The organism is Aurantibacter sp., assembly GCF_039941195.1.
Classification (GTDB): domain Bacteria; phylum Bacteroidota; class Bacteroidia; order Flavobacteriales; family Flavobacteriaceae; genus Aurantibacter_A.
Genome location: NZ_JBDVFA010000106.1, coordinates 1 through 96,847, shown reverse-complemented (window position 1 = coordinate 96,847; position 96,847 = coordinate 1). Strand labels below are relative to the sequence as shown.

Genomic DNA, 96,847 nt, shown 5'->3' with positions numbered 1-96,847 from the left:
AGACGAGACATTTAGTCTAGCCAAATTAGGAGGCCTTGTTGAAAAATCAATACAACAGTTAAAAGATGAAAAAAATATTGAAAATCCAATCTTAAGTATTGCCAGTATAAACTTTCCGGACAACGGAGATATATCCAAAGCAAAATATTGGATTAAGCTTGAGCCTGAAAATGGCGGAACCTCTTTTAGTTTTTACTATAAACTAGATGGAGCGTTTATCAAAATGGATTACTAGTATAATTAATAAACCAAACAATTTTAAAACCCAAAATCATGAACAAATTATTTAAAACGACCAATTTATTGGTATTAGCTTTATTATTTACTGCTTTTAGCTGCAGCAATGATGACTCAGGAGCAGCGGCGAATACCCAGATAAACGTAGAAAATTTAACCGCAACCATTGACGAAAATCCGACTTACGGACAAGTTGTTGGCACCGTAACAACTGACGGAAGTGGAACGCTTAGTTTTAGCATCACATCGCAAACGCCGACAGGAGCATTAAGTGTAAATTCAAGTTCAGGAGAACTAACTGTGGCAAATGCTGCTGCGTTTGATTTTGAAACGAACCCAATTATTACTGCTACTGTTACCGTTGTTGGTGCTTTAAGTCCTGCAACAGTAACCATTAACTTGAATAACCTTAATGAGGCCAGTATTCAAGATTTAACCGTGGATATCGATGAAAACCCGACCGACGGGCAAGTTGTTAGCACTGTACCATCTGGCGGAAGCGGAGCCTCAAATTTTAATATAACCGCACAGACACCAGCAGGAGCTTTGAGTATAGATGCCAGCACAGGAGAGTTAACAGTTGCTGATGCTACTTTGTTCGATTATGAAACAAATCCTATAATTACAGCAACTATTGCTGTGGATGATGCTATGAACGCGGCAACGGCAACAATTAATCTTACTAATATATATGAATTAAGTGCTCAAGATTTAACAATGGATCTAGATGAAAACCCTACAGACGGGCAAGTTGTAGGAGCAATACAAGCAACTGGTGTTGGAACATTAAGTTTCAGTATAACATCTCAAACACCAGCTGGTGCTTTAAATATAGATGCCACTACAGGTGAATTAACAGTTGTAGATCCCAACTTATTTGATTTTGAAACAAATCCGGTTATTACGGCAACGATAGCTGTAGATGATGCCGAAAATCCAGCAACAGTTACAATTAATCTTAATGATATAGATGAAATAAATGTTCAAGATTTTACCTCAGCTATAGATGAAAACCCTATAAATGGGCAAGTAATTGGAACTATTCAGGCTACTAGTGCAGGAAGTCTAAGTTATGAGATAACTTATCAATCAACCTCTGGGGCTTTAAGTATTGACCAAAGTACAGGAGAATTGTCGGTTGCGGATTATACATTATTTGATTTTGAAACAACTCCTACCATGTTCGCAACTATTTCAGTTGACAATGGTGTTTATTCGGTATCAGCAACTGCTAATATTAATCTTGAAAATATAGATGAGATTGGAGATTTTAACTATGGCGGTGTGATATTTTATCTCGATGGCAATGGAGGCGGATTAGTATGTGATGTTGTCGATTTAGTTAATCCAGCATCAAATTCAATACAATGGAGTATTGGCACAAACGCCATTACAGGTGCTACCGGAATGAATATTGGGACGGGGCAAGCGAATACTACAGCAATCATAAATAGTCATGGAGCGGGTGTATATGCTGCAACGTTATGTGATAATTTAAGTACAGGTGGTTTTTCAGATTGGTATTTGCCTTCATTGTTTGAACTGCTTGAGATTTTTATGAATAGAGAAGTCGTAAGTATTTCATCAGAAGCTAATGGTGGTGATGCTATCGTTAATTTTTATTTCTGGAGTTCTACCGAGGTAAATGTTGATCAAGCCAGGTTTATGGATAATATTGGATCGAGTGGTGCAGCAAGTAAAAATAATTATGGAGCATATGTTCGCGCCGTAAGAACATTTACAAATTAATATAATACAATCTAGAGAGCCACTTACAACTTTAAACTGTAGGTGGTTCTTTGTTTATAAAAGGCCTATCAATCATACCGTATTTTTTTGTTTACAGAAAAGCTGTTACGCGAGATTTTTTCATCGCGAATCAATTTGTGTCTAATAAATGATGCTAGGTACGTTTCCTGCTATGCTCATAAAAAGAGTGTGCGTATAATAAAACGAAGGTCATAGCGGCATACGAACGGAAGCAAAAATGTATGAGATACCATAGGTATTAGTTTATTTATCTAATACTTTCTTGCGTTAATTTTAGGAAAAAAGCACTTTTAACTCCAATTTTAATAGGTAAGGCTTTAAAATTAAATGGACAGTTTAAAATAAGTTCATGATATACTGGTTCTATAATTACCTAAATCATTACGTATCATATTACGGCTTTAATAAAGCATAAATGAAAATCTTAAAACAGATACTAGTATATCTAATATGGATAGTTGTAGCCATCCTATTGGGTATTTGCCACATGTATTTTGTTTTAGGACCAAAAGAAACCGGCAACGGTTTTTTACAAGTAATAGGCACTATAATATACAATTATGCCTTGGTACATGTCGGCCTTTATATTGGCGCTATCATAGCCTTGGTATTTATTCTTTTGGATGTTTTCTATTTGAAAAAGAAATTAAGCCAACATAAAATAGCAACGATTACACGTTTTGCTATTCTAGTGTTGATTGCTGTAGTAATCGGGGTAACACATTATGTTTTAGAAAAAGTAATCGATGTTATATAAAAAAATAAAAATAGTACACTTATTACTGCTGTGCACAATGTACACTTATGCTCAAGTACACGAGGCGGCGACTGCACAAGAAGCTACAGGTATATCTTTAAATGGTAAAGAGGCGGTCGGTTTTAAGCAAGAGGTTGAAGCTACTAGAACCAGAACACTCCCTTTCATTGATGATAGAAATTTTGATAGTTTTATTGAACCCGAAGACTACAATAATGTCGATGTAAGGGCATTGAAATTAGAAAAAATATACCCTGATTTTTACAAAGAAGGCTATAACTATTTAGCAATTGCTTCCTATAAAATTCCATTATCTGAGAATTTCTATTCCATAGTCGTAACCATTAAAAAAGGAGATCACGAAATGGAATCCATCTTGATTAACTATAGCTTAAAAGGCGATATTATCGACAGTCAAGTCATAGCATACGATGAAATAGCCGAGGGAATGTCGAGAATAAAGTCTCGAATTAGCGACCATAATATTATTGTTAACCGAATTTTTTGGTCGGAAAAAAAGGAAATTGAGCAAGATGAATATAACATCCATCTAGATGGAACAATAGTAGCGCTAGACACTAAAAACTTGAGCGAAACGGTTGAAAATTTTGCATTGATTGCTATGGTCATAGACCAACTCGGCCTAAAGCTTCTAAAAATAAAAACTGATTTAATTACATCCAAAGAATTACCACATCGCCCAAACGAAATCGTTGTTGTGATTCCTGAGATTGTTAATAGCGCTGAAAATTATTTTGAACTTGATAGTCACGTTACACTAGTACATAGTATTACAGGAAAAGTAACCCATAAATTCTTTGAAAGCTCTATGACCAATGAGTGGGTGTCAGATGCCATACGCCTCACCGAAATAACTATAGATACCGCACCTTATATGCTAGTGAAGGACAAAAGGGCTTTTGGTATTCGTGTGAGTTATTTAGGGTCATCTCGACCAAATCCATACCTCAAGAAAACCATTTCGCTATTTGTAAAATCTGGGGACGCTTTAAAAAAAGTACTCCATAATTATAATGTAATGGATTACGGCGGCGAATGGGATACCAACTGTGCAGGAGAATTTACAGAAGAAAAAAAGATTCTTATTATCTCTGAAAAATTAACCAATGGTTTTTTCGATATCATCGCGAAGAGTACAATAACGCATAGTATAGATTATATACCAGAAGATGGCGAATGCGAATCTGAAAAAGATGTTACACGTAAGAAAATATGGTTAAAATTTGATGGTGAAACTTATAAATGAAATAAAAACGGAGCTATTAATAATCTGTGAGTATACGGCTGAGAGCAGAACAAAGAGGATTGTCGGGTGGCTGTAGCATTAGATAAAAAAAGCATTGGACTGTTGTGTTAGTGAACCTAGACATCGCAAAGTATATCGGTATGGAAAATAGTAGACGTACAATGCAAAATGGTGTGCTTATAGGTTTAAAGATAATTAATAAAAGCAATGATTTACACGAATACTTCTTTCACCAAAGCACTATATAATAAAGCCTAGTCTATGAGAAAATCTAAAAAAGTAAATATTCTAATGCTTTTGGTAGCGCTTTTAATAATCTCCTGTGCGTTTGCTCAAACTAAAAGTGTTAATCCTACTACTGCTTTAAAAGAGCAGATAAGCTTATTACAATTGCCACATGATTTTGAATATAAAAAAGACACTACTGGCTTTACGAAATTTAAGAATTCGAAATTTTATTCAAAAAATGGAGAGGCTGATGTATTTTCAATAATTGCCAAAAATGTTCATTTGGTAGATTTTAATAATGATGGCCTTAAAGATATTATTTATCAAGAGCAACAACTCCATAAGGCAATTGTTCTTTTTGCAAATAACGGTAAGGACTTTATTGAAATATGGGATGGCCCAGGAGAAGTCGTTTTCATAAAGCAAGCAGAAAAGACAACTATTTCTGTATACACTCCATATGTGGGCTGTATTGAAATAAATTTGCTTTTTGAGGTAACAATTGGTGCTAATAATGAAATAGTGGAAGACCTATTAAGCTACCACCATAATACCCAGATTACTAATCTCAATCCTGAATTTAAACAAAAAGAAGTTACAGGAATGTTAAGAACAACTCCAGTAGTTGATGATTCGGAAACAAAAGACCCGTGCACAGGTGAACCAAGACCCGGAAATCAAATAAGAGCTATAGAAAATCAGAGGGTAACTGTGATTAAGGATCAGGGCGACTGGTCTTTGGTGGTATACAAAAGCTATAACAACAGTATTATTGCCTGGATAAAAAGTAATTAAATTAAAACTATGAATATTGTCTTCAGCGGCATCGGCATTATTATTGCGCCCATTTAAACGTTATAAAAATCCGACTTTATCTGAACCAAATACACCTTAGTGAAAAGTGAGCAGCAAGGTAAATTATTATAAATGGAGCTCCCACGTGAAAATAGTAAGTAGCTAGGCCTGCAGATTTTTTGTTTTTCTTCAATCCTAGAAAACTGATGTTTTCTGTCTTTTTATAACTCTATTTTGAACACCTACACGAAAGTCAGGTCGAGTGATTTTTGGAAAAAATTGGTTTGAGAATAAAAGCAGGGGTGACTGCGTCTTCCCTGACAAAGCTCCGCTTTGAAAATAAAACAAATCCACTTACTTTCTTAAGCAAGCTTGATTTTCGTGTTATTGTTTTATTCATTCGTGACCTCGTCAGGAGTGACTACGTCTTTCCTGACAAAGCTCCGCTTTGAAAATAAAACAAATCCTCTTGCAATCTCAAGCGAGCTCGATTGCCGTGCCATTATTTTATTTATTCGTGACCTCGGCAGGTGTGACTTCGTCTTTCCTTAGAACTCCCATGTGAAAATAGAAAGTCTATGGCTATGCCATTCTCTTTTTTGTTTTTCTCCAATTCCAGAAAATTGGTATTTTCTGTCTTTCTGAAAAACAAAAAAGTCCATTCCGTAATTAGAATGGACTTTCTGCTGCTAATTTTTTTTATAGCCACAGGATTAAATATCCTATTGAGCTCTCGATTGAAAATAGAAAGTCCATGGCTGCGCCATTCTCTTTTTTGTTTTTCTCCAATTCCAGAAAATTGGTATTTTCTGTCTTTCTGAAAAACAAAAAAGTCCATTCCGTAATTAGAATGGACTTTCTGCTTTAAGTGACCTCGACAGGATTCAAACCTGTAACCTCTTGAGCCGTAATCAAGTGCGCTATTCAGTTGCGCCACGAGGCCGATAATTCCCGTTTTAAAGGGGTGCAAATATATTTCTTTTTACATTTACTGCAAAATTAGCAGCACATAATAATGAATCTAAAAGACTACATTCGAGATATTCAAGATTTTCCTTCCGAAGGCATCGTGTTTAAAGACCTTACGCCGCTCTTAAAGAATCCCGATGCGATTAAATATGCCTTAACAGCACTGCAGAATTTTTTAGGTGACCAGAAAATTGACAAAGTAGTGGGCATGGAAAGTCGTGGTTTCTTTTTCGCCCCCATGCTTGCAGTGCAACTTAATGCTGGTTTTGTTCCCATACGAAAAGCTGGTAAACTACCTAGTGCATCTATTAGTGAAACGTATGGCTTAGAATATGGGAAAGATACCTTAGAAATACATACCGATGCTATTCAAAAAGGAGATAAAGTTCTCGTGCATGATGATGTGTTGGCTACTGGTGGAACCGCAGAAGCGACTTGTAAATTAGTAGAACGATTAGGTGGAACAGTAGTACAATGTAATTTCTTAATCGAACTGGATTTTCTTAAAGGTAGAACAAAGCTAAATGCCTTTGATGTGCAATCGATAATGCATTACTAACCCAGTGCATTGGTGGTAACATAATAACGCCACCCAATAATAGCCAGTTGAATCTTTGAAGCTTTCGCAAGATCAACTCTTTTTTTAGTAAAAGAGGGGAGGAGTAGCTTATTCAACTTTGCCAAAAATTGAAATAAAGACTTTTTCATAACAATTGATTTGTACAAATATAAGTAGAAAGAGCTGCCAATTGGCAGCTCAATTAATATAGGCCTATAAGGATTCACTTCAGACAAATATCATGATCAGTGATATGAGTAGATAAAAAAGAAATTTAGCTAGTACGAACATATATGATGGTTTTAAGGTTGAACCCTTTAAAGGGTTTGAGTAAATAGTACTCGGTGAACCGTTTCATCTTATTGGCCAACAAAAAAAGGAAAACTGTTCGGTGTTTGTTTCAGAATTCGTATTGATTTTTTGTTTGGAACCGAGAATGAAGGCTTTTGTAATCTTATGAAGTTATTTTTCAGGAAGCATAGCCATAGCTACGGTAACTAAAAATGTCAAAATAAGGTTGCAAAATGCAAAATTCATAGGTAAATGAAAAAGTCAATACGAGTTCTTAATAAGATACTTCGGTAGCAATATATTTTGCAAGAAAAATCTGTTAAAGTTGTGTGTATGAATACAATTATGAAAGCAAAAAGATGATAATAGTTTTAATTTAATACATTCATATTTCAATAAAATTATAATTTGTAATTTATTATGTACTTATGATTATAAATTATAATAATTGTAGGGCTATTTTTAAAGTTTTTTTGGTGAGCAAGGCGTTTTTCGTTCTAAAAATGGGCATTTTTGATGTTTTCATCTTTTTATTGCATCTGGAAATTTCAAGAAGTATATAAATTGCATTGGCTATAAAAATCAATTGACACGAGACAGCATTTCAATGTTCTCCTTTATCTTTACAAAAAAAATAGTAATGCAGAATCTTCTTTTTATAGTTCTTGGACTTGCACTTTTAATTGCAGGTGGAAATTGGCTTTTGAAATCTGCAGTTGCTTTATCACTCCGATTAAACATTCCTAAAATTGTAATTGGTATGACAGTGGTGTCTTTTGCGACATCGGCTCCAGAACTTATAGTAAGTATAAAAGCTGCATTGGATGGTTTTCCAGATTTGGCACTCGGAAATGTAGTAGGTTCTAATATTGCAAACCTAGGTTTGGTTTTAGCAGTTACTGTGCTGTTAGGAAGTATTGATGTTCGTAAAACTTTTTATACCACTGACTGGCCAGTGATGATGGCCGCTTCTTTATTATTCTTTGGTTTTATTTTTTTCGATGGCGAATTGCAACAATATGAAGGTATAATTATGGTTACTGTCTTGTTTTTATTTTTGGTGTATTTATTACGTTTTCAAAAACAGGCTGTGGAAGATGAGGCACCTGAAGATGATAAGCCTTTGCCTTTATATAAGTTAGTCTTGTTTTTAGGACTTGGTGGTACGGCACTTTGGGGAGGATCAGAATTATTGATTAGTGGTGCGGTTGGTTTGGCTACTTTATATGGAGTAAGCGAACGCGTAATTGCGGTAACTGTAGTTTCTATCGGCACTAGTATTCCAGAATTAGCAGCTTCAATAATTGCGGTTATAAAAAAGGAAAAAGCAATTTCTTTAGGAAATTTAATTGGTTCGAACATTTTTAACCTCCTGGCTGTTTTGGGAATCACTTCGATAATAACACCTATTCGTGTGGTGGATGATACTTTGTTGAGTAACGATATTTTTTGGATGTTAGGAATTTCTTTTTTAATTCTACCACTTGTTTTTATTCCAAAGGGATTACGCCTTGGTTGGCGCGATGGCATTATTTTGCTTGGAGTTTATCTTGCTTTTGTATACTTGACAATTTCATAAAGGTTTACAATAAAATAAGTCTATAAATGCAAAAAACGCTTTAGGCGAGCCCAAAGCGTTTTTATATAATCAACAATTAATTTTATTCTAAACGTCAGCCGTTTTAACTGTCTTAATAATTCTTGCTGCAATCTTGTATGGATCACCATTAGAAGCCGGTCTACGATCTTCTAACCAACCTTTCCATCCTTTTTCAACTGCAATAATTGGAATACGAATTGATGCACCTCTATCAGAAACTCCCCAAGAGAAATCTGTAATAGCAGCCGTTTCATGTAAACCAGTTAAACGCTGATCGTTAAATTCACCGTATACAGCAATGTGTTCTTTTACCACTGGGCGGAATGCTTCACAAATTTTTGCATAAACATCTTTATCACCACATGTTCTTAAAATCTCATTAGAGAAGTTTGCGTGCATACCAGAACCATTCCAGTCCATATCCTTACCTAATGGTTTTGGATGGTAATCAATATAGTAACCATACTTTTCAGTTAAACGGTCTAATAAATATCTAGCAATCCAGATTTCATCACCTGCTTTTTTAGCACCTTTCGCGAACAATTGAAATTCCCATTGTCCAGAAGCAACTTCTTGGTTAATACCTTCAAAGTTTAAGCCAGCATCGATACATAAATCAGCATGCTCTTCAACTAAACCTCTACCGTGTGTATTTTTACCACCTACAGAACAGTAGTACATTCCTTGTGGAGCAGGATAACCACCAACTGGGAAACCTAAAGGTAGTTGTGTTTTGGTATCCATTATAAAGTATTCTTGCTCAAATCCAAACCAAAAATCATTATCATCATCATCAATAGTAGCTCTACCGTTAGAAACGTGTGGCGTACCATCAGCATTCATTACTTCAGTCATTACTAAGTAACCGTTTATACGATCTGGGTCTGGGTAAATTGCAACAGGTACAAGCAAGCAATCAGAAGATCCACCTTCGGCTTGTCTTGTTGATGATCCATCAAAAGACCAATTGCCCAATTCTTCCAATGTTCCTTTGAAGTTTTCATGTTCTTCAACTTTCGTTTTACTTCTCAAATTCTGAGTTGGGAAGTAACCATCAAGCCAAATGTATTCTAGTTTAATCTTGCTCATAATTATTGATAGTTTGATTTAAATAAATAAATTTTTTAAGACAAACAAAAATATGATTTTTTGTGAATGAGCCTAGAAGTAAGGGGGTAAAATTTAAAAAAATTGATATTTTATTAATAACCCCCTATTTTTTTATGGGTATAATAATTAGTTTATCTTTTTTTTATAAAATGCATAATAGGTACTTTTGTCCGCTCAAATTATTGTGATATGTCGAAATTACGATTTCAGGCCGTTTTAGAAAGTAGAAATAGAAAGCCGGTTACGATTGAAGAAACTGGCAGACGTTCAGAACTTTATGCGCAAAATGTTTTTAATGAAGAACGCATGTTGCAACACCTTACTAAGGAAGCGTTCGAAAGCGTAAAAGGTGCAATTTTTTCAGGATCTAAAATTGATCGCAAAATTGCAGATCAAGTCGCGGAAGCAATGAAAGGTTGGGCAATTGGAAAAGGAGCTACACATTATACACATTGGTTTCAACCTTTAACAGGAACTACAGCAGAAAAGCACGATGCTTTTTTCGATTTATTAGATGACGGAAGAGCCCTAGAGAAATTTGGAGGTGGACAATTGGTGCAACAAGAACCAGATGCATCCAGCTTTCCCAACGGAGGCATTCGAAATACTTTTGAAGCTAGAGGTTATACAGCATGGGATCCTACTTCACCAGCTTTTATTTATGGAACTACGCTATGCATACCTACAATTTTTGTGGCGTATACTGGGGAGGCATTAGATAATAAAGCACCATTATTACGAGCACTAAATGCCGTAGATGATGCTGCTACGGCTGTGGCGAAATATTTTGATAAAACTGTTGCAAAGGTAAATGCAACTTTAGGTTGGGAACAAGAGTTCTTTTTAATTGATAAAGCCCTAGCGAACTCGAGACCAGATGTAATGTTAACCGGGAGAACGCTAGTTGGAAATTTAGCTGCCAAAGGACAACAGTTAGATGACCACTACTTTGGAGTAATTCCATCGAGAGCATTAAACTTTATAATGGATTTGGAAATTGAATGTACCAAATTAGGAATTCCTGTAAAGACAAGACATAATGAAGTTGCCCCCAATCAATTTGAATTGGCACCTGTTTTTGAGGAAGCGAATTTGGCAGTTGATCACAATTTGCTTTTGATGGATGTGATGGATAAGATTGCAGATCGCCATAATTTTAAAGTGCTCTTTCATGAGAAACCATTTGCAGGTGTAAATGGATCTGGTAAACATAACAATTGGTCATTAGCAACAGATACAGGGGTGAATTTATTACGTCCGGGTTCTACGCCAATGAAGAATTTACAGTTTCTCACCTTTTTTGTTAATACGATTAAAGCTGTAGATACTTACGAAGAATTATTGCGTTCGTCTATTGCTTCAGCAAGTAACGACCATCGATTAGGTGGTGGTGAGGCGCCCCCGACAATTATTTCAATTTTTATTGGGAAGCAATTGAGCAATGTATTGGATGAATTAGAAGGGGTATCCAAAGGAAAATTATCACCGGAAGAAAAAACGGAATTAAAATTAAACGTTGTAGGGAAAATTCCTGAAATATTATTGGACAATACCGACCGCAACAGAACCTCGGCATTTGCTTTTACTGGAAATAAATTTGAAATGCGTGGCGTAGGGTCAACCACCAATTGTGCAAAACCGATGACCGTTTTAAATACCATAGTCGCCAAGCAACTTAGAGAATTTAAAAAGGAAGTTGATCTTCTGGTCGATGGTAAGAATCTTAAAAAGGATGAAGCAGTTTTTAATGTATTACGTGAATATATTAAAACCTCGAAAAGAATTCGTTTTGATGGGGATGGCTATAGTATTGATTGGGAAAAGGAAGCGAAAAAACGAAAGCTAAGCAATAATAAAAATACACCAGAAGCATTAGCAGTAATGACTGCTAAAGAGAGTATTGAACTTTTTGACAGTATGAAGGTGCTGAGTGAAGTTGAGCTAAGAGCGCGGCAAGAAGTTGATTTAGAGGCTTATATTTTAAACAATCAAATTGAGGGTAGAGTACTTAATGAGTTGGTAAATAATCATGTTTTACCATCATGCTTGGAATATCAAACTAAGGTTGTGGCAAATATTTCAGGATTAAAAAATATCTATGGCGCGGATTATAAAAAAATGACGGAGACACAGCACATTATTTTAGAAGACCTTATAGCTCATATTTCGGAATTAAAGAAAGAATGTGATGCCATGACTAAAGCTAGAAAAGATGCCAATACCATAACCGATTCTAATAAAAAGGCGATAGCTTATTGCGAAACGGTAAAACCATATTTTGAAAAAATTCGGTATCATTCAGATCGCTTGGAACGAATATTAGATGACCGTTTGTGGCCCTTAGCAAAGTATCAAGAATTGTTATTTACCAATTAAAGCACCTATACGTTTATCGAATATTGGTGGTTTTCTTCGAAATTGCTGTAAGTTTTAAGTTATTTATAACACTAAGCAATTCATAAATATTGATTGTATGAAAAAGTTCACCGTATTATTTGCATTGCTTTTTAGTGTCGCTTTGTTTTCTCAAGGGGCATGGACGAAATCTAAAAACGAAGTGTATACGCAGTTATCCTATTATAGTATTAGCGGGTATTCCGGCATTTATGGTGATCCCGGGTATCAGTCGGAAAGAAAGTTAACCGATAATACAATTCAAATATACTCGGAGTATGGGCTAAGCGATAAAACCACTGTGGTGCTAAGTCTGCCCATTCGCATGATAAAAGCTGAAGGATTGGTGGATGCAAATGCTACTCCGATTACAATAGAAGGTTCCGAAACCGCATTGGGTAATATTACCATTGGTGTAAAACAACAATTACACAAAGGCACCTGGGCTGTAGCAGCTCAATTGAATCTTGGACTAAATTCGGGCAAGTTTTTTGAATATTCAGGATTGCGAAGTGGTTATGATACTTATACGGTTTCACCGAAAATTAATGTTGGAAGAAGTTTTGGTCCTTTTTATGCACAAGGGTCTACAGGAGTTGACATTCGTTTTAACGATTACAGTTCTAGTTTTGTTTTTGATGCCGAGTTGGGAGCCCAACCTCTAAAGCGCTTATGGACGATTGGATTTTTAAATTCCTCAACTTCCTTTAACAACGGAGACGTTGTTTTACCAGCCTCTAATTTGGTGACTGGGTTTTATGTAAATGACCAAGAGTATGTCGCATATGGATTTAAGCTGATTTTTGAAGCAACAGATAATTTTGGAGTTCTTGCGAATTACACCGGTGCCATTTCCGGTAATAATGTACCACGGCGAGCAGTTTTAGGTGCCGGAATTTATGGTAAGTTTTAAATTTGTCAACACTTCCCTTATTTTTCTAGTAATTTATTTATTGTTTACATAGTATAGAACCGCTGTATATAATCTTCTGCTAAGTATTTTGGAAGCCATTAGTTTGTGTGAAATAGTACTAACATGGATGATGCCCTTACTTTGTCTTTTTGGTTAAATTATTGATAACCAATATGTTATTATAATTCTGACTTTTTTTGTAAGATTACAACTGACGATATGATAAAATTTGCATACTAAAAATAACGATTTAACATTTTTTAGCAGACATTTTTACCGTTTGACGAAAACAATGTGCATTTCAACGATAAATTAAATTTGAAATGTTAAAATAGCTCTAGTTTAGTGACTCATAATATTGCATTAATAATTTCCTCGTAATGCAATTTTTTTGAAATGATTTATCGTTTCATTCCCCCGACATTTTAGTAGTAAACAATTTTTTTCGATACCCCACATATCTTAAGAATGACGCTTTCGTATGCCTTGGTTTAAACAACATTTAGCTATTTGTTAAGTGCTGAATTTCAATTAATTAGAATAGTAACACAATTAATTTATAACCTTTAAACCATTAGTATTATGAACAAAAAAATGATTTTAGGCGCAATCGCGCTATCAATGGGTGTCTATGTAAGTGCTCAAAGTACAAGTAGCGTTAGCCAAAATGGCAGTGGAAATACCGGTAATGTTACGCAAACAGCTGATGATCACAGATCGGTTGTTAGAGTTTATGGAAACAACAATAAAACAAATGTTACTCAAGAAGATAGTGATCAGAATTCTGTAATTCAGATTGCTGGTAATGGAGGTTCAGATGGTAATAAAGTTACGGTTAATCAATTAGCATCAGGTGAGAATAATAATGCTGTTATTTATGTAGCTGGGGACAGAAACAAGGTTAAAATGGATCAAAAAGGTTCAAATAATAACAATTTGCATCCAGGAGCTGAGTTTTCTGCTGCTCCACGAGGGGTTGATATTTACGGAAATGGAAATACAACATGGACTGAGCAGGTAGGTGATAATAATGAAGCTTATATAAAGATTGGTGACGAAGGAGGAACGGGTAATGCGAATGGTAATTATGCTGAAATCCGTCAACACTTTACTGCAGAGGAAAATATGGCAACTATAGATGTTACCGGTAATAACAACTTTGCAAAAATTGATCAAGATGGTTCTTTTGATCTTACTACAATCAATCAATCGGGTGATGGGAATAGGGCGATTACTGAGCAATGGAACGCTAATAATACTGGAGAGATATTTATTGATCAAAGTGGGAATAATAACGTAGCCAATAGTTTCCAAGATGGTAATAGCTCTTTGAGTGATATTAATCAATCTGGTAATGGCAATACTGCTAGAGTTGCGCAAGAAGGAAGGAACGCAGATAGTGATATTGATCAAACGGGCGATAGTAATACGGCTAGAGTAGATCAGGCAGGGAGAAATTCAGATAGTGACATTTTGCAAGAGGGTACGAATAGTACAGCTGTAGTTAGTCAAGCAAATCGTAATAACTATAGTATGATAGAACAGGAATTAGGAGGTAATGGTAATACAGCACGTGTTACTCAAACAGCTGGAGTCTGGGATGAAAGCTACATAAACCAATCAGGTAGTAATAATAATGCTAATGTAACTCAAGATGGTGCAAATTTACTTTTTGTTGCTGGTAACATTAGTGATATTGATCAATCTGGAAATGGCAATAAAGCTAAAGTAGATCAAACAGATCTTAACTTTAGTACAATTAATCAAGAAGGAAATAATAATACGGCCAGAGTAACACAAACGAATGGTAATATTAGTAATATTGATCAAATTCTTAATAACAATACCGCTGTAGTTGAGCAAACAGGAACAAACGTTAGCAATATAATGCAAGGCGGTAGCGGTAATACAGCTAGAGCAACTCAGTCTGGTGGAGGTATTTTGACTTTAAATGTTAGTGGTATCAACCAATCAGGTAATAATAACACAGCTGTTTTAAATCAAACAGGTGAATTAAACGTTAGTGATATTGTACAAGATGGTAACCATGGCGTAGCACGGGTTACACAAGATGGCTTTGGTCACTTAAGTTTAGTTAACCAATCTGGTGGTAATAATAATAGAGCTTTTGTAAATCAATCTGGTTCATTTCAAGATAGTGATGTAATGCAAGTTGGTTCTAATAATACGGCCAATGTAATTCAAAACTAATTCCCTTTTAAATTTTGAAGTATTAATGGGATGGCGATAATATCGTCATCCCATTTATTAGATTATCACTTTAATACAGCTGTTAAAGTGTTGACAAATAGCAAGTAAGCGATTAACTGGCACGTTGAACCATTATTTTTTAAAAAGGTCAGATTGTTTACGAAATTTAATCACATCAAACGAACCAAAACTATGCGTGTTCATCAAATCAAATTAAAATATGTGCTTATGGCCTTACTGTTTGTAGGCTTTAAAGTAGTATATGCTCAAATAGAAGTTGCTGAAGATGTTGGCACTTCATTAGTTGGTGATGTAGGACTTGAAAACTTACAATCGGTTACACAAGTTCAATCAAATGTACCACAAGCAGCTTCCAATTCGGTGTACATTCAACAAATAGGATCAAATAATAGTTCATTAGTCCAATCCAAATCGGATTATAGTACCATTAGTTTGGTGCAAAATGGAAATGCGAACAATGCGGATATTGACGTAGCCGCAAAAACATTCAGCACAAACGTACTGCAAAACGGGAACAATAATTTTTTATTGGAATACGGAAATTCCCCAAGTTTAAATCTGGAGCGAAATATTATACAAAATGGAAATGAACAAAATGTAGTGATATTCGGTAGTAATTCATTAACAGATAAAATACAATTGAACCTTCAGGGAAACGCGAAATCGATAACCATTCGCAATTTCAATTGATTAAAAAAAGATAAAAATGAAATATTCATTTATAGTTATTATTTGCTTGTTATGCCATCCAATGGTGTCATATTCGCAAATATATAATAAGGATGTTTCAGCAGCTGTTGATCTAGAAATTCAAGATAATAGCATTATAAATATTACGGGTTCGGCCCATAATAAAACGCAAATAAACAAAAGTTTACGCTATGTATTATCAGTAATTAAATCGGGTAACAATAGCAATACCAATAAACAGGAAGGACGCTTTGTTTTGGCACCTGGTGCTAAAAAGAACCTATCAAATACAAGTATTAACGTAAATGATGACGACCGAACTATAATTCTATTATTAGTGTATGAAAATGATAAAGTAGTAGGCAAAGATCGTAAAGTACTTAACGGAATTGAAGGTGAAGAGGATGAGGTGAAAAATTTTGCAAAACCTGAAATAAATAAGGATGTAAAAGAATCTAAAGAAGATGGTTTTGTCTTAAAAGGGGTAGTAATTGAAGATACCAAAACTAAGGCCGGAAATGATTTTTACGATATGTTTTATTCGTTGTATTTGAGTAATAATATTAATGCTGATAAGATTGTAAAAATAGAAGAACGCTTAGCAATAGGAAGTAACACTCAAATAAACATTCTCGTTGAAGATGAAGTAGTGGTCCAGTTTTTTGTTAACCCGAGAACCCAGTATTTAAAGTCGATGGCAGATAACTCAATTTACCGCGTGAATACTTATTTACAGCGATTAAAAGCAAATAAAGAACAGATTACACGATATTAATTATGAACCTATGAAACGATTTTTCTTTGTGGTGGCATTCCTAGTTACCAGTTACAATTTTGGACAACAAATGGTTTATACCCCAGTGAATCCTGCATTTGGTGGTAATACTTTTAATTATCAATGGTTGTTGAGCTCTGCAGAGTCGCAGAATTCTTTCACGGATCCTGCTATTGCTAATGAAGAACAAACAGAATTAGAACGTTTTCAAGAAAATTTAAATAGTCAGTTATTAAGTAGTCTATCGCGAAACGTATTTAGCTCTCAACTTGGAGAAGAGCTTGAAGAAGGTTCTTTTAATGTAGGTGATTTAGCCTTAGAAATTTTTGAATCTGGTGAAGGTCTCGTCATAAATATACTGGATACTATCACCGGAGAACAGACTCAAATTATCGTCCCAAACTAATATAAATGCGCCCCATGTTTCAAAGAATATTAAGTATTTTAATACCTTTTCTTGCGCTGTTTTTAACAGGGTGTGGAGCTTATTTTAATCAGCCCTACACGCCACAAGACGCTAGAATAGGGGAGTTGACCTCAAAAACGCAGGTCTTAAGAGATTTGCCAGAACCATATCAAGAGCTTGTTGTAGGTGTTTATAATTTTAAAGATCAAACGGGTCAATATAAAGCGCAAGAAGGAGGAAGTACATTTAGTACAGCGGTTTCGCAAGGTGCTACAACAATGTTGATTCAAGCCTTAGAAGATTCTAAATGGTTTACACCCATAGAAAGAGAAAATCTAGGTAATTTATTAAACGAACGTAACATTATTCGCTCTACAAGAGAAGAGTTCGGCCGCAGTACCAATTCGCCTCAACCTAATTTACCACCGTTACTATATGCCGGTATCCTTTTAGAAGGAGGTATCGTTTCGTACGATACCAATATAATTACAGGTGGAGCAGGAGCTCGTTATTTTGGAGCAGGGGCATCTACAAAATATCGCCAAGATAGAATTTCAATTTACTTAAGAGCAGTATCAACCAGTAATGGTAAGATATTGAAAACAGTTTATGTGTCGAAAACCATTTTATCGCAATCGGTTGATGCGAGTTTGTTTCGGTATGTAAGTTTTCAAAGGCTGTTAGAAGCGGAAACAGGGTTTACTAAAAATGAACCAGTACAATTGGCTATGAAAGATGCGATTGAAAAAGCATTGGAAGCTTTAATAATTGAAGGGATAGAAGCTGGACTTTGGACCTCAAAAGATGGCGGTTTAACTAATAAGAGGTTGATGGATGCTTATAAAGCTCAAAAAGAATTTGAAGAATCTCAATTACTGTATGATAGAGTACAAGATACTGAAGAATCGAAAAATGCGATTACTGTAAACGGTACTGCATCTGTATTAAATGGAGATTTAGGAAATAAAACATTTGCGGCAGGCTATAATTTTGGATATCTGAGAACACTAAGTCCGAAATTTAGTCTCGCCCTAAATGTCGATTATTTAAATTTTAAGGGTGGTAGTTCTTTTGAAAGAGAGCATATGGCTGCTCAATTAAATCTTGAATTGAATTTATTGCCTTATGATAATTTTTCGCCTTATATATATGGTGGCGGAGGCGTAATTTTCGATATCAGACATGTTGATGAAACTAAACCAACACAAATTACGGCACCTAAAGTTCAAGCTGGGGCAGGATTAAATTATAAGGCATCGAAACGAATTGACGTTCGTCTTTTTGCAGAAAGCAATTTTACTTTTTCTGATGAATTGGATGGAGTTGTCAATGGAAAAAGGGATGACTACTATTACAATTTTGGTCTAGGTCTCAAATATAAGTTCGGTGGTAGAAATAAATTGAAAAAAGCGGAACCGCAAGCGATTGAAACTATAGATCAACGCGCACCTTCAGAATTTATGATACCTAATAAACGTTAATTCATCGCTAAAAAATTAAAAATGAAAAATTATATTCTAAACTATTTTTTGGCTGTATGCATGGTGTTCCTAATAACATCTTGTTCAGAAGAGCCTATTGATGAAAATGTATTTGGTACCTTAACCGGAAAAGTAGTTACCAATGGTGAAAATATGCCTTTAACTAACGTGAAAATTTCCTCATCACCGGTGTCAACTACCGTATTTACAGATGATCAGGGTAATTTTACAATTGAAAATATTCAGATAGGGGAATACTCTTTTCAGGCGGAGTTAACAGAATATCAAACTGGATTTGAAGCTGTTAATATAATAGAAGGCAAGACAACAAATGTTGTTTTTGAACTAAATACCGATGATGCTAATAATATAGCACCCTTAGCTTCTACGTTAAAATTTCCAGAAGATGGAGCGGAAGATATTAGTACTCAAGTGCAATTTACATGGTCCTCATCTCAAAACGATGACGACGAAATTAATTATTCGCTAGAATTGAGAAATGGCTCTACGAGTGAGGTAACCACTTATACCGAAATTAAAGACACTACATTTCTCGTTGAGAATTTGGCTGTAGGTAATAATTACATATGGCAAATCTCTGCAGATGATGGTGTAAATGATATTGTAAAAAGTGATTTGGGAGGGTTTGTCACCTCGGCTATTGATGCAAATCGGTTTTTATATGTACGAGATATAGATGGAAATAATGTTATTTTTTCTGGATCGAATCCTATTGGGGAAACGGATGCCGAACTAGATCAAAATGAAGTGCAATTAACAAGTGTTAGTTTAAATAGTTATAGACCTATAAAAAACACAACAGTAAACAAGATTGCTTTTTTAAGAACTGTTGGCGCTGAAACGCACATATTTACCATGAATATTAACGGTACCGATTTAAAGCAAATTACCAGCGCCATACCTGTTGCTGGCTTTAGACAAGATGAAATAGAATTTACTTGGTATAATAATGGGGCTAAATTATATTATTCAAACTTCAATAAATTATATTCAATTAATATAGATGGTTCTGGTATCGAAGAAGTATATCATGCAGGAAGTGTTTTTATTTCTGAGGTTGCAGTAAATCCAACGAATAATTTAGTAGTAATTAAAACCAATAACATCGATGGTTATAACGCTAAAATAGCGGTTGTAAATGTAGCAACAGACACTGAGGTTGAGGTTGTTATTTCTGGAGAATCTGGTGCTTTGGGAGGATTGGATTTCTCTGCAGACGGATCTAAAGTGTTGTACACGAGAGATATGTCGGAAGCTGAAAATACTGCATATAGACAATTAGATTCTAGAATATTTGAATATGATTTATCGTCAAATACCACAACAGAAATTGAAACAGATAAAGCTTCTGGAACCAATGATTTAGATGCAAAATATTCACCAGATGACGGTTCAATTATTTTTGTGAATACCTCTAACGATGGTGTTTCTGAAAGAAGAATTTATAAAACTGAGGAAAATGATGGTGTCGATAAAAAGAAACCATTATTTACAAATGCCTTTATGCCTAACTGGGAATAATATTATCAACCAACCTTGAAGAGGAGTCACCAATTTCTAGTGAAAGTAGGTGGCTTTCTTTTTTATAGCTGTTATAATACCCTAATAACTTTTTAAATTATTCGCTTTTCAACGAATCCATTATTTATAGGTTTCCACTATTTTTGCCACAAATACGAATACATGAGTTCTTCAACTAGCGAAAGGTATAATCAACGAGGAGTTTCAGCCTCAAAAGAAGATGTGCATAATGCCATTAAAAATATAGATAAAGGTTTGTTCCCTAAAGCCTTCTGTAAAATTGTACCTGACTATTTAACGAACGATGAGGATTATTGTTTGGTAATGCATGCTGATGGTGCGGGTACAAAATCTTCACTTGCATATATGTATTGGAAAGAAACCGGTGATGTTTCTGTGTGGAAGGGTATCGCGCAAGATGCTTTAATCATGAATATTGATGATCTAATTTGTGTGGGTGCAGTGGATAATATTATGTTGTCATCTACTATAGGCAGAAATAAAAATAAAATACCAGGTGAGGTGCTTTCGGTTATAATTAATGGCACTGAAGAATTGATTGCTGATCTTGCTGAGCATGGAATGACTATACATTCTACAGGCGGCGAAACTGCTGATGTAGGAGATTTGGTACGAACAATAATTGTGGATTCTACGGTTACTGCTCGTTTAAAACGAGCGGATGTAATAGATAATGCGAATATCATAGCTGGTGATGTAATTGTTGGCTTAGCATCTTTTGGACAAGCCAAGTATGAAAAGGAATATAATGGTGGAATGGGGAGTAATGGCCTAACATCTGCACGACATGATGTTTTTTCGAAGTATTTAGCAGAAAAATACCCAGAAAGTTTTGATGCATCAGTACCTGAAGATTTAGTGTATTCAGGAGGAGTGAAATTAACAGATGCTGTAGAAAATTCGCCAATAGATGCTGGTAAATTGGTGCTTTCACCCACTAGAACTTATGCGCCAATTATTAAAAACATTTTAGCGAAGTATTCATCGAAGGATATTCATGGAATGGTACACTGTAGTGGAGGTGCCCAAACTAAGATTTTACATTTTGTAGACAATCTTCACATTGTTAAGGATAATTTATTTCCTGTGCCTCCTTTATTTAAACTGATTCAAGAGCAATCGAATACCGATTGGAAAGAGATGTATCAGGTATTTAATTGTGGACATCGCATGGAATTATATGTTAGTCCGCAAGTAGCTGAAGATTTAATTCAAATTTCGAATAGTTTTGGCGTAGATGCTCAAATTATTGGTAGGGTTGAAGAATCTTCGACTAAAAAACTTACAATCACCAGCGAACACGGCGCCTTTACGTATTAAAGCATACGAATACAGTGATTCGAACGTTTTCTTAGTATATACCCCATAAAGCTATGAAAAGAAAAGAATTTTTAAGAAGTATTGGCGCTGGTGCGGCCTTCGCATTAACTTTTCCTTGTGTTCAAGGATGTTCTAGTAATGATGATGGTGATTCTACTGTAGAGGGCGAAGTAAAAGAGGTGCCAGATAATGTTGATTTCACGGTAGATTTAAGTTCAAACGAAGCAGCAAGTTTGTCGAGCAATGGCGGATTTATTCTAAAAAATGACGTGGTAATAGCTAAAAACTTGGAAGGGGAGTATATAGCGGCGAGTCAAATTTGTAGTCACCAAGGGTATGATCAAGTACGTTTTCAAAATGTAGATGGAGGAATTTTTTATTGTGATGTTCATGGTTCTCGGTTCGAGCAAGATGGTACACCATTAAATTCTGTAGATGCTACGCCAGCAAAAGCATTAAAAGTATATATGGTTGTAGAATCGGATGGAATACTTCGAATTTTCGAGTAAGTTCATAGTAGTTAACGAGAAGAACACTTTATGAAATTTAATTTTTTTACTTTTTTTATTCTATTCCTTTATTCTTTAAATGGGTTTAGTCAAGAATGGAAAGACACTTACACTTCAGCGCTTTCCAGTGCGAAAGTTGAAAATAAGCCAATAGTATTGGTTTTTTCTGGATCAGATTGGTGTGCTCCATGTATAAAGTTAGATAAGGACATATGGCAGTCGGATATTTTTGACAACTATGCCCAAGAAAATTACATTCTTTATCGTGCAGATTTTCCGAGGAAAAAAAGTAACAAACTGGCAAAAGATTTAGAAAAGCAGAATAAGAAGCTAGCAGATTTGTACAATCCCAATGGGCACTTTCCGCTAGTAGTTGTGCTCAATAAAGATGAAAAAATACTCGGCAAAACGGGGTATAAAAAGCTGGCGCCAAATGAATATGTCTCACACTTAAATTCCTTCATAAAGTGAGATATATAACAACATTTTTATTGTGCTTTTTTTGTTTATCGGCTTATAGTCAACAAAAATATGTTTCTTCACATAAGACGCTAAAACTGATGGGTAGTAGGTTTGAGATTACCGTAGTTTCTACCAATGAAGAATTAGGATACATAAACATTGAAGAAGCAATTGCGGAAATAACACGTATCGAAAATTTAATTTCGGCTTGGAATCCTGATTCAGAAACATCACTTATAAATAAAAATGCTGGGATAAAACCGGTAAAAGTAAGTTCTGAGCTCATCAATTTAATCGAAAGAGCAAAGCAGGTGTCTAATATTACCGATGGAGCTTTTGATATTTCTTATTCTTCTTTAGACAAAGTTTGGAAGTTTGATGGCAGCATGGAAGATTTACCAACTCCAGAAGAAATTAAGAAGTCTATATCAAAAATTGGATATGAGAAAATTATATTAGATAAAGATGCTAAGACCGTATTTCTAGAGCAAAAAGGAATGAAAATTTCGTTCGGAGCCATGGGTAAAGGTTATGCTGCAGATAAAGCCAAAAGTTTATTAATGTCTAAACAAGTAATTGCCGGTTTAATAAATGCTGGTGGCGATTTAACTACTTGGGGTACCAAAGCTAGTGGTGAAAAATGGTTGATTGGTATTGCAAATCCATTAAATAAAGATCGAATTTTTTCTTGGTTGCCCATTGTGGAATCTTCAGTTGCTACATCAGGAAATTATGAGAAATATGTAACCTTCAATGGAAAACGATATTCGCATATCATAGATCCTAGAACGGGTTATCCATCAAGTGGTATTAATAGTGTTTCCATTTTTGCAAAAGATGCTGAATTATGTGATGCACTTGCAACAGCGGTATATATAATGGGTGTAGATACTGGGCTTTCATTAATTAATCAACTTGCAGAAACCGAAGTTATCATTGTTGATGATAAGAATAAGATGTTTAAGAGTGATGGTGTTATGTTTGAAAGCACGGGTAATTAAATCTTTGAAAAATAAATTAGATGAAAAATTTTATTCTTTTAGTTGTTTTAGCGATTTCATTTACATCATGTGCTGTGGTAAAGGAATATGAAAAGGTGTATGTAAATGATGAGGAGATGCAATTATCTGCAAAAAACACTGAGCGCTTTGAAACTAATTTTCAGATATACAGGGAAGGTGCTTCAGGAGCGAATGGAGGACGGTCTGGTGGCGGATGTGGATGTAATTAAATAACTTTTTTGATTCGATTCGCCGTTTTGAATATAAAACGAACAAATTAACAAATAACCATTTCAACGAATATACGTATTACTAAAATTGAATGCTTGAATAAATATCTAATTATCAGTTTACTTTTTTCTTTTGTTGGATTTTCCCAGCAAGATTCTACTGGTTATAAAAAACGGGTGTTAGATGCTGCGGAGGTTGATTTGCTTTTTAGTTATTATAATCAAGATGGAAAAAACGCTGCAGTAACGGGTGGTGAGGGAACAGAAGAATTATCAGATGCTACATCAAGTATTGTGGTGCAATTACCATTAAATGAAGATGATGTGCTCACTATCGATGCTGGTATATCGGCTTATACCTCCGCATCTTCCAGTAATATAAATCCATTTGATGGAGATATAAATAGAACAGCAAGTCCGTTTAGTGCTTCTTCTGGTGCATCTAGGCAAGATGTTTTAGCACATTTTAATCCTACCTACCAGCACAGCTCAGATGATAGAAAATCTACCTACAATGTTAATGCCTATATCGCGAATGAGTACGATTATTTTTCATTGGGTTTAGGTGCGGGTTATTCACGTTTTTTTAATGAAAAGAATACCGAATTTTCTATTAGCGGAAAGGTGTATTTAGATACGTGGAATCCGCAATATCCTACAGAATTAAGAGATGGTTTTTTTGATAGTAGGATAACAGGGAACGGTAATTATACCAATCAATTTAGTGCATTTGAAAAAGAAAATAGGAACTCCTATTCCTTATCCTTAGGTCTTATGCAGATTTTAAGTGAGAAAGTGCAAGGGTCTATCTTTATGGATGTTGTGCTACAAAATGGCCTGCTAAGTACTCCGTTTCAGCGTGTATATTTTGGTGATACTTCCGATTTTTATATCCAAGAATTTCAATTAGCAGATGATGTTGAACGCTTGCCAGATTCTAGATTGAAAATTCCAATAGGAGCACGGTTGAATTACTTTATGAATGACCTTGTAGTATTACGAACGTATTACAGATTTTATTCTGATGATTGGGGGTTAAGTTCACATACCGCTAGTCTAGAAATTCCAATAAAAATTTCAGATTCGTTTACGTTGTATCCAAACTATAGATTTTACAATCAAACAGCTGCAGATTATTTTTACGAAAAGGAAGGAGCGCTCTCTAGTTATGAATTTTATACTTCAGATTTTGATCTTTCAAAATATAAGTCGCACCAATACGGGCTAGGTTTTAGGTATCGCGATATTTTTACGCGAACCAAATTATTACGTTTTGGATTGAAGACAGTGGATTTGCGGTTCGCTAATTATAATAGAAGTACAGGGCTTAATGCATTTATTGTTAGTTTAGGTGCAACATTTGTTGTAGATTAAATAATCTGAAATACGTGTATTAGAAATACTTCTAAAAATTGTAAATTCGCATTCCAACATTTCTCCCTAGATGATAGATAAATTAAATGTAGTTAAACAACGTTTTGATGAGGTTTCAGACCTTATCATTCAACCTGATGTAATATCAGATCAAAAACGTTATGTACAATTAACAAAAGAATACAAGGATCTTAAGGATCTGATGGATAAGCGTGAAATTTATATTGAGCTTACAAATAATATAGAAGAAGCTGAGGAAATTATATCAGATGGTAGTGATCCAGAAATGGTAGAAATGGCCAAGATGCAACTGGAGGAGGCAAAAGAAAGTATTCCGAACCTTGAGGATGAAATAAAGTTGATGTTGATTCCAAAGGACCCTGAAGATGCTAAAGATGTGGTTGTGGAAATTCGTGCAGGTACAGGTGGAGATGAGGCTAGTATTTTTGCTGGGGATTTATTTCGGATGTATACTAAGTACTGTGAATCAAAAGGTTGGAAAACCAATGTTATTGATTTAAGTGAGGGTACAAGTGGTGGATTTAAGGAAATTCAGTTTGAAGTGTCTGGAACAGATGTTTATGGAACTTTAAAGTTTGAGGCCGGTGTACACCGTGTTCAACGTGTGCCGCAAACGGAAACACAAGGTAGGGTACATACAAGTGCAGCTACAGTTATGGTGTTGCCAGAGGCTGAAGATTTTGATGTGCAGATTGATCCTAAAGACGTTCGAATAGATTTTTTCTGTTCATCGGGTCCAGGTGGACAATCGGTGAACACTACATATTCCGCTGTACGTTTAACGCACATACCTACAGGATTGGTAGCGCAGTGTCAAGATCAAAAATCGCAGCATAAAAATAAAGACAAAGCATTTCGTGTATTGCGTTCTAGATTATACGATTTGGAATTAGCAAAAAAACAAGAAGAAGATGCTGCCAAAAGAAATTCGCAAGTAAGTAGTGGTGATCGTTCTGCTAAAATTAGAACATACAATTATCCACAAGGTAGAGTTACGGATCACCGTATTGGGCTAACACTATACGATTTACAGAATATTATAGATGGTGATGTTCAAAAAATTATTGATGAATTAAGTCTTGTTGAAAATACAGAGAAGCTAAAAGAAGCCTCTGAAATTTTCTAATAGTTAGCAATTTTTTTAGTCTGTTCGAGTGCAGTCGAGAAAGAGGATAAATTTATTGCAAACAATCTTGTTACTGCACACAAGAAGACCAAAGCCAAATGACAACCAAGCAATTAGTACAGCAAATTCATAAAAAAGAATCATTTCTATGTATCGGCTTAGATACCGATTTGGAGAAGATTCCAGAACATTTGCTTCAAAAAGAGGATCCAATTTTCTCGTTTAATAAGGCTATAATTGATGCGACTCATCACCTATGTGTAGCGTATAAACCTAATATCGCTTTTTATGAAGCATATGGTATTAAAGGTTGGGTGGCATTGCAAAAAACGATTACATATTTAAATGAAAATCATCCTGAAATATTTACAATTGCAGATGCAAAAAGGGGGGATATCGGAAATACTTCCACTAGGTATGCCAAAGCCTTTTTTGATGAATTAGGATTTGATTCGATAACAATAGCACCTTATATGGGTAGGGATTCTGTAGAACCTTTTCTAGCCTTTAAAGATAAGCACACCATCTTGCTAGCGCTTACATCCAATGATGGGGCGTTTGATTTTCAGACCAAAATTGTGAATGGTACGGAGTTATACAAAAATGTATTAGAGGTTTCTAAAACATATCAAAATAGTGAAAACCTAATGTATGTAGTGGGTGCAACTAAGGCCAGCTATCTTGCTGATATTCGAAAAATTATTCCCGATAGCTTTTTGTTAGTTCCGGGCATAGGAGCACAGGGTGGAAATCTCTTCGAAGTCTGTCGTTACGGAATGAATAAAGACGTAGGATTATTAGTGAATTCTTCTCGTGGAATTATTTACGCATCTAATAGTTTAGATTTCGCTGAAGCTGCTGCCAAGAATGCCGAAAAATTACAGCAAGAAATGGCTACTGAGTTAAAGAATCTTAATAACTAAATTAAACTAACTTTTCTAATACCTTTTGAATCTTCACTGCCTTTTGCTCAAAATACTCGCTAAGGTTTGTGTTAGATGAAGCTCTTTCCTTAAAAGATTGATATTGATACTCTAATAATGCGATGGCTTGTTCTCCGGTCGTCATTGGGGTGATTGCACCTACTTTGCAATATTGCTTTTCCATAGTCTTAAATATTATACTTTGTAAATATACGGGCGTAACAAGATTTTAGATGTATTTAATCGATATATAGATTGGAAAATTAGCTCATTTGACATTTTTTTAACCTTTACATAATGGTATGTGCAATAAGTGAATGTTTTGTTGATTAAAAATTATGCATTTCGTCGATGATGTTAAAAGTTTTAATACATTGCACAGCTATCATTTTTACTCATAGACTAGAACACTATGCTTAATTATACTATATATCGCCATAATACTGCGGATACTTGGGTCACTTTTGTACATGGGGCTGGAGGCAGTTCTTCGGTTTGGTTTAAGCAACTACGTGCTTTTAAACAACATTTTAATGTGCTTTTATTAGATTTACGTGGACATGGAGAATCAAAGCCCGATTTTGATGATACTATAATCGATGCTTATACTTTTGATTCGCTAACCAATGATATTATTGAGGTTATCGATTTTGAAAAAATCGAAAAGTCACATTTCGTAGGTATCTCCTTAGGAACTATTTTGATTCGTAATATAGCAGAGAAATTTCCAGATCGTGTGCAGAGTATGGTATTGGGTGGTGCGGTAATGAATCTTAATTTTAGGTGGAAAATATTGATGGGTGTTGGTAAAACTTTTAAATCTGTTGTACCTCATTTATGGTTGTATAGAATGTTCTTTTTTGCCATTATGCCTTATAGTAACCACAAAGAATCTCGATCTATATTAATTAAAGAAGCTCAAAAATTATATCAAAACGAATTTTTAAGGTGGTTTAAGTTGTCGTCTGAGGTAAATCCTTTGCTATCTTTTTTTAGGAATAAGGAAGTAAAAATTCCAACTTTATATGTTATGGGTGGGGAGGATTACCTTTTTTTACCAGCAGTCAAAAAACTAGTGCAAAAATCTGCTTCGGCTAGCTTGCTACTTATAGAGCATTGCGGTCATGTAGTTAATGTGGAAGAATCTCAAATTTTTAATAATATGGTAATTGGATACGTTTCTGATTCACATTAATCGCATAGTATAGAGGAGTAGGATTTTTCTTTAAATCAAATCCTTTTAAACAAAAAAAACCGGTGCTCCCACCGGTTTTAACTAACTAACTCAAAAAATACTAACTCAAATAATTTTTTATCAGGCCAGCTGGCCAATGTTCTTTAATAAATAACGGACTATTTTGTTAAATATTGTCGGTTATTAAATTCTTCTAAGAATTAAATATCAAAGTTTCAATTCTTTATGACCTAATTATCTTGAAGCGCAAAAACTTTCTGCAATAATGCCGTAGTTCGTGAAGATGCCTTTGTTCTTATTTCTTTTTCTTCTATAGCAATCATTTTATAAACTCCGTTTAATGCTTCTTGTGTTACATAATCAGTGAGATTAGGATTTACCTTTTTTACTAAAGGAATACTGTTGTATTTGTTAATAAGTGTAGACCAAATATCATCAGCACCAACTTTGTCAAAAGAAGATTTAATTACGGGACTAAATTTGCTATATAGTGCAGTTTCTGTTGCACCAGTTAAATATTGCGTAGCAGCGCCGTCTCCACCCATTAATATATTTTTCGCATCGTTAAAATTAATGCCTTTTACAGCATCAATAAAAATAGGAGTTGCTTCACCAACTGCATCTTCTGCAGCCCGGTTAAGCACTTTTAATCCTTCATCAGCTAAATTGCTCAACCCAATATCGCGAAGTGTTTTATCCACTTTCTGTAGTTCGTCTGGGAGCATTATTTTTACCAGCTCATTTTTAAAAAAACCATCTGTTTTGGTCAATTTACTTACTTGCTTGTCGATTCCAAAGTCTAAAGCTTGTCGTAATCCACTGGCAATTTCTGTATTGCCGAGTCCTTCTTGCGGCAATTGATTAATGACTTGTTGTAATTCACCACAAGAGACTAACTGAAATGAAATAACAAATAATACTATAATTCTCTTCATTTTAACCTTATTTATACGGGGGTTTATATTTAGGTTACGCAAAAATTACAGTTTTATTGTTGTAGACCATTGTCTTTCTCTTTAAATGTAATTTAATAGCCCTTGATAAAACTATTTTTTCGAGATCTCGTCCTTTCGCGATAAAATCTTGAATACTATGGGTGTGCGATACTGTTGTCACGTCTTGTTCAATTATTGGACCCGCATCAAGATCTTCTGTTACATAATGACTTGTGGCTCCAATAATTTTTACACCTCTGTCAAAAGCCGCGTGATACGGTTTTGCACCAGCAAAGGCTGGTAGAAACGAATGGTGGATGTTTATTATTTTATTAGGATATTCTTCTATAAGTGTATTGGTTACTATTTGCATATAGCGTGCTAGAACAACAAAGTCTACGCGATGTTCCTTTAAAAGTCTTAATTGTTCTTGTTCGGCCTGGCCTTTTGTTTGTGCAGTTACAGCAATATGATGAAAATCTATTTCAAACTGTTCGGCAATTTCCCTTAATGCTGTATGGTTACTAATGATAAAAGGAATTTCAACATTTAATTCTCCAGACTTATACCTACTTAATAAATCGTATAGGCAGTGATTATATTTAGAGACAAAAATTGCCATTTTTGGTTTCACATCATCGGAATAAAGACTCCATTCCATCGTATATGTTTTGGCTAATCCTTCATTAAATGCTTTTTCGAATTCTACTAGAGAAGTTGATTCAGAAAAATCACTTTCTAATCGCATAAAAAAAACATTGGATTGCTTGTCCACATGCTGATCTAAATAAATAATATTACCGCCATGTGCATGAATAAATCCAGTTACGGCGCAAATTATACCAGATTGATCCGGACAATGGATAAGAATTGTAGTTTTCATTTAAATATTAATTACAAATCAAAATTATGACATAATTAATATCAAACGAAGAAATTAAGTATTTATGATTTTATAATTTACTAGTAAAATAGTAATTATTAGAGCTGGTCGTCACTTAATAATGACTTTCGCCATTTTTTAAAAGATCTTCGAAAAGTAATTACTTCACCTCTAAGAAGGTTCAGGTATTCCTTTTCTTTAACACCATCATGTTCTAGACCATTGCAGTACGAACTTATATTTCGAAGCATAATGCTTATGTAGCTAGTGGTTCTCAATCGCTCCCTGCGACAATTTGTATTTTGGGCTATCTCAATCTTTTGTGGAATTAAAATAGCATCGGTTAAGATAGCATCAGCGATGATATCTCTAAAATTGTTCGATTTATACAACTTCAATAAATCTTTATTGAGTGTAACATAGGAGGCAATCTCTCTGCTCATTTCGCATAGCGCTAGAGATTTCCTATAAACCGGTACGGTTCTAAGATTTTGTGAGGACATAATGGATAGCAATTTCAATATAAAGTTACGGCCAAAAACAATATGTTATGTTTGTATTAGAAAGCAATTTATTAATTTAGCTTTCGATTATTAATTATTTAACTAGAATAGCTTTGAATAATAAGATAGATGATTTGAATTGGAAAATCTTATATTGCCTTCAAAAAAATGCGCGAGAATCTTTTGCTAATATTGGGAGAAAGGTTGGTTTAACGCCACCTGCCGTTGCTGAAAGAGTAAAGAAATTAGAAGATCTTGAAATACTAACGGGTTACCATGCAGCAGTATCGCATTCAAAAACGGGTCATGCACTAAGAGCGATTATAACAGTACGTGCTTTTATGGGAAAATTAAAGCCGTTTTTGGCAATGGTAGACTCTTTAAAGGAAGTCATAAACTGCTATAGAATTACCGGAAACGAAAATATTATTATGGAAGTCGTTTTTGTAGATCAATTTCATCTTGAAAAATTTATTGATAAACTCATTCAATATGGTGAAACTCGTACGCATATTGTATTATCTGATGTTGTGTCACGGGCTCCTATTCAAAAAGGTTAGCGATAGAAAGTTTAGAAAAAGAAATCTGATTATTTGTAATAGCGCTATATTATCATTTAATTTAAATTATGGATTGGTTAGAAAAAGGGAATGAATATTTGCAATTAGGTATAGAAAAAGCAATTTTTTATTTACCAAGAATAATTATTGCTGGTCTTATTTTATGGATTGGATTTAGGGTTGTAAAAAAGTTAGTTCAAATAGTCGGTACGGCACTTGAACGCACAGGATTCTCAGAAACGCTACGACCTTTTTTATCTTCAACAGTTGGCATTATATTAAAGGGTGCCGTACTTTTTGCTATTGCAACTGTGTTGGGAGCTGATCTTACAGGTTTGGTAGCGATTTTAGCTGCTGCGGGTTTTGCAGTAGGCATGGCTTTGCAAGGTAGCTTGGGTAATTTTGCATCAGGAATTTTAATTTTAACTTTAAAACCTTATAAAGTTGCAGATTGGATTCAAGTAGAAGATAAATTTGGTAGAGTTGAAGAAATAGGCATTTTTAGTACAGATGTATTAACGCCAGGAAATAAAATATTGATCATACCTAATTCTAAAATTACCGATTCTGTAGTAACAAATTTTTCAGAAAAAGGCATGATTCGTCTTGAGCTCGAAGTAACCATGCCTTATGAAGAGAGTTTTCCAAGAGTACAGGAAATTATTCAGGAGTCACTAGTTGGAATACCCCATATTTTGGAAGAACCAAAACCTGAAATAGGAATTAAGAATTTTGATTCGCATAATGTGCAACTTACGGTACGGCCATATGTATTACCAGATTATTTTTGGGATGTTACTTTTGCTAGCAATAGTGCCATTAAAAAAGCATTTAATAGAAATAATGTTAAAGTAGCTTATTCAGAAGGAGTAGAGATTGGAAAAATAGGGGAGTAGTAATTTTAAGCTTATTAGATTCAAATTTAAATTGAAGTCTATTCATTAGTAAAAAGTATTTTGGCTAGATTTTTGATGAATTAATTTATATGAAGAAAATTTTATTCTTACTTGTATTCACTATTTCTTTTTCATCTATAGGACAGCAATTAGTTTTGAAAAAAGGTATTGTTATAGATTCAATTCCAGTGAATGATTCCATACCCGAGAGCTTTTCATTATATCTACCCAGAAAGTTTAATGCAAATGAAACCTGGCCGGTCGTTTTTGTGTTCGATATAGATGGTAATGGTAAAAGAGCATTAAAATTAATGGCACCTGCCGCCGAGAAGAATGGATATGTTTTGGCTGCTTCAAATGATATAAGAGATAGTATATCTATTACAAAAAATGTAATAATTGCGAATCGGATGTTTAATTCCGTATTCGAGATACTTCCTATTAGTAAAGAAAGGAGTTATACTGCTGGTTTTTCTCAAGGTGCTAAATTGGCTTCTGTAATACCAACTTTTATTAAGAATATACAAGGTGTATTGTCCTGTGGTTCTCCAATCGCAAATACTGAGGTGTTGTCTAATAAAAATCAGTTTCATTTTATTGGTGTAGTAGGAAATCAAGATTTTAATTATGTGGATATGATTGCTTCCGAGAAGTTATTGAACCGGCTAAAATTTCCGAATCAACTACTGGTCTTTGAAGGAGGGCATGATTGGCCTAGTTCCGAATACCTTTCAATGGCCTTAGAGTATTTTACATTAATAGCAATGGCGAAAGGGGAGCCTAATGATAAGGATTTTAAAAGTGAAGTTTTTAAACGCAACCTCGGAGAAGTAAGTAATCTTTTAACCGATAATGAAAAATTATTGGCAGATCATAAATTAAATCAAATGCTTCGGGTATTTAATGAAGATGGTTATTTAGATACGATAAAAGCTACTCAAAAATCCTTACGAAGAAGTAGGGATTATAAGATATTTAAACGAAGTCAAAATGCAGCTATGTTTAAAGAAAATTTAATAAAAGATGATTATGATTATTATTTAGAGTCTGATATTCTTGCTTACAATTATAACAACTTAGGGTGGTGGGCATATCAAAAGGAGGAGCTCTCTAAATATGGAAAAGGAACAAATATTTTTGAAAGAAATATGGGTGTTCGATTAGAAGGCTATTTGAATGCCTTGATAGAAGATAATATTTATCTAATTCAATTATTAGAGGAGGCTGATGAGGAAGCTCTTAATTTTTTATGGATGCTTAAAACCATTATTTCACCAAAAGAATACGAGAATTATATTAATGTTATTTCTTATAATTCTAAAATGAACGATTACGATACAGCGCTATTTTACTTGGAAGAATTATTGAAACAAGGGTATACAGATAAAGAGAAATTATATACTATTGAAAATACCACACTATTTAGAATAACTCCTGAATTTAATGCTATTATCGCTGAATATTTGCAAGAAGCACGGTATGATATTATTCCGGAATAAATTGTAAAGCTTCATTTTATTACACCACTATAATTAAAGTATTCTCATAATTGGTATCAACAACGATTTCAATAGTACTTTATATTTCTGATTTTTAAAGTCCAATTAAGTATACGCTAGATATTGTATTTTTGGGTTTTAAGATATTATATATGAAATTTTTAAAATATTTAGTTTTCATTAGTCTAGCAATAGTATTATTAAGTTGTAAACAAGGTAAAAAATACCATGATATAGCTGAAAAACAAGAAATTTTGCCTCAAACGGATGCGTTGGCTGAGATTATTCAATTTCAAAAGGAGCTTAATGAAGAATTTAGAGATCCTGAAACATCTCCATTACCAGATAGATTTCGAAAGAATTTTGAGGGTTTAGATTTTTTTGAGCCTGATACAAATTACATTGTCAAAGCCAAATTTACCCGTACGCCTGAGGCTATTCCATTTATGATGCCAAGAACTACTGGAGATAAATCTGAAGAAGTAATGTATGGTATAGTATCATTTGTGCTTAATGGCAAGAATCATCAATTAGAAATATATCAAAATGAGGAGTTGATGAAAAAAGAGGGGTTTGAAGATTATTTGTTCTTGCCTTTTACTGACAACACAAATACTAAAGAAACGTATGGAGGGGGGCGTTATATTGATATGAGAATACCTTCTTCAAATGAAATAACAATTGATTTTAATAGAGCTTATAATCCGTATTGCGCTTATAATAAGAAGTATTCTTGTCCGATTGTACCCGGTATAAATGCGTTAGATACTAGAATTGTAGCAGGAGTTAAGGATTTTAAAAAGGGTAAAAAGTAAAACCCCGATGTAAATACCTCTAAAAACATCGGGGTTACTTAAAAACTCAAACTAGACAATCAACCAACTATTTTAGAAAGAGTATATCGCAGCCAAAGTGAATGCAGCTAAACTATCAGAAGCGGCACCATCACTATCAAGGAAGCCGTCTGTCATGCTATCCAATCTTAATTCTGGCTTTAAAATGAAATTTTCAAGAGAGTAGCTACCTGTTAAAGTGATAGCAGTAACATCGTCATAATCATCACCACCATTAACAGTTGCAGCAAAATATTCACCTCTTAATCCGATAGAAAAAGCATCAGAAGTAGCTATTTGTGGGTAAAGAGCAACACCGTAGAATCCAGTGTCTGCATCACTATTAGTATCATAAGCAGCGTTTAATCCTAAGAAGAACGCGTCAGATATATCGAATCCACCAGTGAAGTCAATTTCTGTACCTAAACCACCATTTTTACCACTATCATAGTAAAAATTTAAGTATTGTCCGTAGAAACCTAACTGAGCACCAAAAGAATATTCTCCAGTTGTACTAATATCATTAGTATCCCAAGGGTTCATTATACCAACCATTAAGCTAAAATCATCAGATAAAGCAAAATCTGCTTTAAGACCCATATGTGAAAAAGGTCCGTTAGAGAATAAATAAGAAGTACTGTAGTTAAAGTTTGCTTGTGGAGCAATTACTTCATAACCTAAGAATGTATTAAAACGACCCATGGTTAAAGTAGTGCTTTCAGAAACATTCCAGTAAACATAAGCTTGGTTAACAATACCATCCATAATATCGGTATTAAAAGTTGCACCAGCACCTCTTGGTCCTACTACTAAATCAAGTACAGCACCTACTTTATCAGTACCATAGCTAGCAATTAAGTTTCCCATGCCTAAAGCAAAACCTGTTTGGTTTGCAAATGCTGTTCCAGGATCTGTCGTTGCTAAACCTGCATCGTTAAAAGCAGTTCTATAGTATGCATCAACACTACCGCTAAATTCTAATGCTGGTTTTGATTCTTCATCATCTTGGGCAAATGCTACTGTTGAAACGCATAATGCGAGTGCAAGAGTAAATATATTTTTTAAGAACTTTATATTTGTAATAGCTTTCATATGTTTAAATTTAAGTTGTCCGTTAAAAAGGACGATTGTTTGATTGAGCCTACATGTCGTAGGATGTTTAATTTTTGAAAGTTTTAATTTAACGGAGCGTTCTGCAAAACGCTCCGTTTTTAATTTGAGTTATACTTTGTTGTAATAATTAGTCGTTTGTGAAATCAGGGTAAGCATCCATACCGTGCTCATGAATATCAAGTCCTTCAATTTCTTCTTCTTTAGAAACTCTAAGTCCAAGAATTGCTTTTAATGCTCCAAGAATAATTAGTGATGTAATTACACAGAATGCACCTACTATTAATACACCATATAATTGAGTCATGAATTGACCTCCACCAGCTAAATCTCCAAAGATTCCAACTGCTAGTGTTCCCCAAATACCACAAATTAAGTGTACTGCAATTGCACCAACTGGATCATCTAATTTTAATTTATCAATTAATGCTACACCACCTACAATTATTAATCCGGCAATGAATCCGATAACGATAGCTTCATTTGGTGACATTAAATCTGCACCTGCAGTAATACCAACAAGACCACCTAATATTCCGTTTAAGAACATAGTTAAATCTAAGTTTTTGTATAATACTGTTGATAAGAAGAATGCTCCAAAACCACCAGCTGCAGCGGCTAAACTTGTAGTAACAAGAACTAATGAAGTTAATTCTGGATCTGCTGAAAGAACTGATCCTCCGTTGAATCCAAACCAACCTAACCATAGGATTAATACACCAGCAGTAGCTAAAGGAATATTGTGACCTGGTATCGCTTTCGACTCACCGTTTTCGCCAAATTTTCCAATTCTAGCACCTAATAATGATACAGCTACTAAAGCAGCCCATCCACCTACCGAATGTACTAATGTAGAACCTGCAAAATCATAGAATCCCCATGAATCTAAAAATCCACCGCCCCATTTCCATGCACCTACAATTGGGTAAACCAATCCTACATAGATTACGGTGAAAATCATAAATGATCCAATTTTAATACGTTCTGCCACGGCACCAGAAACAATTGTTGCTGCTGTAGCTGCGAACATTCCTTGAAATAAGAAATCAGTCCACCAAGTGTATCCTCCATCTGCATAATCCGGAGTCATTCCTCCTTCAGGAGCTCCAATTCCGAAACCAGCAAATCCGAAGATTCCCGGGTCACCATCTTCAAAGCCTGGGTACATCATATTGAAACCCCATGCGTAATAAAGTAATAAACCACCTGTAATGATAAAGATGTTTTTGAAAAGTATGTTAATAGTATTCTTTTGTCTAGTTAAGCCTATTTCTAAAAAGGCAAATCCAGTGTGCATGAAAAAAACTAGCGCTGTTGCTAGCATCATCCATACATTATTCGCTGTAAATAATCCTGCGTCCATAATTATAAGAGTTTAGTCAGTTTAAAATTAGTTAATACCGGCATGGCCGCTTTCTTTTGTTCGTATTCTGTATGCTTCTACTACTTCAGAAACAAAAATCTTTCCATCCCCAACATTGCCGGTGTATGATGCCTCCAAAAGAGTGTCAATCGTTTTCTGATAAAATTCATCTGACACCACAATCGAAAGATATCGACGTTGAATGTCTGATGTACTGTAAGAAATACCACGATATACGTGACCTTGTTTTTCATTTCCAACTCCGGTTACATCCCAGTAACTGAAGAAGTTTACCTCAATTTGGTGCAATGCCTTTTTGACATCGTCAAATTTGGATTTTCTAATAATTGCTTCAATCTGTTTCATTTTCTAGTAAAGGTTTTTAAAGGACCATTTTAATGGCCACATTGGTTAAATAAACAGTTATTTCGTGGCAAATATGTATGATTTGTATAAATAACCCTAAAAAATGAAGGGTATTTGAGTAACTTTTATGATTATCTCATTATACCCCCCAAAAAATTAAGGGGTGTGTCTTAAAAAATTCAAATTATCTTAAATATCGAAATTGGGGTAGTTAAGGAAATGCAAAAATTTAGGAATCAAGGACTCTTTTTTGAAGTTAAAGAGGAAATAGGCTGATATAACTAGCTTTAGCTACTGATATATCCAAATATTTTAAGATCAACAGTTTATGTTAATTTAGATAACCATAAACCTAGTACAACGGCTAGAATGCCGACAACAATACTGGATATGGTATAAATAGAAAAGTTTAAATATTCACCAGCACTTATTAATGTATGCTTTTCAAAAGCGAAAGAGGAGAATGTTGTAAATCCTCCGCAAAATCCGGTGGCTAGTAATAGGGTGTAATTTTCATTAACATAATTGTTTTTAGCAGAAAGCCCCAGTATAAATCCAATTATTAGGCAACCTATTATATTCACTAAAAAGGTTCCTAAATAAAAATGTTGGAAATAACCGTTGAATGATTTTGCAATTGCATAACGCAATGCACTACCTAAGCCTCCGCCTAAAAAAACAAGAAGTAGTTGTTTCATTTGCGAAAAATACAATATTTAAATATAAAAGTGTTGCTGTGAACTTTTGATTGTAGTACACAAAATGAGGAAATTAATATGTGCTCTATAAGTCTTAAGCTTCGTTTGAAGAAGTGAAATTTACGCGGTACGCTTTTGAGATAACGTTGTTTATAATATCCTTTTCAGGTTTTTTCTCCGCAGTATCTACACTGTTTAAACTAAAAATCATTAAAATCGCATTGATAGCGATTAGTACTAATAATATGCTAAAGAAAGTAATCATTGTTCGCCCTTTACTAATTTAACGTAAAATTAGGATGTTTTCGTATGGTATTAGGGCTATAAAATGGAATTGTTGTGAAATGCTCATTTTCTGTGGTGTAGGAATAAAGAGACGTTGTGAAATTTTAACGTAATACATGTTTTAGGGCGTAAAGCGTGCAAATAAAGAGAATAAAGGCAATGGCAATCCACTTTACTCCCTTGTAATTTTTGGTATGCAACTTTCTATCACCCTTATATGCGTAACCAAGTGCAATTGCGAAAACAATAATAAAAAGTATTGCAAAAATGATTTGTCCTGTGCTGAACATATTCCATATTTTTACGCAAAGCTAATTCAAAAACTAGGAATATGAAAAGTAAAATTGCCGCCGTAGAATTGTTTCATAAATCTTTCGGTTTAGGAGTGTCAAATGAGCAAAAGGCTGATTTGGGAGCATCCAAAACAATGCTTCGTTTTAATTTGATGGATGAAGAGAATAAAGAGTATTTAGAGGCAGCACAAAATAATGACATGGTGGAAGTTGCGGATGCACTTGGTGATATGTTATATATTCTATGCGGAACTATACTTGAACATGGCATGCAACATAAAATAGAAGAGGTATTCGAAGAAATTCAAAGAAGTAATATGAGTAAGTTGGGTGCTGATGGAAAACCAATTTATCGAGAAGATGGTAAAGTGTTAAAAGGTCCAAATTATTTTAAGCCCAATATTCAAGCCATTTTAGAAAAATAATTGAGAAGCAATAATTGAGTTAGTCATCTGATAGTGCATCAAATTCAGCTTTTTTACCCATAAACCATTTCTGAATAGCACCAGGTTTTTGCATTAAATCTTTCATGGCGCCCATTGCTGCCAGATGAGCAGTGTCACCAGCTTGAAACATTTTAGTGCCATGATTTTTACTCAATTCAGCAATTTCTTCAAAGGTATTGGCTTTAAATTCCATTTCGCAAGCACCTCCTAATTGTTTGCAAGTCATAGTTTTCATAATCTAATTGTGATTTAGTCCAATTAAATTTACAAGAATTTTTTTAAGTCAATACAATTGTTAGGCTCCGAGTAATGGTAATTGTTTTATTTTATGGTATGTTAAGGCCATAGTGATACAATTTTTCAATTCTTTTTCAGGCACCTCGTCATTCATTTTAAAGACTATCGCTCTATCACCTTCAAAATAAAAGATGTCATTATATAGTGTTTTAAATGTTGGAACAAGCTTAGATGTGCATTTAAAATATACTGCATATTGATCCGGAATTTTAGCTTTCCAGTCCATACGAATAGTGCTACCATGTTTCGTTAGATAGCTTGGTTCGCCCCACTTTAATGTTTCTTCAAGCGATTGAAGGTTTTCCATTTCAGAGGCGGTTGCTAAAATTAATTCTCGAATTCGATTTAATTTTGGCTGAGCATAATCTGGATAGCTTTCAAAAACTGCTTTAACTCTTGGATCAATAATAAGTTTCATACGGCGTGTGTTGTAATGGCTATTGTTGGAATTGTTAGATGCTCTTGCAATATACTTTAAACTATATTTATGATATGAATCACACCTGCACTTTATTGCGGATTTCGTGCCTTTAAAGACCCTAGAACTAAAAAAACTAGAAAAGCAAGACCGAGCCAACCCAAAAATTGATAGGAACCAAAAGTGCTAAAGCAGAGGCTAAAAATACTAGGTGCTAAAGCACTTGCAAGAATCAAGAATGACATTACTTTACCGGTAATTGCTCCTAAGTTATTTCTTCCGTAAAATCTAGGCCATACAATTGTATTGAGTACGGCAAAAAAACCACTCATCATTCCAAATCCTATTATTAATAAAGGAATACCTAGTGTAGTAGGTAGGTATAGAAATCCTATGGAAGCAATTATGCCCCCACTTATCATTAAGTATAAGTATAGGCGTAATTGTAAATAATCACTCAAGAAATTCGCAATGGTGGAAATTGATACTGCAACGACTGATGCCGGTAAAAAAATAGCTATAGCTTCCTCCTTAGGGAATCCTTCACTTTTAAAAATAGAAACAATATGAAAAGTTAAACCGGTTACAAAAAAACTATTAAACGATAGCATAAGCGCATACATCCAAAATGCACGGGTGGCCGTTGCTTCTTTTAAACTAAATTGTTTGTGCGCGATAGTAGTCTTTTCGTTAGTCGCCGAAATTTCTTTTGCTCCATCTGGTAGTAGTCCAAATTCTTCTGGTTTATTTTTAAAGAATATATAAATTAGCACGCTAGCGCCCAATAAGCCATAACCAAGAAATTGCCATGCGTTTTGCCAACTATTATTTTCGATAAGGTAATTTATCCATAAAGGTGAGGATGAAAATCCAAAGGAAATGGCAACGCTACTAAAAGAATTAACCTTTCCTCTATTTTTGTCAAACCATATCATAATTACATTTCGGGAGGCCATTGTTAATACTCCCTGACCTGCAAATCGTAGTAAAAAGAAAAGTAACGTCATTATCGTAAAAGGAACAAGCCAGGTGTCTTGGTTCAATAATTCTTTCACGAATATGCTCATACGTACAGACCATGAGCATAAGAAGAGGGCTGTAGCTAGAACTATTGCAGCAAAAAAAGCAACCAATCTTGCTCCGTATTTATCAAACCATACACCAGCGCGACCTATTAGTAATGAACTTGCAATGGTCCCAATCATATAGGCATTACTAAATTGGTTTCTTGTGAGGCCTAGAGCGTCTTTTACGGGATCTGTAAATACAGACACTCCAATAGTTTGTCCTGGAATGCTACAATAAATACCTATAGTACCAATTACTAAAATAACATAACCATAGAATATCGGGCTACGTGCTGGATTTATAAGCGTATTGCTTTTTAATTGTGGAATTTTTGGTGTTTTTAGCAGGTTAGAAGTCCACTAAATTACATTAAAAAAAGTTTTTAAAATTTATAATGAGATTATGTCTTATGTGGAGGTGTATTAATTTTTTTAGGTGTCTATTGTTTTATAAGTAGATTTTCAAAATAATAAGGTTTCGAATCACTTGAATATTTATCTTCACCAATAACATCCAAATCGCCATCTCCATCCATATCTGCTACAGCACCAGAGTAAATTCCTTTTCCATTTGCAATTTGAACTGAATTTTTAAATTCACCTTTTTCATTTATATAGATTATTATTTCTCGATTGTCCCAAGCAATAGCCGTAAGAATGTCCAAATCACCGTCGTTATCAAAGTCTGCAAGTTTAGCACAATGGGCTTTGTTGTAATCGCTTTTTATAATGTGTTTTTTCCATTTATCGGACTCTTCTAGATTTGTTGGACCTTCATACCAAGCTAAGTCGTAATTATCACCGCCATATTTTTTAAAATGCTCAGCAGGGGAGAGCAAAACATCCAATCTGCCATCATTATTAATATCACCAAGTTCTTCTTTAGTGGCTTTATTTACTTCCTTAAAATGTGATTCAATAGTAAATCGGATATATGCTTCTTTTCTCGGATTTTTTGGAGCCTTAAGCCAATGTCCGGTCATAGAAATATCCATGATTTCATCATTATTAATATTACCAACGGCTAAACCTTCGCCGGCTTGCCCTTCATAAGCCGTAATTGTGGTCCAATTATTATTTTTGTTTTGAAATATAATTTTTACTGCTTCAGGATTTTTATGGCGTACAATTACATCTAGCTTACCATCACTATCCATATCAGCCAAACGCATATCATTAGCATGAAAACCTTCTATGCTTGAAATTAATTTATAGTTCCAAGGTTCATTAATTTTAAGTTCACCTGGATTTTCAAGATGGTATATATTTACTGGTCCAGTAGCATGTCCATCATTACTAAATATTAAATCCATATCACCATCATTATCTACATCGCCACATTTCGCAGAACCGATAAAATCATCAAATTGAATCGGAATATTGAAATCGTGTCTAATCCAACTCTTTGATTGGGTTTGTTCGAACCATGCTAAGGTAAAACGACCCTCTGCGTGAACGCCTCCTTCGAGTACAGCCACATCATTAAGTCCATCATTGTTAAAATCTGCTACGTCTAAAGCACTTACACCGGAAATAGCACCATTGCTAATATCAATGGGTTGCGCGAAAGATATAGATTGACTTTTTAATGATTTAATAAATAATAGCGAAAGAATAAGGTGTAAAGTGACTACTGTTAATTTATTCATTTTGCCAAACTAAACGTTTTCATATATAAATTTACGTTGAATTTATTAAAAGTATAAACTATTTCAAATTACTAATAATGAGAATTAAATACATTTTATAATGTTTACAAACGTTTACAAACGAAAGTAATTATTTCACAACCGAATAACAGTATTTGATGGTTATATGTTTGCAGTGTCAAGTCAAGGAGGCTTGGTTGTATTAACTGTTTAACATTAAATCTAATATTATGAACGCACTTAAAAATTCAGTACAGTTGATTGGACATCTAGGGCAAGACCCAGAAATAGTAAACTTATCAAGCGGAACGAAACTCGCTAAATTTTCGGTAGCCACAAGTGATTCTTATAAAAATGCACAAGGCGAAAAAGTAGAGGATACCCAATGGCATAATGTGGTTGCTTGGGGCAAAACTGCGGAGATAGTAGAGAACTATTTAGTTAAGGGTAAACAAGTAGCAGTAGAAGGAAAGTTAACACATAGGTCTTATGAATCTAAAGAAGGTGAGAAAAGATACATCACCGAAATAAAATGTAATGAGCTATTAATGTTAGGCAAGTAACCTATTAATTAATTTTTTAAAGTCCCGAACAAATTTATTAAGAATAGGTTGCGGGGCTTTCTTTTTTCACAAAACAATTTGTTCAATTGCAATGGTATATTCGTAATCTATTAATATATAATTTATATTAGTTAAGTTAATTTCTATTTAATCAATTAACAACACATAACTATAAAAAAACAAATATGAAATCTTACATTCTGCTGCTCCTAACACTATGTTCTAATTATTTCTTAGCCCAAGAAACCGATTCTTTTAATTGGCCAGAAGATACTAAAATGGCTATCAGTTTAACTTGGGATGATGGTCGAAGTAGTCAGGTTGTTACCGGAACTCCAATATTGGATGAATATGGTATAAAAGCTACTTTTTATGTGGTGCCTTCTTTAATGGTTGAGGAAATTGATAAATGGAAGCAGGCTGCTAAAAATGGTCATGAAATAGGAAATCATTCGCTTAATCATCCATGCTCGGGTAATTTTTTATGGGCAAGGAATGAAGCTTTAGAAGGATATAATATTGATCAAATGGATAAGGAGTTGAAAGCAGCGAATAAAAAAGTTGAAGAGATGCTCGGAGTAGCACCAAGTGTTTTTGCATACCCATGTGGACAAACTTTTGTGGGTAGGGGGGAAGAAACCATGAGTTATGTGCCCGTTGTAGCAAAACAATTTAGTTCAGGTAGAACTTGGCTAGACGAAGTGCCGAATGATCCTGCTTTTTGTGATTTGTCCCAACTTACAGGAGTAGAAATGGATGGAAAGAGCTTCGACGAAATTATGGAATTAATCAATCATGCTAAGGCCAACAATTTGTGGTTGGTGCTTGCTGGTCATGATATTGGCGATAAAAACATTCAAACAACGGAAGTTGCGATGCTTAAAAAGTTGTTGCCTTATCTCAAAGATTCAAAAAATGAAATATGGACAGCGCCCGTTGGTGAAATAACCTCGTATATACAGGAGCAAAGACAATAGTAGTTAATCAAGAAATAATTTTAAAATTGTTTAAGGGTAACTTCTAGAACATAGTCATCGGCTGCTAAGAAGAGACGTTTTTCATCCGAAGAAAAAGCACAGTTAGCTGTTGCCTGTCCAGTATGTATTCGTGCAATAGGTTTGCCTTTAGGATTTATAATAAAAACCCCACCAGGGCCAGTTGCAAAAAGATTTCCTGAACTATGGGTTTTCATACCATCAGGGAGTCCTTGTTGTCCTTCTTTACCTATTAAGTGAGTAACATCATATAATAATTTTTTATTCGCAACAGTGCCAATGTCTGTTACATCATATTGGTACCAAACAGCATGTTCAGGATCTGAAACTGCAACATATAATTTTGATTCGTCAGGGGATAATGTTATTCCGTTAGGACGCGATAATTTATCAAGCAATAATAATTCACCAGAATGTAACAAACAATATACTCCTTGAAAATCTAATTCTTTTGCAGGATCTTCCATTTTTTTAGGCAGTCCGTAAGGAGGGTCTGTAAAATACAAATTTCCAGCTCGATCAAACACGCCGTCATTAGGGCTGTTAAAGCGCTTACCTTTATAGTTATTGGTTATAACGGTGTATTCAGCCTTCGGATTATTTAAATCACTTTTCATTTTTACAACTTGACGTTCACCATGTTGTAATAAGATTAATTCTCTATTTTCATTAAGTAAAAGTCCATTGGAACCCGGTTCGTCTCCGTATGAATTTTGACCTAAGTAACCAGATGGTTGTAAAAATACCGATTTGTCACCTTTAGCATCTATTTTATAAACGGTGTTACTCGGTATATCAGAAAAAAGAAGATAATCTCCTTCTTCGATGTAAAGCGTTCCCTCAGTCCAATTAAAGCCTTCGCCGATAACTTTTATTTCAGCATTGGCATCTATTAAACTAAGTGCAGTATTATCAAGAATTTCAATTTTAAAATTATGCTGAGCTTGACAATGCAAAATAAAAAAACCAGGTAGTGCGAGGTGATAGAAAATTTTAGCGAAAGACATGTTAGTTTTAAAGTTTAGTTGAACCCCTCTAAAATAACGAATTAATACGTATAATGTCTATTTTCTATTTAAGCCATTACAAGGGCTATATTTCTCTATTTAGTATGTAGTAGGGATGTTTCGTTATGGTTTCGGTTCCCCATATAAATCAAAGTCTGCCGCTTCCGTAATCTCAATGTCATAGAATTCACCATGTTTTAAATAATGTTTAGTGGCATCAATTAAAACTTCGTTGTCAACATCGGGAGAATCAAATTCTGTACGCCCGATAAAGTGATTTCCCTCTTTACGGTCGATAATGCATCGGAAGGTCTTACCTATTTTTTCTTGATTTAATTCCCATGAAATTTGGGACTGTAATTCCATTATTTCATTTGCGCGATCTTGTTTAATGGCTTCAGGAACATCATCTTCTAATGAAAAAGCATGAGTGTTTTCTTCATGACTATATGTAAAGCAACCTAAGCGTTCGAATCTCATTTCTGCCACCCAACTTTTTAAGGTCTGGAAATCTTCTTCGGTTTCTCCAGGGTAACCCACAATAAGCGTAGTTCTAATAGCCATATTAGTTACAGCAACTCTAAAATCTTGAAGAAGTTTAGTTGTTTTTGCTTTGGTTGTACCCCGACGCATACTCTTGAGAATATTATCAGCGATATGCTGCAAAGGAATATCTATATAATTACAAACTTTTTCTTCTCGTTTCATTACTTCGAGAACTTCCATGGGAAAGCCCGTTGGAAATGCATAATGTAGGCGAATCCATTCAATGCCTTCAACTTTTACAAGGTTTTCTAGTAATTCTGCTAGATTCCGTTTTTTATATAAATCGAGTCCGTAATAGGTTAAATCTTGTGCGATTAAGATTAATTCTTTAACACCTTTTGCAGCTAGTTTCCCTGCTTCAGTTACCAATTCTTCTATCGGAGTACTTCTGTGTTTTCCACGCATTATTGGTATAGCACAAAAGGAGCAAGGTCTATCGCAGCCTTCAGCAATTTTTAAATAAGCATAATTTTTTGGGGTAGTGGTTAAACGTTCGCCAATGAGCTCATGTTTATAATCGGCACCTAATGCTTTTAACAAATTTGGTAATTCACTAGTGCCGAAATACTCATCAACATTTGGAATTTCTTTTTGTAGGTCCGGTTTGTATCGCTCACTTAAACACCCAGTAACAAAAACTTTATCAACTTCACCAGCCTCTTTTTTCTGAACATATTCAAGAATCGTATTAACACTTTCTTCCTTTGCATTAGCAATAAATCCACAAGTATTTATGACCACTACATTACCTTCTTCTTCATGAACAACTTCTTTGTCATTTGCTTTTAGTTGCCCCATAAGTACTTCAGAATCGTACACATTTTTAGAGCAACCTAGGGTTACAACATTGATTTTGTTCTTTTTAAGCGTTTTTGTTCTCATAAGTATAAATGTATACTACTATTATAGTAAGCAAGGGCAAAAATACGATAAGCCTATGCATTTGGTCGAGTTTCAATCATATTTCTTCAGTAAATACGTTAAACTGTTGAAAAGAAAATTAGTCCAAACATTATTACTTTTAGCTATGAGACTCCAATCTATATTATTTGCGGCAATTCTATTCTTGGGATTTAGCTGTTCTAAAGACAAAGAAGAACAAGTTGATGAAATCGAAATTGTAGAAAATCCTGTTGTTGAAGAAATGTACTTTCCACCAATCGGTTCCGATGAATGGGAAACCGTTGCGCCATCTGAATTGGAATGGGATGAAAGTAAATTGCAATCCTTGATAGACTTTTTAGAAGAAAAAAACACGAAGAGTTTTATTGTGTTGCACAATGGAAAGATTGTTGTGGAGAGTTATTTAAATGAGCATTCAGCTACAAAGCCGTGGTATTGGGCGAGTGCTGGTAAAACCCTTACCGCAACAGTTACAGGAATAGCACAAGATGAAGGATTAATCGATATCGATACTAAAGTTTCTGAATATTTAGGTGAAGGTTGGACAAGTGCTACTCTTGAACAGGAAAATTTGATTACTACTAAGCATCTACTTTCGATGACCTCTGGATTGGATGATAGTTTGGGCGATGATGTTTCGTCTGGTAACTTACAATATATTGCTGATGCAGGAAGTAGATGGGCTTATCATAATGTTTATGTGAAATTGCAGGATGTTGTTGCTCAGGCGAGTGGCCAAGATTGGTCTACATATTTTGATACAAATTTGAAAGATAAAATAGGAATGACGGGAAGCTGGGTTGCCAATAACGACTTAAATGTTTATTGGAGCACAACTCGCAGTATGGCTCGATTTGGACTTTTTGTACTCGCTGAGGGTAAATGGGATGACGAGCAATTAGTCTCCAAAGATTATATTCTTGAATCCCACAATACTTCTCAAGACATTAATGAAGCCTATGGATATTTATGGTGGTTGAATGGTAAAGAATCCTATCATCTACCCGCTTCACAATATGAATTTAGTGGTTCATTAATACCTTCAGCACCTAATGAAACTTTTGCTGCTCTTGGTAAAAATGATCAAAAAATATACATTTTGCCCAGTAAAAAGCTAGTGGTAATCCGAATGGGTAATGCAGCTGATGACTCTAACTTTGCTTTGTCCACATTTGATGAAGAATTATGGACGAAAATAAATGAGGTGATTAATTAGTGTTTATAGGATTATAACAACATCTATTATAAAATTAAACTTTATTCATTTTTGGGTTGCACAATTTTCAACGAATAACTGAGAGTTGAATCTGGCTTATGAACTGGCATTTTGTGATTGCTTTTAGATTCGTACACAGGCATATTCCATTTAGAAGCATTATTTGCAGTTGCATTGTTGAATTTAATTAATTCTTGAACTACCAGAGTGCGATATTTTAAATCGGAAGATTTTTTGGAAGTTAAGGACAATTTTTTGGCTTTTTTGTTAAAACCTAAAGATCCAGTTTTAGTTGTATCAATAGCTAAAGAAAACTGATTTTGTGCATGTATTCCCAATGATGTGAAAAATACAAAAGCCGTTATTATTGACTTCTTCATGCTCTTTAATTTTTAAATCTTAAAAAAAGAATCTACAAACTCCACTTTGTTAAATACTTGTAAATCCTCTATTCCTTCTCCAACTCCAATATATTTAACTGGAATTTGAAATTGGTCTGAAATTCCAATTACAACACCACCTTTAGCTGTACCATCTAATTTCGTGACAGCAAGTGAAGTTACTTCAGTAGCCTTGGTAAACTGTTTTGCTTGTTCAAATGCATTTTGCCCTGTAGAACCGTCTAATACTAATAATACATCGTGTGGAGTATCCTCAACTACCTTTTGCATTACCCTTTTTACTTTTGTCAACTCGTTCATTAAGTTGATTTTATTATGAAGACGACCAGCAGTATCAATAATTACTACATCGGCATTTTGAGTAACAGCTGAGCTTAGTGTATCAAAAGCAACAGATGCGGGGTCGCTACCCATTTTTTGTTTTACTATTGGTACGTCAACTCGATCGGCCCATACTTGCAATTGATCAATAGCAGCTGCTCTAAAAGTATCTGCAGCGCCTAATACCACTTTTAAACCTTGGTTTTTAAATTGATTGGCTAATTTACCAATTGTAGTGGTTTTGCCAACACCGTTAACACCAACAACCATTATTACATAGGGTTTTTTGTCAACAGGTACTACGAATTCAGTTTCGTTTCCGGTATTGGTTTCAGATAATAATCCGGCAATTTCTTCACGAAGAATACCATTTAACTCATCAGTACTCATGTATTTGTCTTTAGCTACACGAGCTTCGATGCGGTCAATGATTTTTAAAGTGGTATCTACGCCTACATCAGAAGAAACTAAAACTTCTTCTAAATTATCAAGTACGTCATCATCTACTTTAGATTTACCGGCTACTGCCTTTCCTAATTTAGAAAAAAACGAAGTTTTGGACTTTTCAAGGCCTTTATCTAGGGTCTCTTTTTTCTTTGAAGAGAATATGTTTTTAAATAAGCTCATTAGTTCTTAAGAGGTTGATACCCCAAAGATAAGCAATGGAAGGTAAATGTTTAGGGTGAGAAAGAAATAGAGTAGGTATTATAAATGCAATTGTGCAAAACAAAAAAACCGCCACAACTAAAAGTTATGGCGGTGAGTATAATTTGAGTTAGTTAATTACTTTTTAGAAAGCCAATCATTTACGCTCTCAGGTGTCATTACAGATTCTACAAAAGTGTAGGCGCCTGATTTTGGAGATTTAACCATTTTAATTGCTTTGGTTAATCTCTTAGAACTAGTTTGTAAACTTGCTACCGTCTTCTTTGCCATGACTAATATCTTTTATTGTCACCTCTGCCGTAACAGAGATTTTAATTATTTTATCTCTTTATGAACAGTCATCTTTCTTAAAATTGGGTTGTATTTTTTCAACTCAATTCGTTCAGGAGTGTTCTTTTTGTTCTTTGTTGTTATGTAACGAGAAGTTCCAGGTTGTCCAGATGTCTTATGCTCTGTACATTCTAATATAACTTGAACTCTGTTTCCTTTTTTTGCCATTGCTTCTTAATTAATAAAGGACTATTTAAGCATTCCTTGTGCACGAGCCTCTTTCATGACTGCAGAAATACCTTTTTTATTGATGGTCTTTAATGCCTTAGCAGAAACCTTTAGGGTTACCCAACGGTCTTCTTCAGGGATATAAAAACGTTTCTTAGATAGATTAACGTTGAATCTTCTTCGAGTTTTGTTGATTGAGAATGAAACGTTGTTTCCGAACATCGCTCTTTTCCCAGTAATTTCACAAACTTTAGACATTATGCTTACTTTTTCTTTAAACAGGCTGCAAATTTATACCAATTTTACGGGATGACAAAATTCTTATCTAGAATTTTAATATTTCTTTTTGAAGCAGCTCAAAAGCTTTGTTTACGGACTTTTCAACGATTCTTTCTCGTTGATTACCCATAATAAACTTTTCAACAACAGTTCTTTTTGGAGTTGCAATAGCTATAAAAACGGTTCCTACCGCTGCATTTGAATCTCCTTTAGTTGGTCCTGCGTTGCCAGTAGTGGCTATTGCATAGTCACTTTTCATTAATTTTTTAACATTTTCAGCCATAGCTTTAGCTACCGGAGCACTTACTACAGAATGCTTTTCAATTAACTCAGAATCCACCTTTAACACCTCTATTTTAATAGCCGTAGCATAACTAACTACTGTGCCCTTAAAATAAGCCGAAGCGCCTGGTATTGCAGTTATACTTTCAGCAATTCTTCCGCCCGTAAAGCTTTCTGCTGTTGCAAGCGTGAGTTTTTTCTTTGTTAATAATTGACCAACTACATGCTCAAGGGTTTCCTCATTTTCGGTTCCATAAACCAAATCACCAATTAGACTCGTGAGTTTTTGACTTTCTTCTTCTATGGCCTTTGTAATAATTTCTTTATTGGGACCTTTCGCACTCAATCGTAGTCGCACTTTACCCAAATTGGGTAAATAAGCTAATTTTATAAATTCGGGTAGATTATTCTCCCAATCTTCAATTCTAGCGGCTAATGCGCTTTCCCCGAGTCCATACGTTATTATAGTTTTATGTAAAATGTATGGTCGTTTGAAATCACGAGCTATTTTTGGTAGCACCTCGTTCGTAATTAAATGTTTCATTTCAAAAGGAACACCAGGTAAAGACACATAAACAGTATTATCTTCATAAAACCACATTCCAGGAGCAGTACCATTCGCATTATGTAATACGGTAGCTTTAGATGGTACAAGTGCTTGTTTCCGATTTATATCAGAAATAGGCGTGTTGATGTATTTTGCAAATAATGCTTCAACATGGCTTAAGACAGCTTTATTTTCAACTAGTTGATCATTAAAATATTCGCAAAATGTATGTTTAGTAATATCATCTTTTGTTGGACCTAAGCCTCCTGTAACTATGATGATTTGAGCACGACTTTTTGCATCACGCAGTGCATTTAATATGTGTGTTCGGTCGTCTTGAATCGAAGTTATTTGATACACTGAAACCCCTATTTTATTTAGCTCTTTGCCTATAAATGCGGAATTGGTATCTATGATTTGACCAATGAGAATTTCATCGCCAATGGTGATGATTTCTGCAAACATAAATTATATATTGAAATCATTCTTTAGTTCTGACATTACTTGAACAATGTCAGTTTTTAGAGCAGGAAAAACCTTTTCTATATCAGCGATACTTGCTTTATTCTTGCCCATTGTTTCAATTTCTAAGGCGGCTGCACGAGTTTGCTCCATACCTAACAAATCAACATTTGGCTTTATTTTATGCGCTAATTGGTATACTTTTTCGTGGTCTTGTCCTGCAAGCGCTTTCTCTAATTCTTCAAGGTCATGTGGTACCTCCTCTAAAAATACGGTAACAACCGAATTAATAAAATCTTGATCGCCATCGGCCATCTCATTAATTTTGTCTAAGCTGTAGATCATTATTTTATTTTTACAGAAAATAGTTTATGGCCCTGTAATTCGCCTGCAAGATAGTCATTTGGTTCAACCTTACCAACACCAGCAGGTGTTCCGGTAAATAAAATATCTCCTTTTTTAAGCATAAAATAGGTAGATACGTGAGCTATAAGCTCATCTATTTTCCAGAGCATTAAATTTGTATTGCCTTTTTGTACAATTTCATCATTTTTGGTCAACGAAAAATCAAGATCATTTAAGTCCTTAAATTGATTTTTATCTAACCAATTACCAATTATCGCTGAACCATCAAATCCTTTTGCCTTTTCCCAAGGAAGACCTTTTCCTTTTAAAGTGGCCTGCAAATCTCGAGCGGTAAAATCGATTCCTAAACCAATTTCGTCGTAATAAGAAGGAGCAAATTTAGCTTCAATGTGCTTACCTACTTTTTTAATTTTAACTAGAACTTCAACTTCGTAATGCAAATCATTAGAAAACTCTGGAATATAAAAGTCTTGTTCTTTAGGTAAAACAGCAGAATCTGGTTTAATAAATACCACGGGTTCAGTTGGTCGTTCATTGGCCAACTCATTTATGTGGTCTGTGTAATTTCTGCCAATACAAATTATTTTCATATTCCGATTTATTAGTATGATTCTCTCAAAGACAAAATTAATTACTCTTTTTCAGTTTTAAGCTAATTGCAGGAACGAAATTTTCAGTTCCATTTTTAGATTTTACAGTAAAATCGGTCCATTTACCCATCCCATATACCATGGCTCTGTAATTTTGATTTTTCACATATACGCCACTAAAGGTAGGTGCAAACCGATCTTCTACAGATTTTTTTTTGGTGATTGGGTTAGTTACAACATTACGAAACCAATTGTTGGAGATAAATAACCATTCCAATCCTATATAGACACCATTTTCAGGTATTTCAATATTTAAGCTGGAAAGATCTAGTGATACATAATCTTTTTCGAGTTCCGATTCTAAGACTAAACTTTTGCGTACTAAATCTTTGTTCGGATTTTTAGTAGCGGGGTCCACATTGTACACTCGAATCCTAAATCTGGAAGTTCGTTGATTAAACTTGGGATTTTTTTGAAAAAATACGGTTATATTTTCGATATACTTTTTTTGTGCTCCAATGTTCGGAAAATATAGTGCTAACACCCAAGGAGTTGCAGAACTGGCAAACCCACCAGTTAAGCTATAACTACTTATTGGATTTAAAACATACGAATCACCTAGCGATTTAGATACCACAACTTCTTCTAATTCAAAAGATTCTTCAACTAGGTTAAAGATTTTAGATTTGTATAAAGTTTTAGCCACAATAATAGTGTCTTTATAACCTAAAGAAGAAATATGAACTTTATTGTTTAATAACTCGTTTGGGATGTCTAAATAAAAATGACCGTTATCATCTGTGGAGGTACCTTTTAAGGTATTTAAAAAACTAAGATTTACATAAGGTATAGGGTCTTTTGTTTTCGAATCAAAAACATTACCTTCAAATAAAACTTCTTGGGCATTTATTTGGGCGACTAATAATAGGGGGAGTAAAAGAAATCGCATTTAACTTAATTTATTATTGAACTGGCTAAGTTTTATTTGGGTGAGTACTTTTTTCGTGTATAAAGGAAAATCTGCGTTTTGAATCCATCCGAAATATCCAGGTTCTTTTTCAAGAACTTCTAAAACTTTTTTTCCTTTGTGCTTTCCGAATGAAAAAATTTCCACATCATTTTCGTCATAGCTAATAAAACCGGCGAAATCTGCAAAACGTTTGTGTTTTGAAAATTCTGCAAGCTTTTTTACATTATTCTCTAATTCAGGGTAACGATCTAGTTGTGAAAGTAAAACTTCATAGGTAGCGATAGTATCTGCTTCTGCACTATGGGCATCTGTAAGGTCTTTGTCGCAATAAAATTTATAGGCTGCTACTAAAGTGCGCTTCTCCATTTTATGAAAAATTGTTTGCACATCAATAGCTGCCATATTTTTCATATCAAAATCAACACCTGCACGCAACATTTCTTCTGCTAGTAATGGAATATCAAAACGATCGGAGTTAAATCCACCTAAATCAGAGTCTTTTATCATTTTGTAGACTTCTTTCGATCGTTCCTTAAAAGTAGGTTCATTGGCCACTTTTTCATTAGAAATACCATGTATGGCAATTACCTCTGCAGGAATTTCCATTTCAGGATTTACCAACCATGTTTTACTTTCTTTATTACCGTTTGGGAATATTTTTAAAATAGATATCTCAACAATACGATCTTTAGCTACGTTAGTGCCTGTAGTTTCTAGGTCGAAAAAGCAAATAGGTCTTGTAAGTTTTAATTCCATTTAAAATTATCTTTTTTGCAAAGATAGGTTTTCAAAAAGTTAAGTGGAATCTATGATTTGAAATTTTGGAAACTTCGATTATGTTTTTTTTGTGATGCTATAAATTTTATAAAAAATTCGAGCATTTATATGAAAAACGTTGTTATTGGAAATCGTGTTTAACTTATTAGTAAGCTTTTGGTGTAGTTGTACTTTTTGTAAAAGATTTTCAAAAAACAATTGTTGGGATGAACTGGCTAATAGTAGGTGGGCTAAATTTCGTGCTTCTATTGTTAAATTTGTAGTCTCTTTTTTACTGTTTAAAATCGAAATAAAATTTTCCTTTAGTCCGTTAAAATCAGCCTGATGATTATAATTTTCGTTTGCTGGAGATTCATAATTAAAATAACTTAAAGTTTCATTCAATAAAATTTCAAAATCATAGATTATAATATGTGCTTGGTTTTTTGAAACACGAATTATTTAATTCAATAAAAACTGAGATTTTGCATAATACAATGAACCAGCTAAGGTAGAAAGTTCGAAAGTATCGGCTTCAAAATACAAATTATTACCTTAAAATTTGATAAGAAACTATTGCATGAAGCAGGGCTCGTTCTAACATACTTTTGCTAGGGTCGATGCCTATTACCCTGTTACAAAATTTTGCTAACGCTATGGAAGAATTACCAGTGCCACAACCAATATCAAGTCCAATGTTATGTGTTTTTTTTTGTAAACATTTTTCAAGGATAACCTGATGTAACGGTGGACGATAAGCTGCATAATGTTCGGCATTAATAGTATCGTAATCAGCGGACATTCTTTGCTTTATTTGAACTTAGTGTTGGTTCTAATATTAAAAACCAATCTTTAAATCAATAATGTTATAATTTAGAGTCGAGTATTAATTATATTATTGTAAGCTGAGCCAAAGGTATAGCTAAGACCAATACTTGCCCCAAGTTGATAATCTGTTGCAATTTGTTTTTGCTGTAATAAAACGTCCTCCAGAGATGCATCACCGGCAGGAAGGTTTATTTGATCGCGAATAATTTGTAAGTTCCCAGAAAAGCTTACAGCTAAACCTTTTATAATTCTAAGTGAAGTACTTCCAGAAAGTTGTATTCTATTTTTTGTAAAATCATTCAGAAAAGTCGAGCCAATTAACCTTGCATAAATATTTCCCCACGGTTGTCTATAACGAACTTGTACATCTAACGAATGGTTGAAAATACCTTCTTGGAGTTTATCGTAGATAGTGGGTTCTATATAATCACTATGAAAAAATCCAATTTTATAGGCAAAAACTATTTCGCGCCGAAGTACTTCGTTGTAAGGAAAAATATTGAATTCAATAGCTGGTGAAAAATAATACCTAAAATCTAAATTTGTAAAAGTATCATGTCGGGCACCACCAAATATTCCTGCTGACCAATGGTCTGATAAACTTCTTACAATACTTCCATCTCCGGAATATCTAAATCTCTCGCTGGTATATAATACATCATCTTGTGTGTATTCACTATTTGCCTGGTTTAATTGTAAATCAGTTCGAATACGCCAATTTTCAGTAACATGATCGCTTTCAAAACCTATGGCATAAGAAAATGATTCTCTACTAGATTCCTTATTTAGTCTAGCTCTACCAAAGATTTCGAATATCCAATTGTTCCAAGGGTCTTTGAAGTCTATGTCTTGAATGGTGCCCAATCCTTTATTGTTGATAGAATAGTTAATATGCTCGCCCATATCAGATTCTAAAACGAATTTGAGAAGACCAAATTTTACTTTTTTTACGAGTCCTTTTCGAACTTCATCTGCTGTCATATTAGCATTGGAGTCGAAAGAAGTTTTGGTTATTATACCTTCGTAATCTTCGTAACCATTAAATTCTAGTTTATAGGTTCGTCCGCCACTACCATTGGCGATATCGTAAATAAAAAGTTGCACATTAGCTTGGGCTTGATCTCGAACGTGATTAACAAAGTTGATTTCTTGTCTGATGTAACTTTTTTCGCAATTACAATCAGTATAAAGTTTAATAGTTTCTTTGTTGTCCTTTTCTTGGGCAAAAAATATGGCGGGAACTAATATAAGCAGCACAAAGGTTGTGCACACTTGAAGTGAACATAATTTCATTATTGGTTTTTGGTAAAGCTGGTTTGTTGTGCTAAAGTTAAGCGCTACCTAAACGTTTGTATGTTAGAATAATGTTAATAGTGAAATTAGATGAACACATTCATAAAAATTGTCAATTCAATAAATAATGGAAGTTTTTAGTTAATTTATTGAATTATTCTCAATTTAAATCGCGCGATTAACGTCCCAAGCTTCTAAATAATCGGCAACTTCTTTAGCAAACATGCTTCCTAAAGCTCCATTTACTACACGATGATCATAGCTATGAGAAAGGTACATTTTATGTCGAATCCCAATGGAATCTCCTTCATCAGTTTCGATAACAGAAGGAATTTTTCGTATAGCCCCTAAAGCAATAATACCAACTTGAGGTTGATTAATAATTGGAGTTCCAAAAACACTACCAAAGGTACCTACGTTCGTAACAGTATACGTTCCGTCTTGTACCTCATCTGGTTTCAATGCATTGTTTCTAGACCTATTTGCTAAATCGTTTACAACTTTAGCCATACCAACCATATTTAATTGATCTGCATTTTTAATAACTGGTACAATAAGATTTCCATCTGGTAAGGCAGCGGCCATACCTATATTTATATTCTTTTTCTTAATAACAGAATCTCCAACAACCGAAATATTCATCATTGGATATTTTTTTAATGCCTTGGCAATCGCTTCCATAAAAATAGGAGTGAAGGTGAGTTTTTCATCTTCACGTTTTTGAAAATCCTCTTTTACTTTGTTACGCCACGCTACTATATTGGTTACATCAACTTCAATAAAACTTTGTACATGAGCTGATGTCGCTACACTATCTGTCATATGCTTAGCAATCATTTTACCCATACGAGTCATTTCGATTACTTCATCGCCACCAACAGTTTTAACAGTACTGATTTGATGCACCTGTTGAGGTTCTGCGATAGGTTGCTTTTTAGCTTGTTCAACTTTTGGTTCTTCCTTTACTTCAATTTTTGCCTCTTTCGGAGCTGGAGCTATTTTTTCAATAGTTGGAGTGCTTTTTAAAATAGGAGCCGTCTTTTTAGTGGCAACAAAACCTAGAATATCGTTTTTGGTAACTCTTCCTTCAAGGCCAGAACCGTTAATAGTGTCTAATTCAGCAATTGTAATTCCCTCTTGTTTAGCAATGTTTTTTACCAATGGAGAATAAAAACGGTCAGAGTCCTTGGTACGATATTCTTCATGATTTTGACTTGAAGTAGCAGTTTTAACGTTTTCAATGTTATTCTCCAATTCAGTAACCACTTCCTGCGATACTTTTTCTTCAGGTTCCGAAGACTGCGATTCTTCAGTAGTATCAGCTTCTATTTCAATTATTGCAACAACATCACCTACTTTTACGACATCGTCTATATCAAATCTTTTTTCAACAAGAATACCATCTACTTCACTAGGCACTTCTGAGTCTACTTTATCCGTAGCAATTTCAAAAATAGCTTCATCCATTTCAATGGTTTCTCCTATTTCTTTCAGCCATGTTGTCAATGTTGCCTCTGCAACACTTTCTCCCATTCTTGGTAATTTCAATTCGAATTTTGACATATTTTTATTGCCTAATAATCTTGATAAATGTTATGCAAAAGTAAAGAAAAAACGTCCGGAACGTTTATTTTATTGCAATAATCGATAGGTTGTTAATTGGCTTTTAATGATCCTTCAAACGGAATTCGATTGATTATGCTTCTGCCTAAAGTTACTTCATCGGCATATTCAAGTTCGTCTCCGACGGCTACTCCACGCGCAATTGTAGAGGTGTTTATTTCGAGACCTTCAATTTGCTTATAAATATAGAAGTTGGTAGTATCACCTTCCATTGTAGAGCTCAAGGCAAATATCATTTCTTTAATAATACCCTTCTTTGCTTTGGAAATCAACGAACTAATAGTAAGATCTTGTGGTCCTATTCCTTCCATTGGTGAAATTTTACCTCCTAGCACATGGTATAATCCTCTAAATTGGCCTGTGTTTTCTATTGCCATTACATCACGTATGTCCTCAACTACGCAGACGATACTTTCATCACGTTTTGGGCTAGCACAAATTTCACATAGTTCAACATCAGAAATGTTATGGCATGAAACACAAAATTTTATTTGGCTTCTTAAATTAACTAGGGCGCTTGCTAAATTTGTTGTTTGTTCTTCAGGTTGCTTTAGTAAATGTAGGACAAGGCGAAGTGCTGTACGTTTGCCAATACCTGGTAATTGCGATATTTCATGCACTGCATTTTCTAAAAGTTTTGAAGAGAAATCCATAGCTGCAAATTTACACTTTTAGATTGATGAGAAGCGTTAATATAATCAGGTTTAATTTGTATTTTGCATTTTCAAACTTGCCTTTATGACACCAACGAATATTTTACTCCTCATCGCAGGGTATTTTTTATTACTCATTTTAATTTCTTATTTAACGGGAAAAAACGATAGTAATGATGATTTTTTTAAGGCAGGTAAATCATCACCTTGGTACTTGGTTGCATTCGGTATGGTTGGGGCTTCACTTTCAGGAGTAACCTTTATTTCAGTGCCCGGATGGGTAGCCGATTCACAGTTTAGCTATATGCAGGTAGTGTTTGGCTATGTGGTCGGTTATTTTGTAGTAGCTTATGTATTATTACCTATTTATTATAAATGGAATCTCACTTCAATTTACGAATACCTTGCAAGAAGATTTGGTGTAGTAAGTCATAAAGTTGGTGCAATCTCATTTTTTGTTTCTAGAGTGCTTGGGGCTGCATTTCGTTTGTTTCTCGTTGCTATAGTATTACAGCAATTTGTCTTTGATGATTTAGGCGTACCCTTTGAGGTTACAGTAACAATTTCAATATTACTTATTTGGGTGTATACTTTTAAGGGCGGTATAAAAACTATTGTTTGGACAGATACCTTGCAAACCTTATTTATGCTGCTTTCCGTAGGGTTTTCAATTTATTTTATTTTGAATGAATTGAATTGGACAGTTAGCGAATTCCTAGATTCGGAAGAGCTAAAACAATACAGTCAAACCTTCTTTACTGATGACTTCTTTGCTCCAAATTATTTTTTTAAATCTTTTTTTGGTGGCATGTTTGTTACAATTTGCATGACAGGTCTTGATCAGGATATGATGCAAAAGAATCTGACATGTAAAAACCTTGGCGATGCAAAAAAGAATATGGTTTCTTTTAGTCTAACCTTAGGGGTTGTCACTTTTGTTTTTATGTTATTGGGAGCTTTGCTTTTCATTTATGCTGATAAGTTTAATATAGCTATTCCTATGATGGATGGCCAAACGAAAACAGATTTGCTCTTTCCAGAAATAGCATTAAAAAGTAACTTAGGAATAGTGGTAGGAACAACTTTTATGTTGGGACTAATAGCAGCAGCTTATAGTAGTGCAGATAGTGCCCTGACCTCGTTAACAACTTCTTTTTGTGTTGATTTTTTAGCTATAAATAATAAACCTGAAGAAAAACAAAAAAGCATTCGAAAAAGAATTCATGTTGCTATGAGTGTATTGCTTGTATTGGTAGTTATTATATTTAAGTATGTATTAGATACCAATGTAATTGATGGGTTATTGAAAGCAGCCGGGTATACCTATGGTCCTCTTTTAGGACTATTTTCTTTTGGTATACTTACCAAGTTCAAGGTAAAAGATAAATATGTTTGGGTTGTTGCATTGCTTTCCGTAATTATAACATTCACTTTAGGTAAGATACCTTCAGAAAGTTTGGGTGGATATGTTTTTGGCTATGAACTTTTACCGCTAAATGGATTATTTACTTTTATTGGACTTTGGTTAATAAGAGAAAAAACAAGCATAGAGAAATGATTTTTAAAAACGATAAAAAGTAATATAATGTCGTTCTAAATGTTAACATAAATGTTAAAATTTCGTGTATTTCGTCTAATACTTTTATTGTAGGAAAAATCAGTATTGTTTTGTAGATAAAAGAACAAGAGTGCAGGCTACTTCTATTTCTATGTTATTGTTTTTTAGTATTTTATAAAAGTCGGGGTTTTCAGTACCAGGATTAAAAATAACCCTTTTAGGGTCTAAATTAAGCAATGCCTTGTAGTATTCTGGTTGGTGCTTTAGACCGACATACAATGTAACGGTATGAATATTTTGAAAATCGTTAAAATTGGTCTTTATTTGTACACGCCCTATTTTACCTGCTTTTAATCCGAAAGCTTCAGTATCTATGTTATGGTCTATTAATTTTTGTACTGCCATATTACTATAGCGATTTGATTTTAAGGAGGCTCCCAGGACAAGTGTTTTTTTCATTTGTTAAAATTGGTGTTAAATAGTGTTGGAAAATGTAACTTTTCAGTATTATAGTCGTCTATAGTAAAGTTTACATTACAATATTATAATAAAAGAATTGGTCGTTGATAAGACTATATGTTTATAGTTAATGGTTAGTGTTTAGTATAGTTGAATCAATGACAGAAACCCTGATGGAAACATCAGGGTTTTGTTTTTTAATGCTATTTTATTATTTAATCAGAGATACCATATCGCCAACCGTAACTATCTTCAATTCTATTATATTGAATGTCAGTTATTGTTTTCTTCATTAAATCAGCATAACCATTTTCAATTTCTGGCAACATATAATCTTGGCCTTTGTAACCAAAACCAGATATTGGCGAAACTACAGCAGCTGTACCTGCACCAAACATCTCTTTAAGCGTTCCCTTTTTTGCAGCCGCAACAACTTCAGAAACTGTTAAGGTTCTTACTTCGGTTTTAATTGAATTGGCTTCCGCTATTTGTAAGATACTTTTTCTAGTAATACCGTCTAAAATACGATCACTTGTGGGGCCAGTTATTAATATGTCTCCAATGCGTACAAAGATGTTCATTGCACCAGCTTCTTCAATATTTTCGTGTGTATGGTCATCCGTCCAAACAACTTGCTGGTATCCTTTTTCTTTGGCTAATTGGGTAGGGTGAAATTGTCCAGCATAATTACCACCGGTTTTAGCATATCCAACGCCACCATTCGCCGATCTCGAGTATTTTTCTTCAATAAGCACTTTTACTTTTCCAGAAAAGTAAGCTCCAGAAGGTGCTAAGCATATAATAAACTTATATTCATCGGCCGGTGATGCATGAAAACCTTCACCAGAAGCAAACATAAAAGGTCGAATATACATGGCGCTACCATCTGTTGTTGGAATCCATTTTTCATCTAATCGTAATAACGCTTCCAAACCTTCCATAAAATAGTCTTCGGGAATTTCTGGCATTGCCATACGACTCGCCGAGATATTAAATCGTGCATGATTGTCTTTTGGTCGAAATAACCACATCGCACCTTCTTTATCTTTATAAGCTTTCATACCCTCAAAAATAGATTGCCCGTAATGAAAAATTTTAGCAGATGGCTGCAAAGTAATTGGCCCGTAAGGAACTATTTTAGGGGCTTCCCAAGCACCATTCTTATAGTCACAGACTAGCATATGATCAGAAAAAATGCTTCCGAAAGCAAGATTATTGAAATCAACTTGGCTTATTTTAGAATTTTTCGCCTTCTCTATTTGAATGTCAAGTGTACTTGGGTTCATACTATAATCTGTTTTAAAGAATAAAATTAACTAATTCTAACACCTACCACAGCTTTTTCAAATAAATTTGACGAATTTTGTGTGTTGAACCAATTTTTTATGAATTATGTATAGATTTTGCCTTTTAGTTACATTATTGGTTGCTACTAATCTGTCTAATGCGCAGGAAGTTAAGTACGGAGCTAAATCTTTTGAGAAATCGAAAATGGAATATGATGTTTTTGGTGAAAAAATCGATAATTCCAATAGTATTACGAGTGCAATGATGTACGAAAAGTATAGTAATCTTAAAACTTCTGACTCTTTAAAAACAAAGTTTTCGGCTAAAGTTTTGGACGTATGTAAAGCAAAAGGCTGTTGGATGCGATTGGCCTTAGATAATGGAGAAGAGGCAATGGTGAAATTTAAGGATTACGGATTTTTTGTACCACTAGATATTACTGGGAGAGAAGTTGTAGTTAATGGAAGTGCTTTCGTCAATGCTGTTAGTGTTGAAGAGCAAAAGCATTATGCTAAAGATGGTGGAAAATCACAAGAAGAAATTGACAAAATAACAACACCCAAAAAGACGTACGGATTTCTTGCTGATGGTGTATTGTTAAAGAAGTAATTAAAATTGAAAAGGAAAATAATTACGACTTCTGATGGATCAAAGACCATTCAAATTGAAGATTTGAATGAGCAATATCATTCTATACATGGCGCAGTACAAGAGGCTAAACACGTTTTTATAAAAAATGGACTTGCGCTTTTTAAAAATAGAGAAATTTCAATTTTGGAAATTGGATTTGGTACAGGTTTAAATGCATTAATTACTTTGATGTGTTGTAAAGATTTCAATTTAAAAATAAATTATACCGGTGTAGAAGCATATCCTGTCATGAAAAATGAGCTGGATCAATTAAATTATATTGATTGCTTGCAAGCCAATGATTTTGTTTTAGAATATATTAAAATGCATGAAAGTGCTTGGGAGGCTAATGTGTTTATAACCGATGAATTTGTATTAAAAAAGCGACAAGAAGATTTTTTAAAAATTGAAGATGTTCAGGCCTTTGATCTTATTTATTTTGATGCTTTTGGGGCAAGAGTACAGCCAGAACTTTGGACTAAAGTAATATTTGAAAAAATGTTTACAGCCATGAAAAATGAGGCTGTTTTGGTTACTTATTCAGCTAAAGGAAGTGTTAGAAGAGCAATGCAAGCTGTTGGTTTTGAGGTGGAAAGATTACCAGGTCCACCCGGAAAGCGAGAAATGTTACGTGCTAGAAAACTTAAATAACACTTAAACTAGTCCGAAAGATGTTAAATCAAAATTAAAGTGCACGGTGGCAATAATTGAAACCAATACCTTTGTTAAATGAGGTATTTAATCACAGGCGCAACTGGTTTGGTAGGCAAAGAAATTGTAAGTCTTTGTCAGGCCAATGGTATTGCCGTTAATTACTTAACTACAAGTCGTGATAAAATTATTTCTAACGAAAATTACAATGGATTTTATTGGAACCCGAGTACAGGTGAAATAGATGATAATTGTTTTAAAGGGGTATCTAAAATTATTAATCTAGCTGGTGCATCAATATCGAAAAGATGGACTAAAAAGTACAAAAGGAAAATAATTTCGAGCCGAATTAATAGCCTTCAAACTTTGTATAATGCAATAAACAATTTAGAATCACACGATATAAAATCAATTGTATCAGCTTCAGCTATTGGTGTGTATCCGAATTCTTTAGAGAGATATTACGATGAGCATGAAAAAGAAGTAGATAATAGTTTTTTGGGTGAAGTCGTAGAGCAATGGGAAAATGAGGTGAATCGATTTAAAGCCTTTGAAATAATTGTTTCTAAAATCCGTATTGGTCTTGTGTTGTCAAAGAAAGGTGGAGCCTTGCCGCAAATGGCTAAACCAGTTGAAATGTATGCTGGTGCTGCTTTTGGTACAGGGAAACAATGGCAGTCTTGGATATATATTACCGATTTAGCTCGGATATTTATGTTTACTGCAAAGAATAATTTAAAAGGTATATATAATGCGGTAGCTCCTAATCCAGTATCACAAAATAAATTAATTAAAGAAATAGCCAAGGCATTAGAAATGCCATTAATTTTACCGAATATCCCGAGTTTCGTCATAAAGGTGATATTAGGTGAAATGTCTTACTTAATTCTTTCTAGTCAAAGAGTCAGTTCTAAGAAAATTGAAGAAGATGGGTTTATTTTCGAACATTCAAATATTTCTTCCGCTCTGGAATCCATTTACCAAAAAAAGAGTTCAAAAGAATCAAATAGAATAAATCTTTTCTGAAAAGGTTTTCACCTACAAATACACTTAGTTTTTCACTGCATTTTATGGCCGAAAGGGGCTAATCGATTGTTTTTATAATAAAGTTAGTGACATTTTGACATTTTTTAAGAAATGGCAGTACTTTTGCCATCCATCAATGGATAAAAAATTACACACGCCATGAGTGAAAAAGATAGCACCGAAGAGTTAGACGAAATACTTCCAGAAACCGAAGTAACTGAACAACAGCAAGAAACTGAAAACGTGCAAGAAGAAGTTTCAGTGGAAGATGAGCTACGCAGTGATTTAGCAAAAGAAAAGGAAAAGTTTTTACGACTATTTGCAGAATTTGAGAATTACAAAAAGCGTACTTCTAAAGAACGTATGGATCTTTTTAAGACCGCTGGTCAAGAAGTTATTGTAGCTATGTTACCAGTACTTGATGATTTCGATCGAGCATTACCAGAACTTAAGAAATCGGACGATAAAGAATCTTTCAAAGGAGTAGAATTAATAAGCAACAAATTACGCGAAACATTAAAATCTAAGGGTCTTGAAGAGGTGAAAGTAAAGCAAGGAGATGCTTTTGATGCTGAAATACATGATGCTATTACACAAATACCCGCACCGAAGTCTAAATTAAAAGGTAAGATTATTGATGTGGTTGAAAAAGGATTTAAACTAGGTGATAAAATTATAAGACACCCTAAAGTGGTAGTTGGTAAATAAAACCTGAGTACGGATTTTTATCTAAAATAATAAAGTGAAGGAAGATTTTTACGAAATATTAGGCATTAGTAAAGGAGCAACAGCTACTGAAATTAAAAAAGCATACCGGAAAAAGGCCATTGAATATCATCCTGATAAAAACCAAGGTGATCCCAAAGCTGAGGAGATGTTTAAAAAGGCAGCGGAAGCGTATGAGGTATTGAGCGACCCAGATAAAAAAGCACGTTATGATCAATTTGGTCATTCGGCGTTTGAAGGTGGCGGCGGATTCGGCGGAGGAAGCATGAATATGGATGACATATTCAGCCAATTCGGCGATATTTTCGGTGGCGCTTTCGGTGGTGGCGGAGGAGGATTTAGCGGTTTCGGGGGCTTTGGCGGAGGTGGTCAGAGAAGAGTTAAAGGAAGTAACTTGCGAATTCGTGTAAAACTTACTTTAGAAGAGGTTGCCAATGGCGTTGAGAAAAAAGTTAAGGTACGACGCAAGAAACAAGCACCGGGAGTTACTTATAAAACATGTAGCACTTGTAATGGAAATGGTCAAGTAACTAAAATTACGAACACCATTCTTGGAAGAATGCAAACAGCGGCTACTTGTAGTGCTTGTGGTGGTAGTGGTCAGCAAATTGACAAGAAGCCAAATGGCGCAGATGCGCAAGGTTTAGTAGTCGAGGAAGAAACTGTTTCAATAAAAATTCCTGCAGGTGTTGAAGAAGGAATGCAGCTTAAAGTACCTGGTAAAGGTAATGAGGCACCAGGAAATGGTGTTTCAGGAGATTTACTAGTTGCTATAGAAACCTTAGATCATGAAACACTTAAGCGAGAAGGAGATAATTTACATTATGACCTTTATATCAGTATTTCTGAGGCCGTGTTAGGAACTTCTAAAGAGATTGATTCTGTTGGAGGAAAAGTTAGAATTAAACTAGAATCGGGCATTCAATCCGGTAAAATATTAAGGTTAAGAGGTAAAGGGGTTTCAAATTTAAATGGTTACGGGAGTGGTGATTTGCTAGTTCACGTAAATGTTTGGACGCCTAAAGAGCTAAATAAGGAGCAAAAGGACTTCTTTGAACGCATGCAGAACAACGAGAATTTTGATCCAAAGCCCGAGAAATCAGATAAATCATTTTTCGAGAAGGTCAAAGATATGTTCTCTTAATCGAAAAGTAAGTTGCAGTTTAAATAAAAAACGTATATTTGAGACTATATCGGTTAAACCGGTATAATTTTCTTTTTCATAGCAATTTTTTTCCCATCCTTGAATTTTATTTAAGGATGGGTTTTGTTTTTTATCACTTTCTCAATAGTTTGGCTATATAGAATTATCATTCAGATGTTAAATCGTCAATAAAATGCGATTTGGTTTTTGAATCAATTCCATATCTTTGAACAAAATGCCTGCATGAACAACATTTTGGTTACTAAAGAGGTTACCAAACAGTATGGTGAACATCTTGCCTTAAACAAAGTTTCGCTCGAAATACCTAAAAACAGTATCTATGGTCTGCTCGGACCAAATGGTGCTGGCAAAACCACTTTAATTAGAATTATAAATCAAATTACTTTTCCAGATTCAGGAGAAGTCTATTTTGATGGTGAGTCCTTAAAACCAGAGCATATTGCTCAAATTGGTTATTTACCAGAAGAACGTGGATTGTATAAAAAAATGAAAGTAGGTGAACAAGCTTTGTATTTAGCACAATTAAAAGGACTAAGTAAGAATGATGCGAAATTACGTTTGAAATATTGGTTCGATAGACTTGAAATTGGTGATTGGTGGAATAAAAAAGTCCAAGAATTATCCAAGGGTATGGCTCAAAAGATTCAATTCATCGTCACTGTTTTACATGAGCCTAAATTACTCATATTCGATGAGCCCTTTAGTGGTTTTGATCCTATTAACGCAAACATTATAAAAGATGAAATTTTAACTTTAAAAGAGAAAGGAGCTTCAATTATCTTTTCAACGCATCGAATGGAATCTGTAGAGGAATTGTGTGAGTATATAGCGTTGTTACATCAATCTGAAAAAATATTAGATGGTAGGTTGGTGGATATAAAAAAGGCATATAAAAACAATATGTTTCAAATTGGTTTGGAGGTAGCGCAAGGCGAAGATTTAATAAAAGAACTTTCAAGTAAATTTGATATTAGTTTATCTCAATTTAATCCTGAAGAAAATCAATTAGATTTTAAAGTGCAATTACCAAATGGTGATTCCAATGAAATGCTTGCATACTTGTCAACCAGAGCTAATGTCAATCGTTTTGTTGAGACTATTCCTTCAGCTAATGAAATTTTTATAAAGAACATACAAGAAAAGGGAGTAAATGAGTAAACTAGGTTTAATAATCAAGCGAGAATATCTGGCCAAGGTAAGGAACAAATCTTTTGTTGTAATGACATTTTTAAGTCCTATACTAATGGTGGCTATGGTTGTGTTAATCGCGTATTTAACCAAGATAAATGACAATGAAAGGCAGGTAGTAGGTGTATTAAATGAAAGCGATTTTTTTACCAACGATTTTGTTGGTTCAGAAGGTACATCGTATTTACATTTTAGTAATATTTCATTAGAAGAAGCTAAAGATTCAGCTGCTAGTTTAGGCTATTTAGGTTTGCTCCACATTCCAGCTAAAGATAATTTGGAAGCGTTAGCCAAACAATCATTTTTCTACACAAAAGACACACCTAGTACTGCAATACTTGATAAAATAGAGGGAGTTTTTCAGGATAGATTACGATTACATCGATTACAAGAATTAGGGGTTTCTGTTCAAGATTTTGCCGCGATGGAAAATCGTTTTGAGCTTAACACGGCTACCTTCGGAGGGCAAAAAAACTTAAAAGGTATTAATGAGATAAAAGCTTTTATTGGTGGTGGCTTTGGTTATCTTATAATGATGTTTATTATTATTTATGGTGGTTTTGTCATGCGAAGTGTAATAGAAGAAAAAACCAGTAGAATTATAGAAGTTATTATTTCTTCTGTGAAACCATTTCAATTAATGTTGGGAAAAATAATAGGGACTTCATTGGCTGGAGTTACTCAATTTGCTATTTGGATAGTTTCTGCATCTTTATTAATGCTCGTCACTTTTTCGATTTTTGATATAAATCCGTCTGCATTAAGTGCGACAGCAGATATTACAAATGGAGTGGCGGGTGATATGGCCCCCCAAGTACCAACGTTAGATAAAACAATGCAATTGTATGCGCAAGAACTGTTTGATATCCCGTGGGTGATGTTAATTAGTTTTTTTATTATTTATTTTGTTTTAGGGTATTTAATCTATAGTTCTATTTATGCTGCAATTGGGGCAGCGGTAGATAGCGAAACCGATACGCAACAATTTATTTTTCCGATTATTTTACCATTAATGTTAGCCATATATGTAGGTTTCTTTTCTGTGTTTAGTAATCCGCACGGACCTATAGCTGTTGGTTTTTCATTATTTCCGTTGACTTCTCCTATTGTTATGTTAATGCGATTGCCGGGAGGTATTGGAGAAGGCGGTGTGCCTATTTGGCAAGTAATTACATCGATCATCCTGTTAATTGTTACCTTTGTTGGTATTGTATGGTTAGCCGCTAAAATTTATCGTGTAGGCATTTTAATGTATGGTAAAAAACCTACATACAGAGAATTGTGGAAATGGTTAAAATATTGAAATGGATAGTTTAGATGGTATTTTTTCTTTAATAAAAAGTTTTTTATCATACCCTATTATTAATACTTATGCTATAGATATAAGTATAGGAACTATCATCTTAATTGTTGTAATTCTAGTAGTTGTTTCAGTTCTTTTAAAGCTGATAAACAAACTTGTTACAAAAAAACTACCACTAGAAGATAAAAACAAGTTTGTTAGTATTTTTAATTTTCTGAGATACTTATTATACATTCTAATAGTTGGTACAGTTTTACACTCTTCCGGAGTAAATCTTACTGTATTACTAACGGCTTCAGCTGCGTTATTTGTTGGTCTTGGTTTTGCATTGCAATATCTTTTTCAAGATATTATTTCTGGCATAATGATGATTTTAGATCAATCACTTCATGTTGGTGATATTATAGAAGTAGATGGTAAAGTGGGGCGTGTTTTTGAAATTCGCTTACGAACTACAAGGGCGCTTACAAGAGATGACAAGGTAGTAGTGATACCCAACCATATATTCTTAACCGACAGCATTTATAACTATACTCAAAATCATAAAACAACAAGAGAATACGTTAGAGTAGGGGTTGCATATGGTAGTGATGTAAACGTAGTGGCAAAGTTACTCGAAGATGTTGTTAAGAATCGGCAAGGAGTATTAAAAAATCCTAAACCATTTGTCATCTTTGAAGATTTTGGTGATTCGGCTTTAATGTTTACCATCAATTTTTACATAAATGATAGTTTTGGAGATCCAAAAATTAAAAGCGCAATACGCTTTTCAATAGATGAAAAATTTAGAGCAAATAATATCACTATACCTTTCCCGCAAAGAGATGTACATATATATCAGCATTAATGCATCTTAAAAAAATTGTTGTAAAATTCATGCAGAAATTAGAATTCAGGTATAGTTTTAAATCAATATGCTTTATTGGTTTCTTTTTAGTAGCTGCTTTTTCTTTAGCGCAAACTCCAGATGTTTTTCGTGCAGAGTATATGCTTATGCCCAGAAATGATGCTGGAGCTAAATTATCACGCATAAAACTGGTAACGAATGTGCCCATAAAATTAAAGGATTCTCATAATTTGGTTATAGGAGGAGAATACAATCGGTTAACTTATGATTTGGATAGATCAGATGTGCAACTGAGTACGGAGGTTTTGAATTATTTTCATATTATCGATTTTAATTTGGCGTATGTACATCGCTATAATGATGATTGGCGATTAATTGGGGTATTAACGCCACGTTTGGCATCAACCTTAACCAATCGATTAGGAAATGGAGATTTTTCTATTAATGCAACCATCGGCGGTTTTAGAGAGCGGCTAAATATTGATAAGCCAACACGCCTTGTTGTGGGTATCGCTTATAATTCTACCGTTACACCAAGAATTCCTTTGCCTTTTGTTTATTATGAGAAACGATTTCATCCAAAATGGACATATGTTGTCGGGGTGCCAAAGACAGGTATGAAGTTCCATTTAAACGACACTCATTTAATCCAAACCGAGTTTATTTTAGATGGATATTTTGTAAACCTACAAAATAGTACCATATTGCCAGATGCCGGATTTGCATCGAGTATATCATCTTCTGCAGCATTGGCAACAATAGGCTATCAATTCAATTTATCAAAAGTAATGTCTGTTTATAGTTATATGGGGCATACGCTGTTTCAAACAGGAGTTTTGAGAGATGAGGAAAGAAATGATATTTTTACAATAAATGATGATCCTAGTTTTTATTTTAGGGCTGGATTTAGAATAGGACTTTAAATAAGATACATATGTCAAGAATTTTAGTAGTTGAAGATGAGTCAGCCATACGAAGGGTATTGGTGAAAATACTTTCTGAAGAAAGCGAGGCATATACTGTTGAGGAGGCTGAAGATGGCTTAAAGGGCATAGAAACCATAAAAAACAATGATTACGATTTAGTTTTATGTGATATTAAAATGCCAAAAATGGATGGCGTTGAGGTATTAGAAGCTGCGAAAAAGATAAAGCCAGAAATTCCCTTTATTATGATATCTGGACATGGAGATTTGGATACAGCTGTAGGCACTATGAGAGCTGGAGCTTTCGATTATATATCTAAACCACCAGATTTAAACCGACTTTTAACGGCTGTTAGAAATGCATTAGATCGCAAGGAGTTGGTAGTTGCTAATAAAATTTTAAAAAAGAAGGTTAGCAAAAATTATCAAATGGTTGGGGAAAGTAAAGAAATTTCGGCCATAAAAAATATTATTGAAAAAGTAGCTCCTACCGATGCTAGAGTTTTAATTACCGGGTCGAATGGTACTGGTAAGGAATTAGTAGCGCATTGGGTACATGAAAAAAGCCAACGTAGTCGAGCACCATTTATTGAGGTAAATTGCGCTGCAATACCTTCAGAATTAATTGAAAGTGAACTATTTGGTCATGTTAAAGGGGCATTCACCTCTGCTGTAAAGGATCGTGCTGGAAAATTTGAAGCCGCCAATAAAGGAACTATATTTTTAGATGAAATTGGCGATATGAGTCTTTCTGCTCAGGCAAAAGTATTAAGAGCACTACAAGAGAACAAAATTTCTAGAGTGGGTACAGACAAAGACATAAAAGTTGATGTACGTGTGGTTGCAGCCACCAATAAAAATTTAAAAAAGGAAATTGAAGATGGTAAATTTCGAGAAGATTTATATCACAGATTGGCCGTTATTTTAATTAAAGTTCCTTCTTTAAATGATCGAAGAGATGATATTCCCATGCTAATTGAACATTTTGCAAAGAAAATAGCATCAGAACAAGGCAATTCGCCTAAAAAGTTCTCCGATAAAGCCATAAAAATGCTGAAGGGCTATGATTGGACAGGTAATATTAGAGAATTAAGAAATGTAGTTGAAAGACTAATTATCTTAGGGGGTACCGAAGTTACAGATGTCGATGTTAAGTCGTTTGCCAGCAAATGATTTATTTTGCCATACAATCACCTATTTGATCCAGTGCCTTTTTTGTGATATCTTTAGTTCTTAGGTTATAGTATTTTTTACCCTCAGATAAGTCTTCTTTAAGCAATTGTGCCTCACAATGATTGTATATGCGCATGGCGAAAGCGTATGCTTCTTTACATTCAACAGTTTCAACCACTGTTTGTAATGAAGCTTCGTAGCTTATTAGTGAAATATCAATTTTCTGCTTAAAATCAATTTCTTTTGGCTTGTTTTCAAATGCAGTAGTTGTATTTTCAGAGTTTACTGTATTTAGGGCTAATACATCTTTACCATAAGAACTCCTATGCTCTTCGTGGTCTTCAATTGCTGCAATACTTGCTATAGTATTTTCTAATGATTTATTTAAAAGCAATCTTGTTTCATTTAAAGTAATAGCTCTAGTTGCTGATTTTAGGTGTTTTAGGGCCTCCTTCATATAGTCGTAAGCATCAGTACAACCACAATCATCAAATAGTTTTTGTGACTTTTCCATCGCATTTAGGGCTTTATATGCCTTAAAATGAGATTCGTTTACATTTGTTGCTGTTATAGCCTTCTGTGTTTGGGTCTTTATATACCCCATATTAGACCCTGCGTATTCGCACTCTTCACTTATCTCAAATGATGAGAAAAGTACTAGAAGTAGGCTATAAAACACTAAGTAATGTGCTTTCATAATACATAGTTTAAATTGTAAAATTTGGGAGGTTTTACACTACAAAGTTAGGCATAGCGAGGGGATGTGACCTATTTTTTTCGATGGTCAACCTACTGAATCATGATTATTGGATAAAGTGGTTTTTAATAAAGTTTAACTACCAATTTCTTTAACATAAATTACACTTCATCGATTAAATATTTTATATTCAGCCCATGAAAAAGGTTAATATAGCTACATATTTGGCAGCTAAAGCGGTAAATATTCAGGATGCACCTACGAACACCGATTTAGGGGTAAATGAGAAAGAGCTTAAGAAAGCACTAAAGGGTATTCGTCGAGAATTAGGCGAGTTTCAAGATACGATGTACGCTCATGGTAAATACAATGTTTTGGTTTGTTTACAGGGTATGGATACGGCTGGTAAAGATAGCCTCATTCGAGAGGTTTTTAAAGATTTCAATGCTCGTGGGGTCGAAGTTTATAGCTTTAAAGTGCCCACGGAAAAAGAGTTAAAACACGATTATCTTTGGAGGCATTATATTGCCTTGCCAGCACGTGGAAAATTTGGTGTTTTTAACAGAACACATTACGAAAACGTTCTGGTAACAAGAGTTCATCCAGAATATATTTTAGGAGAGAAATTACCTGGAATAAATTCTATAGAAGATATTAATGAAGAATTTTGGAACAGGCGTTTTGATCAAATAAATAATTTTGAAAAGCACCTTGCTGAAAATGGCACTTTAATTTTTAAGTTTTTTCTAAACCTTTCTAAAGAAGAGCAAAGACAAAGGTTATTAAGAAGGTTACGTTTAAAACAGAAGAATTGGAAATTTTCTCCTGGAGATTTAAAAGAAAGAAAACTTTGGGATGTTTATCAAAAATATTATCAAGATGCTATTCGAAGGACTACCAACGAACATGCTCCATGGTATATTATCCCTGCGGATAATAAAAAATCGGCAAGAGTAATTGTTGCATCTATTCTGTTAGAGGTTTTAAAAACATATAAAGATATAACTGAACCAGAATTAGAGGATAAAGTAAAAAAAAATCTAGAGATTTATAAACAAGAATTAGAAAACGAGAATTGATGAAGAAGTTATGCCTATTAATTTTTATGCTTGGAATGTTTTCCTATGCTCAAACAGCAGATGAAGCACAATTAAGAAAAATTTACGATGTTTCATTGACCAATGCTAAGGGTTACGATTGGTTAAATCATTTGTCCAATCAGATTGGGGGAAGACTATCAGGTTCGATACAAGCGCAACAGGCTGTAGACTATACAAAATCGCAATTAGAAAAGCTAGGTTTAGATCGTGTTTGGTTGCAGCCAGTAATGGTACCAAAATGGGTTAGAGGTACGCCGGAATTTGCCTATTATGAAAGTACGCCAGGCTTAAGTACGAACGTTCCAATTTGCGCCTTGGGCGGATCGGTAGCCACACGACCTGGTGGTCTAAAGGCCAACGTGATAGAGGTTCAAGGTATTGAGGAGTTAGAAACGCTTGGTCGTGAAAAAATTGAAGGTAAAATTGTTTTTTTTAATCGTCCATTTGATCAGAAATTAGTAAGCACATTTGCCGCATATGCCGGATGTGTAGATCAGCGTTATATGGGTGCAGCTGAAGCAGGCAAATATGGTGCTGTTGGCATTATTGTACGTTCGATGAGTTCTAGAATAGATGATTTGCCACATACTGGCTCTATGAGTTATGGCGATACCCCTGTTAAAGATAGAATACCGGCTGCTGCCATAAGTACTAGGGGTGCAGACCTATTAAGTACTACTTTGAAATTGAATGCTGAAACAAAATTTTATTTTAAACAGAATTGTGAGCAATTAGAAGACGTGAAGTCATTTAATGTAGTAGGTGAAATAAAGGGAAGTACCCACCCTAATGAAATTATGATTGTAGGTGGGCATTTGGATTCTTGGGACTTAGGTGATGGGTCGCATGATGATGGTGCGGGGTGTGTTCAAAGCATGGAGGTGCTTCGTTTATTAAAAGAAACAGGTTATAAGCCTAAACGAACAATTAGAGTTGTTCTTTTTATGAATGAAGAAAATGGTTTGCGTGGAGGAAATGAGTATGCGAAAGTTGCAAAAAGTAACAATGAAAACCATGTGTTTGCGTTAGAAAGTGATGCTGGCGGATTTACCCCGCGTGGTTTCTCATTGGATTGTTCCGATGCCAATTTTGAAAAAGTACAAAGTTGGAAAGAACTTTTTGAACCCTATTTAATTCACTTGTTTGTTAAAGGACCTAGTGGAGCTGATATAGATCCATTAAAAACCTCTGATATGCTTTTAGCTGGTTTAAGACCGGACTTACAGCGATATTTTGATCATCATCATGCGGCCAATGATACTTTCGAACATGTAAACAAAAGAGAATTACAAATGGGGGCTGCAACTATGGCAAGCTTAGTTTATTTAGTTGACAAGTACGGAGTTGAGCCTACTAAAAAAATCAAAGGTTAGTAGGTGTTGATAAAATTCCTTCACTATTTAGTATCTTTGCCGCTCATTTAAAACAAGTAAAATGCAAGACGGAATCTATGCGAAGTTTAATACTTCGAAAGGCGAGATTTTAGTAAAATTGACCCACGATAAAACACCAGGTACGGTAGGTAATTTTGTTGCCTTAGCTGAAGGAAAACAAAAAAACGCTGCTAAGCCAGAAGGAACACCTTATTATGATGGATTAAGCTTTCATAGAGTAATTCCAGATTTTATGGTTCAAGGTGGATGTCCTCAAGGAACAGGTACTGGAAACCCTGGGTTTCAATTTGATGATGAATTTCATCCAGATTTAAAACATTCAGAACCAGGTATTTTATCAATGGCTAATGCTGGTCCAGGTACAAATGGCAGCCAATTTTTTATCACACATGTACCAACACCTTGGTTAGATAATAAGCATACTGTATTCGGACATGTTGTAGCTGGTGGACAAGAAGTGGTTGATGCAATAGCGCAAGGAGATACAATTGAAACTCTAGAAATTGTAAGAGTGGGCGATGAGGCCGAGAACTTTGATGCACTTGCTGCATTTAATAATTTTGAGAAATCAAAAGAAGAAAGAATTAAAAAAGAAAAAGCTGCACAAGCTGAAATCTTAGATAAATTAGCTACTGGTTTTGATGAAACAGAAAGTGGTTTACGATATAAAATAATACAGAAGGGTAGTGGTGCTAAAGCTGAAAAGGGAAATAAAGTTTCTGTACACTATGAAGGATCTTTATTAAATGGTCAAGTTTTTGATTCCTCATATAAAAGAAATCAGCCAATTGACTTCCAATTAGGTGTAGGTCAGGTTATTCCAGGATGGGATGAGGGTATTAGCTTATTACAAATTGGTGATAAGGCACGTTTTGTTATTCCTTCAAACCTAGGCTATGGCGCAGCTGGTGCAGGTGGTGTAATTCCTCCAAACGCTACATTGATTTTTGATGTTGAGCTAATGGGTGTTAAATAACATCCAATTCTTAATAATAAAAAAACTTCCATGCTTATTATTAGTATGGAAGTTTTTTATTTTTAAACTTTACTTAAAAAGCATCAAATAGTACATCAACAATTGATGAATATCGATTGTTTTTAGTTTAGATTTTTACTTGAAATTAGGGGGTTCTTGCCCATGTAAGCATAATATTGAAGAAAAATACTACGACCGAAAACTATTTCGACTTAGCGCGACCAGTACTTAAAAATAGTAAAACTAGGTTTACTGCTAAAAGTATAAAAAGGATACCAAAAAATGTAATCATAATGTGTTCTATTAATAATAGTGTGTTCTACTTACTACTAGTTTAACCTTTAGATAACGAAATCTTAAATTGGTTGCTTTAAATACGAGAGAAATTATCAAAAAGTTTTCGTCAAGTAGAATTTATTAATTGGGAAGTAATATTTATTTTAGATTATGATATAAAAAAAGCCCCAACAGCATGTTGGGGCTTATTATAAAAAAGTTTATTCTTACCTAGTACCTAGTCAACAACCTTCACATTTACGGCGTTTAATCCTTTTTTACCTTGTTGTAGTTCAAATTCTACAACGTCACCTTCACGAATTTCATCGATTAAACCAGAAATGTGTACAAAGTGATCTTCGCTTGAACCATCTTCAGTGATAAAACCATAACCTTTGGAATCATTGAAGAATTTTACTGTTCCTTTACTCATAATACAAAAAAATTAAATAATTAAATTAAAGCGCAAATATAGTGTTAAATAATTAAAAGAAAGCGTTTTAGGGTTATATTTTCGTAAAGTTTGAATTACTTAATAATACGTCCTAAGGTAATTTATTCATACTTTCTAATGTTGTATATACTTACAACAATTAATATACACGAAAATAATTCATTATTTAGCGTATTATAAGTTGCAATTTAAGCGGTAGGGTCTGGTGTCATTCGTAAATATGGTTTTATTTCTTTAACACCTTTCTCAAAAATAGATTTAGCATCTTCAGTTGCAATGGCTGGACTAACAACAACATCTTCACCATTTTTCCAGTTTGCAGGAGTAGCTACTTTATGATATGAGGTGAGTTGCAAGGAGTCAATTACTCTTAATAACTCGTAAAAATTTCGACCTGTAGAAGCTGGATACGTTAATATTAACTTCACAGTTTTGTCCGGTGCAATTATAAACACAGAACGCACGGTGAGGTTATTATCTGCATTTGGATGAATCATATCGTACAGAGTAGAAACTTTTTTGTCTTCATCTGCAAGAATAGGAAAGTTAACAGTTGTGTTTTGCACTTCATTAATATCTTTAATCCACTCTTTATGTGACGCCGCGCCATCAACGCTTAAAGCGAGCATTTTTACATTTCTTTTGTCAAATTCATCTTTAAATTTTGCAGCTGTACCTAACTCTGTAGTACAAACTGGTGTAAAATCTGCAGGGTGAGAGAAAAGAATTCCCCAACCATCCCCTAAATAATCGTATAAATTAATTGTTCCTTCAGAACTATCTGCTGTAAAATCTGGGGCTATATCACCCAATCGTATAACTGCCATTTTGAATATTTTAAGTTAAATTTCTATTTAAAAAAAATAAGTCTACAAATTTACTAGATTAAACATCAAAACACATTTCATTTGGGTTAAAAATGTATTAAAGTTTATTACTTTTATAGCATGGATGCTAAAGAAATAGAAAAGCTTAAATACCCTATTGGGAAATTCGAAATGCCAACTGAAATTACATCGGCTATACTACTTAAGTATATAGATGAACTAGAAGTATATCCTGGGAAATTATCAAATCTGGTTTCAGACTTAGATGAACAAAAACTAAGTACTGCATATAGGCCAGGCGGTTGGACAGTTCGACAACTAGTTCACCATATTGCCGATAGTCATCATCATAGTTATACTCGATTTAAATGGGCATTAACAGAAAATAAAGCACTAATTAAGGCTTATGAAGAGAAAGAATGGAGTAAGTTGTTCGATGCAAAAACAGCACCTATTCAACTTTCTTTAACTTACTTAAGTGCATTACATGCTAAGATAGTTTATTTACTTCGCGGTTTGTCTGATGCGGATTTGAATAATTGTTATACCCACCCAGAAGATGAATTTGTTGTTACGGTTGCTGAGAATATATGCAAATATGCTTGGCATGGAAGGCATCATTACGCCCATATCAAAAATTTAATAGAACGAGAAGGATGGCGCTAGATTTAGAATAGTTACTATTCGATTTCACCTCCTTCAGGGCCATAGAATATTACCCAAGTAACAAAATCATCGGTAAAGTTTTCAAATCGATGTTCATGGCCAGCTTTTACAAACAAAAAATCACCCGTAGAAAATGTGGTTGTCGTACCATTATTGTAAAATGAACCACTACCAGCAATAATTACATAAACTTCATCTCGCGTATGCGGTTGTTGGTAGTCAATTTGCTCTGGTTTATAAACTTCGACGGCCAAAGAACCATGTTCAAAAACCGTTAGGAATTTCGAGTCAATTTTAGTCAATTGCGAAATGGCTTCTTTTTTTTCAACTTTCATGATAAGAATATTTAATTATTAGCCCATTTTATACTGCAACCAATACTAGGTTTTTGATGTTGATTTATTTTTTCTTTATTTAATATAGCCTCAATAGCATTCCTTAAATCATTTCCTGTTAAGGGTAAGCTATTGCCTGGTCGAGAGTCGTCTAATTGCCCCCGATAAACAAGTTTAAGATTTTTATCAAATAAATAAAAGTCAGGCGTGCATGCTGCATTATATGCTTTAGCAACTTCTTGGGTTTCATCATACAAATATGGGAAAGTATACGATTGATCAAGAGCTAATTGTTTCATTAAATGAGGTGCGTCTTGCGGATATTTCTCAACGTCGTTACTTGAAATAGCAATAAAACCAATTCCTTTTTTTTGATATGTTTTAGCCATTGGAACTATGGCTGGATTAACATGTATTACAAACGGACAATGATTACAAATAAACATAATCACCGTTCCTTTGTCTCCTTTTAAACTTTGTAATTCTTGGTATTTATCGCTAATAGAGTTTAATAAATTAAAATCTGGCGCAATAGTTCCTAAAGGGAGCATGTTACTGGGCGTATCTGACATTATTTAAGTGTTATATTAAGATTTAAGTTCCGCTCTAATTCTAGATTTTAAGCTATTTAGTCTTTATTATTTAGAAATTAATGGAGCTTCTTTTTTATTAAAAGTAAATCGATTTCATTGTAAATAAAAATAATGGAGTAGGGTATTTATGTACATGATTGTTTAAAATATATAATCTACCAAATACTTAACTATGAAAAAATGTATATTTTGTTTTAGTGTATTGATATTGCTTTTGGTGTTCATTTAAATTTTAGTTTCAAATAGTAAGAGCAAATGCCTTTGATAATATTATCTTATCTTTCGTATTAGAATTTAAAACAACAAGGGTTGTTGTTTTCCAAATTGAAAGCACCTTTTTGACCGATTCATTAATAGATACTGTTCACATTAATTTTAATACAGAAACCATTTGGTTGTTGAATAGTGCCTTGGCTTTAGTAATGTTCGGTATAGCACTTGAGATTTCTTTAAAGGATTTTGAGAATTTGTTTAAAAATCCGAGACCTGTTGTAACGGGAGTTATAAGTCAGTTTCTAATATTACCTGCGATAACTTTTTTGATAGTTTATTTTATTACTCCTACACCTAGCATAGCTCTTGGGATGTTTTTGGTAGCCGCCTGTCCGGGAGGTAACATATCAAATTTTATCACTTATTTGGCTAAAGGAAATACTGCGTTGTCAATTAGCCTTACGGCTATAGCGACGTTGTTAGCAATAGTTATGACACCTTTAAATCTTCAATTTTGGGGTAGCTTGTATGCGCCAACAGCGGCTATACTGCAAGATATTTCTGTTTCACCTTTCGAAATGTTTAAGCTAGTTTCGTTATTGTTAGGTATACCATTGTTGCTTGGTATGTTGGTAAATTCTTATAAAAAGGAGCTAGCAAAAAAAATGGCGAGAGTGCTTAAAGTTGCATCAGTCGTTATTTTTATTGCTTTAATTATTATAGCATTTTATAAGAATTTAGAAATTTTTACCCAATATATCTTTTATGTTTTTTGGATAGTGCTTTTACATAATTTAATAGCTTTTTTTACTGGTTTTTCATTTGCTAAAATAATGGGATTGTCCAATGTAAACGTGCGTACAATTACCATAGAGACTGGTATTCAGAATTCTGGTCTTGGCTTACTTTTAATATTTACTTTTTTTGAAGGATTAGGCGGTATGGCTTTGTTAGCTGCTTTTTGGGGAATATGGCATTTAATTTCTGGATTAATTCTTGCGACCATTTGGGGCTATAATCCAATTAAAAAGGAAACATTAGCTTGAAAAATATAGCGTACTTCGTAATAAAGTTTTGGATACGAACAAGTTTGCATCTTTATTTCGGGAAGATTAAAATTGATGGCCTTTCTAATGTGCCTTTAAAGAAGCCAGTGTTGTTTTTGCCCAATCACCAAAATGCACTTCTAGACCCCTTATTAATTGCGGTAGATTGTAATAGAAAACCTTATTTTCTTACGCGGTCGGATGTTTTTAAAAGTTCAATTTTAAATAAGTTATTTGAATTGGTTAGGATGATTCCCATTTATAGAATTAGGGATGGACGAGCAACGTTAAAACATAATGAGCTGATTTTTGACAAATGCGCAAATCTTTTAGGTAATGGTGAAGCACTTTTAATGTTTCCAGAAGCTAATCATAATTTAGAAAGACGTGTAAGACCTTTGAGTAAGGGTTTTACACGATTATTATTTAGAGCATTAAAACAGAATCCGAAATTGGATATTCAATTAGTACCAGTGGGATTAAACTATTCTTCGGCAACTCAGTTTACAGACGAGGTATCTATTTATTTCGGCAAACCAATAGCGTTAAACGAGTTGTTTATTGTTGCTGATGAAAGGGCTACTATTGAAAATATTAAAGATAAAGTTTCCCTTTCGTTGCAAAAATTAACTACGCATTTATCGGAAGAAAATTATGACGAAAAAATAGCGAAATTAAATGCTTCGAAGCCGGATTATCTTAATCCTATCGAAACAAATAAGATTATTAAGGATGGAAAATATTTTTATGGTACTCATGAACTAAAGTATAAGAATGGTATTTTAAATAGATTAATTTATCCATTTTTTTTGGTTGGTAATTTACCTGTTATTTTACTGTGGAAGCTTTGGTTAAAACCTAAAGTTTGGGAACCTGAATTTACCGACACATTGCGCTTTGCTCTTTCCTTATTGGTTTTTCCGATGTATTACTTTTTGCTATTTGAAATTTTTAATTATTATTTAGGTTGGAGTAGTGGATTAATAATAATTATCGGGTTGTTTTTATTTAATTGGATATATGTAAAGTGTAGTAGAAGATGATTTTTAATAATTGGAAGGAATAAAAAACGACCCATAAGGGTCGTTTAATAACTGTAAACTAGATTTTTAAATGTCATCGAAATTGACATCAGTAAAATTCTCTGCTTTTTGCGTTTCGCCATTTTCAGAGCTGTTAACACTAGCAATTTCTTCGTCTTTTTTAAAATCTTTCTTATGTCGTTCCGAAATTACTTCTGTACCTTTTTCTTCGATTATAAAATCCATCATTTCTTCTACATTTTCCCTAAATGCTGTGAAGTCTTCTTTATAAAGATAGATTTTGTGTTTTTTGTAATGAAAAGTTCCATCGTCATGTGTAAACTTTTTACTCTCCGTAATTGTAAGATAATAATCTCCCGCCTTAGTACTTCTAACATCAAAGAAATATGTTCGTCTTCCGGCGCGTAAAACTTTTGAATGGATCTCTTCTTGATCCAACATGTCTTTCTCGCTCATTATTTATGGTATTATAGTGTTTGTACTACCAAAAATGAAGAAAAAATGTCGATACGGCAACTATATTCTTAGTTTTCTTTATCAGATAGTTGCGTAAGGTATAGTTCTTTGTAGTACCCTTCTGACATGTTTAATTGTTCATGAGTTCCTTCTTGTAATAATTTTCCGTCATTAAGCACAAGAACTTTGTCCGCATTTTTAGCTGAGGACACTCTATGGCTTACTATTAGGGTAGTGCGGTTGCTTGAAGCCTGTTCTAAATTGTTTAATATTTCTTCTTCAGTTTCCGTATCAACAGCAGATAAGCAGTCATCAAAAAGATAAATTTCTGGATTTTTAAGTAGCGCTCGAGCAATAGAAACGCGCTGTTTTTGTCCACCACTAAGAGTAATTCCTCGTTCTCCAAGTACAGTTTCATATTGTTTGGTAAAGCCCATTATATTTTCATGTACTACTGCATTTTTTGCAACAGTTATAACTTCTTCCTCAGTAGCATTTTCTTTACCAAATTTGATATTTTCTTTAATGCTATCAGAAAATAGAAAGGCATCCTGAGGTACTGCACCAATGGATTGTCTTAAACTTTTCAAGTTTAATTCTTTTATTGGAACATCATCTACTAAAATTTCACCGTCAGTAACATCATATAATCTGGCAATAAGATCTAAAATAGTGGACTTTCCAGATCCTGTTTTTCCTAGAATGGCAACAGTGTCACCTTTATTTATCGTGAACGAAATATTTTTAAGTGCCTTTATATTGGTGTCGTCATAAGTGAAAGAAACATTTTTAAACTCGATTTTACCATTAATTGTGTTTTCTACAGCAGATTCATTTTTTATTTTAGGTTCTTCTTTTAAGAATTCATTAATTCGAGTTTGAGATGCTCCAGCCCTTTGAACAATTGAAGTTAGCCAACCTACAATAGCAACGGGCCAAGTGAGCATATTTACATAAAGTATAAATTCGGCAATTAATCCAAATCCAATTTCACCAGCTATATACTGCTTTCCGCCAATGTAAATAACGAAAAGATTACTCACACCAATTAAAAGCACCATTAATGGGAAAAACCAAGCATTTACTTTGGCAAGGTTCATACTTTTATCTTTCCCTTCATTGGCTAAAGAAATTACTTCTTCATGCGTTTGTGGTTCTAAACCATATGCTTTAATAACCGATATGCCTGAAAAGGACTCCTGGGTAAACGTTGAAAGGGTCGATAAAAATTCTTGAACCTTGGTACTTCGCTTATGAATAATTTTACTGATTTTATAAATCAAAAAAGAAAGAATAGGAAAGGGTAAAACGGTATACAATGCTAGTGTAGGAGCTTTAATAAACATTAAAGGGATTAGACATCCAAATAAAGTTAAGGCGTTTATACCATACATTACAGCAGGACCAGCATACATTCGTACTTGCCCCACATCTTCACTAATTCTATTCATTAAATCACCAGTTCTATTTTTTTTATAAAAATCTAGATTAAGGTACTGATAATGGTCAAATACTTCATTTTTTAAGTCGTATTCTATATAACGAGAAACATTAATTATAGTTTGTCGCATCAAGAATGTAAATATTCCTGATAAAATTGCCGTTCCAATAATAATTAAGATGTACTGAGTTAATAAATCTGTCGCCTCAATTTTATTGATGTTTTCCGTTACAAGGTCATCTATTACTTCGAAGGATTTGTTGACATAAGAAGGAAGTACAAGTGAGAAAATTCTAGCAATTATAGTGATTATAACGCCTATAAGTAGCTTTAACCAGTATTTGCGAAAGTATTTGTTTAAGTGCTTTAGTTCTTTCATTTATTTACCTGTAAATCTGGAAGGTCAGATTTTAAAGGGGCAAAGATAGTCGTTTGGGGTTTAAAGGAATGTTATTAAAACTATAAGATCCGGTAATATATAGTAGTTAGATAAAATTAGATTCCTATTTTTGCCTAGAATTAATACCAAATCGCAAAAGTTCTTTTAAATGCTAACAAGAAGACATATTAGGGTAAAGGTAATGCAGTGTATCTATGCCTTGATTCAATCAAAGGATGATTCTTTGGAGAAACAACAAAAATTTCTCAAGACTAGTATAGAGAATATGTACAATTTGTACCTTCTTCTTTTAAGTTTGTTGGCAGAAATTCAACAAATGGCCGACAGCCAAGTAAAGCTTGCTAACAAGAGTTATTTAGAGAATACTTCGAATAATTATCCAGATAAAAGCAAATTTGTAAACAACCTTTTGTTAAAACAAATAGTTGGTAATACATCTTTACAAGAAGAGTTAGCGAATAGGAAATTAAAGAACTGGTATCTTAATGAAGAGTATGTAAAGCTTTTATATAAAGAAATAGTTGAAAGCGATAGTTATAAGAGCTATATGAATTCAACTAAAGATTCTTACGCTTTAGATCGAGAGTTAATTTTAGATCTCTACAAAAATGTAATTGCACCAAACGAGAAAATTTACGATTATTTTGAAGATGACAAACTGACATGGGTAGATGATATTCCAATTGTAAATACCTTTATAGTTAAGCAAATAAAAAAATCGAAAGAGGATCAATCAGAGTCCTTCTTTTTGCCAGCACTTTTAAAGGATGATGCAGATATGGATTTTGCATTAAAACTTTTAAGCAAAACACTATTAACGGATGCTGAATTAGAAAAGGAAATTGAAGGCAAGACTCCGAATTGGGATAAAGATAGAATTGCTGAAATAGATTCTATTTTGTTAAAAATGGCAATTTGTGAATTACTAAATTTTTCTTCCATTCCGGAGAAAGTTACGATTAATGAATTTTTGGAAATAGCTAAAGAATATTCTACCCCAAAAAGTAGCATCTTTATAAACGGAATTCTCGATAAACTTGTAAAAGAATACAAGGCTGACGGAAAACTTAAAAAGATGGGCAGAGGTCTTTTATAAAATATTTCTGTAATTTTACGTTTTATATATATTATCGAGAGATATTATATCTAATTAATTAACAACCTACTTATCAGAAGAATGGTAAGTCAAAAAAAAGTAAAGTGATGAAAAGAGTTTTTCTAGTATTTGGTTTAATCGGGGCGCTAGCAATTGTTTCTTGTAAAGACAACAATGCTACGGCAAAAATCAACACTGAAAATGTAGCAGTTGCAGCAGAGCGCGATGAAGCTGCTAAACAAGTTCCAGTTATGGAATTTGTAGAATCTGAACATGATTTCGGAACAATTAATCAAGGTGAAGCACAAGAAACAGCTTTTGTTTTTACAAATACAGGGAATGCACCGTTAATTATTACGGATGCAACAAGTAGTTGTGGATGTACAGTTCCTAATCCACCAAAAGAGCCTATTGCTCCAGGAGAAACAGGTGAATTAGTAGTAAAGTTTAATGGTTCTGGTCAAAACCAAGTAACTAAAACTATTACTGTAAAAGCTAATACAGAAAAAGGTTCGGAATTATTAAGAATCAAAGCATTTGTTACGCCTAAAAACGCAGCAGCAGTAGGGCCAACAAAATAATTAACAAACACGAGAACACTATATTATGGAGAATTTAGGGCAATTTTTGCCAATGATTCTAATTTTTGCCGTTGCATATTTTTTTATGATAAGACCGCAAATGAAGCGTCAAAAAGATGAAAAAAAGTTTGCAGCAGATTTAAAACGTGGAGATCGCGTCATTACTAAAAGTGGCCTTCATGGCAAAGTTTTAGAATTGAATGACAAAGATTACTCATGTGTTTTAGAAACAATGGCAGGTAAATTAAAATTTGACCGAACTGCAATTTCAATGGAATTGAGTAAGAAGTTAAATACTACGCCTACTGAGAAAAAGTAGTAGTAAAACTATAAATATTTAAAGGCGTCATCCGTAAGGTTGACGCCTTTTTTTATGTTTAAAATTGTTATCTTCAATGAGATTTAAATACCATACGATGAATAGTAATAGAAGAAGTTTTATGAAGAAAAGTTCATTAGCTCTCGCCGGTACCGGGGCAGCATTTATGTTTCCAATGGAACTTTTGGCAACAATTCGAAGAAAAGTTAGTGCTAATGATAAGATTCAGGTTGGCTTAATTGGTTGTAAAGGTATGGGTTTTTCGGATTTAAGCTCAATGTTGAAAATTAGTGAAGTAGAAGTAGTAGCACTTTGTGATGTAGATGAAAGTGTACTTGTAGCTAGAACGGCTGATTTAGAAAAGGCCGGAATAAAAAAACCAAAATGGTATAGAGATTATCGCAAGCTTTTAGAGGATAAAGATGTAGATGCAGTAATCATTGGTACACCTGATCATTGGCATTGTTTAATGCTTACCGATGCACTCCAGGCAGGTAAAGATGCCTATTGTGAAAAACCTATCGCCAATTCCGTTCAAGAGGCCGATATCATGCTTAAATATGTGAATTCTAGCGACCGTATGGTTCAAATAGGCCAGTGGCAAAGAAGTCAACCACATTTTGTGGATGCTATAAATTACGTGCATTCAGGAAAATTAGGAAATATTCGTTTGTCAAAAGCATGGGCATATCAAGGTTGGATGAAACCTGTGCCTGTAATTGCTGATGCTGCAGTTCCGGAAGGTGTTGATTATGATATGTGGTTGGGGCCAGCACCAAAAAGAGCTTTTAATCAAAATCGTTTTCATTTTAATTTCAGATGGTTTTGGGATTATGCTGGAGGATTAATGACAGATTGGGGAGTGCATTTAATTGATTATGCACTATATGGAATGAAAGCCGGAAGACCAAAATCAGTAATGGCGTTAGGCGGTAAATTTGCTTATCCAGATGATGCCGCGGAGACACCAGATACCTTACAAACCGTTTTTGAGTATGACGATTTTTCAATTTTATGGGAGCATGCAACAGGTATAGATGGAGGTAACTATGGTAGAGATCACGGAATTTCTTTTATTGGAAATAATGGAACGCTGGTTGTAGATAGAAATGGTTGGGAAGTAATTCCTGAAGGAAAGTTTAATGGTTGGGGGGAAGAGAAAACTCCAAAAATGGAAGCAATTAAAAAGGGGACAGGTAATTTAAGCGGACTCGATTTACATACCGTAAACTTTATCGACGCAGTAAAGTCTAGAGATGCTTCTAAACTAACTGCACCCATAAAAGTTGGCTACGATGCAGCATTAGTTTCACATATGGGTAATGTAGCTTTTAAAACTGGAAATCGTATTTACTGGGATACCGAAGCTAACCAATTTAAAGAGGAGAAAGCGAACCAATTTTTAAAAGCGAATTATCAGAATGGGTATAAATTACCAATGCTATAATACTTGGTGAAAAGAATAATTCACCTGTACATATCATTCAGTCCTTTGCCATTTTCAAGCATCGGAATAATTTTCGCAAGTCTGGTAAGTTTTGTTTTTTCTTGTTTTGCATTAACAATATATTCAGTGTATTCTTTTTGTTTATAGGGTGTTAAGGAATAAAAATTTGTTCTTGCTATATCATTGCTTTGCAAAGCATTATTGAGTAATTCAGGAATTACCAAACTTGTTTTCTTTTTTTTAATTGGGGCAAGTCTTAATCCCTTTCTCTGATTGTCTAAAGCTTCTTTAATGTAGTTGAATACATTTAGGTCATCAATATCGGTATCAGATTTAAAATGCCAATGTCGCATTGATATAGTTTTTTCTGTTTGCACATTTATAAGAACATTTTTGGGATCAGATAAGAACACCCCATTGAAAAAACCAATACCAAAATGATTTTTAAATCGTGCTATCCAGAATACATTTTTACCATCCAAACCATAAACTGGTGCTTGCCATTTAAAAGATTCTTCAGCATTGGCTTTTAAGGCTAAAGCCCTAAGAATTTGAACACCATTTTTAAAATGATGTTCTTGGCTGTAATAGGCTTCAATTTTTTCCGAATGATCCATTAATCACTATTTATTCCATAGCCTTACGTGCAGTAAATTCACAAATTCTAACAATAACTTCTGTTGCTTTAACCATGCTATGTACAGGAACATATTCAAATTTACCATGAAAATTATGTCCGCCTGCAAAAATGTTTGGGCAAGGTAAACCCATATAACTTAATTGAGAACCATCGGTACCTCCCCTAATTGGTTTGATAATAGGGGTAACACCAACGTTTTCCATGGCTTCTTTAGCCGTTTCTACAATATGTAAAACGGGTTCTATTTTTTCTCGCATATTGTAATACTGATCGTTCATCTCTAATGTAATACAATTGTTGTGTATGGAATTTAAACTATCGGTTATGGCTTGCAATAATTGTTTTCTTTCTTCGAACTTGGTTTTGTCATGATCTCTAATAATTAATTGAAATTCTGCATTTTCAATTTCACCTTTTAACGAATGAACATGAAAAAACCCTTCTCTTCCTGTCGTATTCTGTGGAGTTTCTTCAGGGGGTAGAATAGACATGAATTCGTTGGCAATGCTAATAGCATTTACCATTTTACCTTTAGCATATCCAGGGTGTACACTTCTACCTTCAATCTTAATTTTGGCACTTGCAGCATTAAAGTTTTCATATTCAAGTTCCCCAATCTGACTCCCATCCATAGTATAGGCCCATTCAGCACCGAATTTTTCAACATCAAATTTGTGAGCACCTCGGCCAATCTCTTCATCAGGAGTAAAACCAATTCTAATTTTACCGTGTTTAACTTCTGGGTGTTTTACAAGATAATGCATAGCCGTAATTATTTCGGTTATACCAGCTTTGTCATCGGCTCCTAAAAGTGTTGTACCGTCTGTTGTAATTAGAGTTTGCCCTTTGTATTGGAGCAAATCTTCGAAATAATCGGGCGAAAGAATTATATTTTTCTCTGCATTTAAAACAATGTCTTTTCCATCATAATTTTCAACTATTTGAGGTTTTACATCGGTTCCTGAAAAATCTGGTGAGGTATCGAAATGAGAAATAAATCCGATAGTAGGTACCTCGTATTCTACGTTACTAGGTAAGGTAGCCATGATGTAAGCATTGTTGTCGATAGTTACATCGGTAAGGCCAATTTCCTGTAGGTCGAAAACAAGTTCTTCGGCTATATGCCACTGTTTTTCGGTGCTAGGAGTAGTTTTTGAATTGGGGTTGCTTTGCGAGTCAATCATTGCATAACGCAAAAAGCGGTCAATAATCTGCTTCATTGATATAATTTTTTAGTAAAAATACTGTTTATAAGTAAGTTGTATAACCTACTAAGTCCAAATCTGTATGGTTTATTTCAAGCATATAAAAGTATTTATTATTTTTTTTCTGTCAATAGCTTATTGTTATGGGCAGTCAACTGATTGTACCTTAGACATTGGTGGAGAAACTGCGAATCCCGTTGTTGAGATTTTTCAACTGAATGATGTACAAAAACAGAAATTAGAAGAGTTACGTGCTAAATATTCGCTTTCTTCCAAAAGTATTGATGATGAAATAGCTAAACTTTTAGCAGAACATCCGCAGAGCACTCCAGAGGAATTGTTGACTTTGGCAAAAAAATACAGAGTTTTACAGTTAAAACTAATGCAATCATCAAGGGATATTGATGAGGAATTAATTGCTACTTTCAATCAACGACAATACGATTTTTATCTTACTTTGTGCCATGAAGCGGTGCGTAAGCCAATAGTTGTGAATCCTGTTATTTATGAGGAAACCCTTGTTGATGAAAAATAGATTTAATTCTATCCATACAAGTGATAAATGCAGTTATTAGTTTGTACTTTTGTGTAAATACTAGAGCTAACTATGTACAAAACCTTTGTTCGACCTTTATTTTTTCTATTAGACCCAGAACGTGTACATCATATAACCTTTAACCTTGTAAAAGTATTATCATCTTTAGGTTTTGGTTCAATTTTCAAGGCGATTTATTCAGTAAAGGACGAACGTTTAGAGCGTGAAGTATTCGGTTTAAAATTTAAAAATCCGGTTGGTTTGGCTGCGGGTTTTGATAAAAATGCAGCCCTGTATAATGAACTTTCTAATTTCGGATTTGGCTTTATAGAAATTGGTACATTAACCCCCAAAGCTCAACTCGGTAATCCAAAACAACGACTTTTTAGATTAAAGGCAGATCAGGCTATAATAAATCGAATGGGGTTTAATAATGAGGGTGTTTTGGAGGCTGTTGAAAAACTTAAGAAAACCCATAAGGTTCTTATAGGTGGAAATATTGGTAAAAATAAGGTTACTCCAAATGATGAAGCAACTAAAGATTATTTAATTTGCTTTGATGCACTTTTTAATCATGTAGATTACTTTGTTGTAAATGTTAGTTCGCCAAACACTCCTGGACTTAGAGCATTGCAAGATAAGGCACCATTAACAGCTTTATTAAAAGAGTTAAAAATAGCAAATGAAAAGCGTGCCATTAAAAATAATGGTACCGGTAAACCAATATTATTAAAAATAGCTCCTGACTTAACAGATGAGCAATTACTTGATATTATTGAAATTGTTAAAGAAACTAATATAGAAGGGGTTATTGCAACCAATACAACAATTTCTAGAGAAGGGTTGAAATCTGATTTAATTTCAACGGAAGAAAAAGGAGGATTAAGTGGAAAGCCATTAACTGAAAGGAGTACGGAAGTGATTCGTTTTTTGTCCGAAAAAAGCAATAAAGCTTTTCCTATTATTGGAGTGGGAGGAATCCATTCTGCGGAAGACGCTATTGAAAAATTAGAAGCTGGTGCTTCGTTAATTCAAATATGGACAGGCTTTGTTTATGAAGGTCCCGCCTTAGTAAAAAAGATTAATAAAGCTATTCTTGAAAAAAAATAAGCGGCAACAATTTATTATAGCTACCGCTTATTAATTACTAGTTAGTATTACTCCAATAGTCGAATACTGTAACGTCATCTAAATGAGGGCCTAATACTTCACCAAAAGCTTTATGTGCTGGATGAGGTAAATAAACATCACGGCCTGCCTCAGATTTAAAAGTCAATAAGAAGCCATGTGTCAAACCTTTATTTAATCCTTCCGGACTATTATTTATTCCCCATTCATAATCAATAATTTCAGGGATTTTCGAGGGCAGTGCGGAAAAAGCATCAACAACTTCTTTTATGCTTTCTGGACTAGTATCATCCTTAAATTTAAAAAGTACGACGTGTCTTAATACACTATCTTCAGTTTTAATTGTTTCCATTATTACTTTTTTATCTTCTTTTTTTGTTTCGTCTTTAGGAGTAAATCCACAAGCTAATATTCCCAACATTAAGACAACAGAGAAACCATATTTTTTCATTTGTATTTATTTTAGTTGAAAGATAAAGAAAATAAAATTTCGAAAAAGTAATTCGTATTTTTCAATTTTTTAAATAAGAGAATGAATTTTGAAATTTTACTAGGTTTTGTTCTTGCTACTGCAGCTTTAGCCATTTCACCTGGTCCTGATAATATTTATGTGCTCTTGCAAAGTATTGCTAATGGTAGAAAATCTGGATTGGCAACTGTTGCCGGCCTAATTACCGGTTGTTTGGTTCATACTACTTTATTAGCTTTTGGTGTTTCAGCAATAATTAAAGCAAATGACACAGTATTTTTCATTATTAAATTATTAGGGGCATTATACTTGTTTTATTTGGCATATCAAGTATATCAAAATAGTGCTACTATTGATTTAAATAATAGTGTTTCGGAAAAAGGAATGTTTCAATTATTTAAGCAAGGATTTATCATGAATGTGTTGAATCCAAAAGTTGCAATATTCTTCTTGGCTTTTTTTCCTAGTTTTTTATTTAGTAATTCTATAAGTACAGTAATTCAGTTTTATACGCTAGGGTTTCTTTTTATGTTTGTTTCAACAATTATTTTTAGTTGCATTGCAATTTTAGCAGCATCTTTAGCAAAGTATATAAAAGATAATGCTAATGTTGGTAGGATATTAAAATGGCTGCAGATATACGTATTTATTGCTATAGGCGTTTACATACTGTTATCAGACAAATAGTGTTAATTTTGTTTGATAGCTTTTATTAAAAACTGAAACAATTGCATAAATAAAGATGTCAAACAAAGTTAAAATCATAGAATGTCCAAGAGATGCCATGCAAGGCATTAAGACATTTATGCCTACAGAAGCGAAAGTAGTTTATCTGCAATCGTTACTAAAGTGTGGATTTGACACTATAGATATCGGTAGTTTTGTGTCGCCAAAAGCGATTCCTCAAATGGTAGATACTTCAGCGGTTCTATCGAAATTGGATTTTTCTGAAACAAATAGTAAGTTTTCTGTAATTGTCGCTAATGTACGAGGAGCGAAAGAAGCTGTAGTACATGAACAAGTAGATTATTTAGGATTCCCTTTTTCAATTTCTGAGAATTTTCAAATGCGTAATACCCATAAAACTATAGCACAATCTGTGGAGACTTTACAGGAAATTTTGAATATTGCCACTGCAGCTAACAAAGAAGTTATTACCTATATATCTATGGGGTTTGGAAATCCATATGGTGACCCTTGGAATGTTAATGTAGTAGGCGAGTGGACTGAGAAATTAGCAGCGATGGGTGCTAAGATATTGTCCTTGTCAGATACTATCGGTTCTTCAACTCCAGAAACTATAGCATACCTTTTTTCAAATTTGATTCCTAAATTTCCAGAAGTCGAATTTGGAGCACATTTACATACTACACCTTCCAAATGGATGGAGAAGGTTGATGCTGCTTATAATTCAGGTTGTCATAGATTCGATGGTGCCATTCAAGGTTTTGGAGGTTGCCCTATGGCTAAAGATGAATTGACAGGGAATATGCCAACAGAAAATATGCTCTCTTTTTTTACAACAAAAAAAGTAGATACAGGTGTTAATTGGATGGTTTTTGAAGCGGCTTTCAATAAGGCTACGGAGCTTTTTTCTAAGTATCATGACTAGTCATCAGTGTATGTTGATTAATTCTACAGATTTAGACTAAAAAGAATATACAATTATTAAAGTCTTCCTTTATATATTTTTTTATTTTTAGTTTATCAGGTAATAAAATTTTAAACTAGTTAAGTTATTGCTGCTAAAGAACTATTCTATTTACGGGATTTAAAATTAATTATGTACGTGAATATGAAAATGAATTTTATAAATCCTTATTTAATTGTGGTCTTTTTAATGTGCTGTTGTTTCTCATTTTCTTACGGACAATCAGAGACATCTACAGATTTTAGAAAAACGGTGATTACTAGAGATTTTATTTCGGAAGGGGTGGCAGCTGCCGATCTAAATAGAGATGGTTTAACAGATGTTATTGCAGGTTATTATTGGTTTGAGGCACCGTATTGGGTAAGACATGAAATGGCTCCATCACGCCGGTATAATCCTCGAGAAGAATATTGCGAGTCTTTTTTGAATATGACCATGGATGTTGATTTGGATGGTTGGGAAGATGTGATTATTATTGGTTATCCGGGCACCCCAGCCATTTGGCTTAAGAACCCTATGAACAAAACGGAAGTTTGGAAAAAACATATTATTGCTAATGGAGTGGGCATTGCCAATGAGTCACCAGCATTTATAGATATTGATGGAGATGGCAGACTAGATATTCTTTGTGGAGATGTTGATGAAAAACAAATAGTTTGGTTACAGGCACCTTTAAAAAATGGAGAAACTGAATGGAGCAGATTTGCATTAAGCACCAAAAATGTTCCTGGTACCGAGCGTTTTTCTCACGGTATAGGTTATGGAGATATTAACAATGATGGTGCTGATGATGTAGTTATTGCAGACGGTTGGTTTGAAGGGAAAATAGATAGGAAGTCAGGTGATTGGAAATTTCATGCAACACCAATTAGTGAACCTTGTTCGCACATGCAAATTTTAGATGTAAATGGAGACGGCGCCAATGACGTGGTAAGTGCCTCTGCTCATAAATTAGGTGTTTGGTGGCATGAAAAGCGTGGAAATAGTTTTGAAACCCATTTAATTAGTGAAACTACGACCCAAACACATTCCTCCATTATGGTAGATTTAAATGGCGATGGTAACAAAGATTTTGTAACTGGGAAAAGATTTCTTGCTCATAACGGTAATGATCCTGGTGATGAAGACGCACCTATACTTTTCTGGACAGAATTCACTCCTAAAACTGTACCGTATTATAAGGAACATTTTATTGATGCCGATTCAGGAGCGGGATTAAACATTGCTATTGCTGATATGAACAAGGATGAAAAACCGGATATTGTAATAGCAAGCAAGAATGGAGTTTTTGTTCTTGAAAATAGAATTAGTAAATGATTTATTGTCCGCACATTTTATTTACATAAATATCTAGATCTAATTGAAATAAAGTGCCGTCTACTAAATCTTGAATTTCATTTAGTTCTCTAGCATTAAGGGCAAATGTTACCGATGGTATTGGAGATTCCACAAGAAGTACTCTACACGATTCTTTTTCCGCACAATCTTTACAGAGAGAACTATTTTCTCTCGTGAAGTTAATATTTTTTGAGAATTTTGATAATTGTTCTCTGGTAAGTAATAGACCAGTATCCCGAAAAACTATCTGAACTTTTTTATTATCATCATTAGGATTGTTTTTCCATTGAAAAGCAACTCCTAATCCATTGTGATAAATAGTATTGATGTCCTGCATTTTATTCTATTTTTAAAACTTGTTTTTCTTTTAAAATTTTAACGCTTTTTAGAACATTGGCCATAGCTTTCGTCATACTTGATGCAGAAATAGTAGCACCAGAAATAGCATCAATAGATTCACCATAAGTAGGTTGGTCGTCAGTAGATAAACCAATAAATTGTTTAAGCCACCGCTGGCTTCCTATTTGTTTTCCATGATCCTCTCTATAGATTAATACTTTAGATTTTTTGATGGTCAAATCAGTATTAAAAAGTACGATGTAGTCAAATTTTCTCTTCATACTAGGCGCTTCGCCTAAATACAAATAGCCAATTTTTATTTCATTACTGTAGATTTCGAAAAAACTATTTTCTAGTAAGCTAGCTGGTGTTTCATCATTAATTTCTGCAGGAATAATTACATTTTTTAAAACTTTACTTTCTACTTCATAGGTAGCTAAAATTGCAGTGTCAATCTTTTTTTGCAATCTTGGGTCAATCTCCTTTATAGAAAAAGAGATTAAAAGGGTTGCTATAATTAGCAACCCTAAAATGGATAGTTTTCTATTTACTTTTAACATTAGAAACGGATTTATCAGCAACGAAATTTTTAATTAATTTATTTATTTCACGTGGCTTTGCGTTTTCTTTTTCTAGTTTGTAAAAATGCATAAACAACGGTTCTTTGTCAACCGATTTTAATAAAGTTAAATCTCCAGTTCTGTCGTATACATTATCCCATGAATTTCTAACTTTACCCCAGAATTTGTTGTTGCTCACCCACCAATCTTTTGCAGGCTTACATTTTTCATCAGCAACCTTAGTGTAAACATTATATCCTTTTTCTTGAGCTAATAGCACATCTTCTTGATTGTCTTCGCGTATAATTTTATCATTATCCTGTTCGTGCACCCAGCCAGTAGAAGTTATTTCTTGCCGATTACCACGTTTCATAACATTATAATCTTTTCGTTTGGTATACTCTCGTCTTGGTAACGGTGAATCTGTTTTATTTTCCCAATAATGCTTACCATCGGCATGAATCCATGTTGCAGAACCGGAATATCTTGGACTATCATCTACCTGAAATACTTTTTGCGTCCATTGTCCTTCAACACTTTCTTTAGGTAAGGTAGAAAACTTCCAATTGTTGTCTTTGTCGTAATAGAAAACTTCTTGGTTTTCATATTCCCAATCTTGGCGCCAATGTTTTATTACCATGGTATCGCGTACCAATAATAAATGTTGAATGGATAGTTTATTGTTGCTGTCTTCAATTAATTCAGCCCATTCTAATGCTCCAGAGGTATAATCCAAATGTTTTTCATAATCAATTTCGGGAGCAAAGGTTTCAGTGTATTTAAAAGTTACCTCATAACACCCGCACATTGCTTTTATAGCTGCAATATCCTGTTGTTTTTTAGTGGTCTCTAGTTGACCAAATGTTGCTATGGCGAAAAACAACATTACTAATAGAGTCAATTTTCTCATTACTAATAATTTAAAAGTTTGAATGAATTTATTATTAAACAAAAATAGTATTTTTATTTAGATTGAATAAAAATTAGGTATATATTTGAATATTATTAAGAATCATTCTAAACAATATTCATGTTTATTAGATACATACTTATTGTATTTGCTCTATTTTCTATCAAAGTTGTAATTGCGCAGCAGGAAGAATCCAAAGATTCAGTAAAGACAACCAATTTAAAGGAGGTTGTTGTTACAGGGCAGTACAGTAAACAAAGTGTAGATAAAGCAGTTTTTCAAGTTAAAGTGATACCAAGAACTGTGATTGATAATTTGGCTGCAAATAATTTAGCCGATGTATTAAATCAAACTTTAAACATAAACATTATACCTAATGCATCAAGTGGAAAAAGCGGGGTACAGTTATTTGGTCTTGATTCGCAATACTTTAAAATATTAGTTGATAATATTCCCCTTATTAATGATGAAGGTCTCGGTAACAATACCGATTTAACACAATTAAATCTGGATGATGTTGAGCAAGTTGAAATAGTAGAAGGCTCTATGGGGGTGCAATATGGTTCTAATGCTGTTTCAGGTATTATAAATATTATTACTAAAAAATCTTCAAAATATAAATGGCAAATAACGCCTTATTTACAAGAAGAGACCATAAGTAATGAATACGGACTTTTTGATCAGGGGCGTCATATACAATCCTTAAAAGTTGGGCATAATTTTTCTAATAACTGGTACATAAATGGTACCTATACACGAAATGATTTTGCAGGTCATTTTGGAGATAGGGAAGGACAAAATTATGAATTTAACGATGGCAACCGCGGCTATGAATGGCTTCCTAAATTGCAAAATAATGCTAAAGCATTAATTCGATTTAATACTGAAAAGACGAGTGCTTTTTACAGGTTAGAATATTTTGATGAAAGGGTGTCTAGGTATGATTCAGTGGTGCGTACCAATTTAAATTCTGCAACTCAGACAACAAATCCGACAGCTTCTGATGAAATATTTACCTCAGAAAGATTTAATCATCATTTTAATCTTACAGGTAATCTATTTAAAACTGCCAACTACGACGTATCTTTTTCATATCAACAACAGAAAAGAAATGTAGAAACTTATAATTATCGAATAAAGACTCAAGAAGAGTTTGATAATGAATTTTTTGAATATGAATCTCGTAAAGGTTTGTATTCTCGTGGTACATTAAACAATTTATTTACTAATAATTGGTCTAACTATCAATTAGGATACGAGATAAGTAGTATTGATGGGTACTCATCGTCCTTGGCGGGTGATTTTGAAACTGACAATATTAAAAGGCGAATAGAAAACTATGATGTTTTTACTTCGGCAGAGTATTCGCTTTCAGAAAAAATTTCTTTACGTCCTGGTATACGGGTAATGTTCTCTTCGAAATTTGATGTGCAATCGGCATTTTCGTTAAGTTCTCGATATCTTTTTAAAAATGGTTTTCAATTACGAGCGGTTTTAGGTTCTGCACCTAGAAACCCAAATTATGATGAATTGTTCACCTATTTTGTTGATGTTAATCACGATGTGCAGGGCAATGACCAAATTAATCCAGAACGGGGTTATTCAGGATTTTTACATCTGAAAAAAGATTTCTGGACTACGGATGAAAATTGGTTGCTAAGAAATAAACTTTCCGCTTGGTACATGTCTGTTGATGATCGTATTGAATTG

At 34.1% G+C, this 96,847-nt stretch carries 107 protein-coding genes and 1 tRNA gene; 59 read left to right on the top strand and 49 right to left on the bottom strand.

Features of this window, described 5'->3' with window-relative positions:
- The 5 genes from ABJF52_RS19290 to ABJF52_RS19270 all read left to right on the top strand — a co-directional run.
- A partial coding sequence (locus tag ABJF52_RS19290) for a hypothetical protein (protein WP_348153862.1) occupies positions 1-235 on the top strand: 235 nt, incomplete at its 5' end.
- A gap of 38 nt (positions 236-273) precedes the next feature.
- On the top strand, positions 274-1,986 hold the full coding sequence (locus ABJF52_RS19285) for a hypothetical protein (protein WP_348153861.1): 1,713 nt from the start codon (positions 274-276) through the stop codon (positions 1,984-1,986).
- Positions 1,987-2,422: 436 nt separating this feature from the next.
- Positions 2,423-2,764 carry a hypothetical protein gene (locus ABJF52_RS19280; RefSeq protein ID WP_348153859.1) on the top strand — a complete coding sequence of 114 codons (342 nt, stop codon included), beginning with the start codon at positions 2,423-2,425 and terminating at the stop codon, positions 2,762-2,764.
- Positions 2,754-4,031: a hypothetical protein gene (locus ABJF52_RS19275; RefSeq protein ID WP_348153857.1), complete on the top strand. Its 1,278-nt coding sequence runs from the start codon at positions 2,754-2,756 to the stop codon at positions 4,029-4,031. The genes ABJF52_RS19280 and ABJF52_RS19275 overlap by 11 nt, the downstream gene beginning before the upstream one ends.
- A gap of 261 nt (positions 4,032-4,292) precedes the next feature.
- A complete protein-coding gene (locus tag ABJF52_RS19270; protein WP_348153855.1) occupies positions 4,293-5,054 on the top strand; it encodes a hypothetical protein in 762 nt (253 codons plus the stop codon).
- A 511-nt stretch (positions 5,055-5,565) separates the two neighbouring features.
- Here the strand turns inward: ABJF52_RS19270 and ABJF52_RS19265 are convergent.
- Both ABJF52_RS19265 and ABJF52_RS19260 read right to left on the bottom strand, forming a co-directional pair.
- Positions 5,566-5,892 (bottom strand): hypothetical protein, encoded by a 327-nt coding sequence (locus ABJF52_RS19265; protein ID WP_348153853.1) that lies wholly within the window; start codon positions 5,890-5,892, stop codon positions 5,566-5,568.
- A 31-nt stretch (positions 5,893-5,923) separates the two neighbouring features.
- A tRNA-Arg gene (locus ABJF52_RS19260) sits at positions 5,924-5,997 on the bottom strand.
- A gap of 72 nt (positions 5,998-6,069) precedes the next feature.
- On the opposite strand from ABJF52_RS19260, the gene ABJF52_RS19255 reads away from it, so the two are divergent.
- On the top strand, positions 6,070-6,582 hold the full coding sequence (locus ABJF52_RS19255) for an adenine phosphoribosyltransferase (RefSeq protein WP_348153851.1): 513 nt from the start codon (positions 6,070-6,072) through the stop codon (positions 6,580-6,582).
- On the opposite strand, the gene ABJF52_RS19250 is transcribed toward ABJF52_RS19255, so the two are convergent.
- A complete protein-coding gene (locus ABJF52_RS19250; RefSeq protein ID WP_348153849.1) occupies positions 6,579-6,731 on the bottom strand; it encodes an SsrA-binding protein in 153 nt (50 codons plus the stop codon). The two genes, ABJF52_RS19255 and ABJF52_RS19250, sit on opposite strands and share 4 nt — an antisense overlap.
- A 782-nt stretch (positions 6,732-7,513) precedes the next feature.
- On the opposite strand from ABJF52_RS19250, the gene ABJF52_RS19245 reads away from it, so the two are divergent.
- Positions 7,514-8,452 carry a calcium/sodium antiporter gene (locus tag ABJF52_RS19245; RefSeq protein WP_348153847.1) on the top strand — a complete coding sequence of 313 codons (939 nt, stop codon included), beginning with the start codon at positions 7,514-7,516 and terminating at the stop codon, positions 8,450-8,452.
- A gap of 87 nt (positions 8,453-8,539) precedes the next feature.
- On the opposite strand, the gene ABJF52_RS19240 is transcribed toward ABJF52_RS19245, so the two are convergent.
- Complete coding sequence (locus tag ABJF52_RS19240; RefSeq protein WP_348153845.1) at positions 8,540-9,562, bottom strand: glutamine synthetase beta-grasp domain-containing protein; 1,023 nt, start codon at positions 9,560-9,562, stop codon at positions 8,540-8,542.
- 210 nt (positions 9,563-9,772) lie between these two features.
- Here ABJF52_RS19240 and ABJF52_RS19235 point away from each other — a divergent pair, with 210 nt between their 5' ends.
- From ABJF52_RS19235 to pyrF, 16 genes are all read left to right on the top strand, one after another.
- Positions 9,773-11,959 carry a glutamine synthetase III gene (locus ABJF52_RS19235; protein ID WP_348153843.1) on the top strand — a complete coding sequence of 729 codons (2,187 nt, stop codon included), beginning with the start codon at positions 9,773-9,775 and terminating at the stop codon, positions 11,957-11,959.
- Between the two features lie 97 nt (positions 11,960-12,056).
- The gene (locus tag ABJF52_RS19230) at positions 12,057-12,890 is read left to right on the top strand and encodes a hypothetical protein (RefSeq protein WP_348153842.1); all 834 of its coding nucleotides are present in this window, start codon (positions 12,057-12,059) and stop codon (positions 12,888-12,890) included.
- A 582-nt stretch (positions 12,891-13,472) separates the two neighbouring features.
- Positions 13,473-15,101: a hypothetical protein gene (locus ABJF52_RS19225; protein ID WP_348153840.1), complete on the top strand. Its 1,629-nt coding sequence runs from the start codon at positions 13,473-13,475 to the stop codon at positions 15,099-15,101.
- Between the two features lie 228 nt (positions 15,102-15,329).
- A complete protein-coding gene (locus ABJF52_RS19220) occupies positions 15,330-15,812 on the top strand; it encodes a hypothetical protein (protein ID WP_348153838.1) in 483 nt (160 codons plus the stop codon).
- A 16-nt stretch (positions 15,813-15,828) separates the two neighbouring features.
- Positions 15,829-16,587 (top strand): curli-like amyloid fiber formation chaperone CsgH, encoded by a 759-nt coding sequence (gene csgH, locus ABJF52_RS19215; RefSeq protein WP_348153836.1) that lies wholly within the window; start codon positions 15,829-15,831, stop codon positions 16,585-16,587.
- A 10-nt stretch (positions 16,588-16,597) separates the two neighbouring features.
- Complete coding sequence (locus ABJF52_RS19210) at positions 16,598-16,993, top strand: curli assembly protein CsgF (RefSeq protein WP_348153834.1); 396 nt, start codon at positions 16,598-16,600, stop codon at positions 16,991-16,993.
- 14 nt (positions 16,994-17,007) lie between these two features.
- Complete coding sequence (locus tag ABJF52_RS19205; RefSeq protein ID WP_348153833.1) at positions 17,008-18,474, top strand: CsgG/HfaB family protein; 1,467 nt, start codon at positions 17,008-17,010, stop codon at positions 18,472-18,474.
- 21 nt (positions 18,475-18,495) lie between these two features.
- Entirely contained in the window at positions 18,496-20,016 is a 1,521-nt protein-coding gene (locus tag ABJF52_RS19200; RefSeq protein WP_348153831.1) for a carboxypeptidase-like regulatory domain-containing protein, read from the top strand.
- A gap of 162 nt (positions 20,017-20,178) precedes the next feature.
- Positions 20,179-21,357, top strand: coding sequence for an AIR synthase related protein (locus tag ABJF52_RS19195; protein WP_348153829.1), 1,179 nt, complete (start codon positions 20,179-20,181; stop codon positions 21,355-21,357).
- 53 nt (positions 21,358-21,410) lie between these two features.
- Positions 21,411-21,866: a Rieske (2Fe-2S) protein gene (locus ABJF52_RS19190; RefSeq protein ID WP_348153827.1), complete on the top strand. Its 456-nt coding sequence runs from the start codon at positions 21,411-21,413 to the stop codon at positions 21,864-21,866.
- Between the two features lie 30 nt (positions 21,867-21,896).
- A complete protein-coding gene (locus ABJF52_RS19185; protein WP_348153825.1) occupies positions 21,897-22,337 on the top strand; it encodes a thioredoxin family protein in 441 nt (146 codons plus the stop codon).
- A gap of 89 nt (positions 22,338-22,426) precedes the next feature.
- Positions 22,427-23,329 (top strand): FAD:protein FMN transferase, encoded by a 903-nt coding sequence (locus ABJF52_RS19180; protein ID WP_348153823.1) that lies wholly within the window; start codon positions 22,427-22,429, stop codon positions 23,327-23,329.
- A 20-nt stretch (positions 23,330-23,349) separates the two neighbouring features.
- Positions 23,350-23,559: a DUF4266 domain-containing protein gene (locus ABJF52_RS19175; protein WP_348153822.1), complete on the top strand. Its 210-nt coding sequence runs from the start codon at positions 23,350-23,352 to the stop codon at positions 23,557-23,559.
- Between the two features lie 96 nt (positions 23,560-23,655).
- The gene (locus ABJF52_RS19170) at positions 23,656-24,933 is read left to right on the top strand and encodes a DUF3570 domain-containing protein (protein ID WP_348153820.1); all 1,278 of its coding nucleotides are present in this window, start codon (positions 23,656-23,658) and stop codon (positions 24,931-24,933) included.
- A 70-nt stretch (positions 24,934-25,003) separates the two neighbouring features.
- Positions 25,004-26,080: a peptide chain release factor 1 gene (prfA, locus tag ABJF52_RS19165; protein ID WP_348153818.1), complete on the top strand. Its 1,077-nt coding sequence runs from the start codon at positions 25,004-25,006 to the stop codon at positions 26,078-26,080.
- A gap of 98 nt (positions 26,081-26,178) precedes the next feature.
- Complete coding sequence (gene pyrF / locus ABJF52_RS19160) at positions 26,179-27,003, top strand: orotidine-5'-phosphate decarboxylase (protein WP_348153817.1); 825 nt, start codon at positions 26,179-26,181, stop codon at positions 27,001-27,003.
- Position 27,004: 1 nt separating this feature from the next.
- On the opposite strand, the gene ABJF52_RS19155 is transcribed toward pyrF, so the two are convergent.
- Positions 27,005-27,187 carry a hypothetical protein gene (locus ABJF52_RS19155; protein ID WP_348153815.1) on the bottom strand — a complete coding sequence of 61 codons (183 nt, stop codon included), beginning with the start codon at positions 27,185-27,187 and terminating at the stop codon, positions 27,005-27,007.
- 228 nt (positions 27,188-27,415) lie between these two features.
- On the opposite strand from ABJF52_RS19155, the gene ABJF52_RS19150 reads away from it, so the two are divergent.
- Complete coding sequence (locus ABJF52_RS19150) at positions 27,416-28,198, top strand: alpha/beta hydrolase (protein WP_348153813.1); 783 nt, start codon at positions 27,416-27,418, stop codon at positions 28,196-28,198.
- A 230-nt stretch (positions 28,199-28,428) separates the two neighbouring features.
- Here ABJF52_RS19150 and ABJF52_RS19145 read toward each other — a convergent pair whose 3' ends face one another.
- From ABJF52_RS19145 to ABJF52_RS19135, 3 genes are all read right to left on the bottom strand, one after another.
- Positions 28,429-29,133 (bottom strand): DUF4197 domain-containing protein, encoded by a 705-nt coding sequence (locus ABJF52_RS19145; protein WP_348153811.1) that lies wholly within the window; start codon positions 29,131-29,133, stop codon positions 28,429-28,431.
- A 34-nt stretch (positions 29,134-29,167) separates the two neighbouring features.
- The gene (purU, locus tag ABJF52_RS19140) at positions 29,168-30,016 is read right to left on the bottom strand and encodes a formyltetrahydrofolate deformylase (protein WP_348153809.1); all 849 of its coding nucleotides are present in this window, start codon (positions 30,014-30,016) and stop codon (positions 29,168-29,170) included.
- Between the two features lie 98 nt (positions 30,017-30,114).
- Positions 30,115-30,459 carry a hypothetical protein gene (locus ABJF52_RS19135; protein ID WP_348153807.1) on the bottom strand — a complete coding sequence of 115 codons (345 nt, stop codon included), beginning with the start codon at positions 30,457-30,459 and terminating at the stop codon, positions 30,115-30,117.
- A gap of 173 nt (positions 30,460-30,632) precedes the next feature.
- Between ABJF52_RS19135 and ABJF52_RS19130 the strand changes: the two genes are divergently transcribed.
- The 4 genes from ABJF52_RS19130 to ABJF52_RS19115 all read left to right on the top strand — a co-directional run bounded on the left by ABJF52_RS19130 (position 30,633) and on the right by ABJF52_RS19115 (position 34,289).
- Positions 30,633-31,079 carry an Lrp/AsnC family transcriptional regulator gene (locus ABJF52_RS19130; RefSeq protein WP_348153805.1) on the top strand — a complete coding sequence of 149 codons (447 nt, stop codon included), beginning with the start codon at positions 30,633-30,635 and terminating at the stop codon, positions 31,077-31,079.
- Positions 31,080-31,147: 68 nt separating this feature from the next.
- Positions 31,148-31,975 carry a mechanosensitive ion channel family protein gene (locus ABJF52_RS19125; protein ID WP_348153803.1) on the top strand — a complete coding sequence of 276 codons (828 nt, stop codon included), beginning with the start codon at positions 31,148-31,150 and terminating at the stop codon, positions 31,973-31,975.
- Positions 31,976-32,064: 89 nt separating this feature from the next.
- Complete coding sequence (locus ABJF52_RS19120) at positions 32,065-33,474, top strand: alpha/beta hydrolase (protein WP_348153802.1); 1,410 nt, start codon at positions 32,065-32,067, stop codon at positions 33,472-33,474.
- A gap of 152 nt (positions 33,475-33,626) precedes the next feature.
- Complete coding sequence (locus ABJF52_RS19115) at positions 33,627-34,289, top strand: DUF1684 domain-containing protein (RefSeq protein WP_348153800.1); 663 nt, start codon at positions 33,627-33,629, stop codon at positions 34,287-34,289.
- A gap of 72 nt (positions 34,290-34,361) precedes the next feature.
- Here ABJF52_RS19115 and ABJF52_RS19110 read toward each other — a convergent pair whose 3' ends face one another.
- The 6 genes from ABJF52_RS19110 to ABJF52_RS19085 all read right to left on the bottom strand — a co-directional run bounded on the left by ABJF52_RS19110 (position 34,362) and on the right by ABJF52_RS19085 (position 38,419).
- Positions 34,362-35,399 (bottom strand): outer membrane beta-barrel protein, encoded by a 1,038-nt coding sequence (locus ABJF52_RS19110; RefSeq protein ID WP_348153799.1) that lies wholly within the window; start codon positions 35,397-35,399, stop codon positions 34,362-34,364.
- 148 nt (positions 35,400-35,547) lie between these two features.
- On the bottom strand, positions 35,548-36,780 hold the full coding sequence (gene amt / locus ABJF52_RS19105) for an ammonium transporter (protein WP_348153797.1): 1,233 nt from the start codon (positions 36,778-36,780) through the stop codon (positions 35,548-35,550).
- A 27-nt stretch (positions 36,781-36,807) separates the two neighbouring features.
- Positions 36,808-37,146 carry a P-II family nitrogen regulator gene (locus ABJF52_RS19100; protein WP_348153796.1) on the bottom strand — a complete coding sequence of 113 codons (339 nt, stop codon included), beginning with the start codon at positions 37,144-37,146 and terminating at the stop codon, positions 36,808-36,810.
- A gap of 326 nt (positions 37,147-37,472) precedes the next feature.
- On the bottom strand, positions 37,473-37,844 hold the full coding sequence (gene crcB, locus ABJF52_RS19095; protein ID WP_348153794.1) for a fluoride efflux transporter CrcB: 372 nt from the start codon (positions 37,842-37,844) through the stop codon (positions 37,473-37,475).
- 94 nt (positions 37,845-37,938) lie between these two features.
- Positions 37,939-38,109, bottom strand: a complete 171-nt coding sequence (locus ABJF52_RS19090; protein WP_348153792.1) for a hypothetical protein — start codon at positions 38,107-38,109, stop codon at positions 37,939-37,941.
- A 124-nt stretch (positions 38,110-38,233) separates the two neighbouring features.
- On the bottom strand, positions 38,234-38,419 hold the full coding sequence (locus ABJF52_RS19085; RefSeq protein ID WP_348153790.1) for a hypothetical protein: 186 nt from the start codon (positions 38,417-38,419) through the stop codon (positions 38,234-38,236).
- A 41-nt stretch (positions 38,420-38,460) separates the two neighbouring features.
- Between ABJF52_RS19085 and ABJF52_RS19080 the strand changes: the two genes are divergently transcribed.
- Positions 38,461-38,847 carry a nucleoside triphosphate pyrophosphohydrolase family protein gene (locus tag ABJF52_RS19080; RefSeq protein WP_348153788.1) on the top strand — a complete coding sequence of 129 codons (387 nt, stop codon included), beginning with the start codon at positions 38,461-38,463 and terminating at the stop codon, positions 38,845-38,847.
- Positions 38,848-38,866: 19 nt separating this feature from the next.
- Here the strand turns inward: ABJF52_RS19080 and ABJF52_RS19075 are convergent, their stop codons facing one another.
- The 4 genes from ABJF52_RS19075 to ABJF52_RS19060 all read right to left on the bottom strand — a co-directional run bounded on the left by ABJF52_RS19075 (position 38,867) and on the right by ABJF52_RS19060 (position 42,299).
- The gene (locus ABJF52_RS19075; protein ID WP_348153786.1) at positions 38,867-39,103 is read right to left on the bottom strand and encodes a DUF1059 domain-containing protein; all 237 of its coding nucleotides are present in this window, start codon (positions 39,101-39,103) and stop codon (positions 38,867-38,869) included.
- A 60-nt stretch (positions 39,104-39,163) separates the two neighbouring features.
- A complete protein-coding gene (locus ABJF52_RS19070) occupies positions 39,164-39,583 on the bottom strand; it encodes a DUF1801 domain-containing protein (protein ID WP_348153785.1) in 420 nt (139 codons plus the stop codon).
- 92 nt (positions 39,584-39,675) lie between these two features.
- Positions 39,676-40,857 carry an MFS transporter gene (locus ABJF52_RS19065; RefSeq protein ID WP_348153784.1) on the bottom strand — a complete coding sequence of 394 codons (1,182 nt, stop codon included), beginning with the start codon at positions 40,855-40,857 and terminating at the stop codon, positions 39,676-39,678.
- 233 nt (positions 40,858-41,090) lie between these two features.
- Positions 41,091-42,299, bottom strand: coding sequence for a VCBS repeat-containing protein (locus ABJF52_RS19060; RefSeq protein ID WP_348153782.1), 1,209 nt, complete (start codon positions 42,297-42,299; stop codon positions 41,091-41,093).
- Between the two features lie 230 nt (positions 42,300-42,529).
- Between ABJF52_RS19060 and ssb the strand changes: the two genes are divergently transcribed.
- Positions 42,530-42,862, top strand: coding sequence for a single-stranded DNA-binding protein (ssb, locus tag ABJF52_RS19055; protein WP_348153780.1), 333 nt, complete (start codon positions 42,530-42,532; stop codon positions 42,860-42,862).
- A 185-nt stretch (positions 42,863-43,047) separates the two neighbouring features.
- Positions 43,048-43,839, top strand: a complete 792-nt coding sequence (locus tag ABJF52_RS19050) for a polysaccharide deacetylase family protein (RefSeq protein ID WP_348153778.1) — start codon at positions 43,048-43,050, stop codon at positions 43,837-43,839.
- Positions 43,840-43,859: 20 nt separating this feature from the next.
- Here ABJF52_RS19050 and ABJF52_RS19045 read toward each other — a convergent pair whose 3' ends face one another.
- Positions 43,860-44,864, bottom strand: coding sequence for an SMP-30/gluconolactonase/LRE family protein (locus ABJF52_RS19045; RefSeq protein ID WP_348153776.1), 1,005 nt, complete (start codon positions 44,862-44,864; stop codon positions 43,860-43,862).
- Positions 44,865-44,987: 123 nt separating this feature from the next.
- Positions 44,988-46,292, bottom strand: coding sequence for a 30S ribosomal protein S12 methylthiotransferase RimO (gene rimO / locus ABJF52_RS19040; RefSeq protein ID WP_348153774.1), 1,305 nt, complete (start codon positions 46,290-46,292; stop codon positions 44,988-44,990).
- A gap of 145 nt (positions 46,293-46,437) precedes the next feature.
- On the opposite strand from rimO, the gene ABJF52_RS19035 reads away from it, so the two are divergent.
- Positions 46,438-47,529, top strand: coding sequence for a serine hydrolase (locus tag ABJF52_RS19035; protein ID WP_348153772.1), 1,092 nt, complete (start codon positions 46,438-46,440; stop codon positions 47,527-47,529).
- Between the two features lie 41 nt (positions 47,530-47,570).
- Here ABJF52_RS19035 and ABJF52_RS19030 read toward each other — a convergent pair whose 3' ends face one another.
- The 14 genes from ABJF52_RS19030 to recR all read right to left on the bottom strand — a co-directional run bounded on the left by ABJF52_RS19030 (position 47,571) and on the right by recR (position 58,064).
- Positions 47,571-47,909: a hypothetical protein gene (locus ABJF52_RS19030; protein ID WP_348153770.1), complete on the bottom strand. Its 339-nt coding sequence runs from the start codon at positions 47,907-47,909 to the stop codon at positions 47,571-47,573.
- A gap of 12 nt (positions 47,910-47,921) precedes the next feature.
- Positions 47,922-48,878, bottom strand: coding sequence for a signal recognition particle-docking protein FtsY (gene ftsY / locus ABJF52_RS19025; protein WP_348153768.1), 957 nt, complete (start codon positions 48,876-48,878; stop codon positions 47,922-47,924).
- 156 nt (positions 48,879-49,034) lie between these two features.
- A complete protein-coding gene (locus tag ABJF52_RS19020) occupies positions 49,035-49,187 on the bottom strand; it encodes a DUF4295 domain-containing protein (protein WP_348153766.1) in 153 nt (50 codons plus the stop codon).
- A gap of 45 nt (positions 49,188-49,232) precedes the next feature.
- Complete coding sequence (rpmG, locus tag ABJF52_RS19015) at positions 49,233-49,415, bottom strand: 50S ribosomal protein L33 (RefSeq protein ID WP_153757163.1); 183 nt, start codon at positions 49,413-49,415, stop codon at positions 49,233-49,235.
- Positions 49,416-49,436: 21 nt separating this feature from the next.
- Positions 49,437-49,673, bottom strand: a complete 237-nt coding sequence (gene rpmB, locus ABJF52_RS19010) for a 50S ribosomal protein L28 (RefSeq protein WP_153757162.1) — start codon at positions 49,671-49,673, stop codon at positions 49,437-49,439.
- A 67-nt stretch (positions 49,674-49,740) separates the two neighbouring features.
- Positions 49,741-50,988 (bottom strand): competence/damage-inducible protein A, encoded by a 1,248-nt coding sequence (locus ABJF52_RS19005; protein ID WP_348153764.1) that lies wholly within the window; start codon positions 50,986-50,988, stop codon positions 49,741-49,743.
- Positions 50,989-50,991: 3 nt separating this feature from the next.
- Entirely contained in the window at positions 50,992-51,330 is a 339-nt protein-coding gene (locus tag ABJF52_RS19000; protein WP_348153762.1) for an Hpt domain-containing protein, read from the bottom strand.
- Entirely contained in the window at positions 51,330-51,941 is a 612-nt protein-coding gene (locus ABJF52_RS18995; protein ID WP_348153760.1) for a fumarylacetoacetate hydrolase family protein, read from the bottom strand. The genes ABJF52_RS19000 and ABJF52_RS18995 overlap by 1 nt, the downstream gene beginning before the upstream one ends.
- A gap of 37 nt (positions 51,942-51,978) precedes the next feature.
- Positions 51,979-52,890, bottom strand: coding sequence for a carboxypeptidase-like regulatory domain-containing protein (locus tag ABJF52_RS18990; RefSeq protein ID WP_348153759.1), 912 nt, complete (start codon positions 52,888-52,890; stop codon positions 51,979-51,981).
- Positions 52,891-53,667 (bottom strand): exonuclease domain-containing protein, encoded by a 777-nt coding sequence (locus tag ABJF52_RS18985; protein WP_348153757.1) that lies wholly within the window; start codon positions 53,665-53,667, stop codon positions 52,891-52,893. It abuts the gene before it with no gap.
- Between the two features lie 550 nt (positions 53,668-54,217).
- Positions 54,218-54,469 carry a methyltransferase domain-containing protein gene (locus tag ABJF52_RS18980; RefSeq protein ID WP_348153755.1) on the bottom strand — a complete coding sequence of 84 codons (252 nt, stop codon included), beginning with the start codon at positions 54,467-54,469 and terminating at the stop codon, positions 54,218-54,220.
- A gap of 71 nt (positions 54,470-54,540) precedes the next feature.
- The gene (locus ABJF52_RS18975) at positions 54,541-55,788 is read right to left on the bottom strand and encodes a DUF481 domain-containing protein (protein WP_348153753.1); all 1,248 of its coding nucleotides are present in this window, start codon (positions 55,786-55,788) and stop codon (positions 54,541-54,543) included.
- A 165-nt stretch (positions 55,789-55,953) separates the two neighbouring features.
- Complete coding sequence (locus ABJF52_RS18970; RefSeq protein WP_348153751.1) at positions 55,954-57,351, bottom strand: dihydrolipoamide acetyltransferase family protein; 1,398 nt, start codon at positions 57,349-57,351, stop codon at positions 55,954-55,956.
- A 92-nt stretch (positions 57,352-57,443) separates the two neighbouring features.
- Positions 57,444-58,064 (bottom strand): recombination mediator RecR, encoded by a 621-nt coding sequence (recR, locus tag ABJF52_RS18965; protein ID WP_348153749.1) that lies wholly within the window; start codon positions 58,062-58,064, stop codon positions 57,444-57,446.
- A gap of 85 nt (positions 58,065-58,149) precedes the next feature.
- Between recR and ABJF52_RS18960 the strand changes: the two genes are divergently transcribed.
- Positions 58,150-59,622, top strand: coding sequence for a sodium:solute symporter (locus ABJF52_RS18960; RefSeq protein WP_348153747.1), 1,473 nt, complete (start codon positions 58,150-58,152; stop codon positions 59,620-59,622).
- A gap of 99 nt (positions 59,623-59,721) precedes the next feature.
- On the opposite strand, the gene ABJF52_RS18955 is transcribed toward ABJF52_RS18960, so the two are convergent.
- Positions 59,722-60,081, bottom strand: coding sequence for a CoA-binding protein (locus ABJF52_RS18955; RefSeq protein WP_348153745.1), 360 nt, complete (start codon positions 60,079-60,081; stop codon positions 59,722-59,724).
- A 215-nt stretch (positions 60,082-60,296) separates the two neighbouring features.
- Complete coding sequence (locus ABJF52_RS18950; RefSeq protein WP_348153743.1) at positions 60,297-61,367, bottom strand: branched-chain amino acid aminotransferase; 1,071 nt, start codon at positions 61,365-61,367, stop codon at positions 60,297-60,299.
- A 106-nt stretch (positions 61,368-61,473) separates the two neighbouring features.
- Here ABJF52_RS18950 and ABJF52_RS18945 point away from each other — a divergent pair, with 106 nt between their 5' ends.
- The 10 genes from ABJF52_RS18945 (at position 61,474) to ABJF52_RS18900 (ending at position 71,002) form a co-directional block, all read left to right on the top strand.
- A complete protein-coding gene (locus ABJF52_RS18945) occupies positions 61,474-61,977 on the top strand; it encodes a DUF4920 domain-containing protein (protein ID WP_348153741.1) in 504 nt (167 codons plus the stop codon).
- Between the two features lie 6 nt (positions 61,978-61,983).
- Positions 61,984-62,649 carry a tRNA (5-methylaminomethyl-2-thiouridine)(34)-methyltransferase MnmD gene (gene mnmD, locus ABJF52_RS18940; protein WP_348153739.1) on the top strand — a complete coding sequence of 222 codons (666 nt, stop codon included), beginning with the start codon at positions 61,984-61,986 and terminating at the stop codon, positions 62,647-62,649.
- Between the two features lie 78 nt (positions 62,650-62,727).
- Positions 62,728-63,675, top strand: a complete 948-nt coding sequence (locus ABJF52_RS18935) for a TIGR01777 family oxidoreductase (protein ID WP_348153738.1) — start codon at positions 62,728-62,730, stop codon at positions 63,673-63,675.
- 159 nt (positions 63,676-63,834) lie between these two features.
- Positions 63,835-64,383, top strand: coding sequence for a nucleotide exchange factor GrpE (locus tag ABJF52_RS18930; protein WP_348153736.1), 549 nt, complete (start codon positions 63,835-63,837; stop codon positions 64,381-64,383).
- A 34-nt stretch (positions 64,384-64,417) separates the two neighbouring features.
- Entirely contained in the window at positions 64,418-65,545 is a 1,128-nt protein-coding gene (gene dnaJ / locus ABJF52_RS18925) for a molecular chaperone DnaJ (RefSeq protein ID WP_348153735.1), read from the top strand.
- A 243-nt stretch (positions 65,546-65,788) separates the two neighbouring features.
- Complete coding sequence (locus ABJF52_RS18920) at positions 65,789-66,724, top strand: ATP-binding cassette domain-containing protein (protein ID WP_348153733.1); 936 nt, start codon at positions 65,789-65,791, stop codon at positions 66,722-66,724.
- The gene (locus ABJF52_RS18915) at positions 66,717-68,057 is read left to right on the top strand and encodes an ABC transporter permease (RefSeq protein WP_348153731.1); all 1,341 of its coding nucleotides are present in this window, start codon (positions 66,717-66,719) and stop codon (positions 68,055-68,057) included. Before ABJF52_RS18920 ends, ABJF52_RS18915 begins: the two co-directional genes overlap by 8 nt.
- Before the next feature lies 1 nt (position 68,058).
- Positions 68,059-68,904 (top strand): mechanosensitive ion channel domain-containing protein, encoded by an 846-nt coding sequence (locus ABJF52_RS18910; RefSeq protein ID WP_348153729.1) that lies wholly within the window; start codon positions 68,059-68,061, stop codon positions 68,902-68,904.
- A 29-nt stretch (positions 68,905-68,933) separates the two neighbouring features.
- Entirely contained in the window at positions 68,934-69,827 is an 894-nt protein-coding gene (locus ABJF52_RS18905) for a DUF6268 family outer membrane beta-barrel protein (RefSeq protein ID WP_348153727.1), read from the top strand.
- A gap of 11 nt (positions 69,828-69,838) precedes the next feature.
- Positions 69,839-71,002, top strand: a complete 1,164-nt coding sequence (locus ABJF52_RS18900; RefSeq protein WP_348153725.1) for a sigma-54 dependent transcriptional regulator — start codon at positions 69,839-69,841, stop codon at positions 71,000-71,002.
- Position 71,003: 1 nt separating this feature from the next.
- Here the strand turns inward: ABJF52_RS18900 and ABJF52_RS18895 are convergent, their stop codons facing one another.
- Positions 71,004-71,699 (bottom strand): hypothetical protein, encoded by a 696-nt coding sequence (locus ABJF52_RS18895; protein WP_348153723.1) that lies wholly within the window; start codon positions 71,697-71,699, stop codon positions 71,004-71,006.
- A gap of 197 nt (positions 71,700-71,896) precedes the next feature.
- Here ABJF52_RS18895 and ABJF52_RS18890 point away from each other — a divergent pair, with 197 nt between their 5' ends.
- From ABJF52_RS18890 to ABJF52_RS18880, 3 genes are all read left to right on the top strand, one after another.
- The gene (locus tag ABJF52_RS18890; RefSeq protein ID WP_348153721.1) at positions 71,897-72,778 is read left to right on the top strand and encodes a PPK2 family polyphosphate kinase; all 882 of its coding nucleotides are present in this window, start codon (positions 71,897-71,899) and stop codon (positions 72,776-72,778) included.
- Complete coding sequence (locus tag ABJF52_RS18885) at positions 72,778-74,172, top strand: M20/M25/M40 family metallo-hydrolase (protein WP_348153719.1); 1,395 nt, start codon at positions 72,778-72,780, stop codon at positions 74,170-74,172. The genes ABJF52_RS18890 and ABJF52_RS18885 overlap by 1 nt, the downstream gene beginning before the upstream one ends.
- Positions 74,173-74,233: 61 nt before the next feature.
- Positions 74,234-75,169, top strand: a complete 936-nt coding sequence (locus ABJF52_RS18880; RefSeq protein ID WP_348153717.1) for a peptidylprolyl isomerase — start codon at positions 74,234-74,236, stop codon at positions 75,167-75,169.
- A 514-nt stretch (positions 75,170-75,683) separates the two neighbouring features.
- Here ABJF52_RS18880 and ABJF52_RS18875 read toward each other — a convergent pair.
- Positions 75,684-75,878 (bottom strand): cold shock domain-containing protein, encoded by a 195-nt coding sequence (locus ABJF52_RS18875; RefSeq protein ID WP_013994176.1) that lies wholly within the window; start codon positions 75,876-75,878, stop codon positions 75,684-75,686.
- Positions 75,879-76,087: 209 nt separating this feature from the next.
- The gene (locus ABJF52_RS18870) at positions 76,088-76,726 is read right to left on the bottom strand and encodes a peroxiredoxin (RefSeq protein ID WP_348153715.1); all 639 of its coding nucleotides are present in this window, start codon (positions 76,724-76,726) and stop codon (positions 76,088-76,090) included.
- A 120-nt stretch (positions 76,727-76,846) separates the two neighbouring features.
- Between ABJF52_RS18870 and ABJF52_RS18865 the strand changes: the two genes are divergently transcribed.
- Positions 76,847-77,392, top strand: coding sequence for a YfiT family bacillithiol transferase (locus ABJF52_RS18865; protein ID WP_348153713.1), 546 nt, complete (start codon positions 76,847-76,849; stop codon positions 77,390-77,392).
- Between the two features lie 14 nt (positions 77,393-77,406).
- Here ABJF52_RS18865 and ABJF52_RS18860 read toward each other — a convergent pair whose 3' ends face one another.
- Both ABJF52_RS18860 and ABJF52_RS18855 read right to left on the bottom strand, forming a co-directional pair.
- A complete protein-coding gene (locus ABJF52_RS18860) occupies positions 77,407-77,727 on the bottom strand; it encodes a cupin domain-containing protein (protein WP_348153712.1) in 321 nt (106 codons plus the stop codon).
- 11 nt (positions 77,728-77,738) lie between these two features.
- Positions 77,739-78,299, bottom strand: a complete 561-nt coding sequence (locus ABJF52_RS18855) for a thioredoxin family protein (RefSeq protein WP_348153710.1) — start codon at positions 78,297-78,299, stop codon at positions 77,739-77,741.
- Positions 78,300-78,658: 359 nt separating this feature from the next.
- Between ABJF52_RS18855 and ABJF52_RS18850 the strand changes: the two genes are divergently transcribed.
- Together ABJF52_RS18850 and ABJF52_RS18845 are read left to right on the top strand one after the other, a co-directional pair.
- Positions 78,659-79,579: a bile acid:sodium symporter family protein gene (locus tag ABJF52_RS18850; RefSeq protein ID WP_348153708.1), complete on the top strand. Its 921-nt coding sequence runs from the start codon at positions 78,659-78,661 to the stop codon at positions 79,577-79,579.
- Positions 79,576-80,622 carry a lysophospholipid acyltransferase family protein gene (locus tag ABJF52_RS18845; protein WP_348153706.1) on the top strand — a complete coding sequence of 349 codons (1,047 nt, stop codon included), beginning with the start codon at positions 79,576-79,578 and terminating at the stop codon, positions 80,620-80,622. Before ABJF52_RS18850 ends, ABJF52_RS18845 begins: the two co-directional genes overlap by 4 nt.
- Positions 80,623-80,688: 66 nt before the next feature.
- On the opposite strand, the gene ABJF52_RS18840 is transcribed toward ABJF52_RS18845, so the two are convergent.
- A complete protein-coding gene (locus ABJF52_RS18840) occupies positions 80,689-81,078 on the bottom strand; it encodes a PUR family DNA/RNA-binding protein (protein WP_348153704.1) in 390 nt (129 codons plus the stop codon).
- A 68-nt stretch (positions 81,079-81,146) separates the two neighbouring features.
- Complete coding sequence (locus ABJF52_RS18835; RefSeq protein ID WP_348153702.1) at positions 81,147-82,898, bottom strand: ABC transporter ATP-binding protein; 1,752 nt, start codon at positions 82,896-82,898, stop codon at positions 81,147-81,149.
- Positions 82,899-83,067: 169 nt separating this feature from the next.
- On the opposite strand from ABJF52_RS18835, the gene nusB reads away from it, so the two are divergent.
- The 4 genes from nusB (at position 83,068) to ABJF52_RS18815 (ending at position 86,362) form a co-directional block, all read left to right on the top strand.
- Entirely contained in the window at positions 83,068-84,015 is a 948-nt protein-coding gene (nusB, locus tag ABJF52_RS18830; protein ID WP_348153701.1) for a transcription antitermination factor NusB, read from the top strand.
- A 107-nt stretch (positions 84,016-84,122) separates the two neighbouring features.
- Entirely contained in the window at positions 84,123-84,596 is a 474-nt protein-coding gene (locus ABJF52_RS18825; protein WP_348153699.1) for a DUF1573 domain-containing protein, read from the top strand.
- Positions 84,597-84,621: 25 nt separating this feature from the next.
- Positions 84,622-84,915: a preprotein translocase subunit YajC gene (gene yajC, locus ABJF52_RS18820; protein ID WP_348153697.1), complete on the top strand. Its 294-nt coding sequence runs from the start codon at positions 84,622-84,624 to the stop codon at positions 84,913-84,915.
- 76 nt (positions 84,916-84,991) lie between these two features.
- Entirely contained in the window at positions 84,992-86,362 is a 1,371-nt protein-coding gene (locus ABJF52_RS18815) for a Gfo/Idh/MocA family oxidoreductase (RefSeq protein WP_348153695.1), read from the top strand.
- 20 nt (positions 86,363-86,382) lie between these two features.
- Here the strand turns inward: ABJF52_RS18815 and ABJF52_RS18810 are convergent, their stop codons facing one another.
- Together ABJF52_RS18810 and pepT are read right to left on the bottom strand one after the other, a co-directional pair.
- Positions 86,383-86,979: a YdeI/OmpD-associated family protein gene (locus ABJF52_RS18810; protein WP_348153694.1), complete on the bottom strand. Its 597-nt coding sequence runs from the start codon at positions 86,977-86,979 to the stop codon at positions 86,383-86,385.
- A 10-nt stretch (positions 86,980-86,989) separates the two neighbouring features.
- A complete protein-coding gene (pepT, locus tag ABJF52_RS18805) occupies positions 86,990-88,222 on the bottom strand; it encodes a peptidase T (protein ID WP_348153692.1) in 1,233 nt (410 codons plus the stop codon).
- Positions 88,223-88,289: 67 nt separating this feature from the next.
- Between pepT and ABJF52_RS18800 the strand changes: the two genes are divergently transcribed.
- Both ABJF52_RS18800 and ABJF52_RS18795 read left to right on the top strand, forming a co-directional pair.
- Positions 88,290-88,742, top strand: a complete 453-nt coding sequence (locus tag ABJF52_RS18800; protein ID WP_348153691.1) for a hypothetical protein — start codon at positions 88,290-88,292, stop codon at positions 88,740-88,742.
- 72 nt (positions 88,743-88,814) lie between these two features.
- Positions 88,815-89,852, top strand: a complete 1,038-nt coding sequence (locus tag ABJF52_RS18795) for a quinone-dependent dihydroorotate dehydrogenase (RefSeq protein ID WP_348153689.1) — start codon at positions 88,815-88,817, stop codon at positions 89,850-89,852.
- A 37-nt stretch (positions 89,853-89,889) separates the two neighbouring features.
- On the opposite strand, the gene ABJF52_RS18790 is transcribed toward ABJF52_RS18795, so the two are convergent.
- Positions 89,890-90,321: a Dabb family protein gene (locus ABJF52_RS18790; RefSeq protein ID WP_348153687.1), complete on the bottom strand. Its 432-nt coding sequence runs from the start codon at positions 90,319-90,321 to the stop codon at positions 89,890-89,892.
- 81 nt (positions 90,322-90,402) lie between these two features.
- On the opposite strand from ABJF52_RS18790, the gene ABJF52_RS18785 reads away from it, so the two are divergent.
- The 3 genes from ABJF52_RS18785 to ABJF52_RS18775 all read left to right on the top strand — a co-directional run bounded on the left by ABJF52_RS18785 (position 90,403) and on the right by ABJF52_RS18775 (position 93,307).
- Positions 90,403-91,026, top strand: coding sequence for a LysE family translocator (locus tag ABJF52_RS18785; RefSeq protein ID WP_348153686.1), 624 nt, complete (start codon positions 90,403-90,405; stop codon positions 91,024-91,026).
- A gap of 55 nt (positions 91,027-91,081) precedes the next feature.
- Positions 91,082-91,951 (top strand): hydroxymethylglutaryl-CoA lyase, encoded by an 870-nt coding sequence (locus ABJF52_RS18780; RefSeq protein ID WP_348153684.1) that lies wholly within the window; start codon positions 91,082-91,084, stop codon positions 91,949-91,951.
- 189 nt (positions 91,952-92,140) lie between these two features.
- Complete coding sequence (locus ABJF52_RS18775) at positions 92,141-93,307, top strand: VCBS repeat-containing protein (RefSeq protein WP_348153682.1); 1,167 nt, start codon at positions 92,141-92,143, stop codon at positions 93,305-93,307.
- Position 93,308: 1 nt separating this feature from the next.
- Here the strand turns inward: ABJF52_RS18775 and ABJF52_RS18770 are convergent, their stop codons facing one another.
- From ABJF52_RS18770 to ABJF52_RS18760, 3 genes are read right to left on the bottom strand one after another with little or no spacing between them, the layout of a single operon-like run.
- Positions 93,309-93,665: a hypothetical protein gene (locus ABJF52_RS18770; protein ID WP_348153680.1), complete on the bottom strand. Its 357-nt coding sequence runs from the start codon at positions 93,663-93,665 to the stop codon at positions 93,309-93,311.
- Between the two features lies 1 nt (position 93,666).
- A complete protein-coding gene (locus ABJF52_RS18765) occupies positions 93,667-94,227 on the bottom strand; it encodes an FMN-binding protein (protein ID WP_348153679.1) in 561 nt (186 codons plus the stop codon).
- Positions 94,211-95,137, bottom strand: coding sequence for a DUF6607 family protein (locus ABJF52_RS18760; RefSeq protein ID WP_348153677.1), 927 nt, complete (start codon positions 95,135-95,137; stop codon positions 94,211-94,213). The genes ABJF52_RS18765 and ABJF52_RS18760 overlap by 17 nt, the downstream gene beginning before the upstream one ends.
- 120 nt (positions 95,138-95,257) lie before the next feature.
- Between ABJF52_RS18760 and ABJF52_RS18755 the strand changes: the two genes are divergently transcribed.
- Positions 95,258-96,847, top strand: a 1,590-nt coding sequence (locus ABJF52_RS18755) for a TonB-dependent receptor plug domain-containing protein (protein WP_348153675.1), incomplete at its 3' end; no start/stop codon positions are given.

Coding starts and splice junctions, on each gene's coding strand:
- ABJF52_RS19285 (WP_348153861.1), top strand. CDS start 274: ATGAACAAATTATTTAAAACGACCAATTTATTGGTATTAGCTTTATTA.
- ABJF52_RS19280 (WP_348153859.1), top strand. CDS start 2,423: ATGAAAATCTTAAAACAGATACTAGTATATCTAATATGGATAGTTGTA.
- ABJF52_RS19275 (WP_348153857.1), top strand. CDS start 2,754: ATGTTATATAAAAAAATAAAAATAGTACACTTATTACTGCTGTGCACA.
- ABJF52_RS19270 (WP_348153855.1), top strand. CDS start 4,293: ATGAGAAAATCTAAAAAAGTAAATATTCTAATGCTTTTGGTAGCGCTT.
- ABJF52_RS19265 (WP_348153853.1), bottom strand. CDS start 5,892: ATGGACTTTTTTGTTTTTCAGAAAGACAGAAAATACCAATTTTCTGGA.
- ABJF52_RS19255 (WP_348153851.1), top strand. CDS start 6,070: ATGAATCTAAAAGACTACATTCGAGATATTCAAGATTTTCCTTCCGAA.
- ABJF52_RS19250 (WP_348153849.1), bottom strand. CDS start 6,731: ATGAAAAAGTCTTTATTTCAATTTTTGGCAAAGTTGAATAAGCTACTC.
- ABJF52_RS19245 (WP_348153847.1), top strand. CDS start 7,514: ATGCAGAATCTTCTTTTTATAGTTCTTGGACTTGCACTTTTAATTGCA.
- ABJF52_RS19240 (WP_348153845.1), bottom strand. CDS start 9,562: ATGAGCAAGATTAAACTAGAATACATTTGGCTTGATGGTTACTTCCCA.
- ABJF52_RS19235 (WP_348153843.1), top strand. CDS start 9,773: ATGTCGAAATTACGATTTCAGGCCGTTTTAGAAAGTAGAAATAGAAAG.
- ABJF52_RS19230 (WP_348153842.1), top strand. CDS start 12,057: ATGAAAAAGTTCACCGTATTATTTGCATTGCTTTTTAGTGTCGCTTTG.
- ABJF52_RS19225 (WP_348153840.1), top strand. CDS start 13,473: ATGAACAAAAAAATGATTTTAGGCGCAATCGCGCTATCAATGGGTGTC.
- ABJF52_RS19220 (WP_348153838.1), top strand. CDS start 15,330: ATGGCCTTACTGTTTGTAGGCTTTAAAGTAGTATATGCTCAAATAGAA.
- csgH (WP_348153836.1), top strand. CDS start 15,829: ATGAAATATTCATTTATAGTTATTATTTGCTTGTTATGCCATCCAATG.
- ABJF52_RS19210 (WP_348153834.1), top strand. CDS start 16,598: ATGAAACGATTTTTCTTTGTGGTGGCATTCCTAGTTACCAGTTACAAT.
- ABJF52_RS19205 (WP_348153833.1), top strand. CDS start 17,008: ATGTTTCAAAGAATATTAAGTATTTTAATACCTTTTCTTGCGCTGTTT.
- ABJF52_RS19200 (WP_348153831.1), top strand. CDS start 18,496: ATGAAAAATTATATTCTAAACTATTTTTTGGCTGTATGCATGGTGTTC.
- ABJF52_RS19195 (WP_348153829.1), top strand. CDS start 20,179: ATGAGTTCTTCAACTAGCGAAAGGTATAATCAACGAGGAGTTTCAGCC.
- ABJF52_RS19190 (WP_348153827.1), top strand. CDS start 21,411: ATGAAAAGAAAAGAATTTTTAAGAAGTATTGGCGCTGGTGCGGCCTTC.
- ABJF52_RS19185 (WP_348153825.1), top strand. CDS start 21,897: ATGAAATTTAATTTTTTTACTTTTTTTATTCTATTCCTTTATTCTTTA.
- ABJF52_RS19180 (WP_348153823.1), top strand. CDS start 22,427: ATGGGTAGTAGGTTTGAGATTACCGTAGTTTCTACCAATGAAGAATTA.
- ABJF52_RS19175 (WP_348153822.1), top strand. CDS start 23,350: ATGAAAAATTTTATTCTTTTAGTTGTTTTAGCGATTTCATTTACATCA.
- prfA (WP_348153818.1), top strand. CDS start 25,004: ATGATAGATAAATTAAATGTAGTTAAACAACGTTTTGATGAGGTTTCA.
- pyrF (WP_348153817.1), top strand. CDS start 26,179: ATGACAACCAAGCAATTAGTACAGCAAATTCATAAAAAAGAATCATTT.
- ABJF52_RS19155 (WP_348153815.1), bottom strand. CDS start 27,187: ATGGAAAAGCAATATTGCAAAGTAGGTGCAATCACCCCAATGACGACC.
- ABJF52_RS19150 (WP_348153813.1), top strand. CDS start 27,416: ATGCTTAATTATACTATATATCGCCATAATACTGCGGATACTTGGGTC.
- ABJF52_RS19145 (WP_348153811.1), bottom strand. CDS start 29,133: ATGAAGAGAATTATAGTATTATTTGTTATTTCATTTCAGTTAGTCTCT.
- purU (WP_348153809.1), bottom strand. CDS start 30,016: ATGAAAACTACAATTCTTATCCATTGTCCGGATCAATCTGGTATAATT.
- ABJF52_RS19135 (WP_348153807.1), bottom strand. CDS start 30,459: ATGAGCAGAGAGATTGCCTCCTATGTTACACTCAATAAAGATTTATTG.
- ABJF52_RS19125 (WP_348153803.1), top strand. CDS start 31,148: ATGGATTGGTTAGAAAAAGGGAATGAATATTTGCAATTAGGTATAGAA.
- ABJF52_RS19120 (WP_348153802.1), top strand. CDS start 32,065: ATGAAGAAAATTTTATTCTTACTTGTATTCACTATTTCTTTTTCATCT.
- ABJF52_RS19115 (WP_348153800.1), top strand. CDS start 33,627: ATGAAATTTTTAAAATATTTAGTTTTCATTAGTCTAGCAATAGTATTA.
- ABJF52_RS19110 (WP_348153799.1), bottom strand. CDS start 35,399: ATGAAAGCTATTACAAATATAAAGTTCTTAAAAAATATATTTACTCTT.
- amt (WP_348153797.1), bottom strand. CDS start 36,780: ATGGACGCAGGATTATTTACAGCGAATAATGTATGGATGATGCTAGCA.
- ABJF52_RS19100 (WP_348153796.1), bottom strand. CDS start 37,146: ATGAAACAGATTGAAGCAATTATTAGAAAATCCAAATTTGACGATGTC.
- crcB (WP_348153794.1), bottom strand. CDS start 37,844: ATGAAACAACTACTTCTTGTTTTTTTAGGCGGAGGCTTAGGTAGTGCA.
- ABJF52_RS19090 (WP_348153792.1), bottom strand. CDS start 38,109: ATGATTACTTTCTTTAGCATATTATTAGTACTAATCGCTATCAATGCG.
- ABJF52_RS19085 (WP_348153790.1), bottom strand. CDS start 38,419: ATGTTCAGCACAGGACAAATCATTTTTGCAATACTTTTTATTATTGTT.
- ABJF52_RS19080 (WP_348153788.1), top strand. CDS start 38,461: ATGAAAAGTAAAATTGCCGCCGTAGAATTGTTTCATAAATCTTTCGGT.
- ABJF52_RS19075 (WP_348153786.1), bottom strand. CDS start 39,103: ATGAAAACTATGACTTGCAAACAATTAGGAGGTGCTTGCGAAATGGAA.
- ABJF52_RS19070 (WP_348153785.1), bottom strand. CDS start 39,583: ATGAAACTTATTATTGATCCAAGAGTTAAAGCAGTTTTTGAAAGCTAT.
- ABJF52_RS19060 (WP_348153782.1), bottom strand. CDS start 42,299: ATGAATAAATTAACAGTAGTCACTTTACACCTTATTCTTTCGCTATTA.
- ssb (WP_348153780.1), top strand. CDS start 42,530: ATGAACGCACTTAAAAATTCAGTACAGTTGATTGGACATCTAGGGCAA.
- ABJF52_RS19050 (WP_348153778.1), top strand. CDS start 43,048: ATGAAATCTTACATTCTGCTGCTCCTAACACTATGTTCTAATTATTTC.
- ABJF52_RS19045 (WP_348153776.1), bottom strand. CDS start 44,864: ATGTCTTTCGCTAAAATTTTCTATCACCTCGCACTACCTGGTTTTTTT.
- rimO (WP_348153774.1), bottom strand. CDS start 46,292: ATGAGAACAAAAACGCTTAAAAAGAACAAAATCAATGTTGTAACCCTA.
- ABJF52_RS19035 (WP_348153772.1), top strand. CDS start 46,438: ATGAGACTCCAATCTATATTATTTGCGGCAATTCTATTCTTGGGATTT.
- ABJF52_RS19030 (WP_348153770.1), bottom strand. CDS start 47,909: ATGAAGAAGTCAATAATAACGGCTTTTGTATTTTTCACATCATTGGGA.
- ftsY (WP_348153768.1), bottom strand. CDS start 48,878: ATGAGCTTATTTAAAAACATATTCTCTTCAAAGAAAAAAGAGACCCTA.
- ABJF52_RS19020 (WP_348153766.1), bottom strand. CDS start 49,187: ATGGCAAAGAAGACGGTAGCAAGTTTACAAACTAGTTCTAAGAGATTA.
- rpmG (WP_153757163.1), bottom strand. CDS start 49,415: ATGGCAAAAAAAGGAAACAGAGTTCAAGTTATATTAGAATGTACAGAG.
- rpmB (WP_153757162.1), bottom strand. CDS start 49,673: ATGTCTAAAGTTTGTGAAATTACTGGGAAAAGAGCGATGTTCGGAAAC.
- ABJF52_RS19005 (WP_348153764.1), bottom strand. CDS start 50,988: ATGTTTGCAGAAATCATCACCATTGGCGATGAAATTCTCATTGGTCAA.
- ABJF52_RS19000 (WP_348153762.1), bottom strand. CDS start 51,330: ATGATCTACAGCTTAGACAAAATTAATGAGATGGCCGATGGCGATCAA.
- ABJF52_RS18995 (WP_348153760.1), bottom strand. CDS start 51,941: ATGAAAATAATTTGTATTGGCAGAAATTACACAGACCACATAAATGAG.
- ABJF52_RS18990 (WP_348153759.1), bottom strand. CDS start 52,890: ATGCGATTTCTTTTACTCCCCCTATTATTAGTCGCCCAAATAAATGCC.
- ABJF52_RS18985 (WP_348153757.1), bottom strand. CDS start 53,667: ATGGAATTAAAACTTACAAGACCTATTTGCTTTTTCGACCTAGAAACT.
- ABJF52_RS18980 (WP_348153755.1), bottom strand. CDS start 54,469: ATGTCCGCTGATTACGATACTATTAATGCCGAACATTATGCAGCTTAT.
- ABJF52_RS18975 (WP_348153753.1), bottom strand. CDS start 55,788: ATGAAATTATGTTCACTTCAAGTGTGCACAACCTTTGTGCTGCTTATA.
- ABJF52_RS18970 (WP_348153751.1), bottom strand. CDS start 57,351: ATGTCAAAATTCGAATTGAAATTACCAAGAATGGGAGAAAGTGTTGCA.
- recR (WP_348153749.1), bottom strand. CDS start 58,064: ATGGATTTCTCTTCAAAACTTTTAGAAAATGCAGTGCATGAAATATCG.
- ABJF52_RS18960 (WP_348153747.1), top strand. CDS start 58,150: ATGACACCAACGAATATTTTACTCCTCATCGCAGGGTATTTTTTATTA.
- ABJF52_RS18955 (WP_348153745.1), bottom strand. CDS start 60,081: ATGAAAAAAACACTTGTCCTGGGAGCCTCCTTAAAATCAAATCGCTAT.
- ABJF52_RS18950 (WP_348153743.1), bottom strand. CDS start 61,367: ATGAACCCAAGTACACTTGACATTCAAATAGAGAAGGCGAAAAATTCT.
- ABJF52_RS18945 (WP_348153741.1), top strand. CDS start 61,474: ATGTATAGATTTTGCCTTTTAGTTACATTATTGGTTGCTACTAATCTG.
- ABJF52_RS18935 (WP_348153738.1), top strand. CDS start 62,728: ATGAGGTATTTAATCACAGGCGCAACTGGTTTGGTAGGCAAAGAAATT.
- ABJF52_RS18930 (WP_348153736.1), top strand. CDS start 63,835: ATGAGTGAAAAAGATAGCACCGAAGAGTTAGACGAAATACTTCCAGAA.
- ABJF52_RS18920 (WP_348153733.1), top strand. CDS start 65,789: ATGAACAACATTTTGGTTACTAAAGAGGTTACCAAACAGTATGGTGAA.
- ABJF52_RS18915 (WP_348153731.1), top strand. CDS start 66,717: ATGAGTAAACTAGGTTTAATAATCAAGCGAGAATATCTGGCCAAGGTA.
- ABJF52_RS18910 (WP_348153729.1), top strand. CDS start 68,059: ATGGATAGTTTAGATGGTATTTTTTCTTTAATAAAAAGTTTTTTATCA.
- ABJF52_RS18905 (WP_348153727.1), top strand. CDS start 68,934: ATGCAGAAATTAGAATTCAGGTATAGTTTTAAATCAATATGCTTTATT.
- ABJF52_RS18900 (WP_348153725.1), top strand. CDS start 69,839: ATGTCAAGAATTTTAGTAGTTGAAGATGAGTCAGCCATACGAAGGGTA.
- ABJF52_RS18895 (WP_348153723.1), bottom strand. CDS start 71,699: ATGAAAGCACATTACTTAGTGTTTTATAGCCTACTTCTAGTACTTTTC.
- ABJF52_RS18890 (WP_348153721.1), top strand. CDS start 71,897: ATGAAAAAGGTTAATATAGCTACATATTTGGCAGCTAAAGCGGTAAAT.
- ABJF52_RS18885 (WP_348153719.1), top strand. CDS start 72,778: ATGAAGAAGTTATGCCTATTAATTTTTATGCTTGGAATGTTTTCCTAT.
- ABJF52_RS18880 (WP_348153717.1), top strand. CDS start 74,234: ATGCAAGACGGAATCTATGCGAAGTTTAATACTTCGAAAGGCGAGATT.
- ABJF52_RS18875 (WP_013994176.1), bottom strand. CDS start 75,878: ATGAGTAAAGGAACAGTAAAATTCTTCAATGATTCCAAAGGTTATGGT.
- ABJF52_RS18870 (WP_348153715.1), bottom strand. CDS start 76,726: ATGGCAGTTATACGATTGGGTGATATAGCCCCAGATTTTACAGCAGAT.
- ABJF52_RS18865 (WP_348153713.1), top strand. CDS start 76,847: ATGGATGCTAAAGAAATAGAAAAGCTTAAATACCCTATTGGGAAATTC.
- ABJF52_RS18860 (WP_348153712.1), bottom strand. CDS start 77,727: ATGAAAGTTGAAAAAAAAGAAGCCATTTCGCAATTGACTAAAATTGAC.
- ABJF52_RS18855 (WP_348153710.1), bottom strand. CDS start 78,299: ATGTCAGATACGCCCAGTAACATGCTCCCTTTAGGAACTATTGCGCCA.
- ABJF52_RS18840 (WP_348153704.1), bottom strand. CDS start 81,078: ATGAGCGAGAAAGACATGTTGGATCAAGAAGAGATCCATTCAAAAGTT.
- ABJF52_RS18835 (WP_348153702.1), bottom strand. CDS start 82,898: ATGAAAGAACTAAAGCACTTAAACAAATACTTTCGCAAATACTGGTTA.
- nusB (WP_348153701.1), top strand. CDS start 83,068: ATGCTAACAAGAAGACATATTAGGGTAAAGGTAATGCAGTGTATCTAT.
- ABJF52_RS18825 (WP_348153699.1), top strand. CDS start 84,123: ATGAAAAGAGTTTTTCTAGTATTTGGTTTAATCGGGGCGCTAGCAATT.
- yajC (WP_348153697.1), top strand. CDS start 84,622: ATGGAGAATTTAGGGCAATTTTTGCCAATGATTCTAATTTTTGCCGTT.
- ABJF52_RS18815 (WP_348153695.1), top strand. CDS start 84,992: ATGAGATTTAAATACCATACGATGAATAGTAATAGAAGAAGTTTTATG.
- ABJF52_RS18810 (WP_348153694.1), bottom strand. CDS start 86,979: ATGGATCATTCGGAAAAAATTGAAGCCTATTACAGCCAAGAACATCAT.
- pepT (WP_348153692.1), bottom strand. CDS start 88,222: ATGAAGCAGATTATTGACCGCTTTTTGCGTTATGCAATGATTGACTCG.
- ABJF52_RS18800 (WP_348153691.1), top strand. CDS start 88,290: ATGGTTTATTTCAAGCATATAAAAGTATTTATTATTTTTTTTCTGTCA.
- ABJF52_RS18795 (WP_348153689.1), top strand. CDS start 88,815: ATGTACAAAACCTTTGTTCGACCTTTATTTTTTCTATTAGACCCAGAA.
- ABJF52_RS18790 (WP_348153687.1), bottom strand. CDS start 90,321: ATGAAAAAATATGGTTTCTCTGTTGTCTTAATGTTGGGAATATTAGCT.
- ABJF52_RS18785 (WP_348153686.1), top strand. CDS start 90,403: ATGAATTTTGAAATTTTACTAGGTTTTGTTCTTGCTACTGCAGCTTTA.
- ABJF52_RS18780 (WP_348153684.1), top strand. CDS start 91,082: ATGTCAAACAAAGTTAAAATCATAGAATGTCCAAGAGATGCCATGCAA.
- ABJF52_RS18775 (WP_348153682.1), top strand. CDS start 92,141: ATGAATTTTATAAATCCTTATTTAATTGTGGTCTTTTTAATGTGCTGT.
- ABJF52_RS18770 (WP_348153680.1), bottom strand. CDS start 93,665: ATGCAGGACATCAATACTATTTATCACAATGGATTAGGAGTTGCTTTT.
- ABJF52_RS18765 (WP_348153679.1), bottom strand. CDS start 94,227: ATGTTAAAAGTAAATAGAAAACTATCCATTTTAGGGTTGCTAATTATA.
- ABJF52_RS18760 (WP_348153677.1), bottom strand. CDS start 95,137: ATGAGAAAATTGACTCTATTAGTAATGTTGTTTTTCGCCATAGCAACA.